Source organism: Klebsiella sp. KE9456, from assembly GCF_043832615.1.
GTDB lineage: Bacteria > Pseudomonadota > Gammaproteobacteria > Enterobacterales > Enterobacteriaceae > Klebsiella > Klebsiella indica.
In genome coordinates this window covers 1-90,652 of the sequence record NZ_JBDYQK010000023.1, presented here as the reverse complement: position 1 = coordinate 90,652, position 90,652 = coordinate 1, and the positions used below count along the sequence as shown (strand labels likewise).

The 90,652-nt window shown below is 54.5% G+C and carries 82 protein-coding genes, 6 tRNA genes and 1 rRNA gene; 22 read left to right on the top strand and 67 right to left on the bottom strand.

Annotation, left to right across the window (positions count from 1 at the left end; translation table 11 throughout):
- Positions 1–334: 334 nt before the first annotated feature.
- The 4 genes from hemG to pepQ are packed head-to-tail and all read right to left on the bottom strand — an operon-like array spanning position 335 to position 4,319.
- Positions 335–868 (bottom strand): menaquinone-dependent protoporphyrinogen IX dehydrogenase, encoded by a 534-nt coding sequence (gene hemG / locus ABK821_RS20735; protein ID WP_138362127.1) that lies wholly within the window; start codon positions 866–868, stop codon positions 335–337.
- Between the two features lie 11 nt (positions 869–879).
- Positions 880–2,331, bottom strand: a complete 1,452-nt coding sequence (gene trkH / locus ABK821_RS20730; RefSeq protein ID WP_138362126.1) for a Trk system potassium transporter TrkH — start codon at positions 2,329–2,331, stop codon at positions 880–882.
- Between the two features lie 42 nt (positions 2,332–2,373).
- Positions 2,374–2,988 carry an IMPACT family protein gene (locus ABK821_RS20725; protein WP_138362125.1) on the bottom strand — a complete coding sequence of 205 codons (615 nt, stop codon included), beginning with the start codon at positions 2,986–2,988 and terminating at the stop codon, positions 2,374–2,376.
- Positions 2,988–4,319 carry a Xaa-Pro dipeptidase gene (gene pepQ / locus ABK821_RS20720; RefSeq protein WP_343178628.1) on the bottom strand — a complete coding sequence of 444 codons (1,332 nt, stop codon included), beginning with the start codon at positions 4,317–4,319 and terminating at the stop codon, positions 2,988–2,990. Before pepQ ends, ABK821_RS20725 begins: the two co-directional genes overlap by 1 nt.
- A 191-nt stretch (positions 4,320–4,510) precedes the next feature.
- Between pepQ and fadB the strand changes: the two genes are divergently transcribed.
- Positions 4,511–6,700 carry a fatty acid oxidation complex subunit alpha FadB gene (gene fadB, locus ABK821_RS20715; RefSeq protein ID WP_343178629.1) on the top strand — a complete coding sequence of 730 codons (2,190 nt, stop codon included), beginning with the start codon at positions 4,511–4,513 and terminating at the stop codon, positions 6,698–6,700.
- Positions 6,701–6,709: 9 nt separating this feature from the next.
- On the top strand, positions 6,710–7,873 hold the full coding sequence (fadA, locus tag ABK821_RS20710; protein ID WP_343178630.1) for an acetyl-CoA C-acyltransferase FadA: 1,164 nt from the start codon (positions 6,710–6,712) through the stop codon (positions 7,871–7,873).
- A 318-nt stretch (positions 7,874–8,191) separates the two neighbouring features.
- On the opposite strand, the gene fre is transcribed toward fadA, so the two are convergent.
- Complete coding sequence (fre, locus tag ABK821_RS20705) at positions 8,192–8,893, bottom strand: NAD(P)H-flavin reductase (protein WP_138362121.1); 702 nt, start codon at positions 8,891–8,893, stop codon at positions 8,192–8,194.
- Positions 8,894–8,947: 54 nt separating this feature from the next.
- Positions 8,948–10,417: a 4-hydroxy-3-polyprenylbenzoate decarboxylase gene (gene ubiD, locus ABK821_RS20700; RefSeq protein ID WP_138362120.1), complete on the bottom strand. Its 1,470-nt coding sequence runs from the start codon at positions 10,415–10,417 to the stop codon at positions 8,948–8,950.
- Positions 10,418–10,592: 175 nt separating this feature from the next.
- Between ubiD and rfaH the strand changes: the two genes are divergently transcribed.
- The gene (gene rfaH / locus ABK821_RS20695) at positions 10,593–11,081 is read left to right on the top strand and encodes a transcription/translation regulatory transformer protein RfaH (RefSeq protein ID WP_138362119.1); all 489 of its coding nucleotides are present in this window, start codon (positions 10,593–10,595) and stop codon (positions 11,079–11,081) included.
- Positions 11,082–11,096: 15 nt separating this feature from the next.
- Here rfaH and tatD read toward each other — a convergent pair whose 3' ends face one another.
- From tatD to udp, 9 genes are all read right to left on the bottom strand, one after another.
- Positions 11,097–11,891 carry a 3'-5' ssDNA/RNA exonuclease TatD gene (gene tatD / locus ABK821_RS20690; protein WP_343178644.1) on the bottom strand — a complete coding sequence of 265 codons (795 nt, stop codon included), beginning with the start codon at positions 11,889–11,891 and terminating at the stop codon, positions 11,097–11,099.
- 30 nt (positions 11,892–11,921) lie between these two features.
- Positions 11,922–12,695, bottom strand: a complete 774-nt coding sequence (gene tatC, locus ABK821_RS20685) for a Sec-independent protein translocase subunit TatC (RefSeq protein ID WP_138362118.1) — start codon at positions 12,693–12,695, stop codon at positions 11,922–11,924.
- A 2-nt stretch (positions 12,696–12,697) separates the two neighbouring features.
- Complete coding sequence (gene tatB, locus ABK821_RS20680) at positions 12,698–13,237, bottom strand: Sec-independent protein translocase protein TatB (protein ID WP_343178631.1); 540 nt, start codon at positions 13,235–13,237, stop codon at positions 12,698–12,700.
- A gap of 3 nt (positions 13,238–13,240) precedes the next feature.
- Positions 13,241–13,492, bottom strand: coding sequence for a Sec-independent protein translocase subunit TatA (gene tatA, locus ABK821_RS20675; RefSeq protein ID WP_138362116.1), 252 nt, complete (start codon positions 13,490–13,492; stop codon positions 13,241–13,243).
- 77 nt (positions 13,493–13,569) lie between these two features.
- Positions 13,570–15,210, bottom strand: a complete 1,641-nt coding sequence (gene ubiB, locus ABK821_RS20670; protein WP_138362115.1) for a ubiquinone biosynthesis regulatory protein kinase UbiB — start codon at positions 15,208–15,210, stop codon at positions 13,570–13,572.
- The gene (locus ABK821_RS20665) at positions 15,207–15,812 is read right to left on the bottom strand and encodes an SCP2 domain-containing protein (RefSeq protein ID WP_138362114.1); all 606 of its coding nucleotides are present in this window, start codon (positions 15,810–15,812) and stop codon (positions 15,207–15,209) included. Before ABK821_RS20665 ends, ubiB begins: the two co-directional genes overlap by 4 nt.
- A gap of 12 nt (positions 15,813–15,824) precedes the next feature.
- The gene (gene ubiE, locus ABK821_RS20660) at positions 15,825–16,580 is read right to left on the bottom strand and encodes a bifunctional demethylmenaquinone methyltransferase/2-methoxy-6-polyprenyl-1,4-benzoquinol methylase UbiE (RefSeq protein ID WP_138362113.1); all 756 of its coding nucleotides are present in this window, start codon (positions 16,578–16,580) and stop codon (positions 15,825–15,827) included.
- Positions 16,581–16,650: 70 nt separating this feature from the next.
- Positions 16,651–18,099, bottom strand: a complete 1,449-nt coding sequence (gene rmuC / locus ABK821_RS20655; protein WP_138362112.1) for a DNA recombination protein RmuC — start codon at positions 18,097–18,099, stop codon at positions 16,651–16,653.
- A gap of 136 nt (positions 18,100–18,235) precedes the next feature.
- On the bottom strand, positions 18,236–18,997 hold the full coding sequence (gene udp / locus ABK821_RS20650; protein WP_138362106.1) for a uridine phosphorylase: 762 nt from the start codon (positions 18,995–18,997) through the stop codon (positions 18,236–18,238).
- Positions 18,998–19,264: 267 nt separating this feature from the next.
- On the opposite strand from udp, the gene ABK821_RS20645 reads away from it, so the two are divergent.
- Positions 19,265–20,077, top strand: a complete 813-nt coding sequence (locus tag ABK821_RS20645) for a dienelactone hydrolase family protein (RefSeq protein ID WP_343178632.1) — start codon at positions 19,265–19,267, stop codon at positions 20,075–20,077.
- 3 nt (positions 20,078–20,080) lie between these two features.
- On the opposite strand, the gene ABK821_RS20640 is transcribed toward ABK821_RS20645, so the two are convergent.
- Positions 20,081–20,773 (bottom strand): transporter substrate-binding domain-containing protein, encoded by a 693-nt coding sequence (locus ABK821_RS20640; RefSeq protein WP_395034100.1) that lies wholly within the window; start codon positions 20,771–20,773, stop codon positions 20,081–20,083.
- A gap of 194 nt (positions 20,774–20,967) precedes the next feature.
- The gene (gene metE / locus ABK821_RS20635) at positions 20,968–23,229 is read right to left on the bottom strand and encodes a 5-methyltetrahydropteroyltriglutamate--homocysteine S-methyltransferase (protein WP_343178633.1); all 2,262 of its coding nucleotides are present in this window, start codon (positions 23,227–23,229) and stop codon (positions 20,968–20,970) included.
- Between the two features lie 236 nt (positions 23,230–23,465).
- On the opposite strand from metE, the gene metR reads away from it, so the two are divergent.
- Positions 23,466–24,419 carry an HTH-type transcriptional regulator MetR gene (metR, locus tag ABK821_RS20630; protein WP_138362103.1) on the top strand — a complete coding sequence of 318 codons (954 nt, stop codon included), beginning with the start codon at positions 23,466–23,468 and terminating at the stop codon, positions 24,417–24,419.
- Here the strand turns inward: metR and ABK821_RS20625 are convergent.
- The 3 genes from ABK821_RS20625 to pldB form a co-directional block, all read right to left on the bottom strand.
- The gene (locus tag ABK821_RS20625; RefSeq protein ID WP_343178634.1) at positions 24,307–25,206 is read right to left on the bottom strand and encodes a carboxylate/amino acid/amine transporter; all 900 of its coding nucleotides are present in this window, start codon (positions 25,204–25,206) and stop codon (positions 24,307–24,309) included. The genes metR and ABK821_RS20625 overlap by 113 nt on opposite strands.
- An 88-nt stretch (positions 25,207–25,294) precedes the next feature.
- A complete protein-coding gene (gene yigL / locus ABK821_RS20620) occupies positions 25,295–26,095 on the bottom strand; it encodes a sugar/pyridoxal phosphate phosphatase YigL (RefSeq protein ID WP_138362101.1) in 801 nt (266 codons plus the stop codon).
- 43 nt (positions 26,096–26,138) lie between these two features.
- Complete coding sequence (gene pldB, locus ABK821_RS20615) at positions 26,139–27,131, bottom strand: lysophospholipase L2 (protein ID WP_138362100.1); 993 nt, start codon at positions 27,129–27,131, stop codon at positions 26,139–26,141.
- Between the two features lie 109 nt (positions 27,132–27,240).
- Between pldB and rhtB the strand changes: the two genes are divergently transcribed.
- Positions 27,241–27,861, top strand: coding sequence for a homoserine/homoserine lactone efflux protein (gene rhtB / locus ABK821_RS20610; RefSeq protein WP_138362099.1), 621 nt, complete (start codon positions 27,241–27,243; stop codon positions 27,859–27,861).
- Positions 27,862–27,982: 121 nt separating this feature from the next.
- On the opposite strand, the gene rhtC is transcribed toward rhtB, so the two are convergent.
- The 3 genes from rhtC to pldA all read right to left on the bottom strand — a co-directional run bounded on the left by rhtC (position 27,983) and on the right by pldA (position 31,428).
- Entirely contained in the window at positions 27,983–28,600 is a 618-nt protein-coding gene (rhtC, locus tag ABK821_RS20605; protein WP_138362098.1) for a threonine export protein RhtC, read from the bottom strand.
- Between the two features lie 61 nt (positions 28,601–28,661).
- Positions 28,662–30,488, bottom strand: coding sequence for an ATP-dependent DNA helicase RecQ (recQ, locus tag ABK821_RS20600; protein ID WP_138362097.1), 1,827 nt, complete (start codon positions 30,486–30,488; stop codon positions 28,662–28,664).
- Positions 30,489–30,555: 67 nt separating this feature from the next.
- Complete coding sequence (gene pldA / locus ABK821_RS20595) at positions 30,556–31,428, bottom strand: phospholipase A (protein WP_138362096.1); 873 nt, start codon at positions 31,426–31,428, stop codon at positions 30,556–30,558.
- 155 nt (positions 31,429–31,583) lie between these two features.
- Here pldA and yigI point away from each other — a divergent pair, with 155 nt between their 5' ends.
- Both yigI and rarD read left to right on the top strand, forming a co-directional pair.
- Positions 31,584–32,048 (top strand): acyl-CoA thioesterase YigI, encoded by a 465-nt coding sequence (yigI, locus tag ABK821_RS20590; protein ID WP_138362095.1) that lies wholly within the window; start codon positions 31,584–31,586, stop codon positions 32,046–32,048.
- 49 nt (positions 32,049–32,097) lie between these two features.
- Entirely contained in the window at positions 32,098–32,991 is an 894-nt protein-coding gene (gene rarD / locus ABK821_RS20585) for an EamA family transporter RarD (RefSeq protein WP_138362094.1), read from the top strand.
- A 182-nt stretch (positions 32,992–33,173) separates the two neighbouring features.
- On the opposite strand, the gene corA is transcribed toward rarD, so the two are convergent.
- The 8 genes from corA to ABK821_RS20545 form a co-directional block, all read right to left on the bottom strand.
- On the bottom strand, positions 33,174–34,124 hold the full coding sequence (gene corA / locus ABK821_RS20580; RefSeq protein WP_138362093.1) for a magnesium/cobalt transporter CorA: 951 nt from the start codon (positions 34,122–34,124) through the stop codon (positions 33,174–33,176).
- 150 nt (positions 34,125–34,274) lie between these two features.
- Positions 34,275–34,331 (bottom strand): YsgD/CorL family protein, encoded by a 57-nt coding sequence (ysgD, locus tag ABK821_RS20575; RefSeq protein WP_349817343.1) that lies wholly within the window; start codon positions 34,329–34,331, stop codon positions 34,275–34,277.
- 148 nt (positions 34,332–34,479) lie between these two features.
- Positions 34,480–36,642, bottom strand: a complete 2,163-nt coding sequence (gene uvrD, locus ABK821_RS20570) for a DNA helicase II (protein ID WP_138362092.1) — start codon at positions 36,640–36,642, stop codon at positions 34,480–34,482.
- A gap of 63 nt (positions 36,643–36,705) precedes the next feature.
- Positions 36,706–37,422, bottom strand: coding sequence for a 5-amino-6-(5-phospho-D-ribitylamino)uracil phosphatase YigB (yigB, locus tag ABK821_RS20565; RefSeq protein WP_343178635.1), 717 nt, complete (start codon positions 37,420–37,422; stop codon positions 36,706–36,708).
- Complete coding sequence (gene xerC, locus ABK821_RS20560; RefSeq protein ID WP_142503258.1) at positions 37,422–38,324, bottom strand: tyrosine recombinase XerC; 903 nt, start codon at positions 38,322–38,324, stop codon at positions 37,422–37,424. The genes yigB and xerC overlap by 1 nt, the downstream gene beginning before the upstream one ends.
- Entirely contained in the window at positions 38,321–39,028 is a 708-nt protein-coding gene (locus ABK821_RS20555; RefSeq protein ID WP_138362089.1) for a DUF484 domain-containing protein, read from the bottom strand. Before ABK821_RS20555 ends, xerC begins: the two co-directional genes overlap by 4 nt.
- A complete protein-coding gene (gene dapF, locus ABK821_RS20550; protein WP_138362130.1) occupies positions 39,025–39,849 on the bottom strand; it encodes a diaminopimelate epimerase in 825 nt (274 codons plus the stop codon). Before dapF ends, ABK821_RS20555 begins: the two co-directional genes overlap by 4 nt.
- Positions 39,850–39,874: 25 nt before the next feature.
- On the bottom strand, positions 39,875–40,078 hold the full coding sequence (locus tag ABK821_RS20545) for a lipoprotein (RefSeq protein WP_343178636.1): 204 nt from the start codon (positions 40,076–40,078) through the stop codon (positions 39,875–39,877).
- Positions 40,079–40,216: 138 nt separating this feature from the next.
- Here ABK821_RS20545 and cyaY point away from each other — a divergent pair, with 138 nt between their 5' ends.
- Complete coding sequence (cyaY, locus tag ABK821_RS20540; RefSeq protein WP_138362087.1) at positions 40,217–40,537, top strand: iron donor protein CyaY; 321 nt, start codon at positions 40,217–40,219, stop codon at positions 40,535–40,537.
- 69 nt (positions 40,538–40,606) lie between these two features.
- Here the strand turns inward: cyaY and cyaA are convergent, their stop codons facing one another.
- Positions 40,607–43,156 (bottom strand): class I adenylate cyclase, encoded by a 2,550-nt coding sequence (cyaA, locus tag ABK821_RS20535; protein WP_138362086.1) that lies wholly within the window; start codon positions 43,154–43,156, stop codon positions 40,607–40,609.
- Positions 43,157–43,503: 347 nt separating this feature from the next.
- On the opposite strand from cyaA, the gene hemC reads away from it, so the two are divergent.
- Genes hemC through hemY form a run of 4 tightly spaced genes read left to right on the top strand, consistent with a single transcriptional unit; the run spans position 43,504 to position 47,588 of the window.
- Entirely contained in the window at positions 43,504–44,445 is a 942-nt protein-coding gene (gene hemC / locus ABK821_RS20530) for a hydroxymethylbilane synthase (RefSeq protein WP_343178637.1), read from the top strand.
- Positions 44,442–45,182 carry a uroporphyrinogen-III synthase gene (gene hemD, locus ABK821_RS20525; protein WP_138362084.1) on the top strand — a complete coding sequence of 247 codons (741 nt, stop codon included), beginning with the start codon at positions 44,442–44,444 and terminating at the stop codon, positions 45,180–45,182. The genes hemC and hemD overlap by 4 nt, the downstream gene beginning before the upstream one ends.
- Before the next feature lie 21 nt (positions 45,183–45,203).
- Positions 45,204–46,388: a uroporphyrinogen-III C-methyltransferase gene (hemX, locus tag ABK821_RS20520; RefSeq protein ID WP_343178638.1), complete on the top strand. Its 1,185-nt coding sequence runs from the start codon at positions 45,204–45,206 to the stop codon at positions 46,386–46,388.
- Positions 46,389–46,391: 3 nt separating this feature from the next.
- Positions 46,392–47,588, top strand: coding sequence for a protoheme IX biogenesis protein HemY (gene hemY, locus ABK821_RS20515; RefSeq protein WP_138362082.1), 1,197 nt, complete (start codon positions 46,392–46,394; stop codon positions 47,586–47,588).
- Between the two features lie 487 nt (positions 47,589–48,075).
- Here the strand turns inward: hemY and ABK821_RS20510 are convergent.
- The 19 genes from ABK821_RS20510 to trxA form a co-directional block, all read right to left on the bottom strand.
- Positions 48,076–48,152 (bottom strand) — tRNA-Pro (locus tag ABK821_RS20510).
- A gap of 44 nt (positions 48,153–48,196) precedes the next feature.
- Positions 48,197–48,283, bottom strand: a tRNA-Leu gene (locus tag ABK821_RS20505).
- Positions 48,284–48,305: 22 nt separating this feature from the next.
- Positions 48,306–48,381: transfer RNA gene (locus tag ABK821_RS20500), tRNA-His, on the bottom strand.
- Positions 48,382–48,436: 55 nt separating this feature from the next.
- Positions 48,437–48,513 (bottom strand) — tRNA-Arg (locus ABK821_RS20495).
- A gap of 102 nt (positions 48,514–48,615) precedes the next feature.
- A complete protein-coding gene (locus ABK821_RS20490; protein ID WP_138362081.1) occupies positions 48,616–50,001 on the bottom strand; it encodes an amino acid permease in 1,386 nt (461 codons plus the stop codon).
- Positions 50,002–50,232: 231 nt separating this feature from the next.
- The gene (wecG, locus tag ABK821_RS20485) at positions 50,233–50,973 is read right to left on the bottom strand and encodes a lipopolysaccharide N-acetylmannosaminouronosyltransferase (protein WP_142503261.1); all 741 of its coding nucleotides are present in this window, start codon (positions 50,971–50,973) and stop codon (positions 50,233–50,235) included.
- Positions 50,974–50,985: 12 nt separating this feature from the next.
- Positions 50,986–52,332 carry an ECA oligosaccharide polymerase gene (wzyE, locus tag ABK821_RS20480; RefSeq protein WP_138362079.1) on the bottom strand — a complete coding sequence of 449 codons (1,347 nt, stop codon included), beginning with the start codon at positions 52,330–52,332 and terminating at the stop codon, positions 50,986–50,988.
- A complete protein-coding gene (locus tag ABK821_RS20475) occupies positions 52,329–53,408 on the bottom strand; it encodes a TDP-N-acetylfucosamine:lipid II N-acetylfucosaminyltransferase (RefSeq protein WP_138362078.1) in 1,080 nt (359 codons plus the stop codon). The genes wzyE and ABK821_RS20475 overlap by 4 nt, the downstream gene beginning before the upstream one ends.
- Positions 53,405–54,655 carry a lipid III flippase WzxE gene (wzxE, locus tag ABK821_RS20470; protein WP_142503264.1) on the bottom strand — a complete coding sequence of 417 codons (1,251 nt, stop codon included), beginning with the start codon at positions 54,653–54,655 and terminating at the stop codon, positions 53,405–53,407. The genes ABK821_RS20475 and wzxE overlap by 4 nt, the downstream gene beginning before the upstream one ends.
- A gap of 1 nt (position 54,656) precedes the next feature.
- Complete coding sequence (rffA, locus tag ABK821_RS20465; RefSeq protein WP_138362129.1) at positions 54,657–55,787, bottom strand: dTDP-4-amino-4,6-dideoxygalactose transaminase; 1,131 nt, start codon at positions 55,785–55,787, stop codon at positions 54,657–54,659.
- A gap of 4 nt (positions 55,788–55,791) precedes the next feature.
- Positions 55,792–56,466 carry a dTDP-4-amino-4,6-dideoxy-D-galactose acyltransferase gene (rffC, locus tag ABK821_RS20460; protein WP_142503265.1) on the bottom strand — a complete coding sequence of 225 codons (675 nt, stop codon included), beginning with the start codon at positions 56,464–56,466 and terminating at the stop codon, positions 55,792–55,794.
- A complete protein-coding gene (gene rfbA / locus ABK821_RS20455) occupies positions 56,444–57,325 on the bottom strand; it encodes a glucose-1-phosphate thymidylyltransferase RfbA (RefSeq protein ID WP_138362075.1) in 882 nt (293 codons plus the stop codon). The genes rffC and rfbA overlap by 23 nt, the downstream gene beginning before the upstream one ends.
- A 16-nt stretch (positions 57,326–57,341) precedes the next feature.
- Positions 57,342–58,409: a dTDP-glucose 4,6-dehydratase gene (gene rffG, locus ABK821_RS20450; RefSeq protein ID WP_343178639.1), complete on the bottom strand. Its 1,068-nt coding sequence runs from the start codon at positions 58,407–58,409 to the stop codon at positions 57,342–57,344.
- Positions 58,406–59,668, bottom strand: coding sequence for a UDP-N-acetyl-D-mannosamine dehydrogenase (gene wecC, locus ABK821_RS20445; protein WP_142503267.1), 1,263 nt, complete (start codon positions 59,666–59,668; stop codon positions 58,406–58,408). The genes rffG and wecC overlap by 4 nt, the downstream gene beginning before the upstream one ends.
- Positions 59,665–60,795, bottom strand: a complete 1,131-nt coding sequence (gene wecB / locus ABK821_RS20440) for a non-hydrolyzing UDP-N-acetylglucosamine 2-epimerase (protein ID WP_142503268.1) — start codon at positions 60,793–60,795, stop codon at positions 59,665–59,667. The genes wecC and wecB overlap by 4 nt, the downstream gene beginning before the upstream one ends.
- A 112-nt stretch (positions 60,796–60,907) precedes the next feature.
- A complete protein-coding gene (wzzE, locus tag ABK821_RS20435; RefSeq protein WP_138362071.1) occupies positions 60,908–61,954 on the bottom strand; it encodes an ECA polysaccharide chain length modulation protein in 1,047 nt (348 codons plus the stop codon).
- Between the two features lie 13 nt (positions 61,955–61,967).
- The gene (gene wecA / locus ABK821_RS20430; protein ID WP_138362070.1) at positions 61,968–63,071 is read right to left on the bottom strand and encodes a UDP-N-acetylglucosamine--undecaprenyl-phosphate N-acetylglucosaminephosphotransferase; all 1,104 of its coding nucleotides are present in this window, start codon (positions 63,069–63,071) and stop codon (positions 61,968–61,970) included.
- Positions 63,072–63,316: 245 nt separating this feature from the next.
- Positions 63,317–64,576, bottom strand: a complete 1,260-nt coding sequence (rho, locus tag ABK821_RS20425; protein ID WP_002883293.1) for a transcription termination factor Rho — start codon at positions 64,574–64,576, stop codon at positions 63,317–63,319.
- Between the two features lie 332 nt (positions 64,577–64,908).
- Positions 64,909–65,238 carry a thioredoxin TrxA gene (gene trxA, locus ABK821_RS20420; protein ID WP_004097507.1) on the bottom strand — a complete coding sequence of 110 codons (330 nt, stop codon included), beginning with the start codon at positions 65,236–65,238 and terminating at the stop codon, positions 64,909–64,911.
- A gap of 342 nt (positions 65,239–65,580) precedes the next feature.
- Between trxA and rhlB the strand changes: the two genes are divergently transcribed.
- Positions 65,581–66,846: an ATP-dependent RNA helicase RhlB gene (rhlB, locus tag ABK821_RS20415; protein WP_138362068.1), complete on the top strand. Its 1,266-nt coding sequence runs from the start codon at positions 65,581–65,583 to the stop codon at positions 66,844–66,846.
- Between the two features lie 197 nt (positions 66,847–67,043).
- Positions 67,044–68,546 carry a guanosine-5'-triphosphate,3'-diphosphate diphosphatase gene (gene gppA / locus ABK821_RS20410; protein WP_171034909.1) on the top strand — a complete coding sequence of 501 codons (1,503 nt, stop codon included), beginning with the start codon at positions 67,044–67,046 and terminating at the stop codon, positions 68,544–68,546.
- Positions 68,547–68,596: 50 nt separating this feature from the next.
- Here gppA and ABK821_RS20405 read toward each other — a convergent pair whose 3' ends face one another.
- Positions 68,597–69,337, bottom strand: a complete 741-nt coding sequence (locus tag ABK821_RS20405) for a GntR family transcriptional regulator (RefSeq protein WP_138362128.1) — start codon at positions 69,335–69,337, stop codon at positions 68,597–68,599.
- A gap of 220 nt (positions 69,338–69,557) precedes the next feature.
- Between ABK821_RS20405 and ABK821_RS20400 the strand changes: the two genes are divergently transcribed.
- Genes ABK821_RS20400 through ABK821_RS20390 form a run of 3 tightly spaced genes read left to right on the top strand, consistent with a single transcriptional unit; the run spans position 69,558 to position 72,948 of the window.
- Positions 69,558–70,574 (top strand): ADP-ribosylglycohydrolase family protein, encoded by a 1,017-nt coding sequence (locus tag ABK821_RS20400; protein ID WP_138362066.1) that lies wholly within the window; start codon positions 69,558–69,560, stop codon positions 70,572–70,574.
- 18 nt (positions 70,575–70,592) lie between these two features.
- Entirely contained in the window at positions 70,593–72,002 is a 1,410-nt protein-coding gene (locus tag ABK821_RS20395; protein WP_343178640.1) for a cytosine permease, read from the top strand.
- Positions 71,986–72,948: a PfkB family carbohydrate kinase gene (locus tag ABK821_RS20390; protein WP_308564075.1), complete on the top strand. Its 963-nt coding sequence runs from the start codon at positions 71,986–71,988 to the stop codon at positions 72,946–72,948. The genes ABK821_RS20395 and ABK821_RS20390 overlap by 17 nt, the downstream gene beginning before the upstream one ends.
- Positions 72,949–72,951: 3 nt before the next feature.
- Here ABK821_RS20390 and rep read toward each other — a convergent pair whose 3' ends face one another.
- The 4 genes from rep to ABK821_RS20370 all read right to left on the bottom strand — a co-directional run bounded on the left by rep (position 72,952) and on the right by ABK821_RS20370 (position 77,280).
- Entirely contained in the window at positions 72,952–74,970 is a 2,019-nt protein-coding gene (gene rep / locus ABK821_RS20385; protein ID WP_138362063.1) for a DNA helicase Rep, read from the bottom strand.
- A gap of 101 nt (positions 74,971–75,071) precedes the next feature.
- Positions 75,072–75,800: a nicotinamide riboside transporter PnuC gene (pnuC, locus tag ABK821_RS20380; protein ID WP_138363232.1), complete on the bottom strand. Its 729-nt coding sequence runs from the start codon at positions 75,798–75,800 to the stop codon at positions 75,072–75,074.
- Positions 75,800–76,549 (bottom strand): nucleoside phosphorylase, encoded by a 750-nt coding sequence (locus tag ABK821_RS20375; RefSeq protein WP_171034959.1) that lies wholly within the window; start codon positions 76,547–76,549, stop codon positions 75,800–75,802. Before ABK821_RS20375 ends, pnuC begins: the two co-directional genes overlap by 1 nt.
- A gap of 26 nt (positions 76,550–76,575) precedes the next feature.
- Entirely contained in the window at positions 76,576–77,280 is a 705-nt protein-coding gene (locus tag ABK821_RS20370; RefSeq protein WP_142503273.1) for a Crp/Fnr family transcriptional regulator, read from the bottom strand.
- 194 nt (positions 77,281–77,474) lie between these two features.
- On the opposite strand from ABK821_RS20370, the gene ppiC reads away from it, so the two are divergent.
- Entirely contained in the window at positions 77,475–77,756 is a 282-nt protein-coding gene (gene ppiC / locus ABK821_RS20365) for a peptidylprolyl isomerase PpiC (protein WP_001140251.1), read from the top strand.
- A 122-nt stretch (positions 77,757–77,878) separates the two neighbouring features.
- On the opposite strand, the gene ilvC is transcribed toward ppiC, so the two are convergent.
- On the bottom strand, positions 77,879–79,354 hold the full coding sequence (gene ilvC / locus ABK821_RS20360; protein ID WP_142503274.1) for a ketol-acid reductoisomerase: 1,476 nt from the start codon (positions 79,352–79,354) through the stop codon (positions 77,879–77,881).
- A gap of 232 nt (positions 79,355–79,586) precedes the next feature.
- Here ilvC and ilvY point away from each other — a divergent pair, with 232 nt between their 5' ends.
- Positions 79,587–80,477 carry an HTH-type transcriptional activator IlvY gene (ilvY, locus tag ABK821_RS20355; protein ID WP_142503275.1) on the top strand — a complete coding sequence of 297 codons (891 nt, stop codon included), beginning with the start codon at positions 79,587–79,589 and terminating at the stop codon, positions 80,475–80,477.
- On the opposite strand, the gene ilvA is transcribed toward ilvY, so the two are convergent.
- From ilvA to ilvL, 6 genes are all read right to left on the bottom strand, one after another.
- Positions 80,474–82,018 carry a threonine ammonia-lyase, biosynthetic gene (gene ilvA / locus ABK821_RS20350; protein ID WP_343178641.1) on the bottom strand — a complete coding sequence of 515 codons (1,545 nt, stop codon included), beginning with the start codon at positions 82,016–82,018 and terminating at the stop codon, positions 80,474–80,476. The two genes, ilvY and ilvA, sit on opposite strands and share 4 nt — an antisense overlap.
- 2 nt (positions 82,019–82,020) lie before the next feature.
- Entirely contained in the window at positions 82,021–83,871 is a 1,851-nt protein-coding gene (gene ilvD / locus ABK821_RS20345) for a dihydroxy-acid dehydratase (protein WP_395034095.1), read from the bottom strand.
- A gap of 55 nt (positions 83,872–83,926) precedes the next feature.
- Complete coding sequence (gene ilvE, locus ABK821_RS20340) at positions 83,927–84,862, bottom strand: branched-chain-amino-acid transaminase (RefSeq protein ID WP_138363226.1); 936 nt, start codon at positions 84,860–84,862, stop codon at positions 83,927–83,929.
- Between the two features lie 16 nt (positions 84,863–84,878).
- Positions 84,879–85,136 (bottom strand): acetolactate synthase 2 small subunit, encoded by a 258-nt coding sequence (ilvM, locus tag ABK821_RS20335; RefSeq protein WP_138363227.1) that lies wholly within the window; start codon positions 85,134–85,136, stop codon positions 84,879–84,881.
- Positions 85,133–86,779 (bottom strand): acetolactate synthase 2 catalytic subunit, encoded by a 1,647-nt coding sequence (ilvG, locus tag ABK821_RS20330; protein WP_343178643.1) that lies wholly within the window; start codon positions 86,777–86,779, stop codon positions 85,133–85,135. The genes ilvM and ilvG overlap by 4 nt, the downstream gene beginning before the upstream one ends.
- 139 nt (positions 86,780–86,918) lie before the next feature.
- A complete protein-coding gene (ilvL, locus tag ABK821_RS20325; RefSeq protein WP_063085300.1) occupies positions 86,919–87,017 on the bottom strand; it encodes an ilv operon leader peptide in 99 nt (32 codons plus the stop codon).
- Positions 87,018–87,368: 351 nt separating this feature from the next.
- Here ilvL and ABK821_RS20320 point away from each other — a divergent pair, with 351 nt between their 5' ends.
- Entirely contained in the window at positions 87,369–88,889 is a 1,521-nt protein-coding gene (locus tag ABK821_RS20320) for a YifB family Mg chelatase-like AAA ATPase (protein ID WP_138363229.1), read from the top strand.
- 23 nt (positions 88,890–88,912) lie between these two features.
- On the opposite strand, the gene ABK821_RS20315 is transcribed toward ABK821_RS20320, so the two are convergent.
- A complete protein-coding gene (locus ABK821_RS20315) occupies positions 88,913–89,251 on the bottom strand; it encodes a DUF413 domain-containing protein (RefSeq protein ID WP_138363230.1) in 339 nt (112 codons plus the stop codon).
- A 117-nt stretch (positions 89,252–89,368) separates the two neighbouring features.
- Between ABK821_RS20315 and hdfR the strand changes: the two genes are divergently transcribed.
- Complete coding sequence (gene hdfR, locus ABK821_RS20310; protein ID WP_138363231.1) at positions 89,369–90,190, top strand: HTH-type transcriptional regulator HdfR; 822 nt, start codon at positions 89,369–89,371, stop codon at positions 90,188–90,190.
- An 84-nt stretch (positions 90,191–90,274) separates the two neighbouring features.
- Here the strand turns inward: hdfR and ABK821_RS20305 are convergent.
- From ABK821_RS20305 to rrf, 3 genes are all read right to left on the bottom strand, one after another.
- Positions 90,275–90,350 (bottom strand) — tRNA-Trp (locus ABK821_RS20305).
- Between the two features lie 51 nt (positions 90,351–90,401).
- Positions 90,402–90,478: transfer RNA gene (locus tag ABK821_RS20300), tRNA-Asp, on the bottom strand.
- 56 nt (positions 90,479–90,534) lie between these two features.
- A 5S ribosomal RNA gene (rrf, locus tag ABK821_RS20295) occupies positions 90,535–90,650 on the bottom strand.
- Positions 90,651–90,652 lie beyond the last annotated feature (2 nt).

Genomic DNA, 90,652 nt, shown 5'->3' with positions numbered 1-90,652 from the left:
TTGTCCGAAGACATTAAGAATCCATGTCACTTTGAGTGCCCACACAGATTGTCTGATAAATTGTTAAAGAGCAGTTGCGACGCGCTTCAGCGCTCTGTCGCGAGGTGGCGTATAATACGCTTTCCTCATTCAGAGTCAAGCGTTAATTTTTGCTTTTCTCTGTCGGTTTTCACGATGACTTTTCACCGCTGAACCCCGCTGACCCGGCGGCTTGCGTGCCGTTGTTCCGTGTCAGTGGAGGCGCATTATAGGGAGTAATTCCGGTGTGACAAGGGGGTAATTGCAAAAAACTTTTCGTTCGCTCAAATTTACATCACTCAGGGAATTTCGCATGCTATTTTCTGGTCATTTGCGCAATCTCCTGCGCAAATCGCCCAACCTGCTGCCAGTCGGTATACACGACCTCTTTACGGACATCCGTTTCACCGCCAGTCATCTTCATAATAAGACGAATCATAAAGCGATCGTACCAACGATAACGCGGATAGCGGAGTGCGCCGGCAAACACCGCGCTACGCTGCGGTTTCCACGGCGAATTGAGCAAAAACTTGCGCGTATAGCTATTAGTTTGCGGAGTACGTTTCTCTGGTTTACGCGCCACAAGATTAACCGAAAAAAAGGCCCCCGGTAGAGACTGCAGAGACTGGAGGTGTTTTTTCACAAATCGCCCTAGCGCCGGATGAAAGTGGCCATAACGAATTGATGCGCCAATCACGACGCGATCGTATTGCGACCATTCGATATCATGAGTACGGTTCAGGTCAACCGTATCCGTATCAATCCCCTGCTCTTTTAATTCGGATGCCAGAAAAGAGGCTATTTCGTGCGTCTGTCCGTCACGGGTAGAGAATAGAATCAAAGTTTTCACAGACACTCCTGTTATTCGCGCCAGAAAGTCGGAGTAAATAGCACCAGTAGGGTGAATACTTCCAGACGCCCAAACAGCATATTAGCAATCAGGATCCATTTCGCGACTGGATTCATTGTCGCAAAGTTATCCGCTACCACGCCCAACCCGGGTCCAAGGTTATTCAACGTCGCTACGACTGAAGCAAAAGCAGAAAAATCATCCACGCCGGTAGCGATAATCGCGAGCATACTGATGATAAACACCAGCGCATAAGCGGAGAAGAATCCCCAGACGGCTTCCAGGATACGCTCCGGCAGCGCACGGTTCCCGAGTTTAATACTGTATACCGCATTAGGGTGTACCAGCCGTTTAAGCTCACGGTTGCCCTGTTTGAAGAGCAACAGGATACGAATGACTTTCAAACCACCGCCGGTCGACCCGGCGCAACCGCCAATAAAAGCCGAACATAGCAACAACACCGGCAGAAACAGCGGCCAGCGCGCGATACTGTCGGTAGTGAAGCCAGCCGTTGTCGCCATTGATACCACCTGAAAGAACGCCTGATTCAAGGTCGTTAGCGGGGACCCGTATACGTTATGCAGCCACAACACCAGAGTACAAATTACCACCAGCGTTAACTGCACACCGATAAACATACGGAACTCCGGATCGCGCCAGTAAACTTTCAGGCTACGTCCGCTGAGCAATGAAAAGTGCAGACCGTAGTTACAGCCCGATATCAGCAAGAAAATTGCAATAATGGAGTTAATTGTCGGGCTATTAAAATAGCCCACGCTGGCATCATGGGTGGAAAACCCGCCAATCGCGATAGTAGAGAAGCTATGGCCAATAGCATCGAATGCCGGCATTCCGGCAAACCACAGCGCCAACGCACAAGCAATTGTCAGTAACACATAGATAAGCCATAGCGTTTTGGCCGTCTCAGCAATTCGCGGCCGCATTTTGTGATCTTTCAACGGCCCCGGCATCTCCGCCCGATACAGCTGCATTCCGCCGACGCCCAGTATGGGCAGTATCGCCACCGCCAGCACGATGATCCCCATCCCGCCAAACCATTGCAGCATCTGACGATAGAAAAGAATAGCATGGGGTAAGGAATCGAGTCCCACCAGGGTCGTGGCACCGGTCGTTGTCAGACCTGAGAAGGATTCAAAAAACGCGTCCGTGACCGTCAGATTCGGCTGTTCCGCAAAGATAAACGGCAGCGCCCCCACGCTCCCCAGCACGGTCCAGAAAAGGACGACAATCAAAAATCCCTCACGGGATTTCAGTTCGCCTTTTTCACTACGGTTAGGCCACCATAATAGTGAGCCAATCGCCAGCGCGACAAAAAAGGTCTGGGTAAACGCCCGCCCCGCACCATCACGGTATATCAGAGCCACTAATCCCGGGAGGATCATCGTTCCCGAAAACAAAATAACCAGCAATCCAACGATTCGGGTTATCGCGCGAAAATGCATCTCTGGCGCTTCCTTTGATATGCAAAAAAAATCAGGTGGGGATTATTCGTCAATCTTCAGTAATTGCAACGAACCACGACTAAAATCAGCCAGCTTTGCTGAAAATAGCGCCACTTCAGCCTGGGGAAGCGCCACGCGCAACTGAACAGACGCCAGGTATTCGCTTTCAACAATTTTCCCTGAGAACTGAGCCAACAGCGTTTCAACCCCGGCTAACTGCCCATATTCACACTGCAACGTATATGCGGTCAGCGGCGTCTTGCGCAGGGTTGTTAGCTGAGCAAGCGCCTGATGAACGCCGCCGCCGTAGGCTTTCACCAGACCGCCGGTGCCAAGCAGAATACCACCGTAGTAACGCACGACGACAGCGGTTATCTCACCGACGCCGCTGCCCATAAGCTGAGCCAGCATCGGTTTCCCCGCGGTTCCCGCCGGTTCGCCATCATCGGAAAAACCCAACTGTTGTGAATCATTCGGCGGCCCCGCCACCCACGCCACACAGTGGTGGCGGGCATCTGGATGCCCGGCTCTGACAAACTCCACAAACGCCTTTGCCGCCGCTACGCCGTTGGTATGCGCTAACAACGTAATAAAGCGGCTCTTTTTGATCTCTTCAACAAAGGTGACCGGCGCGGCCGGTATCAACCAGCTTTCCATTACGCCAGTTTCAGATCGCGTGTCATATTCTCGACGCTGTTTTCGTGGATCACCACGTTATCTTCAATACGGATGCCGCCAAACGGTTTCAGCGCTTCGATTTTCTGCCAGTTAAAATGTTTGCTGAACGGCCCTTCGCGCCACGGCGCCAGCAGCGATTCGATAAAGTAAATACCCGGCTCAATGGTCAGCACCATCCGCGGTTGCAGCACGCGGGTGCAGCGCAGGTATGGGTATTTCGACGGCGCGGCCAGATGCGTCCCGGTATCGTCCTGCATAAAGCCTGCGACATCATGGACCTGCAGGCCCAGTTGATGACCAATACCGTGCGGCATAAATGGCCCGGTCAGGTCATTTTCCACCATCGCCTCTTCGCTCATATCTTTGACTATTTGATGCTTACGCAACAATTTGGCAATGCGCTGATGGAACTGGATATGATAGTCCACATAGCTAACGCCCGCTTTCATGGTGCTAATCAACGCCAACTGTTCATCGTTGACGTCTTTAATCAACTGCGCATAGTCATTATCGCTATGCGCCGCCCAGGTGCGCGTCAAATCAGCCGCGTAACCGTTATATTCTGCGCCAGCGTCCAGCAGGAAGCTGCGTATCTCCGCAGGTGCGCGGGAATCCAGTTTAGTGTAATGCAGTACAGCGGCATGCTCGTTCAGCGCCACAATATTAGCGTAAGGCACATCAATATCGCGATGGCCTGTCGCCGTCAAATAGGCCTGATTGATATCAAACTCGCTCATACCGGAACGAAACGCCTCTTCGGCCGCCCGATGACCATTAACCGCTGACTTTTGTGCTTCACGCATACAAGCCAGCTCGTAGTCCGTTTTATAAGAGCGATAGTAGTGCAGATAATCAATAACCCCTTTCGGATTGATTTTATCCGCGGCAATGTCTAACCCCAGCGCACGTTCCGCTACCGGCCCGATATAAGCGATGTTGCCGCGCGCCGCAGGCAACTGGCTACCAATACCGTCGGCTTTCGGCAAGGCGATCACATCCACTTCTTCCGTCCAGAATGAAGTCGGCAGCGGCTCCACGTTATGCCAGTAATCAACCGGTAGATAGAACCACAGTTTCGGTTTGTTAACACCGTCCACCAACAGCCAGCAGTTAGGGACCTGCGTAACCGGTACCCAGGCTTTGAATTGGGGGTTGACCTTGAACGGATAGGGATGATCGTCAAGAAAAACATTGAACAGTTCGCCGGAGTGGATCAGCAACGCATCCAGCTTGAAACGGGCCAGAACATCGCGAGTACGCTCTTGTAAAGTAACGATATGATTTTTATAGAGACCGGCCAGTGATTCCATCTTTTTATCCTTTGATTTTATTGGATCGTGATGCTTCGCATCTTAGCACATTGACCTGAAGCGGGGGGATTTCCACCGGATGTGATCAGATCTGCATTTATTTAAAGACTAATTTGCAATTTCTTAACATAAATCCCACACTCCGGATCATCTGGTATGACCAGATTACCTTGCGGATTCAGGAGACTGACATGCTTTACAAAGGCGACACCCTGTACCTCGACTGGCGGAAAGATGGCATTGCCGAACTGGTTTTCGCTGCCCCCGGCTCGGTCAACAAGCTCGATACCGCAACCGTCGCCAGCCTCGGCCAGGCGCTGGACGTACTCGAAAAACAAAAAGATCTTAAAGGGCTGCTGCTGCGCTCAGAGAAAGCAGCCTTTATTGTCGGTGCCGATATCACCGAATTCCTTTCGCTGTTCCAGGTGCCTGAAGAACAGCTCAGCCAGTGGCTGCACTTTGCCAACAGCGTCTTTAATCGCCTCGAAGATTTACCGGTGCCAACGCTTTCCGCCGTCAACGGCTATGCGCTGGGCGGCGGCTGCGAGTGCGTACTGGCGACCGATTATCGTCTGGTGACGCCGGATCTGCGCATTGGCCTGCCAGAAACGAAGCTGGGCATCATGCCGGGCTTTGGCGGTTCTGTCCGTATGCCGCGTATGCTGGGCGCTGACAGCGCGCTGGAAATTATTGCTGCCGGGAAAGACATCGGCGCTGAGCAGGCGCTGAAAATCGGCCTGGTCGACGGTATCGTGAAACCGGAGAAACTGCTTGATGGCGCAATAGCGGTATTACGTCAGGCGATTGACGGCTCACTGGACTGGAAAGCCAAACGCCAGCCGAAGCTGGAACCGTTGAAGCTCAGTAAAATTGAAGCGGCGATGAGCTTTACCATCGCCAAAGGCATGGTGGCGCAGACGGCCGGGAAGCATTACCCCGCCCCGATGACCGCCGTGAAAACGATCGAAGCCGCCGCACGCTTTGGCCGTGAAGAAGCGCTGAATCTGGAAAATAACAGCTTTGTCCCGCTGGCGCATACCAATGAAGCCCGCGCGCTGGTCGGTATCTTCCTCAACGATCAGTTCGTGAAAGGTAAAGCGAAAAAGCTGACCAAAGACGTTGAAACACCGAAGCAGACAGCTGTACTGGGCGCCGGTATTATGGGCGGCGGCATCGCTTACCAGTCAGCCTGGAAAGGCGTGCCGGTGATCATGAAAGATATCAACGACAAATCCCTGACGCTGGGCATGACCGAAGCGGCCAAACTGCTGAATAAGCAACTGGAACGCGGCAGGATCGACGGCCTGAAACTGGCGGGCGTGATTTCAGCGATTCACCCAACGCTGGACTACGCCGGTTTTGATCGCGTTGATGTGGTGGTCGAAGCGGTCGTGGAAAACCCGAAAGTGAAGAAAGCGGTACTGGCGGAGACCGAAGACAACGTCCGCCCGGATACCGTGCTGGCGTCGAATACGTCCACCATTCCCATTAGCGAACTGGCAAGCGCGCTGAAGCGCCCGGAAAACTTCTGCGGCATGCACTTCTTTAACCCGGTACACCGGATGCCGCTGGTTGAAATCATTCGCGGCGAGAAAAGCTCGGATGAAACCATCGCGAAAGTCGTCGCCTGGGCAAGCCGTATGGGCAAAACGCCGATTGTGGTCAACGACTGCCCCGGCTTCTTTGTTAACCGCGTATTGTTCCCGTATTTCGCCGGTTTCAGCCAGCTACTGCGCGACGGCGCCGATTTCCGCAACGTCGACAAAGTGATGGAGAAACAGTTTGGCTGGCCGATGGGCCCGGCTTATCTGCTGGATGTGGTCGGGATTGATACCGCGCATCATGCGCAGGCAGTTATGGCAGCCGGTTTCCCACAGCGTATGCAGAAAGATTATCGTGATGCCATCGACGCGCTGTTTGACGCCAGCCGCTATGGTCAGAAAAACGGTCTCGGCTTCTGGCGCTATAAAGAAGACAGCAAAGGTAAGCCGAAGAAAGAAGAAGATGCGGCCGTGGACAGCCTGCTGGCAGAGGTCAGCCAGCCGAAGCGCGACTTCAGCGACGAAGAGATTATCGCCCGCATGATGATTCCGATGGTCAACGAAGTGGTGCGCTGTCTGGAAGAAGGCATCATCGCCAGTCCGGCAGAAGCGGATATGGCGCTGGTTTACGGTCTGGGCTTCCCTCCGTTCCACGGCGGCGCGTTCCGCTGGCTGGATACGCTCGGCAGCGCAAAATATCTCGATATGGCGCAGCAGTATCAGCACCTCGGCCCACTCTATGAAGTGCCGGAAGGTCTGCGTAACAAAGCGCGCCATAACGAACCGTACTATCCCCCAGTTGAGCCAGCCCGCCCGGTTGGCGACCTGAAAACGGCTTAAGGAGTCACAATGGAACAGGTTGTCATTGTCGATGCAATTCGCACCCCGATGGGCCGTTCAAAGGGCGGCGCATTTCGTAACGTGCGGGCAGAAGATCTCTCCGCACACTTAATGCGCAGTCTGCTGGCGCGTAATCCCGCGCTGGAAGCAACCGCTATCGACGACATTTACTGGGGCTGCGTGCAACAGACGCTGGAGCAGGGTTTTAACATCGCCCGCAACGCCGCGCTACTGGCTGAAATCCCCCACTCCGTTCCGGCGGTCACCGTTAACCGTCTGTGTGGTTCCTCCATGCAGGCGCTGCACGATGCCGCACGGATGATCATGACCGGCGACGCGCAGGCGTGCCTGATTGGCGGCGTGGAGCATATGGGTCATGTGCCAATGAGTCATGGCGTCGATTTCCATCCCGGCCTGAGCCGCAACGTCGCCAAAGCCGCCGGGATGATGGGGCTGACGGCAGAAATGCTTTCCCGTATGCACGGCATCAGCCGTGAAATGCAGGATGCGTTTGCCGCACGTTCACACGCCCGCGCCTGGGCCGCCACGCAGTCCGGCGCATTTAAAAACGAGATCATCCCGACCGGCGGTCATGACGCCGACGGCGTGCTGAAGCAGTTTAGCTACGACGAAGTCATCCGCCCGGAGACCACCGTCGAAGCGCTGTCGACTCTGCGCCCCGCGTTTGATCCGGTCAGCGGCACCGTGACCGCAGGCACTTCTTCCGCCCTCTCCGATGGCGCAGCCGCCATGCTGGTAATGAGCGAAAGCCGTGCGCATGAACTGGGTCTGCAACCACGCGCCCGCATTCGTTCAATGGCGGTTGTCGGTTGTGATCCCTCAATTATGGGTTACGGCCCGGTTCCGGCATCAAAACTGGCGCTGAAAAAAGCAGGGATTGCCGCCAGCGATATCGATTTGTTTGAAATGAACGAAGCGTTTGCCGCGCAGATCCTGCCGTGTATAAAAGATCTGGGACTGATGGAGCAGATTGACGAGAAGATCAACCTCAACGGCGGCGCGATCGCACTGGGCCACCCGCTGGGTTGTTCCGGGGCGCGCATCAGCACCACGCTGTTGAATCTGATGGAGCGCAAAGACGCCCAGTTTGGCCTGGCGACGATGTGTATCGGATTAGGTCAGGGTATCGCGACAGTATTTGAGCGAGTTTAATCATAGCGCGTTATTTATTGCAGGCCGGGCAAGCGAAGCGCCCCCGGCGACCATGCCGGATGACGACGCTCAGGCGTCTTATCCGGCCTACAACGCAAATGCCACTCTATACCCTAAATTATTCGAGTTGCAGGAAGGCGGCGACGCAGTGAATCCCCGGGAGCGTACTCCAGTACGTGACTGGGGTGAACGAGGAAAGCCAACGCACATGCAACTTGAAGTATGACGGGTATATAACAATGTAGTTGCCGTTCTTCCCGCCTGTCAGGGGATCACCGCAGCATCCGGGCGAAAACCCGGATGCGCTGATATCGACAATCAGATAAAGGCAAACGCATCGCCAAACAGGCGATCTTCCTGCGCGTTGCGCTCATTGCAGAACAGGTCGCGCGCGATTTTCGCCATCTCAAAACGACCGGCAATATAGATATCATGCTCCGCCAGCGTACCGTAATCCTGCAAGACTGCGGTTAATACCGTCCCAGAGCGGCCTCGCCAGCCTTCTTCCGGCTGTTCAACCACCGGCTCAACGCGCAAATTAGGGTGTTTAACGGAAAGCGCTTCCAGCTCAACGAGATCGTAGAGATGCTTCTCTTCCCGTCCCCCCCAGTAAATAGCAATATCGCGGTTGGGATTACGCGCCAGCGCGGTGAGCAAAATCGAACGCACATATGAGAAGCCCGTTCCGCCAGCGATCAAAATCAATGGACGATCCTCATCGTCGCGCAGCCAGGCTTCGCCATGCGGCATATCAACCACGATTTCACGCTCTTTCAGGATACGATCCATCACCGCCATCGCATACAGGTTAAGTTCAGATGCACCGATATGCAGTTCGATAAACTCATGTTCCGCAGGCGTAGAAGCCATCGAGAATGGGCGCTTATCGCGCTCATCCATCACCACCATCAGATACTGGCCCGCACGGAAGGAAAACGCCGCTTCCGGCACTAATCGAACACGATACACGGTATCGGTAATCGCCTCCACCGAGGTCACTTTACAGCTTAAGGTTGTCATGCTTTCCCTCTATCGGGTCTATTGTGCAAAACAGCGGCGTAGCCCCGCTTCCTGTTATTTTAAGATGGCCAGTTCATCCCAGATGGCGTCAACGCGCGCCGTCACTTCAGGATCTTTCTTAATGGGATGCCCCCACTCGCGCTGGGTTTCACCAGGCCATTTATTTGTGGCATCCAGCCCCATTTTTGAACCCAAACCGGAGACCGGTGAGGCAAAATCCAGATAATCAATTGGCGTGTTTTCTACCAGAACCGTATCACGTGCCGGATCCATGCGAGTAGTTATTGCCCAAATCACGTCATTCCAGTCACGGGCATTCACATCGTCATCACAGACGATGACGAACTTGGTGTACATAAACTGGCGCAGGAACGACCAGACGCCCATCATTACACGTTTCGCATGACCCGCGTATTGCTTCTTCATCGTGACGACCGCCAGGCGATAGGAACACCCTTCTGGCGGCAGATAAAAATCAACAATTTCAGGGAACTGCTTTTGCAGAATCGGCACAAACACTTCATTCAGCGCCACCCCCAGTACCGCCGGTTCATCAGGCGGCCGTCCGGTGTAGGTCGAATGGTAAATAGCATCTTCACGCTGGGTTATGTGCGTCACGGTAAAGACCGGGAAATTATCCACTTCATTGTAATAGCCGGTATGGTCGCCATACGGGCCTTCCGCCGCCATTTCCCCGGCCTCAATATACCCTTCCAGCACGATCTCCGCGCTGGCGGGCACGTCAAGATCGTTAGAGATGCATTTCACCACTTCGGTTTTCGTTCCGCGCAGGAGGCCAGCAAACGCATACTCGGAAAGGGTGTCAGGAACAGGCGTCACCGCGCCAAGTATCGTTGCCGGATCGGCACCCAGCGCCACAGAAACCGGGAAACGTTCACCAGGATGCGCCGCGCACCATTCCTGAAAATCCAGTGCGCCACCGCGATGAGATAGCCAGCGCATAATCAGTTTATTTTTGCCAATCAGTTGCTGACGATAAATCCCCAAATTTTGCCGCTCTTTATGCGGACCACGGGTTACCGTCAGTCCCCATGTGATGAGCGGCGCGGCATCTTCCGGCCAGCAGGTCATGATTGGGATACGCGTCAGATCTACGGCATCGCCCTGAATGATTTTCTGTTGACATGGCGCCCCGCGCAAACGCTTAGTCGGCATATTCAGCACTTGCCTGAATTGCGGCATTTTATCAAACAGATCGCGGAACCCCTTTGGCGGCTCCGGCTCTTTAAGAAACGCCAGAAGTTTACCCACTTCACGCAGCGAACTCACATCCTCCTGCCCCATACCCAGCGCCACACGCCGTGGCGTGCCAAAAAGGTTGCACAGCACCGGCATCGAATACCCCTTAGGGTTTTCAAACAGCAAAGCCGGGCCACCCGCGCGCAAAGTGCGATCGGCAATTTCGGTAATCTCCAGGTGGGGATCGATTGGCAGGGAAATCCGTTTCAATTCCCCCTGCTGCTCCAGTAATGTCAGAAATTCGCGTAGATCGTGGTATTTCATGGCGTTGTTATTGGCCTCTGTACAGGCGACTGATTATACGGTGTTCGCCGGAGCGATGCTGCACTTTTGTTAAATTAGCGTGAAAGTACGCTGATATTTAGTTTTCATCCGCAATGATTTCGCGATCGCCCGGGCTTTTGCTATGCTTGCTGCCAGTAGAATGGAAAGAGTCATTATGCAAGCCTGGTATTTACTTTATTGCAAACGTGGGCAGCTTGAACGCGCCCAGGAACATCTTGAACGGCAGGCTGTCAATTGCCTGATGCCCATGATCGAACTGGAAAAAATCATCCGCGGTAAACGCACGATGGTCAGCGAGCCCCTGTTCCCAAACTATCTGTTTATCGAGTTCGATCCGGAAGTGATTCATACCACTACCATCAGCGCGACTCGTGGTGTAAACAGCTTTGTACGTTTTGGCGCATTGCCTGCCATCGTGCCGTCCACTGTCATTCACCAGCTTTCCATTTACAAACCGGAAGGCATTACCGACCCGGAAACGCCGTATGAAGGCGACAACGTGCTGATTACTGACGGCGCATTTGAGGGCTTACAGGCAATCTTTACCGAACCGGATGGTGAATCTCGTTCTATGCTGCTGTTGAACCTGCTGAACAAACAGGTACTGCAGAGCGTCAAAAATACGGATTTTTATAAAATCTGACACCGTTTCGTTTATTTAAAAGCGCACGCCAAAAAGTCTTCTGGCGTTAGCATCGGTCATCTCTTCCAGCCACCGGGCTTCCTCCCCGCGCCATCCCGCGATACTGGTCAGAATATGCGGCAGGTATGCGGGTTCATTGCGGCGGGAAGAGGGCTTTGGCCGCATATCCCGCGGCAACAGATACGGCGCATCGGTCTCAATCAGCAAACGCGCTGCCGGAATGTCGGCCAGTAATTCTCGCAGTTCCAGCCCCCGACGCTCGTCGCACACCCAACCGGTAATACCAATAAATAAACCGCGATCCACGCATTCACGCATCTCTTCGCGGCTGCCGGTAAAACAGTGCAGTACCGTGCCAGGAAGTTTCTCAAGCCAGGGGGTTAATAGCGCCAGAAAGCGCTCGTGCGCATCGCGACAGTGCAAAAATACCGGCATCGACAACTCAGCCGCCAGCGCCAGCTGGGCGCTAAATGCCGCTTCCTGCTCGCGGGGCGTCGAAAAGTTTCGGTTGAAATCCAGTCCACACTCACCAACAGCAACGACTTCCGGTTCATGGGCCAGCGCAAAAACCGACGCCGCAATCGACTCCGTCCAGGTGCTGCTGTCGTGGGGATGAACACCGGCAGTTGACCAACATCCGGAATAACGGCGCGCCATCTGCTGAGCCTGTTCACTTTCATGCAGATTGGTTCCCGTTAGCAGCATACCGGTAACGCCTGCCGCCCGGGCGCGAGAAACAACCTCATCGCGGTCGCGTGAAAACTGCGGGCTGGTCAAATTTACGCCGATATCAAACATCATTACCCTTATATGACAACCGCCCTGACGGGCGGCTGGTCTTTATTCTTCTTTGCCCTGCGCCTCTTCGGCGGCGGCATCTTCATCACGCGTCAGGCGTTTACCGGTATAGAAGCGCGCACAGAAGACCCCGACTTCAAACAGACAGTACATCGGAATCGCCAGCAGGGTTTGCGAGAACACATCCGGCGGCGTCAGCAGCATTCCGATGACGAACGCCCCGACCAGTACGTAGGGCCTTTTTTTACGCAAGTCCTCCGGCGTGGTTACCCCCATCCAGCACAGCAGCACAATCGCCACAGGCACCTCGAACGAGACGCCAAAGGCGATAAATAGCGCCATAACAAAATCGAGATAGCTACGGATATCGGTAGAAACTTGTACGCCTTGCGGTGCCGCGTGGGTCAGAAAACCAAATGCCAGCGGGAAAACAACGAAATAGGCAAAGGCCATGCCGATGTAGAATAGCAGCGTACTGGAGATGAGAAGCGGCATCACCAGCCGACGCTCATGCTTATACAGCGCTGGAGCAACAAAGGCCCAGACCTGATACAGAATGACCGGTACCGACAAAATTATCGACACCATAAAGGTCAGTTTGATCGGGGTGAAGAAGGGCGAGGCAACGTCAGTCGCGATCATTGTCGCCCCAACCGGCATCTGCCGAATCAGCGGCGCGGAAACCAGTTGATAGATATCGTTGGCAAAATAAACCAGTGCCAGAAAAATCACCAGTATGGCAAGAATGCTGTTGATCAAGCGCTTGCGCAGCTCAATCAGATGCGTAATTAGCGGTTGAGTATCGTCTACGCCCATTTTTACTGTTTATCACTCGATGCTGGGGAGGAGGTGTCGGAAACTGGCACAGTCACTTTTTCTTTCGCCGGCGGGAATTCAGTCCCAGAGACGAGAGGCTCTGCCGCAACGTTTTCAGGGGCATGCTCCGGCGCGCTGGCCTGATGTTCAGCCGTAGCCGGCGTCACGTCCTTGCGCAGCGTTTCGCTCGCCTTCACTACCGGGTTATGGATAGTGTTGGCTTCGTCGCTGGCTTTTTCAGGATCGTGGACAGAATAGGAGCGCTTCATAGATTCCGCTGCTTCACGCAGCTCATCCATAGACGCTTTCAGCTCGGGCGTCAGGTTATCCAGGCTGGCCTTTTCCACTTTCTTCAGGCTTTCCTGAAACTCCTGCAGTTTTAATTCCTGGGTTATCTCATTCTGTACAGTTGCCGCCAGAGACCGCAGTGTACGAATCCAGCTGGCGACCTTTTTTACCGCGACAGGAAGTCGCTGTGGCCCCAAAACGATGAGGCCAATCACGAATACCAGCAGTAATTCACTAAAACCGATATCGAACACGAATTACACCTGCTCTTTGTCGTGGCGTTTAGTTTCATCTTTCCTGGCATCATCCGGTTTATCGGCAAGGGTTTTCGCCGTGAAGTCTGCATCAGGCGCTGATTTTTCGGACTTATCATCGTCGCTCATGGCCTTTTTAAAGCCTTTAATCGACGCGCCTAAATCCGAGCCGAGCGAACTCAGTTTTTTTGTCCCAAAAAGCAGGACTACGATGACGACAACGATGAGTAACTGCCAAATACTGATCCCACCCATACACATTCCTCAATGACAAATGATGAATTATTAGGACGCAATATACACGTTATGCGTAATGATAAAGGAGACAGCCGTCATTTCGTCTTTCGCCAGCCAATAAGCCAGGTTACAACGCCAGCGGCCATCAGCCAGGCTGGCATCATGCCCCACTCAGGACGGTAGATGAATAACAGCGTACCACTGAGTAATAAAACAGCGCCTATACCAAACAGATAACGGGACTGCCCCTGGCGCACGTGTCGCCCCTGGAGGTCGCGCGCAATGGCATCGACGCTATTCTGCAACTGCTTGCTTTGCTGCAGGCTCTGGTACACCAGCTCAGGTATTTCCGGCATTCTCTCAATCCAGAACGGCGCCTTTTCTTTAAACGCGCGAACCAGAGCCGGAATGCCAACCTGCTCTTTAATCCACGACTCAAGGAACGGCTTCGCCGTTTTCCACAAGTCTAACTGAGGATAGAGCTGGCGGCCTACCCCTTCTACGTAAAGTAATGTCTTCTGTAACAGCACCAGCTGCGGCTGCACTTCCATATTGAAGCGTCGGGCCGTGTTAAACAGGTTCAACAACACATGACCGAACGAGATTTCCGCCAACGGTTTTTCAAAAATTGGCTCGCAGACGGTACGGATAGCGAACTCAAACTCTTCAACATTGGTATCCGGAGGAACCCAGCCGGAATCAACGTGCAGTTCAGCAACCTTACGATAATCGCGGTTGAAGAAGGCAATGAAATTTTCTGCCAGATAACGCTTATCTTCTTTGTTCAGCGAACCAACAATACCACAGTCAATACCAATGTACTGCGGGTTTTCCGGATGACTACGGCTGACAAAAATATTACCCGGATGCATATCGGCATGGAAGAAGCTGTCGCGGAAAACCTGAGTGAAGAAAACCTGTACCCCGCGCTCAGCCAGCAGCTTCATGTTAGTACCCTGTGCCTCCAGAGCGGCGACATCGGAAACCGGGATCCCGTAAATCCGCTCCATGACCATCATGCCCTCGCTACAGTAGTCGGAATAGACTTCCGGAACATAAAGCATCGGGCTATCTTCAAAATTACGACGAAGTTGAATAGCGTTCGCCGATTCCCGAAGCAGGTTGAGTTCATCAAGCAGCGTTTTTTCGTATTCGCGAACCACTTCCTGCGGGCGAAGGCGGCGACCGTCGGGCAACAGATGGGGTACCCAGCGGGCGAGGCGGTAGATGAGCTTCATATCTGCCTTGATAACCGGCACGATATCCGGGCGGATTACCTTAATCACAACCTCTTTCCCGTTTTCTTTCAGACGGGCGGTATGGACCTGGGCAATAGAGGCAGAAGCAAGCGGTTCGATGGAAAAATCATCAAACCAGGCGTCAATCGGTAACCCCCCCATCGCTTGCTCAATCTGCTTTTTAGCCTGATGACCGTCAAACGGCGCGACGCGATCCTGCAGCATCGCCAACTGATCGGCGATATGTGGCGGGAACAGGTCGCGACGAGTCGAGAGCATCTGGCCAAACTTAATCCACACCGGCCCCAGTTCTTGTAGCGCAAGGCGTAAACGCTCGCCAAGAGGTTTATCTTTATGGCGGTTTGGCATCCAGAACAACATCCGCCGCCAGATTCGCAACGGCAGCGTGATTCGCATTTTGGGGATGAGCTCATCAAGCCCGTAGCTCAAAAAAGTGTGGATGATGAAATACAGTCGCCGTAATTCTCCTGGCGTCATTTGCCCTCCAGCGTTTCCAGCCGTTTTTCCAGCACGGCCAGCTCTCGTTCTACCGCATCGCTTTCCTCAGCAAACCAGGCCAGTTCCAGCGGGCCCGGCGCCAGGCGCCACTCTTCGGTAATCGCCTCTGCAATATAGTGCTGCTGGCGTTGAACGCCATGAAGAAAAAAACGAGCGCCGCCGCGGAAGACTTTACTAAAGCCTTCGGCAACAACATCGCCCGTGTACGGCGCCAGCAGTTCAGCCGGGTCAAACTCTGCCAGATCGCACAGCATGATAGTATTCTGTACAACCTGCAGGTCGCCCTGCACTTCAAGATCGCCGCTACGAATCAATGACGTGAGCTGCTGGCGGTTGCGCAGTTGCGGGAGAACGCTAAAACGCGTCATTACGGTACAGTCAGACTCACCTTCCCATGCCCCCAGCACATCCACCTGGCGTTCGCTAAAAACCAACACAATAGGATCGGAAAGTTCTTGTAGCTCAACGCGCAACACTTTCCCCAACAGGCGCTGGCGGGCGGGTTTAAGCGCCCTGTCGCGCCAAAGAAAGGTATTGAGAACCGTCTCCAGGCCGGCGGTAACCAGTGGTTTGAAAGGCATAGCGTCCCCCTGTCAGAACTTATAACCGCGGTGCAGCGCAACGATACCTGCCGTCAGGTTGTAATAATCGACGCTTTCAAAACCTGCGTCCTGCATCATGGCTTTCAGGGTGTCCTGATCGGGGTGCATTCGGATAGATTCAGCAAGATAACGATAGCTTTCAGCATCTTTAGCGACCAATTCCCCCACTCGCGGCAGTATATGGAAAGAGTAGGCGTCATAGGCCTTGCTAAGCGGCTCAATAATCGGTTTCGAGAATTCCAGCACCAGCAGGCGACCGCCCGGTTTCAGCACACGATACATGGATCGCAGCGCTTTTTCTTTATCGGTGACATTACGCAGGCCAAATGAAATGGTAATGCAATCAAAAGTATTGTCCGCAAAAGGAAGCGCTTCCGCGTTAGCCTGGACATATTCGACATTGCCGACGATGCCAGTATTACGCAGCTTCTCACGGCCCATTTTCAGCATAGAGTCGTTGATATCCGCCAGCATTACACGGCCGTTTTCGCCGACCAGACGCGAGAATTTCGCCGTCAGATCGCCCGTACCACCGGCCAGATCCAGCACCGTTTGCCCTCGACGCACGCCGCTGCAGTCGATGGCGAAACGCTTCCACAAACGATGAATACCGAACGACATCAGATCGTTCATCACATCATATTTTGCGGCGACAGAATGAAATACATGCGCAACCATGTCAGCTTTCTGTTCTTTGGCAACTGTCTGAAAGCCAAAATGGGTCGTTTCTTGTGAATCCTCAACCATCTCAATGCCTGCTTGCTTATTAAGAAAATGTACGTTGAGTGTAACAGGTTTAGCGCACTTCCCATACGCTTCAACGTGTCTGAGCGCGCTTCTCATGCCTTGCCGCAGCAGCAGATTCTGATGAACATTCATTATCTTCCGGTGAGTTAGCATCGCCTGTAAGGCGATATTTATCATCCTGTGCTGTCGCCTGTTCAACTAACTCCGGATTAATTCCACGCTTGATCTCCACGCCAAGACCACGGAATGATTCCGCCTGAACCAGCAAGTTGCCGCGCCCGGATGCGAGTTTTTTCATTGCCTGGCGGTAATTTTCCTGAGCTCTATCCAGGCTCTGGCCGATAGCTGACATATCATCGATAAATAAGCGCATTTTGTCATACAGACGCCCCGCCCTTTCAGCAATTTTCTGCGCGTTACGGCTCTGATGCTCATAGCGCCAGAGATTAGCGATGGTACGCAATGCCACCAGCAGCGTCGTCGGGCTCACTAGCATAATATTGTTCTTCAACGCTTCGCTAATCAGCTCCGGTTGACGATCGATTGCCAGCAGGAAGGCGGGCTCTACAGGGATAAACATCAGAACATAGTCGAGCGAGCGCAGCCCTGGCAGTTGCTGATAGTCTTTACGGCCCAGCAGGCGCATATGGTTACGCACCGAGGCAATATGCTCCTGCAGCGCCGCCTCACGACTGTAATCATCTTCAGCATTGAAGTAACGCTCGTAGGCCACCAGCGTCATCTTGGCATCAATAACCACATCTTTTCCCTGCGGCAGACGGACAATAACATCCGGCTGCATTCGTGCGCGGTTGTCCGTTTCGATACTCACCTGGGTTTGATATTCATGTCCTTCCCGCAGCCCTGATGCTTCCAGTACGCGGGTCAACACCACCTCGCCCCAGTTGCCCTGGGTTTTGTTATCGCCCTTCAGCGCGCGGGTCAGGTTTAGCGCTTCCTGGGCCATTTGCGCATTTAGCTGCTGAAGATTGCGGATTTCATGCGCCAGGGTGTGGCGCTCCCGCGCTTCCTGGCCAAAGCTATCCTGCACCTGGCGACGGAAGCCATCCAGTTGCTCGCGTAACGGCGTCAATAAGCTGTGCAAGCTCTGGCGATTCTGCTCATCAACGCGTCGATTACTGTGCTCAAATATGCGGTTTGCCAGATTTTCAAACTGTTCGCTAAGCCGCTGCTCGCTGTTAACCATCTGGCGGATTTTATCTTCCGCATGCAGTTGTGTGGATTCAAGGCGGGTTGTCACTTCACGAAGATCGGCCTCCAGCGAGGTGTTGATATCACGCAGGCTGCGCAGCTCATTATTCAGCAACGCGCACTCTTCTCGCCAGTGGGACTCTTGCGCCAGTTGCTGACGGGCCGCGCTCAGCTCAATATCCAGCTCGCGCCGCTCTTCTGTCAGATCGGCACGAATTTGATCGGCGTGCGCTTTCGTTGCCAGCCAGCCCACGATAATCCCCACGGCCAGCGCCACAACAGCACTAATAAGAATCGAGATATCCACAACGCCCCCTGCGGCAACCACATACAGCACAAAATAGAATTGTGCTGTACAAATGTCCAGTTGGGAAGGGTTTTCCTGAGAAGTTCTATGTAAAAGGCAGGGCCAGAACATCCAGCCCTGAGTAGAAAAGAGAAAATTACAGCAGGCGGCGCGCCGCTTCCACGACGATTTTCACCGCATCGCTTTCGGTTTGCTGCATGGTCTCTGCGTTCGGAATTTCCTGCTGGGTACGGTTTACGATAACTCCGGCAACCATCCCGGCACGCAGACCCTGGCTGGCACACATGGTCAGCAGGGTGGCGGATTCCATTTCATAGTTCATCACGCCCATCGCCTGCCACTCTTCCATTGAGCCTTTAAAACGGCTCACGACGCGCCCAGAGAAGGTATCGTAACGTTCCTGTCCCGGATAGAAGGTATCAGAGGAAGCCGTTACGCCAATATGCGTTGTCGCACCAACGGATTTCGCCGCTTCAACCAACGCGGTGGTGCATTCAAAATCAGCCACCGCCGGGAACTCCATAGGCGCAAAGTGCAGACTGGCGCCGTCCAGGCGAACGGAAGCGGTAGTCACCAGCACATCGCCGACATTAATGTGCGGCTGAATCGCGCCGGTAGTACCGATACGCAGAAAAGTACGGATGCCCAGTTGAGCCAGTTCTTCCACGGCAATAGAGGTCGATGGGCCGCCGATACCGGTAGAGCAGACAATCACCGCTTTACCCTCCAGCTCAGCCCGCCAGGTGGTGAATTCACGATGAGATGCCAGTTTAACTGGCTTATCCATCAGCGCGGCGATCTTTTCCACACGCTCAGGATCGCCAGGGACGATAGCCAGCGTAGCCCCTTGTAAATCATTTTTGGTGAGCCCGAGATGAAAGACATCAGACCTGGACATAAAAAACTCCTCTGTGGGTAGAATTATCAGCAGAAGCAAAACGGTACTTTACAGAAGCTACTGGTTCATTTTTGTGACCCTTATCACTATGAATTAAACTCATTGCAATAATTTTCCACGAAATAGTGATAAACATCACATTAACAAACTGAATCACAGAACCCTGAACAAAAGATAGCCGGTTTCGGGCACTGTGTTTGGCTAACGTCCTGTCCAGAGCAGCTATAGTTATTGATGCGCTAATACATTAAGGGTACGGAGAATGCCATGACGACAACCAAGCAAACCGGCTTTGCGCCTGCAGCCACGCCGCATGCCTCTACCGCTGTGCACACATCAGATGAGAACATCGTCTTCGGGGAGACATCTATCCCTTCCCAGGGGGATAACATGCCCGCATTCCATGCCCGTCCGGACAAGGTCGAAGGCCCACTGCCCGTCGTTATCGTTGTGCAGGAAATTTTCGGCGTGCACGAACATATTCGTGATATTTGCCGCCGTCTGGCGAAGGAGGGATATCTGGCTATCGCGCCAGAGCTGTACTTCCGCCAGGGCGATCCCAATGATTTTAGCGACATCCCTTCGCTATTCCAGGGACTCGTCCAAAAGGTACCGGACTCTCAAGTGCTGGCCGACCTCGATCACGTCGCCAGTTGGGCTTCCCGCAACGGTGGCGACGCCCATCGCCTGCTCATTACCGGCTTCTGCTGGGGCGGACGCATCACCTGGCTGTACGCCGCGCATAATCCGCAGCTCAAAGCCGCCGTTGCCTGGTACGGTAAACTGATTGGCGAGAAGTCGCTTAACTCGCCGAGGCATCCGGTAGATATCGCCGTTGATCTGAACGCCCCGGTGTTAGGGCTCTACGGCGCGAAAGATGACAGCATCCCGCAGGACACGGTAGAAACCATGCGTCAGGCGCTACGGGCCGCCAATGCCACGGCGGAAATCGTCGTGTATCCGCAGGCAGGTCATGCCTTTAACGCCGATTATCGCGCCAGCTACCATGAAGAGTCGGCGAAAGAGGGCTGGCAGCGAATGCTGGCATGGTTCGCGCAATATAGCGGGAAGCGCAGTTAACGATTAGCGATTGCCGATATGGCGGCTCACCATTCCGGCAATAGTCCCGTCCGCTATCCATAAAGAAAGACAGCGGCACACCCACTCATAGTGCTGCGGAGCGTTGCGCGGCACGCAAATGGCCTGACGTATCTGACTGAAATTGTCGGGCAAAATGCGAAACTGGGGATGGTCTCGCACGGCGCTTTCCAGCGGCTGGCGAATACCGGCCGCCATATCGCCTTCGCCAGCAATAAATGCGCGGATAGCATCCTGGGACGTGGCGTACTGGTGCAACGTCGCATGTTTTAATGTGCGGCTCAGATACAGCGCATAGGCCGCGCCTTTGCCGACGTTAATCACCACGCCTTCGCGATCCCTCTCCTGTACCGACTGTATCGTACTGCCGTTTTTAACGATTAATGAGCTTTCAATCGTGACGTAGGGAGGTGTAAAGCAGAGCCTGTCCTCCCGGGCCGGATCGATGGCGAGAAAGGCGATATCCCACTCCCCTTTCAACGCCACATCGACCACCTGTCCGGCCGTCGGCCAGGTAATAAACCGCGCTTCGCGCTGGCACTCTGCCGCCAGCATTTTCGCCAGTTCAACGGTTATCCCGCCCGGAGAACCATCCGGTAACACTGTCGCCAGAACCGGGTTACCCAGGTTAATGGCAAACCGCAAATCCCCTTCTTGCTCGTCGAGTTCACGCATCATTCACCTCCGGACAGTTAGCAGCAGATGCTTAACTGTAGTCAAAGCGCTTACCTCTGAGCAAACGACGTTGACGACCTGCCATTACCCCGGTTACGGAGTGATGGAATGCTTCCGGGGAAGCGTTTGCGTCAGATCGGGGTAGCGAGCATCTGTGGTCAACGCCTTGAGGACGGGCGTACCCGGATGCCGCTTAGTTACGCCTGGCGCAGATTCTGCGCGGCTTTAACCATGTTCGCTAACGCGGCGCGGGTTTCCGGCCAGCCGCGGGTTTTCAGGCCGCAGTCCGGGTTCACCCACAGGCGCTCTGCCGGGATTCGCTGCGCGGCTTTCTTCAGCAGCGCTTCAATCCATTCCACGCTCGGCACGTTCGGCGAGTGAATATCGTAAACCCCCGGCCCGATTTCGTTCGGGTAGTCGAACGCTTCAAACGACTCCAGCAGTTCCATGTCAGAACGCGAGGTTTCGATGGTGATGACATCCGCATCCAGCGCGGCGATGGAATCCATGATGTCGTTAAACTCGCAATAACACATATGAGTGTGGATCTGCGTCTCATCCCGCGCTACGGCGGCATTGATACGGAAAGCCTCCACGCCCCACGCCAGATAGGCATCCCAGTCGCTGCGCTTCAGCGGCAGCCCTTCACGCAGCGCCGGTTCGTCAATCTGGATGATACCGATGCCGGCCGCTTCCAGGTCCGCCACTTCGTCACGCAGCGCCAGCGCGATCTGCTTAGCAATGGTTTCGCGAGTCACGTCTTCACGCGGGAAAGACCAGCAGAGAATCGTTACCGGACCGGTCAACATGCCTTTTACCGGCTTGTCGGTCAGCGACTGGGCATATTTCGCCCACTCAACGGTAATCGCCTCCGGACGGCTGATGTCGCCAATTACTACCGGAGGTTTTACGCAGCGGGAACCGTAGCTCTGCACCCAGCCATTCTGGGTGAAAATAAAACCATCCAAGTGTTCACCAAAGTATTCCACCATATCGTTACGCTCGGCTTCACCGTGCACCAGTACATCCAGGCCCAGGCGCTCCTGCTCAATAATCGCCTGCTTGATATGCTCAGCAATGCCGGTACGGTAGCGGTTCGCGTCAAGATTGCCCTTTTTGAAGTCCAGACGCAGGCTGCGGATCTCGGTGGTCTGCGGGAAAGAACCGATGGTGGTGGTCGGCCAGGCCGGAAGCTTAAAGCGCGCCCGTTGCGCGGCAGCGCGGACTTCATAGCCATTCGCTCGCTGGCTGTCCTGAGCGGAGATCGCCGCCAGCCGTTTTTCTACCGCAGGATTATGCACGCGGGTTGAATGGCGACGAGCCTGGATCGGCGCGCTCCATTCGGCGATTGCAGTCGTATCGCCACTGTTCAGGGCATCCCGCAGCAGAGCCAGCTCGACGCATTTTTGCAGGGCGAAGGCAAACCAGCTCTTCACTTCCGCATCAAGGCGCGTTTCCACGCTCAGGTCGATCGGGCTGTGCAGCAGCGAACAGGAAGAGGCCACCCACAGTTCACGTTTGCCGACGATATCTTTAATTTGCGCATATTTCTCGGTGAGATCGGCGCGCCAGACATTGCGGCCGTTAATCAGGCCCGCAGAGAGCAGCCAGTCAGCAGGCAGACGTTTATGCAGTTCTGCGACATCATCTTTGCCGTGTACCAGATCCACGTGCAGCCCCTGTACCGGCAGTGCGGTGATAGTGTCGAGATTGTCGGTAATGCCTTCAAAGTAGGTGGTCAACAGCAGTTTAACCTGGCCGCTGAGCGCTTCGTAAGCCGGTTTAAAGGCATCCAGCCACGCCTGCGGCAGTTCCAGCACCAGCGCCGGTTCATCGATCTGTACCCACTCAATGCCGCGTTTCGCCAGCTCAGACAGCACCAGCTGGTAGACCGGAAGGATATCGTTCAGCAGGCTCAGGCGATCGAACTGTTCGCCTTTGACTTTACCCAGCCACAGATACGTCACCGGACCCAGCAGAACCGGTTTCACCTTATGGCCGAGCGCCAGCGCCTCGTCCACTTCATCCAGTAGCTGGGTCCAGGCCAGTTTGAATTGCTGCCCCTTGACGAACTCCGGAACCATGTAGTGATAGTTAGTGTTAAACCATTTGGTCATTTCCGCCGCCGCAGCCGGTTCACCGGTCGGCGCGCGGCCACGGCCAATGCGGAACAGGGTATCGATATCGACGGAGCCGTCTTTGTTCTGATGACGAGCCGGCACATTGCCAAGCCACAGGCTGGTGGTCAGAACATGGTCGTACCAGGCGAAATCGCCCACCGGCAGCAGGTCAATGCCCGCCTGCTTCTGCTGTTCCCAGTGGCGGGCGCGCAGTTCACGGCCAACAGCCAGCAGCTCTTCGCGGCTGATGTTCCCCGACCAGTAGCTCTCTTGCGCTTTTTTCAGCTCACGACGCAGACCAACGCGAGGGAAACCGAGGGTATGATTAATAATTGTCATTTTTATAACCTCATAATGTGCAAATCCTAAGGATTTTAAATTCAGAGAAGGCGGCAAGTTTGCTTATCCCCGGGAGCTTACATAAGTAAGTGACCGGGATGAGGAAACGTAGCCAACGCACGATTAATTTAAAAGACGACGGATTTTTTAGACGTCCAGATGTTTACACATCCATAATTGGCGGTTACTGTATATTCCTCAAGCGCAAATTATTCATGCCGAAGTGAAGGACTTTCATGATCGAGATTAAACACCTGAAAACGCTCCAGGCGTTGCGGAACAGCGGTTCTTTGGCAGGTGCCGCAATGGCCCTACATCAGACCCAATCCGCCTTGTCCCACCAGTTCAGCGATCTGGAACAGCGCCTTGGCTTCCGTCTTTTTGTGCGTAAAAGCCAGCCGCTGCGTTTTACGCCGCAAGGCGAGATTCTGCTGCAGCTGGCAAATCAGGTGCTGCCACAAATCAGTCGCGCCCTGCAGGATTGCAATGAACCGCAGCAAACCCGTCTGCGTATCGCCATTGAATGCCATAGCTGCATTCAGTGGCTCACCCCCGCGCTGGAGAATTTCCGTGCCCGCTGGTCGCATGTGGAAGTGGATTTCCAGTCCGGCGTCACCTTCGACCCGCAGCCCGGTCTGCAGCAGGGCGAGCTGGATCTGGTGATGACATCCGATATCCTGCCGCGCAGCGGTCTGCACTATTCGCCGATGTTTGATTACGAAGTGCGCCTGGTGATGGCGCCGGATCACCCGCTGGCAACCAGAACGCGCATCGCGCCTGAAGATTTAGCAACGGAGATACTGCTGATTTATCCGGTGCAGCGCGGGCGCCTGGATATCTGGCGTCACTTCCTGCAACCTGCCGGGATCAGCCCGCAGTTAAAGAGCGTCGATAATACGCTGCTGTTAATTCAAATGGTTGCCGCACGGATGGGGATTGCCGCCCTGCCGCACTGGGTAGTGGAGAGTTTTGAACGCCAGGGTCTGGTGGTAACCAAAACCCTGGGCGAAGGATTGTGGAGTCGACTGTACGCCGCGGTTCGCGATGGCGAGCAGCGCCAGCCGGTCACTGAGGCGTTTATTCGCTCAGCACGGAACCACGCTTGCGACCACCTGCCGTTTGTGCGGAGTGCGGAGCGACCCAGCGGCGATGGACCCACAGCGAGGCAAGGATCACCAGAGCCCCAATAATAAAGCTCGGCCAGCGGGGTTGCTCTTGCCAGATGGCAAGGTTCACCAGCAGTCCGGCTGGCACATGCATATTGTTCATGATGCCGAGCGTACCGGCGTCCACCTGGGTGGCGCCGTAGTTCCACATAAAATAGCCAATTCCCGATGCCGCCACGCCAAGAAATACCAGAATTCCCCACTGAAGCGACGTTTCCGGCATTTTCTGCGTATTACCCAGCAGAGACCAGGCAATAGCCGCCACCAGAAACGCCCCGACGTAGAACCAGGCAAAAGCGTTATGCTGCGGCATAGGGCGCGTTTCCATCATCCGCTTATAGCCAACCATCCCGATAGCGAAGCTGATGTTGGAGAGTTGCACCAGTATCAAACCGGTCCAGAAATGGTTGGTCACCTGGTCATAACGGATAATTCCGGCGCCGATAACCGCCAGTAACGCGCTACAGGCATAGCCCCAGCGCAGACGACGTCGGCTCATGAGATCGTAAATCAGCGTGATGTAGAGCGGTGTCAGGACGGTAAACAGCAGAAGTTCAGAAACCGTCAGGTAAAGATAGGCCTGGAAACTCAGCATATACATGATGCCGAGCTGCATCGCGCCCACCAGCATATACAGGCCGATGGTTGCCAGGCTCTGCCCACGGGTGCGCAGGAAAGGCAAAAACACCAGAGCGGCCAGGCCAACCCGCGCCAGCACCGCAAAATAGCTATCGACATGGCCAGCCAGGTATTCGCCATACAGGCTAAAAGAGAAAGCCCACAGGATAGTGGTGATAATCAGTAGCGCCACAATAAATGTCTCGTAGAGTAAAGAACATTCATTGTAGCGGAGTGAACGGTTGACAACTGTTCACTTACCGAGCAATCGTCAATCTTTTTTAGTCGAGATACAGTTTACGCAAATAGTGAGGGACGGCGTCATCGGCGTTACTGCCAATCACCTCCAGTTCAGGGTGCAGATCTTTCAGACGCTGGTGGGCGTCAGCCATGATGCAGCCTTTACCCGCCATCGACAGCATTTCCGCATCGTTCATGCCGTCGCCGAAGGCGATGCACTCTTTGAGGCTATAACCGAGCATTTTCGCCACCGCTTCCAGCGCATGCCCCTTCGACACCCCGCCCGCCATCACTTCAAGGCAGGTTACGGTAGAAAAACTGACGTTGACGCGATCGCCCCAGCGGGCGTTGATCGCCTGCTCCAGCGGCAACAAATGCTCGTGCTTGTCGCAGGTAAAAAAGACCTTACTGATCCCTTCAGGGTCCAGCTCGCCCGGCGCATATAGCTTATAACTGAACACCGCTTCTTTGAAGAAACGCATCTCTTCCGGACGATGGCGGTTCATATACCACTCATCATCACGATACACGTTGGTCACAATCGCCGGATCGCTACGCATCATCTCAAACAGATCGGTGGCGATATCGCGGTCAAGGTTGTGGGCAAATATCTGCTTCCCTTCGCTATCGTGCACACGCGCGCCGTTAGAGGTGATCATGTAGGATTTAATGCCGAGATTATCGCGAATTTGCCCGACATCGATGTAATGACGGCCAGTCGCAAACACAAAGTTGATGCCGCGGGCGGTAAGCAGCTTTAGCGTCTCTTTGGCGTAGGGCGTTAAGCGGTGATCGGGGGAAAGCAGCGTGCCATCTAAGTCAGACGCAACAACCTGGTACATAAAAATTTTAACCTCTAAGCAGGGCGACTAGCGTTTCGCCGGATTAATGATGTCGACCAAAAAAATCGACGATAGCATTCAGCGCGACTGAGCGCATGGCGTCCTTTTCAAAAAGGATCTCATGGTATGCCCCGTGTATGACAAATGGTTTATTTCCTTCACAAGGGTGACCGCCAGCGGTGCGGAGTGCACAGTAACGATCGTGCATTCGATTATCGACCACCCGATCGTCCTCCGCCTGGAGCAACAGCGTGGGCGTGACGTCTTTTTCCGCACCGGCCAGTACCTCTTCGCCAGCGAGAATCCCCTCACGCACCCAGTGAAACGTCGGCCCGCCGACCCGCAACTGTGGTTCATCGGCATAAAAACGCAGGTTGCGGCGATAGCGTTGACGGCTATGCGTCAATACATTGACCGCAAAAGGCAACGCCCGCCAGCGACCGGTTCCGATGGCGTATTCTTCACGAATGCGCTGATGGCCCTCAGCCCAATCCAGAATATGGCGCACCATCCATTCAGGTAAACGTATGACAATGCCGAACATCGGCGCGCAGAGCGCCATCGCATCACAATGCTGCCGGTAACGCTGTAAAAATAACGTCGCGATAGCTCCGCCCATTGAATGGGCCAGTATAAAACGTTTCCGCCAACGTCCGGGAACCACTTCCTGCTGCCAGAAGGCGGCAAGATCCTCAACATAATCACTGAAATTAACAACGTGCCCGCGATGGGTATCGGAAAGCATCCGTCCGGAACGCCCCTGACCACGATGATCGATAATCATCACATCAAAGCCGCTGAGGAAGAGATCGTAAGCCAGTTCGGCATACTTCACATAACTTTCAATGCGACCCGGGCAGATAACAACAACCCGGTCATGATGTTGAGCGCAGAAACGAACAAAGCGTACCGGGACATTATCCACTCCCGTAAATTCCGCCTCTTCCCGCTGATGCCAGAAATCGGTCAACGGCCCCATAGTAAAGGCCGCAAACGCGTTTTCTCGTGTTTCCCAGTCCTTTTGCTGCAAAAACATCGGGTTTACACCCCTGATAACCGCTGAAAATCGTTTTTTTATCGTGTATCACACAATGCTCACACAATAGCGTATTGTGGCATAAAAACAGACAATCAGGGAGTTTCTCATGACGTTCGAGTGGTGGTTTGCCTATCTGCTGACATCAATTATTCTCAGCCTGTCGCCGGGGTCCGGGGCGATAAATACGATGACCACCTCAATCAACCATGGCTACCGCGGCACGGCGGCATCTATCGCCGGACTACAGACCGGGCTGGGCATCCATATCGTACTGGTCGGCGTCGGCCTGGGGACGCTGTTTTCGCGTTCCGTACTGGCTTTCGAAATCCTCAAATGGGCGGGCGCCGCCTATCTTATCTGGCTCGGTATTCAGCAGTGGCGGGCTGCGGGCGCTATCAACCTGAATACCCTGGCAAAAGTGCAAACCCGCGGGAAGTTGTTTAAACGGGCGATATTCGTGAACCTGACCAACCCAAAAAGTATTGTGTTCCTCGCGGCGCTGTTCCCGCAGTTTATCGTGCCACACCAGCCCCAGATGATGCAGTACCTGATACTTGGCGTTACCACCATCGTGGTCGATATCATCGTGATGATTGGCTACGCGACGCTGGCGCAACGCATCGCCGCATGGATCAAAGGGCCGAAGCAGATGAAAGCGCTGAATAAGGTATTCGGTTCGCTATTTATGCTGGTTGGTGCGCTGCTGGCCTCCGCCCGTCACGCCTGAGAAGCGGCTGGAGGAAGTCGTACAGAATCCCGAACGGGACATTGACGATACCGCGGTATTTACAACAACTCCGTCACTAAAATCAGGCCCACCCGGCCCTCATGGGTGGGCCGCAGGATGCCTAACGCGAAATAATCAGATGAATACCAAAACCGGCAAATAGCGTACCGGCAATACCGTCGATCCACTTCGCCATCCGCTGATAGCCGCGACGCATTCCCGGCAGCGCAAACAGGCTGGCAACCACCGTAAACCAGGCCAGCGTCTCCAGCACGATCAGCAGGAAAATGCCCCAGCGCACGCCTGAACTCACGTCATCTCCCACAAACAGCGAGAAAACGGAGCCAAAGTAGATAATCGCTTTTGGGTTAGCCAGGTTGGTCAGCAGCCCTTTCAGGAAGCTACGACCGCTACGCGCCAGCTCAACCTGAGGTTCCGCCGCCGCCTGGCTTTTCTTAAGCGCGCCACGCAACATCTGCAAGCCCATCCAGCACAGATACAACCCGCCGCCAACCATAACAATGGTGTGCAGCCAGGCCATCTTCTCGATGATCAGATTCAGGCCGAGCAGCGCAACGCCCGCCCACACCATGACGCCGCAGGTGATCCCCAGCACGCCCATCATCGCCTCCTTGCGGGAGCGACTGACAGCGGTTTGTGAGACAAAGAAGAAGTCCGGACCCGGACTCATCAGCGCAATGATATGCACCAGCGCCACGGTGAAGAAGAGAGTCAACATGATCGGCTCGCAGGAAAATAGTCAGAACAGAAACTATATTTGCACTTTTTCGCCTGGCTGACTACTCATCATCACCATCCACGTGACTGCGAATCAAAGCCATAAACGCTTTACCGAAACGCTCGAGTTTCCGCATGCCGACGCCGTTGATGCTAAGCATCTCACTGGCGCTAAGCGGCGTTTGCTCAGCCATCTCAATCAGCGTCGTGTCGTTAAACACCACATAGGGCGGAATATTCTCTTCATCAGCAATGGCTTTACGCAATTTACGCAGCTTAGCAAACAGCTTGCGATCGTAATTACCGCCAAAGGATTTCTGCATCGCCTTCGGCTTCAGCGCCACAATACGCGGTACCGCAAGCTGCAACGAAACGTCCCCGCGTAGCACCGGGCGGGCGGCTTCGGTAAGCTGTAGTGCGGAATGGCGGGCAATATTCTGCGTCACCAGCCCCAAATGGATAAGCTGGCGGATCACGCTGACCCAGTGTTCATGGCTCTGCTCGCGCCCGATACCATAGACCGGCAGCTTATCGTGCCCCATCTCGCGAATCCGCTGGTTATTAGCGCCGCGCAGCACGTCCACCACGTACCCCATACCGAAACGCTGATTCACGCGGTAAATCGTCGATAGCGCCTTACGCGCGTCCATTAAGCCGTCGTACTGTTTCGGCGGATCGAGGCAGATGTCGCAGTTGCCGCACGGCTCCTGACGCCCTTCACCAAAATAGTTGAGCAGTACCAGACGACGGCAGGTTTGCGCTTCAGCAAACGCCCCCATCGCGTTGAGCTTATGTCGCTCAATATCCTGCAATGGCCCGACGGGCTTCTCTTCAAGACAGCGCCTGAGCCACGCCATATCCGCCGGATCGTAAAACAACATCGCCTCGGCAGGCAGGCCATCACGCCCGGCGCGCCCGGTCTCCTGATAGTAGGATTCAATATTGCGGGGAATATCGAAATGCACCACAAAACGGACGTTCGGTTTGTTGATGCCCATCCCGAAGGCCACCGTCGCCACTACGATTTGCAGGTCGTCACGCTGGAACTTCTCCTGCACATTGGCGCGAATATTGTTTTCCAGACCGGCGTGATAGGCCGCTGCGCTGATCCCGCGGCTTTGCAAACGTGCGGCGGTATCTTCCACTTTCGAGCGGCTATTGCAGTAGATAATGCCCGACTTGCCGCGCTGCTCCTGCACATAACGCATCAGTTGATCCAGCGGTTTAAACTTTTCCATCAGCATATAGCGGATATTGGGACGGTCGAAGCTACTGACCTGAATCAGCGGATCGCTTAGCCCCAGCAGGCGGACAATATCGCGGCGGGTGGTGTCATCAGCGGTGGCGGTCAGCGCCATAAACGGGATCTGCGGGATCCGCTGACGCAGTTGTCCCAGAGCGGCGTATTCCGGGCGGAAATCGTGCCCCCACTGGGAAATACAGTGTGCCTCATCCACCGCCACCATCGCCAGATTCCAGTGCGTGAGATGCTCAAGGAAGTTATCCAGCATCAGACGTTCCGGGGCGATATACAGTAAGCGAATCTGCCCGCTGCGACAGCCCGCCATCACCTCCTGCTGCTGTTCGCGGCCCTGCGTTGAGTTCAGGCACGCCGCCGCCACGCCGTTGGCCAGCAGTTGATCGACCTGGTCTTTCATCAGCGAGATCAACGGTGACACCACAACGGTCAGGCCGCCCAGCACCAGCGCCGGAACCTGATAACACAGAGACTTTCCGCCGCCGGTCGGCATCACAACCAGACAATCCCGTCCGGCCAGGGCCGTATCAATAATGGTTTGCTGGCCGGGGCGAAACTGCTGGTAGCCAAAGGTTTGCTGTAAAACCTGCTTAGCCAGCGATTCGTGATTTAATACTTCCGCCTGCGCCACGTTGACCCCACATCCCAGAAAAGAAAACAGGCGCTATTTTCAGCGCCTGAGCAGCAGAGTGCAATGATTAAAACAGATCGTTGAGCATCACCCCAACGCCGACGCGAGTCTGATTAAAGTTATAATCAATGAGCGACTCACCATAACCGCTATAGACCTGCGTATAGACGCGCACATGTTTGGTTATCGGATAGCTCACCCCCAGCTCAGCGCCGCCATAGCCGGTATTCCAGTTATATTGCCCCTGTGCGCTGAAAATCGCATCACCCAGTTGATAGCCCACTTTCAGGCGGTAATAACCCATATATTTAGTGATATCCGGATTGTCGTCGGTGCTGCCAATAACGTACCAGGGCTTCACTTCCACCAGCCAGTTGCCGTTTTGCGCCATCAGCCGGGTATAGAGCCGGTTCCAGCTGCGGGAGGTGGGATCGGAACGACCATTAGAGTCGTGGTTATAACCCATCTCAACGTCACGGAGCGTCCAGCCGGCGAGCGTGTAGTCGGTCGCAAAACCGAGAAACAGCTGCGGCTCATAGTTGGTTTCACGAAACGGCGCGGATTCTTTGCTATTGGAGAGCTGCCACCAGGATTTTTGCGTGTAAGAGGCCCCCAGCAGCGAGTTATCGCCGAGGATCCCCCGCCACAGCGGAAATGCCAGGCTGAGCTGGAACTTCACTTCGTCTTTCCGCGCATTCTCAGCCCAGTCATAGCTGCGAATCGCCTCTTTGTTAAGATCGCTGGTCCACGTATAGAGCAGATAGTTGCTCTCATAGGGATAAAGTAAAAACGGATTATCATGGTCCTGCAACAGGTTAGCGATAATACTCCCACGAACGGCCGGAGTGTCATGAACCTGTTCATTCGCCGGCGCGTCCTGCGCCAGAACGCCGACCGGAAGCGCAACAAGCGCCAGCAGGCAGGCTAAAGAGATACGCATTGCTGTTCTCCTGGATGGATAATTATTATTTCTGTTTAACCCTGTCTGTATTCTACCTGGATTAGGCGCTTTCTGAGCCGTTATCTGTTCTTAAAGTAGAAATCAATATTTCAGAAGCATAAAATCAACATCTCGTTAACTTATGGGATGTTGTTATGTCTGAACTTACCGCCGATGCCGCTCTTAAGCTGGTGGGAGAAATCTTCGTTTATCATATGCCTTTTAATCGTGCTTTAGGGCTGGAACTGGAGCGCTATGAAAAAGAGTTTGCTCAACTTAGTTTTAACAACCAGCCGATGATGGTCGGCAACTGGGCACAAAGCATTTTACATGGCGGAGTGATCGCCTCAGCGCTGGATGTCGCCGCAGGGCTGGTCTGCGTAGGCAGTACGCTGACGCGCCACGACACCATCAATGAAGAAGAGCTGCGCCAGCGCCTGTCGCGGATGGGCACCATCGATCTACGGGTCGACTATCTGCGTCCGGGACGCGGAGAACGCTTTACCGCCACCAGCAGCCTGCTGCGCGCCGGTAACAAAGTGGCGGTCGCCCGTGTAGAGCTGCATAACGAAGAACAGGTTTATATCGCCAGCGCCACGGCAACGTATATGGTGGGTTGATTGCCATAAATCGAGTAACATCACTCTCTTTGGCAATGGATTTGTACTGATGGATGCGAAACAAACGCGGGTGGGGGTTCTGTTGGCTCTCGCCGCCTATCTTATTTGGGGTATCGCGCCTGCGTACTTCAAGCTTATCGACTATGTTCCCGCCGATGAAATTCTGACTCACCGCGTGATTTGGTCCTTCTTCTTCATGGTGGCGCTGATCAGCATCAGCCGCCAGTGGCCGCAGGTTAAAAAGCTGCTTAAAACGCCGAAAAAGGTGCTTCTGCTGGCGCTGTCCGCTGTGCTGGTAGGCGGTAACTGGCTGTTGTTTATCTGGGCGGTGAATAATCATCATATGCTGGAAGCCAGTCTTGGCTATTTTATAAATCCGCTGGTGAATATTCTGTTGGGAATGATCTTCCTTGGCGAGCGCTTTCGCCGGATGCAGTGGCTGGCAGTACTGCTGGCCGCATGCGGCGTTCTGGTGCAGCTCTGGACCTTTGGTTCGCTGCCGATAATCGCGCTCGGCCTGGCGTTCAGCTTCGCTTTTTATGGGCTGCTGCGTAAAAAAATCGCCGTTGATGCACAAACCGGGATGCTATTTGAAACCCTATGGCTGCTGCCCGTCGCCGCTGTTTATTTATTTGGCCTCGCCGATAGCCCGACCAGCCATATGGGGCAGAACCCATGGTCCCTGAACCTGCTGCTCATGGCGGCGGGTGTTGTCACGACCGTTCCACTGCTGTGCTTTACCGGCGCGGCGACACGTCTGCGTCTCTCCACCCTAGGATTTTTCCAGTATATCGGCCCAACGCTGATGTTCCTGCTGGCGGTGATGTTTTATGGCGAAGTGCCGGATGCGGATAAAATGGTGACCTTCGCCTTTATCTGGGTCGCGCTGGCGATCTTTGTGATGGATGCGGTTTACACAATACGCAGAACGCGTAGGCCATAATGAAAAAGGAACCGAAGCGCCTTTCAGGTGACAGGCAGGATGCGATCCGCCGCCATTGCCGGGCGGCGCTTCGCTTGCGCAGGCGAGCCAGGTGATATCTCGGGGCACATAGGTCGGGCAAGGCGACAGCCGCCACCCGGCTGAGACGTTAAACCGTCTTTCCTCGCGTCAAAAAGACTTTTTTACAGCCAGTTTTTACGCTTAAAGTACAGATACGGTGCCAGGCCCGCGAGCATCATAAAGACAATCGCCCCGGGATAGCCGAAGCTCCAGTGCAGCTCGGGCATAAACTCAAAGTTCATCCCGTAGCTGGAAGCCACCAGCGTCGGGGGCAGGAACACTACGGAAACCACCGAGAAGATCTTGATGATGCGGTTCTGTTCAATATTGATAAAGCCCATCGCCGCCTGCATCAGGAAGTTAACCTTCTGAAATAACGATTCATTATGCGGCAGCAGGGATTCGATATCGCGCAGGATTTCACGCGCCTGTTCCAGTTGGCCAGTGGGTAAGCGCGCTTTGCGCACGAGGAAGTTCAGCGCCCGCTGGGTATCCATCAGACACAAGCGAACTTTCCAGCCGATATCTTCCTGCTCCGCCAGCGTAGAGAGCGCTTCGTCATAATCATCGCCCTGGCGGCCTTCCATAATCACCCGGCTGAGCTTTTCCAGATCGCTGTAAATGTTTTCAATTTCATCTGCCAGCTGTTCAATTTTGGTTTCGAACAGGTCGAGCAGCAGCTCGTAAGCATTACCGTCAACCATTGCCTGGCTGCGGGCACGCATGCGGTACAGACGGAAAGCAGGCAACTCTCGCTCGCGCAACGTAAACAGTCGCCCTTCGCGGATAGTAAACGCCACGGTGGAGTTACCGGCGTGATCCTCTGCATCTTCGAAGAAGAAAAACGAGTGGATATGCAGGCCGTCTTCGTCCTCAAAGAAACGCGCTGACGCTTCGATATCTTCCAGTTCCGGACGAGTCGCCAGGTTCTGGCCCAGTTCCGTTTGCACGCGGCTTCGTTCATCGTCATCAGGCTCGACAAGATCGACCCACACCGAACTGGCGAGGTGCTTGATCTCATCGGCTTCCAGGCGCGTTAAACGATTATTTTCCAGTTGAAATGCGCTCAGCATGACCGGGACTCCCAATGCAAAAAATTATTGGACAGTTCGTATGGGCACACAGAAACAATTTAGGTTTCAGACCATTAAGCCTGACTCAGCGCGACGGGAATAGAACGAGTCGCCGACAACCGCTAAGGCTATCAGCATAAGAGGATAGCCTTAGGAGTTGTTCCTGATGGGCAGGAAATTGAGCCAGCATCTACTGGGTGTGTCCAAGGCGAATGTCCTCTTAGCGTAATCGTGCGCGCATGTTACGCCAGCGCAAAAACGGCGTCAACACGCAACGGAACGCTTAAGAAAAAATCAGTCTCCTTAAGATATAAAGAGAGAAAAATATTACAAAATAATGATATTTTTCTTAACGTTATACTGTTTCCAGCCGGGCATAAGCGGCAACCAGCCATTTAATCCCTTGCCCCTGAAATGCAACCTGTAGCCGACTGTGTTCGCCGCTGCCTTCGAGATTGACAATGGTGCCCTCGCCAAACTTCGCGTGGCGCACCCGCTGGCCCAGTTTATAGCCGGTATCGTTTTCCGCCATCGGCGTTCCCATACGCTGATGGCTGACGGGACGGCTCACCGTCGCCCGCAGCCGTACCTCTTCCACGCACGATTCCGGCAGTTCGCCGATAAAGCGCGACGGGCGATGATAAACCTCTTTGCCATACAGGCGGCGGGTTTCCGCGTAGGTCAGGGTCAGCTTCTGCATCGCGCGGGTCACGCCAACGTAGGCCAGACGGCGCTCCTCTTCCAGACGCCCGCCTTCATCAAGCGCCATCTGACTCGGGAACATGCCTTCTTCCACACCGACGATAAACACCTGCGGAAACTCCAGCCCTTTCGCTGAGTGCAGGGTCATCAGTTGTACCGCGTCCTGCCAGGTATCCGCCTGCCCTTCGCCCGCTTCCAGCGCGGCGTGGGAAAGAAACGCCTGTAGCGGCATGAGATCTTCGTCTTCTTCGTTGTAGCTGAACTGACGCGTTGCCGTCACCAGTTCCTCTAAGTTTTCGATACGCGTCTGGCCTTTCTCGCCTTTCTCCTGCTCGTACATCATGCGCAGGCCGGAATCTTTAATCACCCGGTCAGTCTGTACATGCAGCGGCATATCGGCGGTTTCCTGCGCTAACGCGTCAATCAGCTCCATAAAACGCTGCAGCGCACTGGCGGCGCGCCCGGCGAGCACTTTATCTTTTAACAGCTCACGACAGGCCTGCCACAGCGTCAGTTGACGATCGCGCGAGGTCTGGCGCACCACATCAAGGGTACGATCGCCGATGCCGCGCGTTGGGGTATTCACCACCCGCTCAAACGCCGCATCGTCATTGCGGTTAGCGATCAGACGAAGATAAGAGAGCGCATCTTTGATCTCCTGACGTTCAAAGAAGCGCATGCCGCCATAAATACGGTACGGCATGCTGGCCTGCAGTAGCGCTTCTTCCAGCACGCGCGACTGGGCGTTGCTGCGATACAGAATCGCACACTGCTCCAGCGCCCCGCCGTTCTCCTGCCAGGTTTTGATGCGGTTGACGACAAAACGCGCCTCATCAAGATCGTTAAACGCACAGTAAAGTGAAATCGGCTCGCCGTCGGCGCCGTCGGTCCACAGCTTTTTGCCCAGACGCCCGCTGTTGTTCTCAATCAGGGCGTTCGCCGCGCTAAGGATATTACTGGTCGAACGATAGTTTTGCTCCAGACGAATAGTTTCCGCGCCGGGGAAGTCTTTGAGGAAGCGCTGGATGTTTTCCACCTGCGCGCCGCGCCAGCCGTAAATAGACTGGTCATCATCGCCGACGATCATCACTTTACCAGTGTCGCCCGCCAGCAGGCGGATCCACGCGTACTGAATATTGTTGGTATCCTGGAATTCGTCCACCAGGATATTGCTAAAACGCTCACGATAGTGCTGAAGGATATGCGGCTTATTCAGCCACAGTTCGTGCGCACGCAGCAGCAACTCGGCGAAGTCCACCAGCCCGGCGCGATCGCAGGCTTCCTGATAGGCCTGATAGACCTTCTGCCAGGTTTGCTCAACCGGGTTGCCGTAGCTTTGAATATGATGCGGACGCAGACCTTCGTCCTTCTGGCTATTGATGTACCACATCGCCTGACGCGGCGGCCACTGCTTCTCATCAAGATTCATGGCCTTAATCAGGCGCTTGAGCAAGCGCAACTGGTCTTCGCTGTCGAGGATCTGGAAATCCTGGGGCAGATTCGCGTCGAGGTGATGAGCGCGTAGCAGACGATGCGCCAGCCCGTGAAAAGTACCGACCCACATTCCCCCCTGAGAGGTCCCCATCAGTTGACCAATACGCTGGCGCATTTCCGCCGCTGCTTTGTTGGTAAAAGTCACTGCCATAATGGAATAAGGGGAACAGTTCTCGACGCTCAACAACCAGGCAATACGGTGTACCAGCACCCGCGTCTTACCGCTGCCCGCCCCGGCCAGAACCAGCATGTTAGTGCGTGATGCCGCAACGGCTTCACGCTGTTTGTCATTGAGGCTGTCGAGCAGGTAAGAAACGTCCATTGGCACCGCCGGAAATAAAGGGGTTCCACGAACCCCTGTTAATATATACAGAGTTACTGGTGATTATATCAGCGAGGTCAGAGATGCCAACCGTGAAATTTCGATGTGCGGCAGCAGGCGGCTGTCGGGGGTATGCATCAGATCTGCGTCCAGCGGCCTGATCCAGCATGCCTGCATTCCGCAGCGAACCGACCCGGCCACATCGGTAGTCAAATCATCGCCAACGTGCAAAATCTGCTCCAGCGGCAGTTCCAGCCGCTGCGCCGCCAAATGATACATATCGGCAAACGGTTTAGAACGCCCATCCGGGCCCGCGCGCAGCACAAAGCGGAAGTAGTCGCTCAGCCCAAAGAGCTCCGGCTGAGCATTACCGTTGGTAATCGCCACCAGCGGCCACTTTTCAGCCAGCTTCGCCAGCGTATCATGCGTCTCTTGCGGAACATCAATCATGCTGCGCCAGTGGGCAAAGTTAGCCATCGCTTGATCCGCTCCCGCTTTCGCCTGCGCCGCAGAAAGCCCAACATTGCGCATCCCCAGCTCCAGTGCGCACCGCCGCCACTCGGTGACATCATGGTAAATATCCGGCTCTGATGCCAGCAGCGTCTGGCGCAGTTGGTTCAACTGGCTGGCGTCAAATTTGCTCAGCAGGGGGTGATAGCTGCGCACAAAGCTCAGCGACTCATGCAGGGTCCGGTCAATCACCGGGCGGTTGTCATAAAGGGTATCGTCCAGGTCAAACGTCAGTGCTGAAATCTGGCCCAGAGGCCGGTAAAAACGCATTATTTCCCCCGTTTGGCACGCGGATGTGCCGCATCGTACACTGCGGCAAGGTGTTGAAAATCAAGATGGGTATAGATTTGGGTGGTGGAGAGGTTGGCATGGCCCAACAGCTCTTGCACCCCGCGCAGGTCGCCACTCGATTCCAGCATATGGGTGGCGAATGAGTGGCGCAGTTTATGCGGATGTACGTGGCTATTCAGACCTTGTTTAATGCCCCATTCGGCAAAGCGTTTCTGCACGTTACGTGCTGAAATACGCTTGCCCAGTTTAGAGAGGAACAGGGCGTCATCATCCGTACCGAACAGGCCGCGCAGATCGAGCCAGTGCTCAATCCATAGCACCGCATTGCGGCCAATCGGCAGGCGGCGCTCTTTACTGCCTTTCCCCGTTACCCACACTTCGCCAGATTCCAGGTCAAGATGCCTGATATCGAGATTGATCAGTTCCGAAAGACGCAGCCCCGCGCCGTACATCACTTCCAGCATCGCCCGGTCGCGCACCGCCAGCGGATCGTTAAGATCGATATCCAGCAGCCGGTTAACGTCGTCTACGTCGATATTTTTCGGTAAATGGCGTGGTGTTTTCGGCGCGGAAATGCCCTTCGCCGGGTTAGCCGCCAGTTCGCCCTGGCTCACCAGCCAGTCAAAGAAGCTGCGTAAAGCGGAGAGACGTAACGCCAGACTGGCTGGTCCCAACCCCTGACGACGACTACGTGTCGCCAGGCTGCGAACCTGAGCGGCATCGCACTGCCGCCAGCTTTTAAGCCCGGCGCTTTCCGCCAGCGCGATAAGCACATCCAGTTGACGCCGGTAGTTCAGCAGCGTTATCGGGCTAAGCTGGCGCTCTACGCCGAGATAGCGTAAAAAACGCGCGACGGATTCATACAGAGGTGAGTCGGTCATGCGCGTTCAATCCAGCGCTCCAGTAAGCCCGGGAGCATGGCCGCAATTTCCTGCAGCAGCTGTGTACCCTGCCCTTGCTGATAGTGCTGAGGATCGCGACTGCTGAACAACATCACGCCTGGCGCTTCATCGCCACCCAGCAGCGACATCGCCACCGAGCCAACGGCTTTCGCTTCCGGCAACACCACCAGCAGTTCCGGACCATTTAAAGGGCCAAGATAATGCCGTTGCTGCCCAAGACGCTGGATGCGGATGGATTCAAACGCCTGACGGTTTATCGCCAGATGGGTAAATTTGGATGGTGCGCCAAGGCGCCAGCTATCGGGAAACAGGCGCACCGTCGCCCCCGCCAGCCCCAGTTCGCGCGCCCAGCGATGCAACCGGTTAAGCATTTCATCAAGGCTGTCAGCCGCCGCCAGACGCGTTTGCAGATGAAACAGGCGCTGAAACAGGCTTTCGTTAGCCGTTGCCTGCTCCATTAACAGCGTCATGTTCTCTTCCAGCACATTGATATGATTCCGCGCCCGCGCCATATGCCATTCCACCAGCGAGACCGAACCACGCACCGGATGTGGAACAGACATGTGCTCCACCAGCGCTGCATTACGAATAAAGAATTCAGGATGTTGCAACAGATAATCCACCACTGCGCGATCGTTGAGCTCACTGGTGATTTCCTGCTGTTCTTCCCCGATTTGTTTCATAAATGAATAAATCCGTCATAGACATGTGCCGCCGGGCCAGTCATAAATAACGGTTGACCCGGGCCTTTCCAGGCGATATCAAGACGCCCGCCGGGTAACTCCACCCGTACCTCTTCGCCCAGTAATCCCTGCTGGATCCCTATCGCCACTGCCGCACAGGCGCCGCTTCCGCAGGCCTGCGTTTCACCCGCGCCGCGCTCGTACACGCGCAGACGGATATGGGAACGGCTGACCACCTGCATAAAGCCGATGTTCGCCCGTTCCGGAAAACGTTCGTGGTTTTCCATCACCGGGCCAAGCGTTTCCACCATCGCGGTTTCCACATCATCGACCTCAATAACGCAGTGTGGGTTACCCATTGACACCACGCCGCACAATACTGTCTGTTCCGCGGCACGCATAATATAGGTCTTTTCCGCTTTGTTTGCGCGGAATGGCACCTGCGACGGCTCGAAGTTCGGTTCGCCCATATTGACGCGCACCAGATCATCTTCCGTTACGCTTAATAGCATACGGCCATTCGACGTGCTGACGCGGATGTCACGTTTATTGGTCAGGCCTTTCAGACGCACAAAACGGGCAAAACAGCGCGCACCGTTACCACACTGGGCCACTTCGCTACCGTCGGCGTTGAAGATACGATAATGAAAATCAAGCTCAGGATCGTAAGGCGGCTCAACAATCAGCAGTTGATCAAACCCCACGCCAAGATGCCGATCCGCCAGGCGGCGAATCAGTTCCGGTGAGAAGAAAACATTCTGTGTTACCGCGTCAACAACCATAAAGTCGTTGCCAAGGCCATGCATTTTAGAGAACTGCATCATCTACTCCAGCTACGCGGAACTGTCAGTAATTCACTTGAGTCGGGCCATCGCTATCGCCGCGATCGTTTCGATCCGGCGTAGAGCTCTGAATACCGCTATCAACCGGTTTGGTTGGCAGAGATGCCGTTTTTTCCGCTGGTGGGAAATACAGCGGCCCTTTCAGGCCACAGCCAGCGAGGCTGCAGGCCGCAACTAAAACGGCAAGCACAGGGAAAACGTTTTTCATGGATAGTTGCCCGTCATTCATTCTTTCTGCTTTCTATCATCGCAGGAGAAGACGTAAAAGCAAGCGTTTAGCATCCCACTGCGCGCGCTTTTGTTTCGCGGTATACTGCCGCCACGATCAAAAAAGCGGGACAGAACCATGAACGACAGTGAATTCCATCGCCTGGCCGATACCCTGTGGATGACCATCGAAGAACGTCTGGACGACTGGGATGGCGACAGCGATATCGACTGTGAAATCAACGGCGGCGTGCTGACTATCAGTTTTGAAAACGGCAGCAAAATCATTATCAACCGTCAGGAGCCGTTGCATCAGGTGTGGCTGGCGACCAAACAAGGCGGCTACCATTTCGACTTAAAAGATGATGAGTGGATCTGCGACCGCAGCGGCGAAACCTTCTGGGATCTGCTGGAGCAAGCGGCGACAAATCAGGCTGGCGAAACGGTGAATTTTCGCTAACGGCGCGCGCGATGTAATTTTCCCGGATTGCGGCTAATGTCTTATCCGGGCTTGTACGACCAGACGGATTCAGGAGTAGTGCTGCAACATCTGCGGCGTTGCAGGATCCTGACTTGCAGGAATGGTCGCGGCGGCAATCACCTGGCTGCGGAACGGAATCACCTGCTCCCGGCCATCGATGTCGACAATCTGGTAGAACTGCGGCAGGTTAAAGTTAATAAAGCTGGAACCATAGGTAAAGCGATCGTGCGATGACGAGTAGAAGCGGCTAACATCGCGCACCAGATCTTCTTTACTGCCTTCACAATGGTGGTAGACCTCTGCGCGGTTGCTCTCATCAAGAATATAGATGTTGAACCCGCTGTCGTTATCCGCATCTTCAAAGAAAAACTGAATAATCCCTTCGCTGGCAAAACCATCCACCACCTGCGGTAGCCTGACGTGGTTGGTCTCCACCTGTACCGACAGCCCATGCAGTTTGTTATGCGAAATAGCGCCATAAAACTCAATAGCGTTCTCCAGCTTCTGTACCGAGACATTAAGACGCTCGAAGAACAATCCCCAGGTCTGCCCGGAAACGCGCAGCGCTTTAAAGCGACCGGTATCCTGGCGGGTGCTGGAAAGACGCAGCTCGATACACTCGGAAACCATCTGCTGCACGCGGGTACGAATTAATCCACGCAGATGTTGGCTATAGCAGAACACTTCGACGCTATCCGGCGGCGCGGCGTCCTGATGCATTTTACCAAGAATGGTTTTCAGCGCTTCAATCATCGCCTGCTCGCCGTTGAAGTGCAGGGTTCGGACTTCATTCCACGAATTACGATAGAGCAGATCAACACTGCCAATCAGGCATTTTTGCTCTTCGCCGAAGCTGAAAACATCCAGCTTGCGGAAGTCAAAATGCACCACCTGGTTGCGAAACGCGACCGTCGGGTCATATTCCAGGTTGACGATAATCGCCAGATGACGAATTTCGCATGGGCTGTACAACGCTTTCGGCGTCGGAGAAGGCAGGCGCAGCGGGAAATGGTGCGACACATCGGCCACCATCTCCTGCAATTTCGCCAGATCGACAATACTGTTGCCCTTAATAAACAGGCGAGTTCGCGACGTCAGGAGGCCGTTAAACCAGGCCCAGGCCACCAGTTTATTAAGATAACGGTTATATTCCAGCGGCTGATGACTGATGATTGAATCCATATCCGGCGCGCGGTTATAGATATACCAACCGGTGCGGTTGGCCCGGCCCGGCGGCACGTGGATAAAGGTCAGATTAGGCTCAGATAAATCCGGCGAAATTTGCGGGTTCACCAGCGTTACTTTGCCCGGCAACGCTTCAAATGCAGCATACAGTTTGCGCGTCAGTACGCCGATATCCTGTGGGCTGGCGGAAACGCTCAGGTTATTGCGCCGCGCAAAACGAATCAGATTACGATAGCTCTGCATCATCGCATCAAGCAACTCGTTATGCGCTTTGCGTACTTCGTCAATTTTCCAGTTAGCCCGATTGTCGAGCATCATTAAACGCTTGTCATCCCAGCCCCATTCGTTCACCAGCTGACTCAGCACTTCGCGACGCCAGCCGACGCAGGCGCGCTCCCGGCTCAGCTTCTCGCAAACTTTCAGGTAGAAACATCGACGCACCAGATCGAGGCGCGTTTCGTCTTCAATGGCCTGCAGATAGAGCGTCACGCGCTCCAGCATCATGCAGTAAGGATCGAGGCCAAATGACACGATCTCGCCATCATGCAGACGTTGCTTGATATCTTTCGCCAACAGGCGGTTATTGGGATATTCCCAGGAGTACGCTTCCAGCAGCAGCGTCTTCAGCACCGCCTTATAGGGCGAGTCGATGCTTTTATACAACTGCCAGAGGCTGGCGCCGAAGTACTCTTCCGCCGACAGCGAACTCAGGCCGCCGAGATCCAGCCATTCATTTGGCGTCAGCACCCCCTGCGCATAGAGGCTCATGACGTAATCGTCGTAATGCTCTTCTTCCTCGCATGGCACCATATTCCACAATATACGCTTCCCGGCAAGGCGCACTGCGGTGCGATAAAACTCATCCAGCAGCAGAATATGCTGGGTGGAACCGCAGTCTTCCCCTCCCAGACTACCGCTTTCATTATGGCGGAAGCGGTTTTCGTCGATCAGGAAGAAACTCACCTCAACCCCCAGCGACGCCGCCCAACTTTCCAGCAGGCTGCATTTACGCTGTAGCAACTGGCGCTCTTCGTTATCCAGCCAGGACTGGTGGCAAACCCAGATATCAAGGTCGGAAGAACAGCTTTGACCGACGGAAGAAGTACTGCCCATGGAGTAGAGGCCGGTAATCGGCAGTTCGCCTTTCGGCGGTTCCTGGGCCAGCATGCCACGATGGAGTTCAAGTTCGTCAAGGTAGTGGCGTTGGGTTTCATCAGGCGTGTAGAGGCAAATGCCGCGGGGAACGTTACCGTCAAGGTAACCCGGCATCAGCGGATGATGATAATGTAATAGTGTCGGCAGTAGACTGTAAACCTGCTGGAAAGCAGGTCCCATAGCAGCAAGGGCGCGATCCACGCGCAATTGGTTGATGGCATCCAGTCTCTGTTTCAGTGTCTCAATATAGAGGTACAAGACATATCGCCTGATGTTCAAAAACCCGACGTACAATAGTACGGAGAGTTTCAGTATTTCAACAAAAACCGTCACCATTCGTCGTCGGTGGGGTTGTGATGAACTGCGGACTGACAAATGGTTTAAAACGTGATCAATCTAACACCTTGCGGATTGACCGTAAAGAAAGATGCGCTACATACCAGTGTAGCACCCTTTACTACATGTAAATTCTTCGCTACGTATGTGGCAACCAGCAAACGCATGAAAGGCTAAAAAAAGATGGCCGCGCCCCTTACGCCACAAAACTAACATCCCTAAGACAACAATGTTAGGATGGTCAGTGGTCGACGATGACGGTAACAAGCATGTTAGACAAAGTTTTGAGAATTGCCACACGGCAAAGCCCGCTTGCGCTATGGCAAGCACATTATGTGAAAGAACGTCTGGAGTCCTGCCATCCGGGGCTTTCCGTTGAACTGGTGCCAATGGTCACCCGCGGTGACGTGATCCTTGATACCCCTCTTGCAAAAGTAGGTGGCAAGGGTCTGTTTGTGAAAGAGCTGGAACTGGCTATGCTGGAAAATCGCGCCGATATCGCGGTTCATTCCATGAAAGACGTGCCGGTGGCGTTTCCGGAAGGGCTGGGACTGGTCACCATTTGCGAACGCGGAGATCCGCGCGATGCGTTTGTCTCTAATCACTATGCTTCCCTTGATGACCTGCCGCATGGCAGCATCGTGGGCACCTCAAGTTTGCGCCGTCAGTGCCAGTTGGCTGCGGAGCGGCCGGATCTGACGATCCGTTCCCTGCGCGGCAATGTGGGCACGCGTCTGGGGAAACTCGATAGCGGTGAGTATGACGCCATTATTCTTGCTGCTGCCGGGCTTAAACGCCTGAAGCTGGAGGAGCGTATTCGTCAACCGTTGACGCCGGAACAGTCGCTACCGGCTGTCGGTCAGGGCGCAGTCGGTATCGAATGTCGCCTTGATGACGAATGGACAAAAGCGTTGCTGGCGCCGCTCGACCATACGGAAACGGCAATACGCGTGCGGGCAGAACGAGCAATGAATACCCGTCTTGAAGGTGGTTGCCAGGTGCCTATCGGCAGCTACGCCGAGCTTATCGACGGCGAGCTGTGGCTACGCGCGCTAGTCGGCATGCCGGATGGCTCGCAGGTAGTACGCGGCGAGCGGCGCGGTCGACCGCAAGATGCCGAAACCCTCGGCGTCTCCCTTGCCGAAGAGCTTCTGGAAAATGGCGCTCGTGACATTCTCGCCGTCGTTTACGCAGGAGAAGCACCGCAATGAGTATCCTGGTCACCCGTCCGCTACCGCAAGGCGAAGAGTTAGTTAGCCGCCTGCGCGCGCTGGGACGCGTGGCGTGGAGCTTTCCACTCATTGAGTTTACGCCGGGTCGCCAGCTCCGGGAACTGGGCGGCAAGCTGGCAAGTCTTGAGGCGGGTGACTTACTCTTCGCGCTCTCACAGCACGCCGTTGAGTTTGCTCATTCTCACCTCCAGCAACAGGGGGGGCTCTGGCCCTCTGCACCCGATTATTTTGCAATTGGTCGCACTACCGCGCTGGCCCTGCACAAAGTCAGCAGTCATGATATTCGCTATCCGTTAGATCGGGAAATCAGCGAAGTCTTGCTACAATTACCTGAATTACAAAATATTGCGGGTAAAAAAGCCGTCATCCTTCGTGGAAACGGCGGACGGGAACTACTCGGTGACACTCTCCGTGAACGCGGAGCGCATGTCACTTTTTGTGAATGTTATCAACGTAGTGCAAGGCACTATGATGGCGCAGAAGAAGCAATGCGCTGGCAGTCTCGCGGGGTGTCGACGCTGGTGGTTACCAGCGGCGAGATGCTGCAGCAGCTCTGGACGCTCATACCGCAGTGGTATCGTGAACATTGGCTCCTTAGCTGTCGCATTTTAGTTGTCAGTGAACGCCTGGCCGAACAGGCCAGGGAACTGGGCTGGCAGGATATCCAGGTTGCCGATAGCGCCGACAACGATGCGCTGCTACGCGCATTACAATAACTCTCAACATTGGAAGCCATAATGACGGAACAACAGAATCAATCCGCCGTGGTTGAAGAGACCAGGGAGGCCGTGGAAAAGAGACCACAGCCAGAAAATAGCGTAGAAAAGAAAAGTGGCGGCAGTAAAGTCAGTCTCGCCCTGAGTGCGATAGCCGTCGCTATCGCACTCGCTGCTGGCGTCGGCCTTTACGGCCTGACGAAAACCCAGGCGACCCGCCAGAGCGAAACCAGCGCCGGGCTATCCAGCCAGATCGCCGCGCTGCAAAAAGCGCAGGAAAGCCAAAAAAGCGAACTTGAAAGCATTATTAAGCAGCAGGCCGACCAGCTGACGGAAGCGCGGCAGCAGCAAGATTCGCTGGCAAAGAAGCTGGATGAAGTGCAGCAAAAAGTCGCCGTGATTTCCGGTAGCGATACCAAAACCTGGCTGCTGGCCCAGGCCGATTTCCTGGTGAAACTGGCCGGGCGTAAGCTGTGGAGCGATCAGGACGTGACAACCGCCGCCGCGCTACTGAAGAGCGCCGACGCCAGCCTCGCGGATATGAACGATCCGAGCCTGATTAGCGCTCGCCGCGCCATCACTAACGATATCGCCTCCCTTGCCGCCGTTAACCAGGTGGACTATGACGGCATCATCCTGAAAGTAAACCAGCTCGCTAACCAGGTCGATAATTTACGTCTGGCGGACAATAACGACGATGACTCCCCAATGGATTCCGATAGTGATGAACTATCCAGCTCCATTAGCGAGTGGCGAGTCAATCTGCAAAAAAGCTGGCAGAACTTTATGGACAGCTTTATTACCGTCCGCCGCCGTGACGAAACCGCCGTACCGCTGCTGGCCCCTAATCAGGACGTCTACCTGCGCGAAAATATTCGCTCCCGGCTGCTCGTTGCGGCGCAGGCGGTACCGCGCCATCAGGAAGAAACCTACAAGCAGGCACTGGATAACGTCTCAACCTGGGTTCGTGCCTACTACGATACTGACGACGCGACCACTAAAGCTTTCCTTGAGGATATCGATAAGCTCAGCCAGCAAAGCATCACCATGAACGTACCGGAAAGCCTGCAGAGCCAGGCGCTGCTTGAGAAACTTATGCAAACGCGGGTACGTAACCTGATGGCGCAACCGGCCGAAGCACCGGCCAGCGTCCCGACGCCAGCCCCCGCCGCCCCCGCGCCAGCACCTGCGCCACAAGGAGAGTAACGCATGCTGAAAATCCTCTTACTCTTCGCGCTGTTGATTGCCGGGATCGTTGTCGGCCCGATGATCGCCGGCCATCAGGGTTACGTCCTGATCCAGACGGATAATTACAACATTGAAACCAGCGTTACCGGGTTAGCGATTATCATGATCCTCACCATGGTGGTGTTGTTTGCCATTGAATGGTTGCTGCGGCGTATTTTCCGTACCGGTGCGCATACCCGCGGCTGGTTCGTGGGCCGCAAGCGCCGCCGTGCGCGCAAACAAACCGAGCAGGCGCTGCTAAAGCTGGCGGAAGGCGATTATCAACAGGTTGAAAAACTGATGGCGAAAAATGCCGATCACGCGGAACAGCCTGTGGTGAATTACCTGCTGGCGGCGGAAGCGGCCCAGCAGCGTGGAGATGAAGCCCGCGCGAACCAGCATCTGGAGCGCGCAACCGAACTGACTGGCGACGATCTGATCCCGGTCGAAATTACCCGTGTCCGCCTGCAGCTGGCGCGTAATGAAAACCACGCCGCCCGTCACGGCATCGACAAGCTGCTGGAGATCACGCCGCGTCATCCGGAAGTACTGCGGCTGGCTGAGCAGGCCTACATCCGCACCGGAGCCTGGAATTCGCTGCTGGATATCATCCCGTCGATGGCAAAAGCTAACGTCAGCGATGAAGAGCATCGTGCTGAACTGGAACAGATGGCGTGGATTGGTTTGATGGATAAAGCCCTGGCCGACGGCGGCAGCGAAGGCTTGCGCGACTGGTGGAAAAATCAGAGCCGTAAAACCCGCAACCAGGTGACGCTACAGGTGGCAATGGCCGAGCGGCTTATCGAAAGCGACGACCATGACACTGCTCAGCAAATTATTATTAATGGCCTGAAAAAGCACTATGACGACCGTCTGGTGATGCCTGTTCCGCGGCTGAAAACCAATAACCCGGAGCAATTAGAGAAAGTACTGCGTCAGCAGCTTAAAACGGTCGGCGATCGTCCGCTGCTATGGAGCACGCTGGGGCAATCGCTCATGCGTCACGGCGAGTGGCAGGAAGCCAGCGTAGCGTTCCGCGCCGCGCTCAAGCAGCGCCCGGATGCGTTTGATTACGCATGGCTTGCCGATACCCTCGACCGGTTGCATCAGCCAGAAGAAGCCGCGTCGATGCGCCGCGATGGCCTGTTGCTGACGCTGCAAAACAATCCTCCGCAGTAATTTCCCATTGCCCGGTGGCGCTACGCTTACCGGGCCTACCAGGTCACCGTAAGCCGGATAAGGCGAAACCGCCATCCGGCAGTTCTCTTCCGCGTCCCCATAAAAAAACGCCTGCCCTGAAACCAGAGCAGGCGTTAAAACAGATCTATTTGACAACAATTGGGTGCTTCACTCAACGTCGTGTCCATGGTGTTTGATGAGGCGAAAAACGCGACATCTGTCAGTGGACGATAAGCACCGTAAACGGCTCTGCATCATTCCTGAGTTTATGAGGCCCTGAGGCGAACATAAGAGGTGGAATGAGCATCTACCCGGTGATTATCGCACAAGACCTGTAGAAAATGCATCTATCCGCATAAGGAATTGGGAGTATTCTGGACAATAAGTCGCATCGCGATCGGCGGGATATTTTCTAGCGGTATCAGAAAGAGAAACATTTTCTGCAAAATCAGAAAACAAAAAACCCCGCCGGAGCGGGGTTCAAAATTGGTCGGCGAGAGAGGATTCGAACCTCCGACCCACTGGTCCCAAACCAGTTGCGCTACCAAGCTGCGCTACTCGCCGATGTACTGCTTTTTGAATTTCTAGTTCAACTCTTTATAAAGTCGTGGTGCGAGGGGGGGGACTTGAACCCCCACGTCCGTAAGAACACTAACACCTGAAGCTAGCGCGTCTACCAATTCCGCCACCTTCGCAATATCACAACTTTCTAAATAATGGGGTGGCTAATGGGATTCGAACCCACGACAACTGGAATCACAATCCAGGGCTCTACCAACTGAGCTATAGCCACCACTGTAAATCTTTTACGCGGTATTGAAACCACCGCAGCTCCAGCACCGGGTGAATGGTGCGCCCGACAGGATTCGAACCTGAGACCTCTGCCTCCGGAGGGCAGCGCTCTATCCAGCTGAGCTACGGGCGCTTAGCGCCGTTGCGGGGTCGGATAATACGGACTTCCTCCCCCGCTGTCTAGTGCCTTTTAAAAGAAAATGATCGTTTGGTTATGCTTTGTGCGTTTTGTCGCTTATTCCGTCACATCATCAACATTTCCGCGCCGCCCAAGGCCAAACGCCTTATAAATAAACGTCACGGCAGCCAGAAAAATCATCCCGACAAAGAGCGACATACGCGTATCGTCGTTAAATCCCATACCTGCCAGCACGCAAACCAGGAATGCCATGGTTAAATAGTTCACCCACGGGAAAAACAGCGAGCGAAACGGATGACTGGCCATCGCTTCTTTGTGCACCAGACGAAAACGCAACTGGCTAATCAGGATCACAAACCACGGTACCATACCCGGCAATACGCTGGCGCTGTAAACGTAGACGAAAACCCGCTGCGGGTTGGGAATAATGTAGTTCAGGCACGAACCGCCCAACAGAATCACTATTGACAACGCCACGCCCACCGACGGCACACCGTTACGCGAGACTTTAGCGATCGCCGCAGGCAACTGGCGGTTTCTGGCCAGCGCGTAAAGCATACGTCCGCAGCTATACATTCCGCTGTTACAGCCGGAAAGCGCTGCCGTCAGCACCACAAAATTGATAATGCCCGCCGCCGCCGTGATACCAATTTTGGCAAAAGTCAGCACAAACGGACTGCCGTTCGAGCCAATCTGATCCCAGGGGAAAATCGTGACGATAACAAAAATCGCGCCGACATAGAAAATCAGGATTCGCCACAGCACCTTGCCTACCGCGCTGCGCAGAGTGACCTGCGGATTCTTCGCTTCACCGGCGGTAATACCGATAAGCTCAACGCCCTGATAGGACGCGACAACAATACACAGCGCCGTCAGGAAGCCCTTCCAGCCGCCAGCGAAGAAACCGCCATGCGCGGTCAGATTGCCAAAGCCAAGGGAGTGTCCACCGTTGCCAAAGCCAAAGAAAATAACGCCCAGCCCAACCACGATCATCACGATAATAGTAGTGACTTTAATCATCGCGAACCAGAATTCAATTTCGCCATACAGTCGTACCGCCGCCAGATTCGCCAACGCGACCAGGCCAACTGCAATCAGCGCCGGTATCCACTGAGCCATTTCCGGGAACCAGAACTGGACATAGACCCCGATCGCCGTAATCTCTGATATCCCAACCGCCATCCACATAAACCAGTAGGACCAGGCGGTGAGATAGCCGAAAAACGGGCTCATATAGCGATGAGCGTAAACGGCGAATGAACCGGTTACCGGCTCAAGAAACAGCATTTCGCCCATCGAACGCATGATAAAAAAGACAAACAGGCCGGCGATAATATACGCCAGCAGAACCGAAGGCCCGGCCCACTTCAGCGTACTTCCTGCTCCCATAAATAATCCCACGCCAATCGTGCCGCCAAGTGCGATTAGCTCAATATGTCGCGCCTCCAGTCCTCGCTGAAGTTCCGCTTTTTTCTCAGTCATATAGCCTCTTGTATTTGCCCTGCTCCGGTTTTAGCGCACCGCAAGCTGTGGTGTGTATATGCCGGTTATTTTTATGAAGTCATACCCTGCCAACACGACGGTAATACTTACCCGTCGCGTATTAAGCTTGCGAATGGTTAATGAATTTTAGCGAAATGGCAAATAAAGTATCAGGTGAGTGAATACATTACACAGAATACCCAGCAAAATCCGCGAAAGTGCAGTGGAATATCAAAGCTTATTGGTATAATACCAGCATAAATAGCGCAGAAGGCGAGCCTGCCTTTTTATCCGGCTCGGCTGCGAAATCAGGCGGTAAAACCACTCCAGCCCCAGGTCCTGCCAGAATTTAGGCGCCCGCTGAACATGGCCGGTAAAGACATCGTAGGTCCCACCGACCCCCATATACAGCGCCTGCGGATAAACGTTCCGGCAATCGCGCATCAGGATCTCCTGACGCGGCGAGCCCATCGCCACGGTGACGATTTTTGCCCCGCTCTCGCGAATGCGCTCAAACAGCGCCTGACGCTGATCGGCGGGGAAATAACCATCCTGACTACCGACAATATTCACCTTCCAGCGCTGGCGAAGCTGTTGCTCAGTCTGCGCCAGCACCTCTGACTTGCCGCCAATCAGAAACACTGGCGTACCCTGCGCGCCCGCGCGCGCCATCAGCGCTTCCCATAAATCGGCCCCGGCGACGCGCGATACCCGCGCCTGAGGATATTTTTTTCGTATTGAACGCACCACGCTGATGCCATCCGCGTATTTAAACTCCGCATCTGCAATGAGCGCCCGAACGTCGGGATTGTCTTCTACCGCCAGCATCTTCTCTGCATTAATCGCCACCAGCGTACCTTTGCGGATCTCGCCGTCAGCGTACAGATAATCCAGAGCGTGTTGAATATCGCGCCAACCAATGAGTTGCAACCCTCTCAGCAGGTACAACGGCGCGGATGTCGTCTCAGTCATGTACACCCTTTATCAGACTTGAGGTTGCGTCAGCGGCTTAATCCGCTTATGAATCAGCCCTACGCTATCCAGGAACCAGTACAGCAGTTTTGCCGCCAGTAAGCAGATGCCAAAGATAACGAGGAAAAAAACCACGCGGGAACCGAACGCATCCAGCCCTTCGCGCGCCAGCACGATCATGTTGAAGATCGCGCCAAAACAGAAACTGTGCAGTATCGCCGCTTTATAACGGTTACTCTCCCGGTTGCCAAGCTCATACAGCCAGTCAAACCATTTAATGATCAGCCCGACCACCACCGCCCCCAACGGCACAAACCAGATGCCGCCCATCACCACCAGCGACCCAATCAGGGTCGGCGAAATCGCCAGACCGGAATGGTTATTCAGCACTTCCCAGGTGAAATAGTTGGCAGTATTGAGCACCATGCCCGGACGACCGTGCCATAGCCAGCTGGGGATAAAAACGTAAAAATCCCGCACCATTGGCGCCAGCCCCTGGAACGCAATCTTGTCGTAGTTTTGCAGCAATAAAGCCAGGTTTTCCCACGGCGAGAAGGTATCGCGGGTCAGATAGAGGAACGTATAAAACGCCTCATCGCCGCTGACGTTCATGCCATAACGCTTAAGCGCCAGCCAGAACATACCGACAATGCCCAGCACGCCCGCCACCGCCAGCATCCACAGGCTGATCCAGCCGCGAATAATGCCGATAAACAGAAAAATGGCGAAGGCGATGATAATGTTCGCCCGGGTGCCGCCGACGATAACGTAGGTCAGCAGGCCAAACGCGACGGTGCTGATGAGAAAGAATAGCCACGCCTTATAACTCTGACGCAGAAAATAAACCACCAGCATCGCCGGGATGAAAAAGTAGAAAAAGCGCTTTAGCGCCACCCCGGAGACTTCGCTGGAGAAGATCTGGCTATAGGCGTTGAGTCTGAATAGCAGGAAACCGTTGTGCGCAAAGAAAATCCCCAGGCAGAGCAACGCAATCCCCAGTAAAATGCCCCAGGTCAGGTGCGTCTCCACGCGGTTCATGGTGTACAGCGGGCGATGCTGACGTTCCCTGGCCGCCGGGCGCAGGCGCGTTTTATAGGTGACGTAGTACACCGCGTAAAAGCAGACCGAGACCAGCAGGGTCTGCAGCAGAATTTCCGGCGGAGCCACCGCCACCCCGAAGCGGAACACCAGAATGCTGGTCAGCGGGAAGCCGAAGAAGAAGGTCAGCAGGAACAGCAACGAAAAAAAGACGTTAAAGTTAAAGCGCACGCGGCGGAATTCAAAGTAAGTAATGGTGGCGATAAACAGCGTCGAGAGCAGCCAGACCACCAACAGCCCGCAAAATTGCATTAATGTCATTCGCCCACCCCCGCGGCAATCCGCAATGCCCGTCGCCATCCCGCCAGATAATTCGGACGGAAGAAGGCGATCTGATTTTTATCCACAGCGGCTAACTGGCGCTGCGCTTCGCGCACGACAGCCGTATCCAGCGGGTCGCCGGTAAAGAGTACCGGAATATGCTGTTCCGACATATCCTGCCAGAAGGGATTCTCCCGGTTGAGAACGCAGGGGATCCCGGCCTGAATCAGCAGGCACAGCGTACCGATACCCTGCTGGCGGGCAAACAGAAAGTAGCCAAGATCGCAACGACGCAGCAGGGCGAGGTAATCATCGAACCCCAGCTTATCGCTCAGCACCTGGAGATGCTGCGGGCTAAACAGCGCCGCTCCGGCCTCGCGAACTTCGTTGATGTAGTCACGATTATTGGCCGGATATCCCATTGGCACAACCACGTTCACCGTATCGCCAAACTGCTGGTGGATCGCGCGCAGCGCGGCGATATGCTCGTTGCTGCGATCGCCGGAATTGCCCACCAGAATAGTCAACGTATCGCCGCGCGGGGAACTATCGGCGAGCGCATTAAGCGTCGGATCCATACGGGTCGGGAAGTAGAGCAACTCGCCGGGCACGCCCGGATGTCTGGCGGTGAACCAGCTCAGATCGCCGCGAGTCGCAAATACGCGGCCGACTCGCCTTTGCGCCATACGCCGCAGCGGATAGAACAGGCGGAATTTCAGGCTGGCAGCGTTCTCATACAGGTCCGCGCCCCAGATATGCCAGTTAAACTGCGCCGGACGGATCCCGCCGCTTAGCAGCGCCAGCCACAGACCAGTATTGAACTGGCCATGAAAGAAAAAGCGCTGCTGCCGGTTCGCCTTCGCCAGAGCGATAACCGCCTGCGCCAGCGATTTTTTCCCCGGATAACCAGTAATGGATAGTGCGGGATACGCTTCGCGAACCGCTTTCCCATCACCAACGATCATAAACAGGCGCGCCTGCTGGTCGTTGACCGCCAGTTCATCATTAAAAAACCGCAGAACGGTCTGGTTGTGGTGCGGAATATCCGATCCCAGTACATGTATCAGTGCAGTCATGCCCGTCTACGCCAAAGTAAAAACACGCCGCTACAGAGGGCGAAATAAACAACATAAGTGGCCATATACGCCTGCGCCGCGCCGATGGCACCGTGCGCCGGGATAAGCCAGTGCGAAAATGCGGTCAACAGCGTGAACTGGCTGATTTCCGTCAGAATATAAAAACGCAGCGAGGCTTTGGCGATCACCAGATAACCATAAACATAGGCCCCGACTTTCAGCACATCGCCCACCAGTTGCCAGGCAAACAGATCGCGCATCGCCGTAAAACGGTCGGAAAAAAGTAGCCAGATGGCGAAGTCGCGCAGCAGCCACACGGTTAAGCCGCCTGCCGCCACCGCCGGAAGGACAAATTTTAACGATTTGCCAATCTCGCGAGTGATATCCGCTTTCGCGTTCAGACGAGAGAGCGTCGGCAGCAGGTACACGCTAAACGAAGCGGTAATAAACTGCAACCAGGCGTCGGAGATGCTGCTCACGCCCTGCCAGATCCCCACCGCGTCCCAGCCATAATGAGCCGCCAGCAGATTACGCATCATCACATAGGCGACAGGCAACGTCACCGAAGTCATCAGCGCCATCAGGGTAAATTTCGACAGTTGCCCCGCCAGGCCGTTATCCCAACGCGGGCGCAGCGCGCGCAGCGGAATATTGCCGCGCCGCCATAGCACAATGGCCGCCGGAACCACCACCAGCGCGGGCACCAGCGCCAGGCCGAGCAGCGCCCCCTGATAGCCGCCGAAACGGTAGCAGATATAGTAGGCCACGACGCCAATCAGGCTGCCGGCAATAAGCGACAGCGCATTTGCCGCCGCATCACGAAACCCTTTCATCAACGCCAGCAGGAAGTTCGCCCAGGCAATGCCCATCTGCACCAGCGCCACCAGCCGTACCAGATTCTGATAATGCTGATGACCGAACAACCCCTGACTTATCGGCGCCGCCGCCAGCAGGAATATCAGCGCCAGCAGAGTGGAGAACCCCAGCACCATCGTTGATGAAGTACCGACGACGCGATTCAACTGCTGGCGATCGTCATGATGCTGGGCGACCAGCTTAGTCACGCCGTTAAAAATCCCGGCTCCCGCCAGCACGCCAAGCACGGTCACCAGCTGGCGGAAGTTACCCGCCTGACCTACTCCGGCCGGACCGAAAGAGACCGCCAGCAGTTTAACCACCAGCAGACCCGCGCCGATTTTGACCATCGTGGACGCGGCGGTCCACAGAGACGCTTTAGCCAGCGACATATCAGGAGAAATAGCTCAGCAACGAGTTAATCACCGTGCGCTGGTTTACGCCCGACAGATTATAGAATAACGGCAGGCGCAACAGGCGTTCGCTCTCCCGGGTGGTGTAGCGATCCTCACCGTGGAATCGGCCAAAGTTCTCCCCTGCCGGGCAGCTATGCAGCGGGATATAGTGGAACACCGCCAGAATCTCCGCCTCTTTCAGCCAGGCAATCAGCTTGCTGCGATCGTCAATATCGCGCAGTTTGATATAGAACATATGCGCGTTGTGTCCGCAATCGGCGGGAATGACCGGCAGATCGATCCGCCCGGCGCGCGCCAGCGGCAACAGGGCATCATAATAGTTCTGCCACAGCGCCAGGCGCTGCTGGTTAATCCGCTCCGCCGCTTCCATCTGCGCCCACAGATAGGCCGCCTGTAAATCGGACATCAGATAGCTGGAACCAATATCGCGCCAGGTGTATTTATCCACCAGACCGCGAAAAAACTGGCTACGGTTGGTGCCTTTTTCGCGAATGATCTCCGCGCGTTCCACCAGCTTGCGATCGTTAATCAGCGTTGCCCCGCCTTCGCCGCCGGCGGTGTAGTTTTTGGTTTCATGGAAGCTGAAACAGCCAATATGGCCGATGGTGCCGAGCGCGCGGCCTTTATAAGTGGACATCACCCCCTGAGCGGCATCCTCCACCACCAACAGATTATGTTTGCTGGCGATAGCCATGATGGTGTCCATCTCGCAGGCCACGCCCGCATAGTGGACCGGCACAATCGCGCGGGTTTTTTCACTGATTGCCGCCTCAATCAGCGTTTCATCGATATTCATGGTATCGCGACGAATATCAACAAAGACGATCTTCGCCCCGCGCAGTACAAAGGCGTTGGCGGTGGAGACAAAGGTGTAGCTCGGCATAATCACTTCGTCGCCCGGCTGGATATCCAGCAGCAGCGCCGCCATTTCCAGCGACGCGGTACAGGACGGCGTCAGCAGCGCTTTTGCCGTTGCAAAACGCTGCTCCATCCACTGCTGGCAGCGGCGGGTAAAACCGCCATCGCCGCATAGCTTGCCGCTTCCCATCGCTGACTGCATATAATCAAGCTCGGTTCCCACCACCGGCGGCGCGTTAAATGGAATCATCATGTCACCTGTATAACCAGTACGCGGTGCTTTCCACACTGGCACCGCTGAGAATGTAACGTTTAAGCGCGGCAACGTTGCCCATCTGGGTCGCCACCCGCAGCGTCGTCAGCCCGCGCAGCGCGGCCCAGCGTTGCGCCGCCTGCATTAATGTTGCGCCCTGTCCGCGCCCGGCCAGCAGACCTATTCTTGCCTCTTGCTCATTGAGCTGGCGCAGAGAGACAAACCCGCGGATCTCACCATCAGGTGCGCGACAAATCAGGCACTGGTGATCGAAAATCCCCAGTACCGCGTTTTCAATCCACTGGGCATAGAAACGTTCGCTGGCGTCAGGGGCGTACCAGGGCGCACGAAAACGACTCTGAGCAAAAGCCTGAGCTGCCAGCTCGCGCAGTCGGGGAATATCCGCTTCTGTCGCCCTCTCAGCGCCAACGTCATCATAAGCCGTAAGCGTAAGCGCGAGATCGACTTCGCCCTCTACCAGCCGGAAGCCTGACGCCTGTAGCGCATCCAGCCGTGCGACATCATCCGCCGCGACTTTGGCCTGCACTCGCGACCAGCCAGCCAGCGCTTCCGTCGTCAGCAGCGGCGCGTCATCGGCAAAGCGCAGGATAGCGCTGTTAACGCCGAAGAAGCGGTTTTCCCACTCCAGGGGCTCAATACTGGCGCGGACGGGCACGGAGAAGATCCAGTAAGTATTGGCCGTAGCCGGTTTTTTCCAGCCGTTTCGCCGCGCGCTTCACGCCGTCGTCATCCAGCCAGCCGTTGCGCCAGGCGATCTCCTCCAGGCAGGCAATTTTGAAGCCCTGACGCTTTTCAACCGTCTGCACAAACATGCTGGCCTCAATCAGGCTATCGTGAGTGCCGGTATCCAGCCAGGCAAAACCGCGGCCCAGCAGCTCAACCGTCAATGCGCCATCGTCGAGATACATTTGATTGATAGAGGTGATCTCCAGTTCGCCGCGCGCCGAGGGTCTGACCCGTTTGGCGTATTCCGCCACTTTACCGTCGTAAAAATAGAGGCCGGTGACCGCCCAGTTGGATTCAGGTTTTTTTGGCTTCTCTTCCAGCGAAATCGCACGGAACGCATCATCAAACGCCACCACGCCAAAGCGTTCAGGATCCATCACCTGATAACCAAATACCGTCGCCCCGGAAGTCCGGGCCGCCACGCTACGCAGTTTCGGACTGAAGCCCTGGCCGAAAAAGATATTATCGCCCAGCACCAGGCACGAAGGCTCGCCGTTAAGGAACGCCTCGCCGATGATAAAGGCCTGCGCCAGTCCATCCGGGCTCGGCTGGACGGCGTAGCTTAGCTGCACGCCGAATTCCGAACCATCGCCAAGCAGACGCTGAAAATCACGCTGGTCATCCGGAGTAGTAATAATCAACACCTCGCGGATACCGGCCAGCATCAGTACCGATAGCGGATAATAGATCATCGGCTTATCGTAGATGGGTAGCAGCTGTTTCGAAACGCCGCGTGTGATCGGATGCAGGCGAGTACCCGAGCCGCCAGCCAGAATAATACCTTTCATCTTCCCCCTCAGACGCTCAGGCTTGCAGGCCCAGGCGTTCTCCTTGATAGCTACCGTCCAGAACCTGCTGCCACCAGGCTCTATTCTCCAGGTACCACTGAACGGTTTTGCGCATACCGCTGGTAAAGGTTTCGTCCGGCCTCCAGCCCAGCTCGCGTTCAATTTTCGTCGCATCAATGGCGTAACGCAGGTCGTGCCCGGGACGGTCGGCAACGAAGGTGATGAGATCGCGATAGTGCGCCAGACCATCAGGTTTGTGCGGCGCCAGGGTTTCCAACAGCTCGCAAATGGTTTCCACCACCTCGATATTCTTACGCTCGTTATGGCCGCCGATATTGTAAGTCTCGCCCGGCTCGCCGCAGGTTGCCACCCGATAAAGCGCCCTGGCGTGATCTTCAACGTATAGCCAGTCACGAATTTGCTGGCCATTGCCATAAACCGGCAGCGGTTTGCCCGCCAGCGCGTTGAGGATGGTCAGCGGGATCAGCTTTTCCGGGAAATGATACGGCCCGTAGTTATTCGAGCAGTTAGTCACCAGCGTCGGCAGGCCATAGGTTCGCTTCCAGGCGCGAACCAGATGATCGCTGCTGGCCTTTGAGGCGGAATAGGGACTGCTGGGGGCATAGGGGGTGTTTTCGGTAAATAAGCCGCCGCTATCGTGCAGATCGCCATAGACCTCATCCGTCGAGATATGATGAAAGCGAAAAGCCGCTTTTTTTTCGGGCGCCTGCGCATTCCAGTACGCCCGTGCGGCTTCCAGCAACATCCAGGTACCGACAATATTGGTTTCAATAAATGCCGCCGGACCATCAATAGAGCGATCGACGTGGCTTTCCGCCGCCAGGTGCATCACGATATCGGGCTGGTAGTGGCCAAATACGCGATCCAGCGCTGGCCGATCGCAGATATCTACCCGCTCAAAGGCAAAGCGCGGGTCCTGAGCAACAGGGGCCAGCGACATCAGATTTCCGGCATAGGTCAGCTTATCCACCACCACGACCTTATCGGCAGTTGCCGTGATGATTTCACGCACCAACGCCGAACCGATAAACCCGGCTCCGCCGGTGACCAGAATCGTTCTCACCGCCAGACCCCTTTGGTGTCGACGATAAACGGCTGACTCACGCTGTCGCCGCTTATCGCTTTAAATTCTTTATGATCGACCAGCATCACCAGCACATCGGCGCTCGCCAGCGCCTCGTCCAGCGGCGTCAGAGCGCACAGGCCGTCAAGTTTGTTCGGCAGTTGCTGAATATTCGGCTCAACAACCAGGGTTTCGCCGCCATGCCAAAGGGCGATTTGCCGGGCAATCGCCATTGCCGGGCTTTCGCGCAGATCATCAATATTGGGCTTAAACGCAAGGCCAAAGCAGGCGATTTTCAGCTCGCTGGCGCGTTTGTTGCTGGCGGCGAGGCAGTCGGCGACCCGCGTTTTAACCTGATCGATAACCCATTCCGGTTTATGGTCGTTTACCTCGCGCGCGGTGCGGATCAGCCGCGCCTGCTGCGGATTTTGCGCTACGATAAACCACGGATCGACCGCAATGCAGTGGCCGCCGACGCCCGGACCAGGTTGCAGGATATTAACGCGCGGGTGACGATTCGCCAGGCGAATCAGCTCCCAGACGTTAATCGCCTGATCGGCGCAAATCAACGAAAGTTCATTGGCGAAAGCGATATTGACGTCGCGGAAGCTGTTTTCGGTTAGCTTGCACATCTCAGCGGTGCGCGAGTTAGTCACCACACATTCGCCTTCGAGGAAAATTTTATACAGCTCGCTGGCGCGGGCCGAGCATACGGGAGACATCCCGCCGATCACGCGGTCATTTTTTATCAGTTCAACCATGACCTGCCCCGGCAAAACGCGTTCCGGGCAGTAGGCGATATTCACATCAGCCGCTTCGCCAACCTGTTGCGGAAAGCTCAGATCAGGGCGCATCTCCGCCAGCCAGGTCGCCATCTGCTCGGTTGCGCCGACCGGCGACGTGGACTCGAGGATAACCAGCGAACCTTTCTTTAGCGTCGGGGCGATAGACTTCGCCGCCGATTCGACGAAAACCATATCCGGCTCATGCAGATCTTTAAACGGCGTCGGTACCGCAATAAGGTACGCGTCAGCCTCCACCGGCGCGGTGGTGGCGCTCAGATAACCCTGCTCGACCGCCTCTTTGACAACGCTCGCCAGATCCGGCTCCACGATATGAATTTCACCACGATTAATGGTCTCCACGGCATGTTGATTGATATCAACGCCGACCACCCGCTTCTGCCGGGAGGCGAACGCGGCAGCGGTTGGCAGGCCAATATATCCAAGGCCAATCACTGAAATGGTAGAAAAACTCATAACGTTACCTGATTATTTTTTAGTGCGGACAAAATACGATGACACGCCTGTCCATCGCCGTACGGGTTATGCGCCCGACTCATGGCCTGATACGCAGACTCATCTTGCAGTAAGCGCGTGACTTCATTAACGATGCGCTGGCTATCGGTGCCCACCAGGCACACGGTACCGGCGCTGACCGCTTCCGGGCGCTCGGTCATGTCACGCATCACCAGAACCGGCTTCCCGAGCGATGGCGCCTCTTCCTGGATGCCGCCGGAGTCGGTCAGGATCAACCATGCGTGATTCATCAACCAGACGAACGGCAGGTAATCCTGCGGTTCAATAAGCATGACGTTATCAACGTGGCCAAGAATACGATTAACCGGCTCGCTAACGTTCGGGTTCAGATGCACCGGATAGACAATCTGTACATGCGGATTGTTGGCGGCGATCTCCGCCAGCGCATGGCATATCTGCTCAAAGCCGCGGCCAAAACTTTCCCGACGATGCCCGGTAACCAGAATCATTTTCCTGCCATCAGAGAGGAAGGAGTAACGCTGGGCGAGCTCATTGCGCAACGCTTCATCACGCAATGCCTGGTCACGCACCCAGAATAGTGCGTCAATAACTGTGTTACCGGTGACCGTAATCCGGCTGTCAGCGATATTCTCCTGCAGCAGATTCTGTCGTGACGTTTCCGTCGGCGCAAAATGGTACGTTGCCAGACGCCCGGTTAACATCCGGTTGCCCTCTTCCGGCCACGGCGAGCTCAAATCGCCCGTGCGCAGCCCGGCTTCCACATGGCCCACCGGAATTCGCTGATAGAACGCAGCCAGGCTCGCCGCCATCGTGGTGGTCGTGTCGCCATGCACCAGCACCACATCTGGCCGGAACGATTCCAGTACCGGTTTCATGCCTTCAAGAATACGACAGGTAATCTCCGTCAGCCCCTGACCTGGCTGCATAATGTTCAGATCATAGTCCGGAACAATAGAAAAAAGTTTTAATACCTGATCGAGCATCTCCCTGTGCTGCGCGGTCACGCAAACTTTCGCCTCAAAATGAGGGTCTTTTGCCAGCGCATGAACCAGAGGCGCCATCTTTATGGCTTCTGGTCTCGTGCCAAACACCGTTAGTACTTTCACATCAACTCTCTTCGATTAGGCGATAAAGGCGATACTCGTCGTCTTTCAAGCAGCATCTGCATCGCCGACGAGGGATAACTCGACATCAACAAGGTCTCACTGCGGGCTGCATTCACTGGACACGGCGACGCGATAACGCAACGCCTGCGCCAATGAGCGCGCCCACAATCCCCCACATCACCATCAGAAACACGCGACGCGGGCTGTCGCGTTTTACCGGCTCTTCAGGCGTGCGCAGATACCTGTAAGTCTGGAAACGCGGGTCCAGGGTCGGCCCGACGTTTAAGGTCGTTAGCATGGCGCGGCTCTGATCATAATCCAGACTGTATTCCGGCCCCACCGCCTGTAGATTTTCCAGCCGCGCCTGCAGCATCGGCCTTCCCAGCAAAAACAGTTCAGAATCCGGCAACTGGTCTGGCGGAACGTCGGTTTCACTGCGGGAGATGTTATGCTGCTGCGCAACTTTCAGCGCCTGTTCCACGCTATGCATGCGGCGATTGAAAATCGCGCGCGCCACCTCTTCCTGACGTTTCACCTGCGCTTTCATCTGTATGGTGCGGGCAGCCCAGGCGCCTTTAAGCTCGTCATTGAGATGCCCCGCCGCGCGCTGGCTGGCAAAAGCGACATACTGTCGCAGCAGATTATTGGCATCCGGTGCCGTTTCGGCTGTCAGCTTCACGCTATCGTTGACGTTTTTTTGCGCATCGCCCGGTATAAACTGAATATCGTTAATCAGGTCATCCAGCAGTGCGGCGTCGGCGCGAGCATTACCCGACTGGCGCTGTTTGTAGTAGTCAGTCTGCAGCCAGAAGTCACGACGAGTATCCCATGACGCCTGCTGCATAATGAACTCTTTATAGGCTTCGTCCATTACCGAAGGTTGATCGACCGAAGCAAGATTGGCCTTGATATCAAGATTACGTAAGAACTGCTGTTGCGAATAGTACCCTCCCAGCATATTCACCGTTGGCCTATCGGTAATCGCCGTCGCGCTCCACTCCTGGCGAGCAAAAAAGGTATAAACCAGAACAATCAGTGCAAAAAGCACCGCGATACCGGCTATCCAGCTTTTCCCTGACCATAAGGCGCGAAACAACCCGCGAATATCCAGTTCATTCTCAACATTCACTGCACGAACTCCCGGTAATGGTTGACTCATCAGGTCCCCAGATTTACTTGGTTAATTTTGGATTATTGCCGCTGTGTCGCCGTATTCTGCGTCTAATGCGCTTAACCAGGCGCGCCACTTTCCACGCGCGTTTAATACAGTAGCCATAAAGAAAGAAGGCTAATAAAAAGAGTATTAACATCACCCATTCAGGAACAAAGCGGGTATATTCCGCCACCACGCCAACCAGCGCCAGTAGCGCTGCCGCCAGGGTAATCAGAACGAACGCCTGGCGGGAAGTAAACCCGGCACGCATAATCAAGTGATGAATATGCTGCCGGTCCGGAGAAAACGGGCTCATCCCTTTACGCAGACGACGATACATAATCGCCACCATATCCATCAGCGGGATAGCAATAATCCACAATGCGGTTACCGGGCTAATAGGATGCGTTTTTCCCTGCGTGGTCTCCAGCAGCAGCCAGATGATAGTGAAACCAATCATGGTACTGCCAGCGTCCCCCATAAAGACCTTATAGCGACGGCCAAGCACGCCGAGGTTAAGTAAAATATAGGGTAAAATGGCGGCAATCATCGCAAAACACCACATCGCCAGGCTATATTGACCATCAAACAACAGGATGATTCCCATTGCCGCGAATGAGACAGAGGAGAGGCCGCCAAGCAGGCCATCAATACCATCCACCATATTGAAGGCATTGATCGCGGCCCAAACGGCAAAAAGGGTAAGGAAAAAGCCAAAGGGGCCGAGAACCAGCTCCCACGCGCCAAAAATAAACCCGAGGCTACTCAGATGAAGATGGCCAACCGTCATCATAATGATGGCAATCGCGGCCTGAATAACCGCGCGAATTTTGACACTGATATCGAAACGGTCGTCCAGCGCGCCGACCAGCACCAGTACCCCGGCACACGCAAGATATAGCCGGGCATGGGGAATATAATAATCGGCAATGGCAAATGTAAAACATATACCTGCATATACTGAGATACCACCGACTAACGGAATCAATCCCTGATGCCGTTTGCGATAGTTTGGTTTATCCACTAGCCCAATTTTTTCCGCCGCCTTACGAGCAACAAATATAAACAGGGTAGTAAATAAGAAAATACTGATTAATTCAGTAATAGCAGTGAGTAAATTCACAATGCAGTGCTCTCAGCATAGTTAATGCGGGAAGTATAACGACGATATCTCAGCTCCAGAAGGGGTAAAGGCAGAACATTACAAATTTATTGTAGAAATTTTAGGCTGTTAAAGCACCGCACTCTCTTTGCCATCGTGCTGAATACATCATTCGTTTACACCCGCTTTTCTTCCCTGCATGGATCATACAAACCCGGAAAACAAAACGCCACGCAATAGCGTGGCGTTCTCTGGCTTTTTTTAAATTACGAGCGCTTCATCATATCGAAAAAGTCATCGTTGGTTTTGGTCATCGCCAGTTTATTGATGAGGAACTCCATCGCGTCGATTTCACCCATCGGATGGATGATTTTACGCAGAATCCACATTTTTTGCAGCTCTTCCTGCGTGGTGAGCAGCTCTTCTTTACGGGTACCGGAACGGTTGTAGTCGATAGCCGGGAAGACGCGTTTTTCGGCAATCTTACGCGAGAGGTGCAGCTCCATATTACCGGTGCCTTTAAACTCTTCGTAGATAACTTCGTCCATTTTAGAACCGGTATCGATCAGCGCGGTCGCGATGATGGTCAGGCTACCGCCCTCTTCGACGTTACGCGCGGCGCCAAAGAAACGCTTCGGACGGTGCAGGGCGTTGGCGTCCACACCACCGGTCAGGACTTTACCGGAAGCCGGCACTACGGTGTTGTAAGCGCGCGCCAGACGAGTAATCGAGTCGAGCAGGATGATAACGTCTTTTTTATGTTCAACCAGACGCTTCGCTTTCTCGATCACCATTTCCGCAACCTGAACGTGACGGGAGGCAGGTTCGTCAAAGGTTGAAGCAACCACTTCACCTTTAACCAGACGCTGCATCTCAGTCACTTCTTCCGGACGCTCGTCAATCAGCAGGACCATCAGCACACAATCAGGATGGTTGTAGGCAATGCTCTGCGCGATATTCTGCAGCAGCATGGTTTTACCGGCTTTCGGCGGCGCCACAATCAAACCACGCTGGCCGCGACCGATCGGCGATGCCAGATCGAGAACACGCGCGGTTAAGTCTTCCGTTGAGCCGTTACCACGCTCCATACGCAAACGTGAATTTGCGTGCAGTGGCGTCAGGTTTTCAAAGAGGATCTTGTTACGCGCGTTTTCCGGTTTGTCATAGTTAACTTCATTAACTTTCAACAACGCAAAGTAGCGTTCGCCTTCTTTCGGCGGGCGAATCTTACCAGAAATGGTATCACCAGTGCGGAGGTTGAAACGGCGGATTTGGCTGGGAGAAACGTAGATGTCATCAGGACCGGCGAGGTAGGAGCTGTCTGCAGAGCGGAGGAAACCAAATCCATCCTGCAGTATCTCCAGTACGCCATCGCCAAAGATATCTTCACCACTCTTCGAATGCTGCTTGAGGATGGCAAAAATAATATCCTGCTTACGCATACGGGCCAGGTTTTCCAGCCCCATATTTTCGCCGAGAGTAATCAGCTCAGAAACCGGCGTATTCTTTAATTCGGTAAGATTCATAATGATGTGGGTTCTTAAACTCGGGGTAATTCTCGAACTTAATGTTGTGAATGGTATGGCAGGAACATCCATGCCTGTTAACGGCCTTCATCTCGTGTCTGTACGTTGCCTGGTCACAGGAAAAAACACAGAACTGAAACGACTAGACGGAATGAGTGATAAGCCAGGAATTATTAGCTTCACGCGCATTTTCTGCGGGACGCTTTGGGTAAAACAAGATTCAAACAAAAGGTATGTTTAAAACGAAGTCTGGGATTAACTTAGCACGACTCTGGCCGGGCGTCCAGAGATCCACAAAAAATAGGAGCCCGGACGCCGGAATAACAAACCGCTTACGCCAGGTTGGCGTCGAGGAACTCTTTCAACTGGCCTTTAGACAGCGCGCCAACTTTGGTCGCCGCAACTTCGCCATTTTTGAACAGCAGCAGAGTCGGGATGCCGCGAATGCCGTATTTCGGCGCCGTACCCGGGTTCTGATCGATGTTCAGTTTCGCAATGGTCAGTTTGCCCTGATACTCTTCAGCGATCTCATCCAGAATCGGGGCGATCATTTTGCACGGACCGCACCACTCTGCCCAGAAATCGACGAGGGTTAGCCCGTCAGCCTTGAGTACGTCCGTGTCAAAACTGTCGTCAGTCAGGTGAATAATTTTATCGCTCATATTTAACTCCACAGGAATAAGCCTGGTGTGTTGGTGTCGCAGCCATCAACGACGTGTCAATGCTACGTTACGCACGCTGTTCTTCAGGGTGCATCTTTTCACTGCCTGCGAGATAAGCCCCATCATAGGCTTCCCACCGGCAGACGTTAAAGCAACCTGCGCTCAAACTGGCTTATCGCAGATTTGCCACCCTCGGCTCGCTTAGTCGTCTAAGCTTTCGAGGATGCGTTCTGTTGCCGCAGACGTACCTTGAATAATTTCATGCATAGCCAACGAAAGGTTGACGTTATTTCACCGGATACGCTTTCTTAATGCAATAGTAAGCTGATATTCTACCACACTATGAGCAAAACACATTTAACAGAACAGAAGTTTTCCGACTTCGCCCTGCACCCTGCAGTCGTCGAGGCCCTTGAAAAAAAAGGGTTTCATAATTGCACACCCATTCAGGCACTCGCCCTCCCGCTAACGCTGGAAGGTCGTGATGTCGCCGGGCAGGCGCAAACCGGTACCGGTAAAACGATGGCGTTCCTGACGTCAACGTTTCATTATCTTCTCACACACCCGGCTATCGCTGACCGCCAGGTCAACCAGCCGCGCGCGCTAATCATGGCGCCAACGCGTGAACTGGCGGTGCAAATTCATGCCGATGCAGAACCTCTGGCGCGGGCAACCGGCCTGAAGCTTGGTCTGGCTTACGGCGGTGATGGCTATGACAAACAGCTGAAAGTGCTGGAAAGCGGCGTGGATATTCTGATCGGCACAACCGGTCGTCTTATCGACTATGCCAAACAAAACCATATCAACCTCAGCGCCATTCAGGTTGTCGTCCTTGACGAAGCCGATCGCATGTACGATCTCGGCTTTATTAAAGATATCCGTTGGCTGTTCCGTCGGATGCCGCCCGCAAATCAGCGCCTGAACATGTTGTTCTCCGCCACCCTTTCATATCGCGTACGTGAACTGGCGTTCGAACAAATGAACAACGCCGAATATGTCGAAGTTGAACCAGAGCAGAAAACAGGCCACCGCATCAAGGAAGAACTGTTCTATCCTTCCAACGAAGAAAAAATGCGTCTGCTGCAGACGCTGCTGGAAGAAGAGTGGCCGGATCGCACCATTATTTTTGCCAACACCAAACACCGTTGTGAAGATATCTGGGGTCATCTGGCGGCGGACGGCCATCGCGTTGGTCTGTTGACCGGCGACGTGGCGCAGAAAAAACGCCTGCGTATTCTCGATGAATTCACCCGCGGCGATATTGATATTCTGGTCGCAACCGATGTCGCCGCCCGCGGCCTGCACATCCCGGCCGTTACCCATGTCTTCAATTACGACCTGCCGGACGATTGCGAAGATTACGTTCACCGCATTGGTCGTACCGGTCGCGCTGGCGCCAGTGGTCACTCCATCAGCCTGGCCTGTGAAGAGTACGCGCTGAACCTCCCGGCTATCGAAACCTATATCGGCCACTCGATTCCGGTAAGCAAATACAATTCAGATGCGCTGATGACCGGACTGCCTAAACCGCTACGTCTCACGCGTACGCGCCCTGGCAACGGCCCGCGTCGTAACGGTCCGCCCCGTAATCGTCGTCGTTCAGGTTAACGATATGCCATACACAACGTCATTCAGGTTGCATCAGGGCAGCAAAGAAGCGAATCCCGACGGGCTTTTTCGGGTAAGTGATTCGGGTGATAAATTTGTCAGCAACAGATTTGCACGCCGCTTACAACGCCCCGTCGGGTTGGGTCCCAGGAGCGGGCCGAATAATCAACGCAGCCAACACTGAGGCAGCCTGAAGGATGAAATGTATGAGTTCCCCCTCGCTCTATGCGGCTATCGATCTTGGTTCCAATAGCTTTCATATGCTGGTTGTACGCGAGGTGGCCGGGAGCATCCAGACCCTCAATCGTATCAAACGTAAAGTCCGTCTGGCTGCTGGATTGAGTAATGACAACACCCTCTCAGCGGAAGCCATGGAGCGCGGCTGGCAATGTTTACGCCTGTTTGCCGAGCGTTTGCAGGATATCCCTACGGCGCAAATCCGCGTGGTTGCTACCGCAACATTACGTCTGGCAGTTAACGCCGGAGAGTTCCTGGAGAAAGCGCAGGAGATCCTCGGCTGCCCGGTGCAGGTCATCAGCGGAGAAGAAGAAGCTCGCCTGATCTATCAGGGCGTGGCGCATACCACCGGCGGCGCGGATCAGCGCCTGGTCGTGGATATCGGCGGCGCCAGTACCGAACTGGTTACCGGTACCGGAGCACAAACCACCTCGCTTTTCAGCCTGTCGATGGGCTGCGTCACCTGGCTGGAGCGCTACTTCGCCGATCGTAGTCTCACCAAAGAAAATTTCGATCTTGCGGAAACCGCCGCACGTGAGGTATTACGCCCCGTCGCCGATGTTCTGCGCTATCACGGCTGGAAAGTGTGCGTCGGCGCGTCCGGCACCGTTCAGGCATTACAGGAAATCATGATGGCCCAGGGGATGGATGAACGCATCACTCTGGATAAGCTCCGGCAGCTTAAACAGCGCGCGATTCAGTGTGGCCGTCTGGAAGAGCTGGAAATTGAAGGCCTGACGCTCGAACGCGCGCTCGTTTTCCCCAGCGGCCTGGCCATTCTGATGGCTATCTTCAGCGAGCTAAACATACAGAGCATGACCCTGGCGGGCGGTGCACTACGCGAAGGCCTCGTTTACGGTATGCTGCATTTGTCGGTCGATCAGGATATTCGTAGCCGCACGCTACGTAATATTCAGCGCCGGTTTCTGGTGGATACCGCTCAGGCACAACGCGTTGCCCGCCTGGCCGACCATTTCGTTCATCAGGTGGAAAAGCGCTGGGAAATTGAGCCATTGTGCTTTGATCTGCTGCAAAGTGCCTGTCAGCTGCATGAAATCGGCCTGAGCGTGGAATACAAACAAGCACCGCTGCATTCCGCCTGGCTGGTACGCAATCTCGACCTGCCCGGCTTTACACCTGCGCAAAAGAAGCTGCTGGCCACGCTGCTGTTAAACCAGACCAATGCTGTCGACCTCTCTTCAATTCATCAACAAAACGCGGTTCCGCCGAAGGTCGCGGAGCATATGTGCCGCCTGCTGAGACTGGCTATTCTGTTCGCCAGTCGCCGACGCGACGATTTGCTGCCGATGATTACGCTGGCCGCCGAAGATGAAAGTTTGACGCTGACGCTGCCGCACGGCTGGCTGGAAAATCATCCGCTGGGCCAGGAAATGGTAGAACAGGAGTGCCAGTGGCAAAGTTACGTTCACTGGCCGCTGTTGATCAAAGAACAGCCATCCTGAGTTGATATCCGTCATATTTCAGGTTGCGGGTGCGTTGGTGCGACGCCCCGTTATTGTAGCTTCACCCTGAAATCAAAATTGAAGTAATTGCTCAGGCAAAACGCGGTTCCGTATTCCAGCACGTCTCCCTGAGCGTTACGGCTTTTCAGCGTAATTTTCATTAATGGGACCCCATGCGGTAAATCCAGTAAACTCAGTTCTTCTGCCGAAGGGACATGTACCGTCAGGGAGTAATCCTGAAGATCGGGAAAAATTCCGTTTTCAGCCCAGTGAGCATACAGTGAACCTTCGAATAAATCCGGGCGTGGCAAGAAACGCGCCGGGATAAACATGGTCTCGATAGAAACCGGCAGGGAATCTACCAGGCGTACGCGTTTTATTTTCGCCACGCGATCCCCGACAGCGATCTCCAGTTCACGTGCCAGAACGTCATCCGCCGCCAGTTTTTCCCTCACCAGCCAGCGGTCGGACAGCGTCCCGGCATGTTGTAGCTGGGCAGAAAATCCGCCGCTGGCAAGGTTATAACTTACCGGCTGATTCACTTCCGTCCCTTTCCCGTGCCGCTTGATAACCCGCCCGCCTTCCTGCAAAGCCTCCAGCGCTTTCACCACCGTCACCCGTGATAATTCAAGCGCCTGAGACATTTTACGTTCAGAGGGCAAAATACTGCCATGAGTCAGTAACCGATCCGCCATCGCTGCTTCAATAGCTTGTTTTAGTTGCATATAAAGCGGCGCGGGCGCCTCTGCATTCAGGCGAGCTTTTATGTACTCAAGCAGCGGTTGCGGCATCATTTCGTGGCCTTCCAGAATTATGTGGCTGTGGATTTATCATAGTGGATCCATACTGGAATCTGTAGCGCCATCATCGTGTCTCCCGGCACGCTCCCGCCTCCCTTCTTATCATCAAAATGTCCCGTCGATCACAGTGTGATGATAAAGGACTTTAACTGGACTTAATCTGGATCTATTTTCAGTATAACTTTTGTTCACTTCTTGCCGGGAGTCATTGATGTCTGATATTCGCCCTGCGTCTACCGCGGAACGCCGCATTCTTGGCTGCCTTTACGGGCAAGCCACTGGCGATGCAATGGGAATGCCTTCTGAATTATGGGCTAAGCGTCGAATCATTAACTATTTTGGCTGGATAGAACGCTTTCTTCCCGGTCCGAAAGAAAATATCGCCGCCTGCGAATTTAACGCCGCTGAATTCACCGATGATACCCATCAGTGTATCGCACTGATGGATGCGCTGAATGAAAACAACGGTGTCACCAATCCACTGCTTATCGCCAGACATATTCTGCTGTGGGCCAGAGGCTGTCAGGCATTTGAAAAAAATATCCTCGGCCCGACCTCGAAAGCGTCCCTGATTGCACTTGAGCAGGGGCAGTTGCTGGATGACATCGCCGCCAACGGCGTGACCAACGGCGCGGCAATGCGCGTGGCGCCGATGGGTTGCCTGCTGCCAACCCGGGACAAAGCCTTTTTCATTGAGCAAGTACGGCTGTCCTGCCTGCCTACACACAAATCAGATATCGCCATTGCCGGTGCGGTGGTAATTGCCTGGGCCATCAGTCGCGCCATTGAAAGTGCCGACTGGTCATTAATCAAAACGGAGCTGGTATCGCTGGCGAACGAAACTCAGCGCCATTATGAGTCCACTTTTAGTCCACTTCTCGGTAATCGCATCCAGCTGGCGCTGGAAAAGATGTCGGGGGAAACAGATCACCTGAAAGGCATTGATCGTATTTATACGGATATCGGTGCTGGTATGGATGTCATCGAATCCGTCCCCGCAGCAATTGCGCTGGTCGATCTATCCGGAACGCAGCCAATGAAATGCGCCATGCTGGCGGCAAATTTGGGCGGCGACACTGACACCATTGGTGCGATGGCAACCGCTATCTGCGGCGCGCTTCATGGAATCGACGCCTTCCCTGAAGACGCAATACACCAGATTAATCAGGCCAACAATATAGATTTCACGCCTTACGCACAGCAACTTGCAGGTTATCGCTTCGCATAATTCATAGAGGGTATCTATATGGACAGCAAAGCTTCATACGATGGCACCATCCAGACCCCCGGCATGGCGGAGCTGGGAATCGGTCTGGTACCTCCCGTCCACCAGACCCAAAAACCGATCCAGCTATTTTTCGTCTGGTGCGCGGCGAATATCGGCATTCTCGGGGTAGTTTACGGCGCGGTCATTGTGTCGTTCGGGCTCTCATTCTGGCAGTCGATACTTGCCGCCGTGGCGGGAGTCGCCTCCTTTGCGCTGGTTGGGGTAACCAGTATCGCCGGAAAAATTGGGCGCACCACGACGCTGACGCTCTCCCGCATCATATTTGGCAAACGCGGTAATATCGCGCCCACCAGCTTTTGTTGGATCAACCTGATGGGTTGGGAATCGGTGAATATGATTACCGGCACGCTCACGCTCGTCGCGATGTTTGCCGCCATGGGGTTTGCGGAGAGTCTGACCACCACCGCGTTATCGCTTTTTCTGTTTGGCGGATTGACCGTGCTGGTCAGCGTGCTCGGCCAGAATGCCGTATTGATGATGCAAAAATGGATCACCCGTATCTTTGGCGCCATGACGCTGCTGGTGGTGATTTATTTACTGTTTACCGCAGACTGGCAGGCCATCCTCGCGCTGCCTCCGGGCAACTGGATGACCGGCTTTCTCCCGGCAGTCTCTATTATTGCCGCAAGCACCGGTATCAGCTGGGCTATCGCCGGCGCCGACTATAGCCGGGATCAGCATCCTGGTTCCGGTGAAAAGCGCATTTTTCTCGCCGTCGTCAGCGGCGCCGCCGTTCCCCTGTTGCTGCTGATGCTCACCGGCATACTGCTTACCGCCCAGATCCCCGATCTGGCGTCCAGCGAGAACCCGATTTCCGCGATCGGCAAACTGCTGCCTTCCTGGATGGCAATCCCCTATCTGGCCGCCGCGACCGCCGGGGTTGTGACGATCGCCGTCCTGAGCCTCTATTCCGCCAGTCTTAACCTGTTAAGCATGGGGATCAAGCTACAGCAACGTTCCGCCGTCGCCCTGGACGCCGTGCTGGTGCTGGGGATCGCCCTCTACGTGCTGTTCGTCTCGAAAGATTTTCTCGGGCCGTTCATCGCATTCCTGATTTTCTGCGGCGTCTTTCTGGCCGCCTGGGCCGCCATTTTTATCGTCGATTTTTACCGGCTGCGCCGCCATGGCGGATATGCCGAAGCGGACTTATTCCGCGAAAGCGGCGCAAACCGAATCGCGCTCGCCTGCTGGATTGTCGGCGCGCTGGCTGGATTGATGATATCGAAAACCGGCTTTATCGACGGGCCCTTTGCTGTCGGGATTTTCGCGGATTCCAGCCTCGGACTGTTCATCTCTTTTATTCTGAGCCTGATGCTGTATCTCATGTTCGGAGCCAAAAAGGGGGCTTATCATGATAATAACGGCTGATCGGCTATCGCCGCAGCGGCCGATCGTGGTTATCGGCGCCGCTTTTGTCGACATGATTCTCCATCTCGATACGCTGCCGCAAAGCGGTGGCGATATCTCCGCTTGCGACGGTGGACGGCAGATTGGCGGCTGCGCGTTTAATGTCGCCCGCGCGCTCTCGCGCCTTGAACTGGCCCCTGTTAACGCCATTCCGGTAGGCAACGGCGAGTGGGGGCACACCGTGGCGCAAAAAATGGCGCAGGAAAATTTACCCGTACTCTTACGTCACCCTGACCACGATAACGGCTGGTGTCTGGCTCTCGTTGAGGCAAACAAAGAGCGGACGTTTATCACCATTGAGGGTTGCGAGCAGCACTGGAACGCCGGTCTGCTGGCGCAAATCCCGCAGCCGAAGGGCGCTATCATTTATGTTTCAGGTTACGAACTGGCCAGCGCAGAGCTGCGCCAGTGGATCCTCGCGCTTACGGAGGATAAGACGCTATTCGTTGATTTTGGCCCCCGCCTGGACGATCTGGATATTCACTTTATTCAGGCGTTACTGCGAAAACGTCCCGTTCTCACCCTGAACCGCGATGAACTCAGAACGCTATGCGCACGTTTGTATGACCTGGATGGCGCCACGCCTGACGCCGCCTCACGGCTCGCCAGAGACTGGCAGTTGCGGGCGATTTGTCGGTTTGATAAGGAAGGCGCCTGGGTAGTCGAGCCCAACGCGGAGCCGCAGCCGATCCCGGCCTGTCGTGTGAAGGTTCACGACACCATTGCCGCGGGAGACAGCCACTGCGCGGGCGCGATCGCCGGGCTGGCCTGCGGGATGAATTTGCGTCAGGCCACGCTGCTGGGCAACCAGGTGGCGGCGATCGTCGTCAGTAAACCCGGTTCTGACGGCGCCCCCACCCGCCAGCAGCTACGCCAGTTCCAGCTGCGACAGGAAGAGAGCCGTTAACCGCTATTTACGCGCTTTCGCCAGCATCGCCCGGATGTTGGCGACGTTCGCCTGACCTTTATGCATGCGCTCTTCCGCCGAAATAACTTTGCGCTCCTGCTCCCAGATCAGGTCATCCTGCGGCAATTCCAGCAGGAAACGGCTCGGCTCAGGCCGCACCAGTTCGCCGTACTGGCGACGCTCTTTGCATAAGGTAAAAGTCAGCTCTTTCTGCGCGCGGGTAATACCAACGTAGGCAAGACGGCGTTCTTCATCGACATTGTCTTCATCAATACTGCTCTGGTGCGGCAACAGCCCCTCCTCCATGCCAACCAGATAGACGTACGGAAACTCCAGCCCTTTTGAAGCATGAAGCGTCATCAGTTGCACCTGATCCATCTCCTCATCCGACTCGCCGCGCTCCATCATATCGCGCAGCGTGAAGCGGGTAACAACCTGAGTGAGCGTCATCGGTTCATCGATGTCGCTGCCTTCCAGCATTTCAGTCATCCACGAGAAGAGCGTATTGACGTTTTTCATCCGCATTTCGGCGGCTTTCGGGCTGGGCGACGTTTCATATAGCCAGGATTCATAATCCACCCCGCGGATCAGGTCACGGACGGCGGCGATCGGCTCACGCTCTGAAAGCTGCTGAATTTCCCTTAACCAGTGGGTGAAGCGGGTTAACGCGTCATAGCCGCGCCCGCTTAACGTCTGGGTCAGCCCCATATCAAAGCTGGCGGTAAACAGACTTTTGTTACGCCCCATCGCCCACTCGCCCAGCTTTTGCAACGTCGCCGGACCGATTTCACGCTTCGGCGTATTGACGATACGCAGGAAGGCGCTGTCATCATCAGGGTTGGTCAACACCCGCAGATAGGCCAGCAGGTCTTTAATTTCCGGGCGAGAAAAGAACGAGGTGCCGCCGGAAATTTTGTACGGGATGCGGTTCTGCATCAGCATCTTTTCAAAAACCCGCGACTGGTGGTTGCCGCGATAAAGGATCGCATAATCCTTATATTCGGTTTTATTAATAAAGTGATGGGCGATCAGCTCGCCGGTTACGCGTTCCGCTTCATGGTCTTCATTATTCGCGGAGAGCACCTTCAGCTCCGCGCCGTAACCCAGTTCGGAAAACAGACGCTTCTCAAAAACGTGCGGGTTATTGGCAATCAGGATATTGGCCGCCTTCAGAATACGCCCGGAAGAGCGGTAGTTCTGCTCCAGCTTTATCACCTGCAGCGCCGGGAAATCCTGGCTTAACAGCACCAGGTTCTGCGGACGCGCGCCGCGCCAGGAGTAGATTGACTGATCGTCGTCGCCTACCACCGTAAAGCGCGCCCGCTGCCCCACCAGCAATTTCACCAGTTCATACTGGCTGGTATTGGTATCCTGATATTCATCCACCAGCAGATAACGAATTCTGTTCTGCCAGCGTTCCCGTACCTCTTCGTTGCGCTGCAACAGCAGCGTCGGCAGCAGGATCAGATCGTCGAAGTCGAGTACGTTGCAGGCTTTCATATGCGCATCGTACAGCCCGTAACAATGCGCAAAAATCCGCTCCCGTTCCCCTTTTGCTCCCGCCGCAGCCTGCGAAGGGGTCTTCAGATCGTTTTTCCAGTTGGAGATCGTGGAGATCAGCTGCTGGAGCAGCACCTTATCATCTTCAATCAACCCTTCGGTGAGCTCTTTCAGCAACGCCACCTGATCGGTATCGTCGAACAGCGAGAAGTTCGATTTCATCCCCAATGCGGCATACTCGCGTTTGATAATATCCAGCCCCAGCGTGTGGAAAGTGGAGATCATCAAACCGCGTGCCTCTTTGCGCCCCAGCGTTTGCCCGACGCGCTCTTTCATTTCACGCGCCGCTTTATTGGTAAAGGTCACTGCCGCGATATGACGCGCCTGATAGCCGCAGCCGCGGATCAGATGGGCGATTTTGTTGGTAATAACGCGGGTCTTGCCGGAACCGGCGCCCGCCAGCACCAGGCACGGTCCGGTAACGAATTCGACGGCTTGTTGTTGGCCAGGGTTTAAACGCATGGGAGTATTTTGCTCAATCTTCGAACGGGGTGGAGATTGTAGCAGAAAGCGGGGACGAAGGAGCAACAGGCTGCCCTTTCAGGCAGCCTGGGGAACGTTAATCAGGAAGCGCTGGTGGAAAGCGGCGTATAGCCGTTACGCTGTGCGCTCTTGATCCAGCTGTACGAGCCCATTACCGCGATCGCCGTCAGCAGGACATACTCAAGCGACATGGCATAGACCCCCTGCACCGCGTAAATCACCACGCTAATCACGTCGATAACCACCCACAGCAGCCAGTTTTCCACATATTTACGGGTCATCAGTACCATCGCCGCGATCGACAATACCAGCATGGTGGAATCCCAGAACGGGAATGCGTCCGGCTGTAGTTCTGGCATCGCGACCTGGATACCCACCGTATGCAGCAACGCCAGCATAATGCGGGTTAGCGCCGCGAACACCGGATCGATAAACAGCGTGAGCAAAATAATCGCCACCACGCAGACGCCGCCCAGCACCAGGGTTTGCTGACGAGAAAGCCAGCGTACCTTGAGTTCAGCCTCTTGCGCCTCGTTTTGTCGGCTCCACGCATACCAGCCATAAATGTTGGCGGCGAAGAAAAACACCTGTAGCAGCAGACTGGCATAGAGCTGAATCTGGAAAAAAATCGCCGCAAACAGAGTGACGTTAATCAGACCAAACAGATAGTTGATAATTTTTTCCCGGCTGGCGTACCAGATGCACAGCAGACCAAAAACGGTCCCGATGGCTTCAATCCACGATAATGCATAACCACCTTCACCAAGAGGAATGTTGACCATCACATTGTTAATGCTAAAAAAGTCCATCATCGATCTCCTTGCTGGCTAGCGGAATAGATGGCGCGCAGCGCCAACGTAATTTGCCGTTCTTCACCCTGCTGACACAACGCTTCTTGCTGGACATAATCATTGATGCTGCTCTCCAGGCTGGCGTTATGAGCGACAACCACGTTAAGTAACGATGCTGTGCGTAGGCCACGCAGTGAACCGATGGTCATCAGGGCGGCGCTCTCCATATCCGCGCCAAGAATGCCACGCGCCGACCACTGTGCATCCAGTTCCGCCTCACGATCGGTATAAAAACTGTCATGGCTGCGCACCACACCGCATACTGCGGGGATATTCATCTGACGCGCCTGCGCCATCAATTCCCAGGTAAGCTGCGGGTCAGCGCAGGCCGGGTAGCCCTCTGGCGCATAGGTTCGGCTGGTACCATCGTCCATTACCGCGGCGTGAGCGATAATCACGTCACCGAGCGCAAGATTATCCTGCAATGCCCCGCAGCTACCGATACGAATCAGGGTCGTTACGCCGATCTGACGTAGCTCTTCAATCGCAATCGCCGTCGATGGCCCGCCGATTCCGGTAGAAAGCACCAAAATCTCAACGCCCTGATACCAGCCGCGTGCGGCACGAAACTCCCGATTCTGGCCAAGCAGCTCGGGATTATCAAGAAATTTGATGATGCGATCGACCCGCTGCGGATCGCCCGGCAGCAGCGCGTATCGCGCACCGATCATCTCTTTGCTCAACTGAATATGGGGTTGCAGCGACATTCTCCCGTCTCCTTAATTCTTCGTGATTATCCGTTATCAGCCTCCTGCTTTAATTTTTCAGGGGCTAACAACACAATACGTTCACCGTCGGTATCAATAATTCTCAGCGCTTTCAGATCATGCAAAATACGGTTAATACTGCGGGTCGTCGCCGCGAACTCCTGGCTGAGATTCTGCTTGTCCAGCACGATTTTGTTCGATCCATCCTGTTGATAACGCAACCATAATGCCTGACATACCCGCTGATATAGCGAGTACAGATTGTCGCTGCTGGCCTTTTTCGACAGTTGATAATATTGCTGGCTAAAGAAGCGCAGCATCCGCTGATTAAAATGATTATCTAAAGCCAGCCAGCGGCAGAAATGCTCTTGCGACAAACTCAGGAGCCGCACATGCCCCATCGCGACAACAGAGCAGATATAATGTCGCGACTCAAAGATCTCCAGCTCACCCAGCATGTCGCCTTTGCGGTAACGCGCCTGCCGATAGCGGCGCCCATCTTCAGCTTCGTAAAAAACGTCAACCTCACCGGCAATAATCAGCGAAAACCGCTGACACACTTCCCCCTGGCGGCAGATAAAAGCGCCACGCGGGATCTCTTCAAAACGCCAGCGCTGCATGATTTCCAGAGGACAGTATTTCAGTAATTCATACAGCAGCGGATCGCCAACAATCTCACTTAACCCGGATAACCAGCCGACGGAAAACTCCGTTTTTTTCATTGTATTCATGTTATCTCGCCCCATGACGGCAGGGACAGGACGGCTGTCCTGTGAAAGAGGAAATATATTTGATAAAAGTGTTGCTCATCTCCCGGTTCATTCAACCCGGAGGGACATCTGTCCTGCGATGGCGAAGAGTATATGTCCGACGCCCTAAGGAATGATAAAGTGGCGGGCAACCTTTGAGACATGAGAGTGAAATAATGGCGAAAACCGCAGCAGCACTGCATATCCTGGTAAAAGAAGAGAAGCTGGCGCTGGATCTTCTCGAACAAATCAAAAATGGCGCCGATTTCGGCAAACTGGCGAAGAAGCATTCAATCTGCCCGTCAGGTAAACGCGGCGGCGATTTAGGTGAATTCCGCCAGGGCCAGATGGTACCGGCATTCGACAAAGTGGTCTTCTCCTGCCCGGTGCTGGAACCCACCGGCCCGCTGCATACGCAGTTCGGTTATCACATCATTAAAGTGCTGTATCGCAACTAATAAAAAGCCCGGTGAATCTGAACACCGGGCTTTTTTTGCCGGATGGCGCTAGCGCTTATCCGGCCTACGAAATAATGGCTTTTTGTAGGTCGGGTAAGCGCTAGCCCCACCCGACAACCTATTTAACCAGCTACCGCAATACGCTTCATATCGGTCATATAACCGCGCAGTTTCTTACCAACCTGCTCAATAGCGTGACCACGAATCGCTTCGTTCACATCGCGCAACTGAGCGTTGTCTACCGCGCCTTCAGCAATCGCTTTGCCCAAATCGCCGGTCTGCAGGGTCGTCATAAACTCTTTCAGCAGCGGTACGCAAGCGTAAGAGAACAGGTAGTTACCGTATTCTGCGGTATCGGAGATAACCACGTTCATTTCGTACAGACGCTTACGGGCGATGGTGTTGGCGATCAGCGGCAGTTCGTGCAGTGATTCATAGTAAGCGGACTCTTCGATGATGCCGGAATCCACCATGGTTTCAAACGCCAGCTCAACGCCTGCTTTCACCATCGCGATCATCAGCACGCCTTTATCGAAGTACTCCTGCTCGCCGATTTTACCTTCAAACTGCGGCGCGGTTTCGAATGCGGTTTTACCGGTCTCTTCACGCCAAGTCAGCAGTTTCTTATCGTCGTTGGCCCAGTCTGCCATCATGCCGGAGGAGAATTCACCGGAGATGATGTCATCCATATGTTTCTGGAACAGCGGCGCCATGATCTCTTTTAACTGTTCGGACAACGCGTAAGCGCGCAGTTTCGCCGGGTTGGACAGGCGATCCATCATCAGCGTAATGCCGCCCTGCTTCAGCGCTTCGGTGATGGTTTCCCAGCCGAACTGAATCAGTTTTTCGGCGTAAGCCGGGTCGGTACCGTCTGCCACCAGCTTGTCGAAGCACAGCAGAGAACCCGCCTGCAGCATACCGCAGAGAATGGTCTGCTCGCCCATCAGGTCAGATTTCACTTCCGCAACGAAGGAAGACTCCAGCACGCCCGCACGATGACCACCGGTCGCTGCAGCCCAGGCTTTAGCAATCGCCATGCCTTCGCCTTTCGGATCGTTTTCCGGGTGAACCGCGATCAGCGTCGGAACACCGAAACCACGTTTGTACTCTTCACGTACTTCGGTACCCGGACACTTCGGCGCTACCATCACCACGGTGATGTCTTTACGGATCTGCTCGCCCACTTCAACGATGTTGAAGCCGTGAGAGTAACCCAGCGCCGCGCCGTCTTTCATCAGCGGCTGCACGGAACGCACCACGTCAGAGTGCTGTTTGTCCGGCGTCAGGTTAACCACCAGGTCAGCCTGGGGGATCAGTTCTTCGTAAGTCCCCACCTGAAAGCCATTTTCAGTCGCTTTGCGCCATGAAGCGCGCTTCTCAGCAATCGCTTCTTTACGCAGCGCGTAAGAGATATCCAGACCGGAGTCACGCATGTTCAGGCCCTGGTTCAGCCCCTGAGCACCACAGCCGACGATGACCACTTTTTTACCCTGAAGGTAGCTTGCGCCATCGGCAAACTCATCGCGCCCCATAAAGCGACATTTGCCCAGCTGCGCCAGCTGCTGGCGCAGATTCAGTGTATTAAAGTAGTTAGCCATGGTGATACCTCGTGATGTTGTGCGTTATTACTCTAAGAATTTCGGGTTGCAGGAAGGTGGCAAGGCAACGCATCTGCGACTTGAAAGACAACGAGTATATTGTTCGGTTCGCTTGCCGTGTCTGTGCAAGAGAGAATGAACTCACTATATGACAGGAAATTTATTGCGGAAATTGATATATTCACAACATCACATTGCAATTTTTGCAACGTAGAAATCTGGAGCAAAATCTGTGGATTTACGCGATCTGAAAACCTTCCTGCATCTGGCGGAAAGCCGCCATTTTGGCCGCAGCGCGCGGGCGATACACGTCAGCCCTTCCACACTTTCCCGGCAAATTCAGCGCCTCGAAGAAGACCTCGGGCAGCCATTGTTTGTTCGCGATAACCGCACGGTCACGCTTACCGAAGCGGGAGAAGAGTTGCGTACTTTTGCCCAACAGACGCTGTTGCAGTATCAACAGTTACGCCACACCATTGACCAGCAGGGCCCGTCGCTATCGGGAGAACTGCATATTTTCTGCTCAGTCACCGCCGCCTATAGCCACCTTCCTCCGATTCTCGATCGCTTCCGCGCCGAACATCCCTCAGTGGAAATTAAGCTCACCACCGGCGATGCCGCCGATGCGATGGAAAAGGTGGTGACGGGCGAGGCCGATCTGGCGATCGCCGGTAAGCCGGAAACCCTGCCCGGCGCGGTGGCCTTCTCAATGCTGGAGAATCTGGCCGTGGTGCTGATAGCCCCCGCCTTGCCTTGCCCGGTACGCAATCAGGTTTCACTGGATAAACCCGACTGGTCAACGGTGCCGTTTATCATGGCCGATCAGGGCCCGGTTCGCCGCCGCATCGAACTCTGGTTCCGACGCAATAAGATCAGCAACCCGTCAATTTACGCCACCGTAGGCGGCCATGAGGCAATGGTTTCGATGGTCGCACTCGGCTGCGGCGTGGCTCTGATTCCGGAAGTGGTACTGGAAAACAGCCCGGAACCCGTACGTAATCGCGTGATGATATTAGAGCGCAGCGATGAGAAAACGCCGTTTGAACTGGGCGTCTGCGCACAAAAAAAGCGGCTGCATGAGCCGCTTATAGAGGCGTTCTGGCAGATATTGCCAAATCACTAACCCGCAAGGAAGAAGCGGAACGCCGGATTATTGCTCTCATCGTGGCAATCGTAGCCCAGTTCATGCAAACGGGTTTCGAAATCAGGTTCATGATCGCCAAGTTCGAATGCCGCCAGTACGCGCCCATAATCGGTGCCGTGGCTGCGATAGTGGAACAGGGAAATATTCCAGTGAGTGCCCAGCGTGTGAAGAAACTTCAGCAGCGCGCCGGGGGATTCCGGAAATTCAAAACTGTACAGACGTTCCTGCAACGGTTTTGACGGACGCCCACCGACCATATAGCGCACATGCAGTTTCGCCATTTCATCGTCAGAGAGATCAACCACGCTGTAGCCGCCTTCACGCAGCAGATCGAGAATCTCTTCACGCTCTTCCAGACCGCGACTCAGGCGCACCCCGACAAAAATACAGGCGTTTTGCGCATCAGCGAAACGGTAGTTGAACTCGGTGACAGATCGACCGCCCAGCAACTGGCAGAACTTGAGAAAGCTACCTTTTTCTTCCGGGATGGTTACCGCCAGCAGCGCTTCGCGTTGTTCCCCTAACTCACAACGCTCGGAAACGTAGCGCAGACCGTGAAAATTGACGTTAGCGCCGGAAAGCACATGCGCCAGACGTTCACCACGAATGTTATGCTGAGCGATGTATTTTTTCATTCCCGCCAGCGCCAGCGCGCCGGAAGGTTCCGCCACCGCACGCACATCTTCAAACAGATCTTTCATCGCGGCACAGATCGCATCGCTATCCACGGTCACGATGTCGTCCAGATACTCCTGACACAGACGAAAAGTCTCATCGCCGATGCGTTTAACCGCCACGCCTTCGGCAAACAACCCGACGCGAGGTAAATCAACCGGATGCCCGGCCTCCAGCGCGGCTTTCAGGCAAGCTGAATCTTCGGCTTCGACAGCGATGACTTTGATTTGCGGCATCAGCTGTTTGATCAGCACCGCGACGCCAGCAGCCAGACCGCCGCCGCCGACCGGCACAAATACCCGGTCAATATGGGCATCCTGCTGCAGCAGTTCCAGCGCCAGCGTCCCCTGCCCGGCGATCACCATCGGATGGTCGAACGGCGGAACCCAGGTGAACCCCTGCTGCTGCGCCAGCTCAATCGCTTTCGCTTTTGCTTCGTCAAAGTTAGCCCCGTGCAACAGCACTTCACCACCAAAACCGCGAACAGCGTCGACTTTGATATCCGCTGTCGCCACCGGCATCACGATAAGCGCCTTCACGCCGAGACGAGAAGCGGAGAAAGCCACACCCTGAGCATGATTCCCCGCCGACGCGGTAATCACGCCATGAGATTTTTGCTCTTCAGTCAGCCCCGCCATCATGGCATACGCCCCACGCAGCTTAAAGCTGTGTACCGGCTGGCGATCTTCACGCTTCACCAGGACAACATTATCAAGACGCGATGAGAGCTTTTCCATTTTTTGTAGCGGCGTGATCTGTGCCGCTTCATATACTGGCGCGCGCAGTACCGCCCTGAGGTATTCCGCCCCCTCAGGGGCGGCAGACAGGGGTTGTGACTCGGCCATCATTAACCCCCAAGTTTCGATTTATCGCGCACGGCGCCCTTATCAGCGCTGGTCGCCAGACTGGCGTAGGCGCGGAGGGCGAAGGAAACCTGACGATTGCGATCTTTCGGCGTCCAGGCCCGATCACCGCGAGCCTCCTGAGCTTCACGACGCGCGGCAATCTCAACATCGCTGAGTTGCAGTTGAATACTACGATTAGGAATATCAATAGCAATAGTGTCGCCATCTTCAATAAGCGCGATATTGCCGCCGCTCGCCGCTTCCGGCGAAACATGACCGATGGAAAGCCCAGACGTACCACCAGAGAAACGTCCATCGGTAATCAACGCACAGGCTTTCCCCAGGCCCATTGATTTCAGGAAGCTGGTCGGATAGAGCATCTCCTGCATGCCCGGGCCACCTTTCGGCCCTTCGTAGCGAATAACCACCACATCACCGGCAACCACTTTACCGCCAAGAATCGCCTCAACGGCATCATCCTGGTTTTCATAGACTTTCGCCGGGCCGGTAAATTTCAGAATGCTGTCATCCACACCTGCGGTTTTTACGATACAACCGTTTTCAGCGAAGTTACCGTAGAGCACCGCCAGACCGCCATCTTTGCTGTAGGCATGCTCCAGCGAACGAATGCAGCCTTCGGCGCGGTCAGTATCCAGCGTGTCCCAGCGGCAATCCTGGGAAAAGGCCTGAGTTGTGCGGATACCCGCCGGCCCAGCACGAAACATCTGCTTCACCGCGTCATCCTGACTGACCATAACGTCATACTGCTCCAGCGTCTGCGACAGCGTCAGGCCAAGAATGTTTTTCACATCACGATTCATCAGCCCGGCGCGATCCAGCTCGCCAAGAATACCCAGCACGCCGCCCGCACGGTGGACATCTTCCATATGGTATTTTTGCGTACTTGGCGCAACCTTACACAACTGCGGTACTCTACGGGAAAGCTTATCGATATCGCTCATTGTGAAGTCAATTTCTGCTTCCTGCGCCGCTGCCAGCAGGTGCAGTACGGTATTGGTGGAACCACCCATAGCGATATCCAGCGTCATCGCGTTTTCAAATGCCGCTTTGCTGGCAATATTACGCGGCAGCGCGGACGCATCATCCTGCTCGTAGTAACGTTTAGTCAGCTCAACGATGCGCTTGCCGGCATTGACGAACAGTTGCTTACGGTCAGCGTGGGTTGCCAGCAATGAGCCGTTACCGGGTTGCGACAGACCCAGCGCTTCGGTCAGGCAGTTCATGGAGTTTGCGGTGAACATCCCGGAGCAGGAGCCGCAGGTCGGACAGGCGGAACGTTCAACCTGATTGCTCTGGTCATCGGTGACTTTCGGGTCTGCGCCCTGAATCATCGCATCAACCAAATCGAGCTTAATGATCCGATCGGAAAGTTTGGTTTTCCCGGCTTCCATCGGGCCGCCGGAAACAAAAATCACCGGGATATTCAGGCGCAGAGACGCCATCAACATCCCCGGGGTGATTTTATCGCAGTTGGAGATACAGACCATCGCATCAGCGCAATGGGCGTTCACCATATACTCCACCGAGTCGGCGATCAGTTCGCGAGACGGCAGTGAATAAAGCATGCCCCCGTGACCCATAGCGATCCCATCATCCACCGCAATGGTGTTAAATTCTTTAGCGACACCACCCGCGGCTTCAATTTGCTCAGCAACCAGCTTACCGAGATCGCGAAGATGTACGTGACCCGGCACAAACTGGGTGAAGGAGTTCACAACAGCGATAATCGGCTTACCGAAATCAGCATCGGTCATTCCAGTGGCGCGCCATAACGCGCGGGCACCCGCCATATTACGACCATGAGTGGTGGTGGCGGAACGGTACTTAGGCATGCTTTAGTTACTCCCAGTTTTTGTTAAATGGGGCGCTGCGTATCGCCCCATCTTTTTATGCTTTTTGATTAACCTGATCCAACCAGCCCCATTTATCTTCGGTTTCACCGGTAAAGAGGCCAAAAAATGCTTGCTGAATGCGTTTGGTGACCGGACCACAGCGACCTTCACCAACCTGAATACCATCAACGCTGCGTACCGGCGTGATTTCTGCGGCAGTGCCGGACATAAAGACTTCGTCAGCCAGGTACAGTGACTCGCGAGACAGAACCTGCTCACGCACTTCAATACCTAGCTCTTTCGCCAGCTTGATAATCGCGTCACGGGTAATGCCCGGTAGCGCGGAAGAGGTGAACGGCGGGGTAAATAATATGCCATCTTTCACTTCAAACAGGTTTTCACCTGCGCCTTCAGAAATATAGCCATTTACGTCCAGCGCGATACCTTCCTGATAGCCATGACGGCGCGCTTCACTACCGACCAGCAAAGAAGACAGGTAGTTACCACCCGCTTTGGCCGCGGTTGGGATTGTGTTTGGCGCAGCGCGGTTCCAGGAAGAAACCATCGCATCGATCCCCTGATCCAGCGCTTCAGCTCCCAGATAAGCTCCCCACGGGAAGGCGGCGATAATGACGTCAGTATTGTAACCATCCGGCGGGTTAACCCCCATGCCAACATCGCCAACAAAAATTAACGGACGAATATAGGCGCTGGTCAGATTGTTTTTACGAAGAACTTCGCGGCAGGCCTCCATCAGTTCATCAATGCTCTGAGAAACCGGGAAACGGTAGATTTTGGCTGAATCATGCAAACGCTGCATATGTTCACGATGACGGAACACCACCGGCCCTTTATGAGAATCGTAGCAGCGGATACCTTCAAATACAGAAGTTCCGTAATGCAGCGCATGGGACATCACGTGAACTTTCGCCTCGCCCCACGGAACCATCTCACCATTGAACCAAATGTAGTCAGCTTTTTTCGTCGTCATTTTTCTTCCTTTGCGCTCAGGCGCGAATTTGTTGTGATGTTGGTTGCTGGATCTCGACGCAGGCAACGTCCACCAGTTTGCTTAATTGACTAAACAGTAATTCGACTGGCCGCTGGCTGGCAACGGTCAGTTCAATATTAATATTCCGGGTATCCGCGGCGGCTTCCATATTCATAGCGCAAACCTGGAATCCGCGATGGCGCACAACGCGCAGTACACGTTCTAACGTTTCGGGATTAAAGCGAGCCTGCAAGGCGACCTGATGTTGCATCATGATAATTTCTCCAGCATTTCTGCGTTACTGGCACCGGGCGGCACCAACGGCCAGACATTCTCAAGTTCGTCGATTGAGACATGAAGCAGATAAGGCCCCTGGCTCGAAAGCATGGTGTCGAGTGCCGCTTCAACCTGGTCTTTACGGGTAATATATTGACCAGGGATGCCAAAGGCGCTGGCCAGAGTAAGGAAATCGGGGTTATCAGTAAGGGTGGTTTCGCTGTATCGTTCCTGAAAAAACAATTGCTGCCATTGTCGTACCATTCCTAACCGCTGGTTATCGAGTAAAACAATCTTCAGTGGCAACTGCCTGCGTTTTACGGTGCCCAGCTCCTGTACATTCATCATGAAGGAACCGTCACCGGAGATACAGATAACCGTATCATTAGGGCGAGCCACCTGCGCACCGACCGCCGCGGGCAGGCCAAAGCCCATGGTGCCTAATCCGCTGGAGGTAATGAAATTCTCCGGACGCGTATAGGTCATATGCTGCGCTGACCACATCTGATGTTGCCCGACATCGGTTGTGACAACACAATCTGCCGGTTTACGTTCGGAAAGCTGCTTCAGCAACAGCGGAGCGTAGATAGTCTCGCCAGGATGATCGTAGCGCCAGGCGTGCTCAGCACGCAGAGCTGCAATACGCTGACGCCAGATATCAACAGACAGCGGCTGCTGCAACGCAGGTAGCATCACATTCAGATCGCCGGTCAGGCCAATATGCGCCTGACGCAACTTGTTCAGCTCGGCTGGATCGATATCCATATGAATAACGCTGGCATGCGGAGCAAAAGTATTCAGCTTACCTGTCACGCGGTCATCAAAGCGGGCGCCGACTGCGATAAGCAGGTCACATTCCTGTACCGCGATGTTAGCCGCTTTGGTGCCGTGCATTCCCAGCATTCCCAGATAGTACGGATAATCCGCATTCACAACGCCCAACCCTTTCAGGGTGGAGGTCACTGGCATTTGCGTGACGGCAAGAAATTCGCGCAGCGCCGGTACAGCCTGAGCCATACCCACACCACCGCCAACGTATAACATTGGCTTCTGCGACTGAGCCAGCATCTGCAGCGCGCATTCAATATCCGCACTCGGGAAGTCAACATCATCGGCGACCATCGAGAAATGCGGATCGAGTTCCCCCTGAGCCAGCTGGATATCTTTCGGGATATCAATCAGCACCGGCCCAGGACGGCCTGAATTTGCCACATGGAAAGCTTCAGCGATAACGCGCGGCAGCTCTTCCAGAGACTGCACCAAAAAACTGTGTTTAGTACAAGCCAGCGATAACCCAAGGACATCCACTTCCTGGAATGCATCAGTACCAATGAACGGAGCGGCAACCTGACCAGTAACAGCAACAACAGGAACAGAATCAAGCAGTGCGTCAGCCAGGCCGGTGATCAGATTGGTCGCACCAGGGCCAGAGGTAGCGATACATACGCCAGTTTTGCCAGTGGCTCGCGCATAGCCGATAGCTGCCATTGCTGCGCCTTGTTCGTGCCGACACAATAAATGCTCCACACCACCGTCATACAATGCATCATAAACCGGCATAATTGCGCCACCCGGGTAGCCAAAAACAGTATCAACTCCCTGTGCTCGCAAAGCATGCACTACCCATTGCGCCCCATTCATAGTTACTTCCCCGTCGTAGATCGAGGGAAACAGAATTTTATGCTAAAACTCATTATCTGCTCCCCATTTCTGTTTTTCAGTTATAAAAAAACCCCCGGACCTTTCGGTGCGGGGGTCTTAGTTCGTTAAGGCTTGATTTTTAAGCCTTTCCTCGTCCAAGTGCAGCCCCGCACGGTGGGATAATAATCACCACCACGCTAATCACGACCAGGCTAATCACTCGTAGAAGGACTGTCATTTTATGTTCTTTCTGACTTCATGTTCGAAGGAATACCTAAAGAGTTACCATAGATATTGCTGTTAACACAAGATTTTTTTATGAGCCATTTTGTTATCGTGCTAACTATTTATGAAAAAACAATTGTTTTTAATAAGAAAAACATGAAATGAAAATATTTCAATTTGCGGCATGAACCACAACACTTTCTGATTACCGCCAACCTACAGTTGCCCACTGCAAATCAGCTTCCGGAATGAGTGAAACATGGCGATCGACAAAAAGTTGGCCGGGAGGAGGCATCTAAAATTTAATATTGCCAAATTACTCGATGAAAATTCCCCGACATAATTCCTGCTCTCAGGAGGTTTTATGTCACTTGCCATTGTTTACACACGCGCCGCTCTCGGAATCAGCGCCCCGCTCATCACTATCGAAGTTCATATCAGTAACGGGCTTCCTGGTTTGACAATGGTCGGGCTTCCGGAAACAACGGTCAAAGAAGCGCGTGACCGGGTACGTAGTGCGATCATTAATAGTGGTTACACCTGGCCGGCGAAAAAAATCACGCTTAATCTGGCTCCAGCCGATCTTCCCAAAGAAGGGGGAAGATATGATTTACCTATCGCTCTCGCGCTTCTGGTGGCATCAGAGCAGCTTAATGCCACCAGGTTAAGTCAATGTGAGTTTGTCGGCGAACTGGCGCTTACAGGCGCTCTGCGTGGCGTTCCTGGGGCGATATCCAGCGCAATGGAGGCAATCAACGCAGGCCGAAAGATCGTTGTCTCCGATGAAAACGCCGTTGAGGTCGGATTAATCGGTGGTGATGACTGCTTTATTGCCGGGCATCTGCAGGAAGTTTGCGCTTTTCTTGAAGGTCGAACCGCGTTAAATCATCCCCCATCAGAAGTCGAGTATTCAAACGAAGTATCGTCAGATCTCCGTGATGTTATTGGTCAACAACAGGGAAAACGAGCGCTGGAAATCACCGCCGCGGGCGGGCATAACCTGCTATTGATTGGCCCTCCCGGAACAGGCAAAACAATGCTCGCCAGCCGGCTCCCTGGCCTTCTACCGCCATTGAGTAATCAAGAAGCCCTGGAGAGTGCGGCAATACTCAGCCTGGTCAATTCCAGTAATGCGACAAAACAGTGGCGTCGCAGGCCGTTCAGAGCGCCACATCATAGTGCATCGCTTGCAGCTATGGTGGGAGGCGGCTCAATTCCGGTTCCTGGTGAAATTTCCCTTGCCCATAACGGGGTTTTATTCCTTGATGAATTGCCAGAATTCGAGCGCAGGGTGCTGGATGCATTGCGAGAGCCGATCGAGTCAGGAATAATTCATATCGCGCGCGCACGTGCAAAGATCGATTACCCCGCTCGTTTTCAACTTATTGCAGCAATGAATCCCAGCCCCACAGGGCATTATCAGGGTCATCATAACAGAACTTCGCCAGAACAAATCCTGCGTTACCTCGCGCGATTATCAGGCCCGTTTCTTGACCGCTTCGATCTCTCTCTGGAAATACCTTTACCGCCGCCGGGAGTACTAAGCCAGGGAACCAGCAAAGAGGAAGAGAGTGCCAGCGTACGACAGCGGGTTCTGATTGCACGCAAAAAGCAACTATCCCGACAGAATAAACTTAATGCACATCTGGGAAATAACGAGATGAAAATCTGGTGTCGTCTCCATAAAGATGACGCTATCTGGCTGGAACAAACTTTAGTGCAACTTGGGCTTTCTATACGAGCGTGGCAACGGCTTATTAAAGTTGCCCGAACCATTGCTGATATTGGAGAAGTGGAACATATCGAACGCCCTCATTTACAGGAGGCTCTGAGTTACCGGGCGATAGATCGGATGTTAGGCCATCTACAAAAATTGATGGTCTAAAAAAGGGCTTTCGCCCTTTTTTCTTAATCATCACTTTCAGTGTAATCTTCCGCGCCTTCCACCTGCGGTTTACCGCCGGATAAGGTGTGGAAACGCTTCGGACGCTTAATACGTGCCATATACTTAATCCAGACGCGCTCTGCTTCCGTTGCGGGCTCACGTTCTCCACGGCACACCGAAACAAACTGTTTTTCTTCTTCGGTAACAGGCTCGCGTTTACCCAGTTCCAGTTCATTAAAGGCATAACCATAACGTTCCAGCAGTTGCGCCTCTTTGATGGTGAAATCTCCATGACGGGAAAACCCGCGCGGATAATTTTTATTGTCGAAAAAACGATTAGTTGTCGTAAAGCTTTCCGCCATCCTACACGCTCCTGATTTTTGGCCGAGCTATTTATGGCGCGGAGTATTAGTTACGCTTGACAGAGCGTCAAACAAAACATTTAAATCATCACGACAAATAATTTTGCGGAGAAAAGTGTGGATACGGAATTGCTCAAAACTTTCCTTGAGGTGAGCAGAACTCGCCACTTTGGCCGAGCCGCGGAGGCGCTTTATCTGACGCAGTCAGCAGTTAGCTTTCGTATTCGTCAACTGGAAAACCAGCTCGGAGTGAATCTTTTTACTCGTCATCGCAATAATATCCGCCTGACCCCAGCCGGAGAGAAACTATTGCCGTATGCCGAAACCCTGATGAATACCTGGCAGGCTGCGCGTAAAGAGGTGGCAAATTCTTCCCGACATAATGAATTTTCGATCGGTGCCAGCGCCTCTCTTTGGGAATGCCTGCTTAACGAGTGGCTGGGAAAACTTTATACCGAATCCGATGGACTGCAGTTCGAAGCACGGATCGCACAGCGCCAGTCGCTGGTAAAACAATTACATGAACGTCAGCTTGATCTACTGATCACGACAGAATCACCGAAGATGGATGAACTAAGCAGCCAGTTGCTTGGGCATTTCACACTGGGACTTTTTTGTACATCACCAGCTAAAAATAAAAATGAATTGAATTACTTGCGTCTGGAATGGGGACCTGACTTTCAACAAAATGAAGTCGGGTTGATTGGTAATGATGATATTCCTCTACTCACCACCAGTTCCGCTGAATTAGCATACCGGCAGCTCAGTTTGCTCAAAGGATGTACATGGTTACCGGTACGCTGGGCGCAGGAGAAAAATAACCTACATGCAGTGACGGATAGTACGATGCTTTCAAGGCCTCTCTTTGCGATTTGGCTGCAAAACAGTGACAAACAAGCGCAGATTCGCGATATCCTGAAAAATAACATATTGGGATAGATTTAATCCTCCACGGACGGGGGATTATCGGGCAGGGAAATTTAAATCAAAAAAAATCCTTTGCCTGAGCAAAGGATTATTATATGGCAGGGGCGGAGAGACTCGAACTCGCGACACCCGGTTTTGGAGACCGGTGCTCTACCAACTGAGCTACGCCCCTAAATTTCTTATCATTAAGCCTGCTAAATAGCAGGCTTAATTTTCTAATAAGTGGCGGAACGGACGGGACTCGAACCCGCGACCCCCTGCGTGACAGGCAGGTATTCTAACCGACTGAACTACCGCTCCACCGAATACTTCTGCAACCACCGGTTTTATGCCCCGGTGTGACTGCTTAATTTGATGCCTGGCAGTTCCCTACTCTCGCATGGGGAGACCCCACACTACCATCGGCGCTACGGCGTTTCACTTCTGAGTTCGGCATGGGGTCAGGTGGGACCACCGCGCTACGGCCGCCAGGCA

Excerpts from the sequence above, each read along its gene's own strand:
- rfbA (WP_138362075.1), bottom strand. The coding sequence starts at position 57,325 with ATGAAAGGTATTATTCTGGCTGGCGGCTCGGGTACTCGCCTGCATCCG.
- ilvM (WP_138363227.1), bottom strand. The coding sequence starts at position 85,136 with ATGATGCAACATCAGGTCGCCTTGCAGGCTCGCTTTAATCCCGAAACG.
- hemC (WP_343178637.1), top strand. The coding sequence starts at position 43,504 with ATGTTAGACAAAGTTTTGAGAATTGCCACACGGCAAAGCCCGCTTGCG.
- wecG (WP_142503261.1), bottom strand. The coding sequence starts at position 50,973 with ATGACTGAGACGACATCCGCGCCGTTGTACCTGCTGAGAGGGTTGCAA.
- ABK821_RS20545 (WP_343178636.1), bottom strand. The coding sequence starts at position 40,078 with ATGAAAAACGTTTTCCCTGTGCTTGCCGTTTTAGTTGCGGCCTGCAGC.
- rffA (WP_138362129.1), bottom strand. The coding sequence starts at position 55,787 with ATGATTCCATTTAACGCGCCGCCGGTGGTGGGAACCGAGCTTGATTAT.
- uvrD (WP_138362092.1), bottom strand. The coding sequence starts at position 36,642 with ATGGACGTTTCTTACCTGCTCGACAGCCTCAATGACAAACAGCGTGAA.
- rep (WP_138362063.1), bottom strand. The coding sequence starts at position 74,970 with ATGCGTTTAAACCCTGGCCAACAACAAGCCGTCGAATTCGTTACCGGA.
- cyaY (WP_138362087.1), top strand. The coding sequence starts at position 40,217 with ATGAACGACAGTGAATTCCATCGCCTGGCCGATACCCTGTGGATGACC.
- trxA (WP_004097507.1), bottom strand. The coding sequence starts at position 65,238 with ATGAGCGATAAAATTATTCACCTGACTGACGACAGTTTTGACACGGAC.
- fadA (WP_343178630.1), top strand. The coding sequence starts at position 6,710 with ATGGAACAGGTTGTCATTGTCGATGCAATTCGCACCCCGATGGGCCGT.
- wecC (WP_142503267.1), bottom strand. The coding sequence starts at position 59,668 with ATGAGTTTTTCTACCATTTCAGTGATTGGCCTTGGATATATTGGCCTG.
- ABK821_RS20555 (WP_138362089.1), bottom strand. The coding sequence starts at position 39,028 with ATGAAACAAATCGGGGAAGAACAGCAGGAAATCACCAGTGAGCTCAAC.
- rhtB (WP_138362099.1), top strand. The coding sequence starts at position 27,241 with ATGACGTTCGAGTGGTGGTTTGCCTATCTGCTGACATCAATTATTCTC.
- ABK821_RS20390 (WP_308564075.1), top strand. The coding sequence starts at position 71,986 with ATGATAATAACGGCTGATCGGCTATCGCCGCAGCGGCCGATCGTGGTT.
- wzxE (WP_142503264.1), bottom strand. The coding sequence starts at position 54,655 with ATGTCGCTGGCTAAAGCGTCTCTGTGGACCGCCGCGTCCACGATGGTC.
- ABK821_RS20490 (WP_138362081.1), bottom strand. The coding sequence starts at position 50,001 with ATGACTGAGAAAAAAGCGGAACTTCAGCGAGGACTGGAGGCGCGACAT.
- pldB (WP_138362100.1), bottom strand. The coding sequence starts at position 27,131 with ATGTTTTTGCAGCAAAAGGACTGGGAAACACGAGAAAACGCGTTTGCG.
- yigL (WP_138362101.1), bottom strand. The coding sequence starts at position 26,095 with ATGTACCAGGTTGTTGCGTCTGACTTAGATGGCACGCTGCTTTCCCCC.
- rarD (WP_138362094.1), top strand. The coding sequence starts at position 32,098 with ATGGATGCGAAACAAACGCGGGTGGGGGTTCTGTTGGCTCTCGCCGCC.
- ABK821_RS20725 (WP_138362125.1), bottom strand. The coding sequence starts at position 2,988 with ATGGAAAGCTGGTTGATACCGGCCGCGCCGGTCACCTTTGTTGAAGAG.
- ABK821_RS20375 (WP_171034959.1), bottom strand. The coding sequence starts at position 76,549 with ATGTCGCTGCAACCCCATATTCAGTTGAGCAAAGAGATGATCGGTGCG.
- ABK821_RS20475 (WP_138362078.1), bottom strand. The coding sequence starts at position 53,408 with ATGACTGCACTGATACATGTACTGGGATCGGATATTCCGCACCACAAC.
- ilvG (WP_343178643.1), bottom strand. The coding sequence starts at position 86,779 with ATGAATGGGGCGCAATGGGTAGTGCATGCTTTGCGAGCACAGGGAGTT.
- yigB (WP_343178635.1), bottom strand. The coding sequence starts at position 37,422 with ATGCGTTTTTACCGGCCTCTGGGCCAGATTTCAGCACTGACGTTTGAC.
- ppiC (WP_001140251.1), top strand. The coding sequence starts at position 77,475 with ATGGCGAAAACCGCAGCAGCACTGCATATCCTGGTAAAAGAAGAGAAG.
- ubiD (WP_138362120.1), bottom strand. The coding sequence starts at position 10,417 with ATGAAATACCACGATCTACGCGAATTTCTGACATTACTGGAGCAGCAG.
- dapF (WP_138362130.1), bottom strand. The coding sequence starts at position 39,849 with ATGCAGTTCTCTAAAATGCATGGCCTTGGCAACGACTTTATGGTTGTT.
- ABK821_RS20405 (WP_138362128.1), bottom strand. The coding sequence starts at position 69,337 with ATGCCGCAACCGCTGCTTGAGTACATAAAAGCTCGCCTGAATGCAGAG.
- ABK821_RS20640 (WP_395034100.1), bottom strand. The coding sequence starts at position 20,773 with ATGATGCGTGAACTCGACGAGCAAGAAGGGGATTTGCGGTTTGCCATT.
- ilvE (WP_138363226.1), bottom strand. The coding sequence starts at position 84,862 with ATGACGACGAAAAAAGCTGACTACATTTGGTTCAATGGTGAGATGGTT.
- ABK821_RS20315 (WP_138363230.1), bottom strand. The coding sequence starts at position 89,251 with ATGGCGGAAAGCTTTACGACAACTAATCGTTTTTTCGACAATAAAAAT.
- hemD (WP_138362084.1), top strand. The coding sequence starts at position 44,442 with ATGAGTATCCTGGTCACCCGTCCGCTACCGCAAGGCGAAGAGTTAGTT.
- tatC (WP_138362118.1), bottom strand. The coding sequence starts at position 12,695 with ATGGGCGTAGACGATACTCAACCGCTAATTACGCATCTGATTGAGCTG.
- pnuC (WP_138363232.1), bottom strand. The coding sequence starts at position 75,800 with ATGGACTTTTTTAGCATTAACAATGTGATGGTCAACATTCCTCTTGGT.
- trkH (WP_138362126.1), bottom strand. The coding sequence starts at position 2,331 with ATGCATTTTCGCGCGATAACCCGAATCGTTGGATTGCTGGTTATTTTG.
- xerC (WP_142503258.1), bottom strand. The coding sequence starts at position 38,324 with ATGACCGACTCACCTCTGTATGAATCCGTCGCGCGTTTTTTACGCTAT.
- metE (WP_343178633.1), bottom strand. The coding sequence starts at position 23,229 with ATGACAATTATTAATCATACCCTCGGTTTCCCTCGCGTTGGTCTGCGT.
- rhtC (WP_138362098.1), bottom strand. The coding sequence starts at position 28,600 with ATGTTGACTCTCTTCTTCACCGTGGCGCTGGTGCATATCATTGCGCTG.
- pepQ (WP_343178628.1), bottom strand. The coding sequence starts at position 4,319 with ATGGAATCACTGGCCGGTCTCTATAAAAATCATATCGTTACTTTACAA.
- ilvC (WP_142503274.1), bottom strand. The coding sequence starts at position 79,354 with ATGGCTAACTACTTTAATACACTGAATCTGCGCCAGCAGCTGGCGCAG.
- pldA (WP_138362096.1), bottom strand. The coding sequence starts at position 31,428 with ATGCGTATCTCTTTAGCCTGCCTGCTGGCGCTTGTTGCGCTTCCGGTC.
- gppA (WP_171034909.1), top strand. The coding sequence starts at position 67,044 with ATGAAATGTATGAGTTCCCCCTCGCTCTATGCGGCTATCGATCTTGGT.
- rfaH (WP_138362119.1), top strand. The coding sequence starts at position 10,593 with ATGCAAGCCTGGTATTTACTTTATTGCAAACGTGGGCAGCTTGAACGC.
- ABK821_RS20395 (WP_343178640.1), top strand. The coding sequence starts at position 70,593 with ATGGACAGCAAAGCTTCATACGATGGCACCATCCAGACCCCCGGCATG.
- fre (WP_138362121.1), bottom strand. The coding sequence starts at position 8,893 with ATGACAACCTTAAGCTGTAAAGTGACCTCGGTGGAGGCGATTACCGAT.
- ubiB (WP_138362115.1), bottom strand. The coding sequence starts at position 15,210 with ATGACGCCAGGAGAATTACGGCGACTGTATTTCATCATCCACACTTTT.
- hemY (WP_138362082.1), top strand. The coding sequence starts at position 46,392 with ATGCTGAAAATCCTCTTACTCTTCGCGCTGTTGATTGCCGGGATCGTT.
- ABK821_RS20370 (WP_142503273.1), bottom strand. The coding sequence starts at position 77,280 with ATGAATACAATGAAAAAAACGGAGTTTTCCGTCGGCTGGTTATCCGGG.
- wzzE (WP_138362071.1), bottom strand. The coding sequence starts at position 61,954 with ATGAGTCAACCATTACCGGGAGTTCGTGCAGTGAATGTTGAGAATGAA.
- udp (WP_138362106.1), bottom strand. The coding sequence starts at position 18,997 with ATGTCCAGGTCTGATGTCTTTCATCTCGGGCTCACCAAAAATGATTTA.
- ABK821_RS20665 (WP_138362114.1), bottom strand. The coding sequence starts at position 15,812 with ATGCCTTTCAAACCACTGGTTACCGCCGGCCTGGAGACGGTTCTCAAT.
- rhlB (WP_138362068.1), top strand. The coding sequence starts at position 65,581 with ATGAGCAAAACACATTTAACAGAACAGAAGTTTTCCGACTTCGCCCTG.
- ABK821_RS20320 (WP_138363229.1), top strand. The coding sequence starts at position 87,369 with ATGTCACTTGCCATTGTTTACACACGCGCCGCTCTCGGAATCAGCGCC.
- ilvL (WP_063085300.1), bottom strand. The coding sequence starts at position 87,017 with ATGACAGTCCTTCTACGAGTGATTAGCCTGGTCGTGATTAGCGTGGTG.
- ilvA (WP_343178641.1), bottom strand. The coding sequence starts at position 82,018 with ATGGCCGAGTCACAACCCCTGTCTGCCGCCCCTGAGGGGGCGGAATAC.
- ilvD (WP_395034095.1), bottom strand. The coding sequence starts at position 83,871 with ATGCCTAAGTACCGTTCCGCCACCACCACTCATGGTCGTAATATGGCG.
- ABK821_RS20645 (WP_343178632.1), top strand. The coding sequence starts at position 19,265 with ATGACGACAACCAAGCAAACCGGCTTTGCGCCTGCAGCCACGCCGCAT.
- fadB (WP_343178629.1), top strand. The coding sequence starts at position 4,511 with ATGCTTTACAAAGGCGACACCCTGTACCTCGACTGGCGGAAAGATGGC.
- rho (WP_002883293.1), bottom strand. The coding sequence starts at position 64,576 with ATGAATCTTACCGAATTAAAGAATACGCCGGTTTCTGAGCTGATTACT.
- tatA (WP_138362116.1), bottom strand. The coding sequence starts at position 13,492 with ATGGGTGGGATCAGTATTTGGCAGTTACTCATCGTTGTCGTCATCGTA.
- ABK821_RS20400 (WP_138362066.1), top strand. The coding sequence starts at position 69,558 with ATGTCTGATATTCGCCCTGCGTCTACCGCGGAACGCCGCATTCTTGGC.
- metR (WP_138362103.1), top strand. The coding sequence starts at position 23,466 with ATGATCGAGATTAAACACCTGAAAACGCTCCAGGCGTTGCGGAACAGC.
- corA (WP_138362093.1), bottom strand. The coding sequence starts at position 34,124 with ATGCTGAGCGCATTTCAACTGGAAAATAATCGTTTAACGCGCCTGGAA.
- wzyE (WP_138362079.1), bottom strand. The coding sequence starts at position 52,332 with ATGACATTAATGCAATTTTGCGGGCTGTTGGTGGTCTGGCTGCTCTCG.
- yigI (WP_138362095.1), top strand. The coding sequence starts at position 31,584 with ATGTCTGAACTTACCGCCGATGCCGCTCTTAAGCTGGTGGGAGAAATC.
- ubiE (WP_138362113.1), bottom strand. The coding sequence starts at position 16,580 with ATGGTTGAGGATTCACAAGAAACGACCCATTTTGGCTTTCAGACAGTT.
- hemX (WP_343178638.1), top strand. The coding sequence starts at position 45,204 with ATGACGGAACAACAGAATCAATCCGCCGTGGTTGAAGAGACCAGGGAG.